This is a genomic window from Nocardioides sp. F233 (assembly GCF_057813895.1).
In genome coordinates, this window is record NZ_JBVASH010000001.1 from 1195166 (window position 1) to 1306097 (window position 110932).

At 72.2% G+C, this 110932-nt stretch carries 118 protein-coding genes (2 of these 118 cut by a window edge); 82 read left to right on the plus strand and 36 right to left on the minus strand.

The features are described 5' to 3' along the window. The 4 genes from ACZYRU_RS05750 to ACZYRU_RS05765 form a co-directional block, all read left to right on the plus strand. Positions 1-211 carry the 3' portion of a 6-pyruvoyl trahydropterin synthase family protein gene (locus ACZYRU_RS05750; RefSeq protein WP_488956108.1) on the plus strand. Its footprint begins 188 nt before the window's first position, so 211 of the gene's 399 nt are visible here — the last part of the coding sequence; the start codon falls outside the window, past its left edge; its stop codon occupies positions 209-211. Then, entirely contained in the window at positions 208-1212 is a 1005-nt protein-coding gene (locus ACZYRU_RS05755; RefSeq protein ID WP_488956109.1) for a glycosyltransferase family 4 protein, read from the plus strand. The genes ACZYRU_RS05750 and ACZYRU_RS05755 overlap by 4 nt, the downstream gene beginning before the upstream one ends. Before the next feature lie 79 nt (positions 1213-1291). Further along, entirely contained in the window at positions 1292-2116 is an 825-nt protein-coding gene (locus ACZYRU_RS05760; protein ID WP_488956248.1) for a lysylphosphatidylglycerol synthase domain-containing protein, read from the plus strand. Beyond that, the gene (locus ACZYRU_RS05765) at positions 2089-2784 is read left to right on the plus strand and encodes a RibD family protein (RefSeq protein WP_488956110.1); all 696 of its coding nucleotides are present in this window, start codon (positions 2089-2091) and stop codon (positions 2782-2784) included. Before ACZYRU_RS05760 ends, ACZYRU_RS05765 begins: the two co-directional genes overlap by 28 nt. Here ACZYRU_RS05765 and ACZYRU_RS05770 read toward each other — a convergent pair whose 3' ends face one another. Beyond that, positions 2785-3414, minus strand: coding sequence for a TetR/AcrR family transcriptional regulator (locus ACZYRU_RS05770; protein ID WP_488956111.1), 630 nt, complete (start codon positions 3412-3414; stop codon positions 2785-2787). It abuts the gene before it with no gap. 74 nt (positions 3415-3488) lie between these two features. Between ACZYRU_RS05770 and ACZYRU_RS05775 the strand changes: the two genes are divergently transcribed. The 8 genes from ACZYRU_RS05775 (at position 3489) to ACZYRU_RS05810 (ending at position 10270) form a co-directional block, all read left to right on the plus strand. Then, on the plus strand, positions 3489-4607 hold the full coding sequence (locus tag ACZYRU_RS05775) for an oxygenase MpaB family protein (RefSeq protein WP_488956112.1): 1119 nt from the start codon (positions 3489-3491) through the stop codon (positions 4605-4607). 70 nt (positions 4608-4677) lie between these two features. Then, on the plus strand, positions 4678-5499 hold the full coding sequence (locus tag ACZYRU_RS05780) for a zinc metalloprotease (RefSeq protein ID WP_488956113.1): 822 nt from the start codon (positions 4678-4680) through the stop codon (positions 5497-5499). 96 nt (positions 5500-5595) lie between these two features. Further along, positions 5596-6669, plus strand: a complete 1074-nt coding sequence (ychF, locus tag ACZYRU_RS05785) for a redox-regulated ATPase YchF (protein ID WP_488956114.1) — start codon at positions 5596-5598, stop codon at positions 6667-6669. 360 nt (positions 6670-7029) lie between these two features. After that, positions 7030-7710 carry a LuxR C-terminal-related transcriptional regulator gene (locus ACZYRU_RS05790; RefSeq protein ID WP_488956115.1) on the plus strand — a complete coding sequence of 227 codons (681 nt, stop codon included), beginning with the start codon at positions 7030-7032 and terminating at the stop codon, positions 7708-7710. A 99-nt stretch (positions 7711-7809) separates the two neighbouring features. Next, entirely contained in the window at positions 7810-8238 is a 429-nt protein-coding gene (locus ACZYRU_RS05795; protein WP_488956116.1) for a DUF5994 family protein, read from the plus strand. Between the two features lie 157 nt (positions 8239-8395). Then, complete coding sequence (locus tag ACZYRU_RS05800; RefSeq protein WP_488956117.1) at positions 8396-8881, plus strand: DUF5994 family protein; 486 nt, start codon at positions 8396-8398, stop codon at positions 8879-8881. Further along, positions 8878-9198 (plus strand): hypothetical protein, encoded by a 321-nt coding sequence (locus tag ACZYRU_RS05805; RefSeq protein ID WP_488956118.1) that lies wholly within the window; start codon positions 8878-8880, stop codon positions 9196-9198. The genes ACZYRU_RS05800 and ACZYRU_RS05805 overlap by 4 nt, the downstream gene beginning before the upstream one ends. Positions 9199-9346: 148 nt before the next feature. Next, positions 9347-10270, plus strand: coding sequence for an EamA family transporter (locus ACZYRU_RS05810; protein ID WP_488956119.1), 924 nt, complete (start codon positions 9347-9349; stop codon positions 10268-10270). A 9-nt stretch (positions 10271-10279) separates the two neighbouring features. On the opposite strand, the gene ACZYRU_RS05815 is transcribed toward ACZYRU_RS05810, so the two are convergent. Continuing rightward, positions 10280-10924 (minus strand): dihydrofolate reductase family protein, encoded by a 645-nt coding sequence (locus ACZYRU_RS05815; RefSeq protein ID WP_488956120.1) that lies wholly within the window; start codon positions 10922-10924, stop codon positions 10280-10282. A 32-nt stretch (positions 10925-10956) separates the two neighbouring features. On the opposite strand from ACZYRU_RS05815, the gene ACZYRU_RS05820 reads away from it, so the two are divergent. The 3 genes from ACZYRU_RS05820 (at position 10957) to ACZYRU_RS05830 (ending at position 13914) form a co-directional block, all read left to right on the plus strand. After that, positions 10957-11586 (plus strand): VOC family protein, encoded by a 630-nt coding sequence (locus ACZYRU_RS05820; protein WP_488956121.1) that lies wholly within the window; start codon positions 10957-10959, stop codon positions 11584-11586. 63 nt (positions 11587-11649) lie between these two features. Beyond that, positions 11650-13047, plus strand: coding sequence for a hypothetical protein (locus tag ACZYRU_RS05825; RefSeq protein ID WP_488956122.1), 1398 nt, complete (start codon positions 11650-11652; stop codon positions 13045-13047). A gap of 39 nt (positions 13048-13086) precedes the next feature. After that, a complete protein-coding gene (locus tag ACZYRU_RS05830; protein ID WP_488956123.1) occupies positions 13087-13914 on the plus strand; it encodes an alpha/beta hydrolase family protein in 828 nt (275 codons plus the stop codon). Positions 13915-13916: 2 nt separating this feature from the next. Here the strand turns inward: ACZYRU_RS05830 and ACZYRU_RS05835 are convergent, their stop codons facing one another. Together ACZYRU_RS05835 and ACZYRU_RS05840 are read right to left on the minus strand one after the other, a co-directional pair. After that, the gene (locus ACZYRU_RS05835; RefSeq protein WP_488956124.1) at positions 13917-14132 is read right to left on the minus strand and encodes a hypothetical protein; all 216 of its coding nucleotides are present in this window, start codon (positions 14130-14132) and stop codon (positions 13917-13919) included. Between the two features lie 43 nt (positions 14133-14175). Beyond that, the gene (locus tag ACZYRU_RS05840) at positions 14176-14799 is read right to left on the minus strand and encodes a LysE/ArgO family amino acid transporter (RefSeq protein WP_488956125.1); all 624 of its coding nucleotides are present in this window, start codon (positions 14797-14799) and stop codon (positions 14176-14178) included. A 79-nt stretch (positions 14800-14878) separates the two neighbouring features. Between ACZYRU_RS05840 and ACZYRU_RS05845 the strand changes: the two genes are divergently transcribed. Together ACZYRU_RS05845 and ACZYRU_RS05850 are read left to right on the plus strand one after the other, a co-directional pair. Further along, positions 14879-15769, plus strand: coding sequence for a LysR family transcriptional regulator ArgP (locus tag ACZYRU_RS05845; RefSeq protein ID WP_488956126.1), 891 nt, complete (start codon positions 14879-14881; stop codon positions 15767-15769). Further along, positions 15766-16392, plus strand: coding sequence for a maleylpyruvate isomerase family mycothiol-dependent enzyme (locus ACZYRU_RS05850; RefSeq protein ID WP_488956127.1), 627 nt, complete (start codon positions 15766-15768; stop codon positions 16390-16392). Before ACZYRU_RS05845 ends, ACZYRU_RS05850 begins: the two co-directional genes overlap by 4 nt. A gap of 3 nt (positions 16393-16395) precedes the next feature. On the opposite strand, the gene ACZYRU_RS05855 is transcribed toward ACZYRU_RS05850, so the two are convergent. After that, a complete protein-coding gene (locus tag ACZYRU_RS05855) occupies positions 16396-16848 on the minus strand; it encodes an SRPBCC family protein (protein WP_488956128.1) in 453 nt (150 codons plus the stop codon). A gap of 57 nt (positions 16849-16905) precedes the next feature. Here ACZYRU_RS05855 and ACZYRU_RS05860 point away from each other — a divergent pair, with 57 nt between their 5' ends. Next, positions 16906-17496: a TetR/AcrR family transcriptional regulator gene (locus ACZYRU_RS05860; RefSeq protein ID WP_488956129.1), complete on the plus strand. Its 591-nt coding sequence runs from the start codon at positions 16906-16908 to the stop codon at positions 17494-17496. Here ACZYRU_RS05860 and ACZYRU_RS05865 read toward each other — a convergent pair. Then, positions 17488-17847 (minus strand): hypothetical protein, encoded by a 360-nt coding sequence (locus ACZYRU_RS05865; protein WP_488956130.1) that lies wholly within the window; start codon positions 17845-17847, stop codon positions 17488-17490. The genes ACZYRU_RS05860 and ACZYRU_RS05865 overlap by 9 nt on opposite strands. A gap of 80 nt (positions 17848-17927) precedes the next feature. On the opposite strand from ACZYRU_RS05865, the gene ACZYRU_RS05870 reads away from it, so the two are divergent. The 8 genes from ACZYRU_RS05870 to ACZYRU_RS05905 all read left to right on the plus strand — a co-directional run bounded on the left by ACZYRU_RS05870 (position 17928) and on the right by ACZYRU_RS05905 (position 28201). Then, positions 17928-18575 (plus strand): LysE family translocator, encoded by a 648-nt coding sequence (locus ACZYRU_RS05870; RefSeq protein WP_488956131.1) that lies wholly within the window; start codon positions 17928-17930, stop codon positions 18573-18575. Positions 18576-18626: 51 nt separating this feature from the next. Beyond that, positions 18627-20423: a S15 peptidase family protein gene (locus ACZYRU_RS05875; RefSeq protein WP_488956132.1), complete on the plus strand. Its 1797-nt coding sequence runs from the start codon at positions 18627-18629 to the stop codon at positions 20421-20423. Between the two features lie 16 nt (positions 20424-20439). Further along, positions 20440-21843, plus strand: a complete 1404-nt coding sequence (locus tag ACZYRU_RS05880; RefSeq protein WP_488956133.1) for a xanthine dehydrogenase small subunit — start codon at positions 20440-20442, stop codon at positions 21841-21843. Then, entirely contained in the window at positions 21840-24074 is a 2235-nt protein-coding gene (xdhB, locus tag ACZYRU_RS05885; RefSeq protein ID WP_488956134.1) for a xanthine dehydrogenase molybdopterin binding subunit, read from the plus strand. Before ACZYRU_RS05880 ends, xdhB begins: the two co-directional genes overlap by 4 nt. Positions 24075-24076: 2 nt before the next feature. Continuing rightward, positions 24077-24892, plus strand: a complete 816-nt coding sequence (xdhC, locus tag ACZYRU_RS05890; protein ID WP_488956135.1) for a xanthine dehydrogenase accessory protein XdhC — start codon at positions 24077-24079, stop codon at positions 24890-24892. 68 nt (positions 24893-24960) lie between these two features. Further along, positions 24961-25593, plus strand: coding sequence for a hypothetical protein (locus tag ACZYRU_RS05895; RefSeq protein WP_488956136.1), 633 nt, complete (start codon positions 24961-24963; stop codon positions 25591-25593). Then, the gene (locus ACZYRU_RS05900; protein ID WP_488956137.1) at positions 25590-27686 is read left to right on the plus strand and encodes a transglutaminase domain-containing protein; all 2097 of its coding nucleotides are present in this window, start codon (positions 25590-25592) and stop codon (positions 27684-27686) included. The genes ACZYRU_RS05895 and ACZYRU_RS05900 overlap by 4 nt, the downstream gene beginning before the upstream one ends. Further along, positions 27686-28201 carry a hypothetical protein gene (locus ACZYRU_RS05905; protein ID WP_488956138.1) on the plus strand — a complete coding sequence of 172 codons (516 nt, stop codon included), beginning with the start codon at positions 27686-27688 and terminating at the stop codon, positions 28199-28201. The genes ACZYRU_RS05900 and ACZYRU_RS05905 overlap by 1 nt, the downstream gene beginning before the upstream one ends. On the opposite strand, the gene ACZYRU_RS05910 is transcribed toward ACZYRU_RS05905, so the two are convergent. Further along, the gene (locus ACZYRU_RS05910; protein ID WP_488956139.1) at positions 28195-28662 is read right to left on the minus strand and encodes a nucleoside deaminase; all 468 of its coding nucleotides are present in this window, start codon (positions 28660-28662) and stop codon (positions 28195-28197) included. The genes ACZYRU_RS05905 and ACZYRU_RS05910 overlap by 7 nt on opposite strands. Positions 28663-28670: 8 nt before the next feature. Beyond that, positions 28671-29585: a LysR family transcriptional regulator gene (locus ACZYRU_RS05915; protein WP_488956140.1), complete on the minus strand. Its 915-nt coding sequence runs from the start codon at positions 29583-29585 to the stop codon at positions 28671-28673. An 89-nt stretch (positions 29586-29674) separates the two neighbouring features. On the opposite strand from ACZYRU_RS05915, the gene tdh reads away from it, so the two are divergent. From tdh to ACZYRU_RS05940, 5 genes are all read left to right on the plus strand, one after another. Next, positions 29675-30718 carry an L-threonine 3-dehydrogenase gene (tdh, locus tag ACZYRU_RS05920; protein ID WP_488956141.1) on the plus strand — a complete coding sequence of 348 codons (1044 nt, stop codon included), beginning with the start codon at positions 29675-29677 and terminating at the stop codon, positions 30716-30718. Then, a complete protein-coding gene (locus ACZYRU_RS05925; protein WP_488956142.1) occupies positions 30718-31899 on the plus strand; it encodes a glycine C-acetyltransferase in 1182 nt (393 codons plus the stop codon). Before tdh ends, ACZYRU_RS05925 begins: the two co-directional genes overlap by 1 nt. Positions 31900-31964: 65 nt before the next feature. Further along, complete coding sequence (locus tag ACZYRU_RS05930) at positions 31965-33338, plus strand: DUF6421 family protein (RefSeq protein WP_488956143.1); 1374 nt, start codon at positions 31965-31967, stop codon at positions 33336-33338. Further along, positions 33335-34015 (plus strand): SDR family oxidoreductase, encoded by a 681-nt coding sequence (locus tag ACZYRU_RS05935; protein WP_488956144.1) that lies wholly within the window; start codon positions 33335-33337, stop codon positions 34013-34015. The genes ACZYRU_RS05930 and ACZYRU_RS05935 overlap by 4 nt, the downstream gene beginning before the upstream one ends. Continuing rightward, positions 33994-35085, plus strand: a complete 1092-nt coding sequence (locus ACZYRU_RS05940; protein WP_488956145.1) for a threonine aldolase family protein — start codon at positions 33994-33996, stop codon at positions 35083-35085. The genes ACZYRU_RS05935 and ACZYRU_RS05940 overlap by 22 nt, the downstream gene beginning before the upstream one ends. A gap of 4 nt (positions 35086-35089) precedes the next feature. On the opposite strand, the gene ACZYRU_RS05945 is transcribed toward ACZYRU_RS05940, so the two are convergent. Continuing rightward, positions 35090-36130 carry a hypothetical protein gene (locus ACZYRU_RS05945; RefSeq protein WP_488956146.1) on the minus strand — a complete coding sequence of 347 codons (1041 nt, stop codon included), beginning with the start codon at positions 36128-36130 and terminating at the stop codon, positions 35090-35092. 308 nt (positions 36131-36438) lie between these two features. Here ACZYRU_RS05945 and ACZYRU_RS05950 point away from each other — a divergent pair, with 308 nt between their 5' ends. After that, positions 36439-37740: an HNH endonuclease signature motif containing protein gene (locus ACZYRU_RS05950; protein WP_488956147.1), complete on the plus strand. Its 1302-nt coding sequence runs from the start codon at positions 36439-36441 to the stop codon at positions 37738-37740. Between the two features lie 75 nt (positions 37741-37815). Beyond that, a complete protein-coding gene (locus ACZYRU_RS05955) occupies positions 37816-38124 on the plus strand; it encodes a hypothetical protein (RefSeq protein ID WP_488956148.1) in 309 nt (102 codons plus the stop codon). Between the two features lie 235 nt (positions 38125-38359). On the opposite strand, the gene ACZYRU_RS05960 is transcribed toward ACZYRU_RS05955, so the two are convergent. After that, on the minus strand, positions 38360-39331 hold the full coding sequence (locus ACZYRU_RS05960; protein ID WP_488956149.1) for a hypothetical protein: 972 nt from the start codon (positions 39329-39331) through the stop codon (positions 38360-38362). A gap of 25 nt (positions 39332-39356) precedes the next feature. Between ACZYRU_RS05960 and mshB the strand changes: the two genes are divergently transcribed. The 6 genes from mshB to ACZYRU_RS05990 all read left to right on the plus strand — a co-directional run bounded on the left by mshB (position 39357) and on the right by ACZYRU_RS05990 (position 44770). Further along, complete coding sequence (gene mshB, locus ACZYRU_RS05965; protein ID WP_488956150.1) at positions 39357-40283, plus strand: N-acetyl-1-D-myo-inositol-2-amino-2-deoxy-alpha-D-glucopyranoside deacetylase; 927 nt, start codon at positions 39357-39359, stop codon at positions 40281-40283. Further along, on the plus strand, positions 40280-40618 hold the full coding sequence (locus tag ACZYRU_RS05970; RefSeq protein ID WP_488956151.1) for a hypothetical protein: 339 nt from the start codon (positions 40280-40282) through the stop codon (positions 40616-40618). Before mshB ends, ACZYRU_RS05970 begins: the two co-directional genes overlap by 4 nt. A gap of 24 nt (positions 40619-40642) precedes the next feature. Continuing rightward, positions 40643-42442: a VanW family protein gene (locus ACZYRU_RS05975; protein WP_488956152.1), complete on the plus strand. Its 1800-nt coding sequence runs from the start codon at positions 40643-40645 to the stop codon at positions 42440-42442. A 71-nt stretch (positions 42443-42513) separates the two neighbouring features. Beyond that, positions 42514-43077, plus strand: a complete 564-nt coding sequence (locus tag ACZYRU_RS05980; protein WP_488956153.1) for a 2'-5' RNA ligase family protein — start codon at positions 42514-42516, stop codon at positions 43075-43077. A 50-nt stretch (positions 43078-43127) separates the two neighbouring features. Continuing rightward, the gene (locus ACZYRU_RS05985; RefSeq protein WP_488956154.1) at positions 43128-43589 is read left to right on the plus strand and encodes a Zn-ribbon domain-containing OB-fold protein; all 462 of its coding nucleotides are present in this window, start codon (positions 43128-43130) and stop codon (positions 43587-43589) included. Further along, a complete protein-coding gene (locus ACZYRU_RS05990; protein WP_488956155.1) occupies positions 43586-44770 on the plus strand; it encodes a lipid-transfer protein in 1185 nt (394 codons plus the stop codon). Before ACZYRU_RS05985 ends, ACZYRU_RS05990 begins: the two co-directional genes overlap by 4 nt. Positions 44771-44785: 15 nt before the next feature. Here ACZYRU_RS05990 and ACZYRU_RS05995 read toward each other — a convergent pair whose 3' ends face one another. Continuing rightward, positions 44786-45622, minus strand: a complete 837-nt coding sequence (locus tag ACZYRU_RS05995) for an adenylate/guanylate cyclase domain-containing protein (protein ID WP_488956156.1) — start codon at positions 45620-45622, stop codon at positions 44786-44788. 52 nt (positions 45623-45674) lie between these two features. Here ACZYRU_RS05995 and ACZYRU_RS06000 point away from each other — a divergent pair, with 52 nt between their 5' ends. From ACZYRU_RS06000 to ACZYRU_RS06040, 9 genes are all read left to right on the plus strand, one after another. Beyond that, positions 45675-47087 (plus strand): MoxR family ATPase, encoded by a 1413-nt coding sequence (locus tag ACZYRU_RS06000; RefSeq protein WP_488956157.1) that lies wholly within the window; start codon positions 45675-45677, stop codon positions 47085-47087. Next, complete coding sequence (locus ACZYRU_RS06005; RefSeq protein WP_488956158.1) at positions 47080-47475, plus strand: OsmC family protein; 396 nt, start codon at positions 47080-47082, stop codon at positions 47473-47475. Before ACZYRU_RS06000 ends, ACZYRU_RS06005 begins: the two co-directional genes overlap by 8 nt. Then, the gene (locus tag ACZYRU_RS06010) at positions 47472-49487 is read left to right on the plus strand and encodes a VWA domain-containing protein (RefSeq protein WP_488956159.1); all 2016 of its coding nucleotides are present in this window, start codon (positions 47472-47474) and stop codon (positions 49485-49487) included. The genes ACZYRU_RS06005 and ACZYRU_RS06010 overlap by 4 nt, the downstream gene beginning before the upstream one ends. Positions 49488-49575: 88 nt before the next feature. Then, the gene (locus ACZYRU_RS06015; RefSeq protein ID WP_488956160.1) at positions 49576-49911 is read left to right on the plus strand and encodes a hypothetical protein; all 336 of its coding nucleotides are present in this window, start codon (positions 49576-49578) and stop codon (positions 49909-49911) included. After that, entirely contained in the window at positions 49908-51695 is a 1788-nt protein-coding gene (locus ACZYRU_RS06020) for an alpha/beta hydrolase (RefSeq protein ID WP_488956161.1), read from the plus strand. Before ACZYRU_RS06015 ends, ACZYRU_RS06020 begins: the two co-directional genes overlap by 4 nt. A 2-nt stretch (positions 51696-51697) precedes the next feature. Beyond that, a complete protein-coding gene (locus ACZYRU_RS06025) occupies positions 51698-52207 on the plus strand; it encodes a hypothetical protein (RefSeq protein WP_488956162.1) in 510 nt (169 codons plus the stop codon). 10 nt (positions 52208-52217) lie between these two features. Next, positions 52218-52997: a TSUP family transporter gene (locus ACZYRU_RS06030; protein WP_488956163.1), complete on the plus strand. Its 780-nt coding sequence runs from the start codon at positions 52218-52220 to the stop codon at positions 52995-52997. 16 nt (positions 52998-53013) lie between these two features. After that, positions 53014-53391 carry a pyridoxamine 5'-phosphate oxidase family protein gene (locus ACZYRU_RS06035; protein ID WP_488956164.1) on the plus strand — a complete coding sequence of 126 codons (378 nt, stop codon included), beginning with the start codon at positions 53014-53016 and terminating at the stop codon, positions 53389-53391. Between the two features lie 7 nt (positions 53392-53398). After that, complete coding sequence (locus ACZYRU_RS06040) at positions 53399-54130, plus strand: VOC family protein (RefSeq protein WP_488956165.1); 732 nt, start codon at positions 53399-53401, stop codon at positions 54128-54130. Here ACZYRU_RS06040 and ACZYRU_RS06045 read toward each other — a convergent pair. The 3 genes from ACZYRU_RS06045 to msrA all read right to left on the minus strand — a co-directional run bounded on the left by ACZYRU_RS06045 (position 54108) and on the right by msrA (position 56534). Further along, complete coding sequence (locus ACZYRU_RS06045) at positions 54108-55451, minus strand: ABC1 kinase family protein (RefSeq protein ID WP_488956166.1); 1344 nt, start codon at positions 55449-55451, stop codon at positions 54108-54110. The two genes, ACZYRU_RS06040 and ACZYRU_RS06045, sit on opposite strands and share 23 nt — an antisense overlap. Positions 55452-55488: 37 nt before the next feature. Then, positions 55489-55824: a cupin domain-containing protein gene (locus ACZYRU_RS06050; RefSeq protein ID WP_488956167.1), complete on the minus strand. Its 336-nt coding sequence runs from the start codon at positions 55822-55824 to the stop codon at positions 55489-55491. A gap of 65 nt (positions 55825-55889) precedes the next feature. Beyond that, positions 55890-56534, minus strand: coding sequence for a peptide-methionine (S)-S-oxide reductase MsrA (gene msrA, locus ACZYRU_RS06055; protein ID WP_488956168.1), 645 nt, complete (start codon positions 56532-56534; stop codon positions 55890-55892). 192 nt (positions 56535-56726) lie between these two features. On the opposite strand from msrA, the gene ACZYRU_RS06060 reads away from it, so the two are divergent. The 4 genes from ACZYRU_RS06060 to ACZYRU_RS06075 are packed head-to-tail and all read left to right on the plus strand — an operon-like array spanning position 56727 to position 59827. After that, the gene (locus ACZYRU_RS06060) at positions 56727-56933 is read left to right on the plus strand and encodes a ribbon-helix-helix protein, CopG family (protein ID WP_488956169.1); all 207 of its coding nucleotides are present in this window, start codon (positions 56727-56729) and stop codon (positions 56931-56933) included. Continuing rightward, positions 56933-57307 carry a type II toxin-antitoxin system death-on-curing family toxin gene (locus tag ACZYRU_RS06065; protein ID WP_488956170.1) on the plus strand — a complete coding sequence of 125 codons (375 nt, stop codon included), beginning with the start codon at positions 56933-56935 and terminating at the stop codon, positions 57305-57307. Before ACZYRU_RS06060 ends, ACZYRU_RS06065 begins: the two co-directional genes overlap by 1 nt. A 9-nt stretch (positions 57308-57316) precedes the next feature. Next, positions 57317-58498 carry a cystathionine gamma-synthase gene (locus tag ACZYRU_RS06070; protein ID WP_488956171.1) on the plus strand — a complete coding sequence of 394 codons (1182 nt, stop codon included), beginning with the start codon at positions 57317-57319 and terminating at the stop codon, positions 58496-58498. 9 nt (positions 58499-58507) lie between these two features. Next, positions 58508-59827, plus strand: a complete 1320-nt coding sequence (locus ACZYRU_RS06075) for an AI-2E family transporter (protein WP_488956172.1) — start codon at positions 58508-58510, stop codon at positions 59825-59827. Here ACZYRU_RS06075 and greA read toward each other — a convergent pair. After that, on the minus strand, positions 59815-60321 hold the full coding sequence (gene greA / locus ACZYRU_RS06080) for a transcription elongation factor GreA (protein WP_179727292.1): 507 nt from the start codon (positions 60319-60321) through the stop codon (positions 59815-59817). The two genes, ACZYRU_RS06075 and greA, sit on opposite strands and share 13 nt — an antisense overlap. A 57-nt stretch (positions 60322-60378) precedes the next feature. Then, a complete protein-coding gene (locus ACZYRU_RS06085) occupies positions 60379-60789 on the minus strand; it encodes a DUF4307 domain-containing protein (RefSeq protein WP_488956173.1) in 411 nt (136 codons plus the stop codon). Between the two features lie 32 nt (positions 60790-60821). Between ACZYRU_RS06085 and mca the strand changes: the two genes are divergently transcribed. From mca to ACZYRU_RS06100, 3 genes are read left to right on the plus strand one after another with little or no spacing between them, the layout of a single operon-like run. Next, a complete protein-coding gene (gene mca, locus ACZYRU_RS06090; RefSeq protein ID WP_488956174.1) occupies positions 60822-61730 on the plus strand; it encodes a mycothiol conjugate amidase Mca in 909 nt (302 codons plus the stop codon). 12 nt (positions 61731-61742) lie between these two features. Beyond that, a complete protein-coding gene (locus ACZYRU_RS06095) occupies positions 61743-61982 on the plus strand; it encodes a hypothetical protein (protein ID WP_488956175.1) in 240 nt (79 codons plus the stop codon). 4 nt (positions 61983-61986) lie between these two features. Continuing rightward, a complete protein-coding gene (locus ACZYRU_RS06100) occupies positions 61987-62643 on the plus strand; it encodes a LysE family translocator (RefSeq protein ID WP_488956176.1) in 657 nt (218 codons plus the stop codon). Here the strand turns inward: ACZYRU_RS06100 and ACZYRU_RS06105 are convergent. Next, on the minus strand, positions 62628-63221 hold the full coding sequence (locus tag ACZYRU_RS06105) for a TetR/AcrR family transcriptional regulator (RefSeq protein WP_488956177.1): 594 nt from the start codon (positions 63219-63221) through the stop codon (positions 62628-62630). The two genes, ACZYRU_RS06100 and ACZYRU_RS06105, sit on opposite strands and share 16 nt — an antisense overlap. Before the next feature lie 17 nt (positions 63222-63238). Beyond that, on the minus strand, positions 63239-64189 hold the full coding sequence (locus ACZYRU_RS06110; RefSeq protein ID WP_488956178.1) for a GGDEF domain-containing protein: 951 nt from the start codon (positions 64187-64189) through the stop codon (positions 63239-63241). A gap of 59 nt (positions 64190-64248) precedes the next feature. On the opposite strand from ACZYRU_RS06110, the gene ACZYRU_RS06115 reads away from it, so the two are divergent. After that, positions 64249-65508, plus strand: a complete 1260-nt coding sequence (locus tag ACZYRU_RS06115) for an oxygenase MpaB family protein (RefSeq protein ID WP_488956179.1) — start codon at positions 64249-64251, stop codon at positions 65506-65508. On the opposite strand, the gene ACZYRU_RS06120 is transcribed toward ACZYRU_RS06115, so the two are convergent. From ACZYRU_RS06120 to ACZYRU_RS06135, 4 genes are read right to left on the minus strand one after another with little or no spacing between them, the layout of a single operon-like run. Continuing rightward, positions 65498-66433, minus strand: a complete 936-nt coding sequence (locus tag ACZYRU_RS06120; RefSeq protein ID WP_488956180.1) for a hypothetical protein — start codon at positions 66431-66433, stop codon at positions 65498-65500. The two genes, ACZYRU_RS06115 and ACZYRU_RS06120, sit on opposite strands and share 11 nt — an antisense overlap. Continuing rightward, positions 66426-66950 carry a SigE family RNA polymerase sigma factor gene (locus ACZYRU_RS06125; protein ID WP_488956181.1) on the minus strand — a complete coding sequence of 175 codons (525 nt, stop codon included), beginning with the start codon at positions 66948-66950 and terminating at the stop codon, positions 66426-66428. The genes ACZYRU_RS06120 and ACZYRU_RS06125 overlap by 8 nt, the downstream gene beginning before the upstream one ends. A 47-nt stretch (positions 66951-66997) precedes the next feature. Then, positions 66998-67510 carry a hypothetical protein gene (locus ACZYRU_RS06130; protein ID WP_488956182.1) on the minus strand — a complete coding sequence of 171 codons (513 nt, stop codon included), beginning with the start codon at positions 67508-67510 and terminating at the stop codon, positions 66998-67000. Continuing rightward, positions 67507-67713, minus strand: a complete 207-nt coding sequence (locus tag ACZYRU_RS06135) for a hypothetical protein (protein ID WP_488956183.1) — start codon at positions 67711-67713, stop codon at positions 67507-67509. Before ACZYRU_RS06135 ends, ACZYRU_RS06130 begins: the two co-directional genes overlap by 4 nt. 92 nt (positions 67714-67805) lie before the next feature. On the opposite strand from ACZYRU_RS06135, the gene ACZYRU_RS06140 reads away from it, so the two are divergent. Then, complete coding sequence (locus tag ACZYRU_RS06140) at positions 67806-68189, plus strand: MmcQ/YjbR family DNA-binding protein (RefSeq protein WP_179727283.1); 384 nt, start codon at positions 67806-67808, stop codon at positions 68187-68189. On the opposite strand, the gene ACZYRU_RS06145 is transcribed toward ACZYRU_RS06140, so the two are convergent. Both ACZYRU_RS06145 and ACZYRU_RS06150 read right to left on the minus strand, forming a co-directional pair. Beyond that, positions 68186-68851, minus strand: coding sequence for a hypothetical protein (locus ACZYRU_RS06145; protein WP_488956184.1), 666 nt, complete (start codon positions 68849-68851; stop codon positions 68186-68188). The genes ACZYRU_RS06140 and ACZYRU_RS06145 overlap by 4 nt on opposite strands. Positions 68852-68995: 144 nt before the next feature. Next, on the minus strand, positions 68996-69667 hold the full coding sequence (locus ACZYRU_RS06150; protein ID WP_488956185.1) for a PaaI family thioesterase: 672 nt from the start codon (positions 69665-69667) through the stop codon (positions 68996-68998). 16 nt (positions 69668-69683) lie between these two features. Between ACZYRU_RS06150 and ACZYRU_RS06155 the strand changes: the two genes are divergently transcribed. Continuing rightward, a complete protein-coding gene (locus ACZYRU_RS06155; protein WP_488956186.1) occupies positions 69684-70460 on the plus strand; it encodes an enoyl-CoA hydratase-related protein in 777 nt (258 codons plus the stop codon). On the opposite strand, the gene ACZYRU_RS06160 is transcribed toward ACZYRU_RS06155, so the two are convergent. Further along, positions 70457-71356, minus strand: a complete 900-nt coding sequence (locus tag ACZYRU_RS06160) for an alpha/beta hydrolase (RefSeq protein WP_488956187.1) — start codon at positions 71354-71356, stop codon at positions 70457-70459. The two genes, ACZYRU_RS06155 and ACZYRU_RS06160, sit on opposite strands and share 4 nt — an antisense overlap. Positions 71357-71462: 106 nt before the next feature. Here ACZYRU_RS06160 and ACZYRU_RS06165 point away from each other — a divergent pair, with 106 nt between their 5' ends. From ACZYRU_RS06165 to ACZYRU_RS06200, 8 genes are all read left to right on the plus strand, one after another. Then, positions 71463-71597, plus strand: a complete 135-nt coding sequence (locus tag ACZYRU_RS06165) for a hypothetical protein (RefSeq protein WP_488956188.1) — start codon at positions 71463-71465, stop codon at positions 71595-71597. Next, the gene (locus ACZYRU_RS06170) at positions 71594-72736 is read left to right on the plus strand and encodes a N(5)-(carboxyethyl)ornithine synthase (protein ID WP_488956189.1); all 1143 of its coding nucleotides are present in this window, start codon (positions 71594-71596) and stop codon (positions 72734-72736) included. The genes ACZYRU_RS06165 and ACZYRU_RS06170 overlap by 4 nt, the downstream gene beginning before the upstream one ends. Positions 72737-72792: 56 nt before the next feature. Then, positions 72793-73083, plus strand: a complete 291-nt coding sequence (locus tag ACZYRU_RS06175) for a hypothetical protein (RefSeq protein WP_488956190.1) — start codon at positions 72793-72795, stop codon at positions 73081-73083. A gap of 229 nt (positions 73084-73312) precedes the next feature. Further along, positions 73313-73708, plus strand: a complete 396-nt coding sequence (locus ACZYRU_RS06180) for a hypothetical protein (protein ID WP_488956191.1) — start codon at positions 73313-73315, stop codon at positions 73706-73708. A gap of 61 nt (positions 73709-73769) precedes the next feature. Continuing rightward, positions 73770-75902 carry a thioredoxin domain-containing protein gene (locus ACZYRU_RS06185; protein ID WP_488956192.1) on the plus strand — a complete coding sequence of 711 codons (2133 nt, stop codon included), beginning with the start codon at positions 73770-73772 and terminating at the stop codon, positions 75900-75902. Further along, positions 75899-76531, plus strand: coding sequence for a matrixin family metalloprotease (locus ACZYRU_RS06190; protein WP_488956193.1), 633 nt, complete (start codon positions 75899-75901; stop codon positions 76529-76531). Before ACZYRU_RS06185 ends, ACZYRU_RS06190 begins: the two co-directional genes overlap by 4 nt. Then, positions 76522-77415, plus strand: coding sequence for a DUF1353 domain-containing protein (locus tag ACZYRU_RS06195; RefSeq protein WP_488956194.1), 894 nt, complete (start codon positions 76522-76524; stop codon positions 77413-77415). The genes ACZYRU_RS06190 and ACZYRU_RS06195 overlap by 10 nt, the downstream gene beginning before the upstream one ends. 21 nt (positions 77416-77436) lie before the next feature. Continuing rightward, complete coding sequence (locus ACZYRU_RS06200; protein WP_488956195.1) at positions 77437-78912, plus strand: aldehyde dehydrogenase family protein; 1476 nt, start codon at positions 77437-77439, stop codon at positions 78910-78912. Here ACZYRU_RS06200 and ACZYRU_RS06205 read toward each other — a convergent pair. Continuing rightward, positions 78909-79967, minus strand: a complete 1059-nt coding sequence (locus ACZYRU_RS06205; protein WP_488956196.1) for a DMT family transporter — start codon at positions 79965-79967, stop codon at positions 78909-78911. The two genes, ACZYRU_RS06200 and ACZYRU_RS06205, sit on opposite strands and share 4 nt — an antisense overlap. On the opposite strand from ACZYRU_RS06205, the gene ACZYRU_RS06210 reads away from it, so the two are divergent. Beyond that, positions 79966-81378 carry an aminotransferase-like domain-containing protein gene (locus ACZYRU_RS06210; RefSeq protein ID WP_488956197.1) on the plus strand — a complete coding sequence of 471 codons (1413 nt, stop codon included), beginning with the start codon at positions 79966-79968 and terminating at the stop codon, positions 81376-81378. The genes ACZYRU_RS06205 and ACZYRU_RS06210 overlap by 2 nt on opposite strands. On the opposite strand, the gene ACZYRU_RS06215 is transcribed toward ACZYRU_RS06210, so the two are convergent. Genes ACZYRU_RS06215 through ACZYRU_RS06235 form a run of 5 tightly spaced genes read right to left on the minus strand, consistent with a single transcriptional unit; the run spans position 81375 to position 84592 of the window. Next, positions 81375-82301, minus strand: coding sequence for a pseudouridine-5'-phosphate glycosidase (locus ACZYRU_RS06215; RefSeq protein WP_488956198.1), 927 nt, complete (start codon positions 82299-82301; stop codon positions 81375-81377). The genes ACZYRU_RS06210 and ACZYRU_RS06215 overlap by 4 nt on opposite strands. Next, positions 82298-83245, minus strand: a complete 948-nt coding sequence (locus ACZYRU_RS06220; protein WP_488956199.1) for a carbohydrate kinase family protein — start codon at positions 83243-83245, stop codon at positions 82298-82300. The genes ACZYRU_RS06215 and ACZYRU_RS06220 overlap by 4 nt, the downstream gene beginning before the upstream one ends. Further along, the gene (locus tag ACZYRU_RS06225) at positions 83245-83988 is read right to left on the minus strand and encodes a hypothetical protein (protein ID WP_488956200.1); all 744 of its coding nucleotides are present in this window, start codon (positions 83986-83988) and stop codon (positions 83245-83247) included. Before ACZYRU_RS06225 ends, ACZYRU_RS06220 begins: the two co-directional genes overlap by 1 nt. Beyond that, positions 83982-84371: a type II toxin-antitoxin system VapC family toxin gene (locus ACZYRU_RS06230; RefSeq protein ID WP_488956201.1), complete on the minus strand. Its 390-nt coding sequence runs from the start codon at positions 84369-84371 to the stop codon at positions 83982-83984. The genes ACZYRU_RS06225 and ACZYRU_RS06230 overlap by 7 nt, the downstream gene beginning before the upstream one ends. Next, on the minus strand, positions 84368-84592 hold the full coding sequence (locus tag ACZYRU_RS06235) for a type II toxin-antitoxin system Phd/YefM family antitoxin (protein WP_488956202.1): 225 nt from the start codon (positions 84590-84592) through the stop codon (positions 84368-84370). Before ACZYRU_RS06235 ends, ACZYRU_RS06230 begins: the two co-directional genes overlap by 4 nt. Positions 84593-84665: 73 nt before the next feature. Between ACZYRU_RS06235 and ACZYRU_RS06240 the strand changes: the two genes are divergently transcribed. Further along, entirely contained in the window at positions 84666-85823 is a 1158-nt protein-coding gene (locus ACZYRU_RS06240) for a methyltransferase domain-containing protein (RefSeq protein WP_488956203.1), read from the plus strand. Positions 85824-85899: 76 nt separating this feature from the next. Here the strand turns inward: ACZYRU_RS06240 and trhA are convergent, their stop codons facing one another. Together trhA and ACZYRU_RS06250 are read right to left on the minus strand one after the other, a co-directional pair. Next, entirely contained in the window at positions 85900-86652 is a 753-nt protein-coding gene (gene trhA, locus ACZYRU_RS06245; RefSeq protein WP_488956204.1) for a PAQR family membrane homeostasis protein TrhA, read from the minus strand. A 105-nt stretch (positions 86653-86757) separates the two neighbouring features. Next, the gene (locus ACZYRU_RS06250) at positions 86758-87969 is read right to left on the minus strand and encodes an AIM24 family protein (RefSeq protein WP_488956205.1); all 1212 of its coding nucleotides are present in this window, start codon (positions 87967-87969) and stop codon (positions 86758-86760) included. 104 nt (positions 87970-88073) lie between these two features. Here ACZYRU_RS06250 and ACZYRU_RS06255 point away from each other — a divergent pair, with 104 nt between their 5' ends. The 4 genes from ACZYRU_RS06255 (at position 88074) to ACZYRU_RS06270 (ending at position 91031) form a co-directional block, all read left to right on the plus strand. Next, entirely contained in the window at positions 88074-88847 is a 774-nt protein-coding gene (locus ACZYRU_RS06255; protein ID WP_488956206.1) for an isoprenyl transferase, read from the plus strand. Between the two features lie 25 nt (positions 88848-88872). Then, complete coding sequence (locus tag ACZYRU_RS06260; protein WP_488956207.1) at positions 88873-89637, plus strand: siderophore-interacting protein; 765 nt, start codon at positions 88873-88875, stop codon at positions 89635-89637. Further along, on the plus strand, positions 89634-90083 hold the full coding sequence (locus ACZYRU_RS06265; protein ID WP_488956208.1) for a DUF3817 domain-containing protein: 450 nt from the start codon (positions 89634-89636) through the stop codon (positions 90081-90083). The genes ACZYRU_RS06260 and ACZYRU_RS06265 overlap by 4 nt, the downstream gene beginning before the upstream one ends. Before the next feature lie 66 nt (positions 90084-90149). Continuing rightward, positions 90150-91031, plus strand: a complete 882-nt coding sequence (locus tag ACZYRU_RS06270; RefSeq protein WP_488956209.1) for a TIGR03619 family F420-dependent LLM class oxidoreductase — start codon at positions 90150-90152, stop codon at positions 91029-91031. A gap of 59 nt (positions 91032-91090) precedes the next feature. Here the strand turns inward: ACZYRU_RS06270 and ACZYRU_RS06275 are convergent, their stop codons facing one another. Genes ACZYRU_RS06275 through ACZYRU_RS06285 form a run of 3 tightly spaced genes read right to left on the minus strand, consistent with a single transcriptional unit; the run spans position 91091 to position 95780 of the window. Then, entirely contained in the window at positions 91091-93802 is a 2712-nt protein-coding gene (locus ACZYRU_RS06275) for an ABC transporter permease subunit (RefSeq protein WP_488956210.1), read from the minus strand. Next, positions 93799-94542: an ABC transporter ATP-binding protein gene (locus ACZYRU_RS06280; protein WP_488956211.1), complete on the minus strand. Its 744-nt coding sequence runs from the start codon at positions 94540-94542 to the stop codon at positions 93799-93801. Before ACZYRU_RS06280 ends, ACZYRU_RS06275 begins: the two co-directional genes overlap by 4 nt. Then, positions 94539-95780 (minus strand): ABC transporter substrate-binding protein, encoded by a 1242-nt coding sequence (locus ACZYRU_RS06285; RefSeq protein WP_488956212.1) that lies wholly within the window; start codon positions 95778-95780, stop codon positions 94539-94541. Before ACZYRU_RS06285 ends, ACZYRU_RS06280 begins: the two co-directional genes overlap by 4 nt. 108 nt (positions 95781-95888) lie before the next feature. On the opposite strand from ACZYRU_RS06285, the gene ACZYRU_RS06290 reads away from it, so the two are divergent. The 10 genes from ACZYRU_RS06290 to ACZYRU_RS06335 all read left to right on the plus strand — a co-directional run. Next, entirely contained in the window at positions 95889-97241 is a 1353-nt protein-coding gene (locus ACZYRU_RS06290; RefSeq protein WP_488956213.1) for a serpin family protein, read from the plus strand. A 165-nt stretch (positions 97242-97406) separates the two neighbouring features. Continuing rightward, positions 97407-98420 carry a phosphate ABC transporter permease subunit PstC gene (gene pstC, locus ACZYRU_RS06295; RefSeq protein ID WP_488956214.1) on the plus strand — a complete coding sequence of 338 codons (1014 nt, stop codon included), beginning with the start codon at positions 97407-97409 and terminating at the stop codon, positions 98418-98420. A gap of 1 nt (position 98421) precedes the next feature. Further along, positions 98422-99600 (plus strand): phosphate ABC transporter permease PstA, encoded by a 1179-nt coding sequence (gene pstA / locus ACZYRU_RS06300; protein ID WP_488956215.1) that lies wholly within the window; start codon positions 98422-98424, stop codon positions 99598-99600. Beyond that, the gene (locus tag ACZYRU_RS06305; RefSeq protein ID WP_488956216.1) at positions 99597-101186 is read left to right on the plus strand and encodes a substrate-binding domain-containing protein; all 1590 of its coding nucleotides are present in this window, start codon (positions 99597-99599) and stop codon (positions 101184-101186) included. The genes pstA and ACZYRU_RS06305 overlap by 4 nt, the downstream gene beginning before the upstream one ends. Beyond that, the gene (locus tag ACZYRU_RS06310) at positions 101183-103807 is read left to right on the plus strand and encodes a hypothetical protein (protein WP_488956217.1); all 2625 of its coding nucleotides are present in this window, start codon (positions 101183-101185) and stop codon (positions 103805-103807) included. Before ACZYRU_RS06305 ends, ACZYRU_RS06310 begins: the two co-directional genes overlap by 4 nt. Next, positions 103804-104781, plus strand: coding sequence for a sortase (locus tag ACZYRU_RS06315; RefSeq protein WP_488956218.1), 978 nt, complete (start codon positions 103804-103806; stop codon positions 104779-104781). Before ACZYRU_RS06310 ends, ACZYRU_RS06315 begins: the two co-directional genes overlap by 4 nt. A gap of 92 nt (positions 104782-104873) precedes the next feature. Further along, positions 104874-106364, plus strand: a complete 1491-nt coding sequence (locus ACZYRU_RS06320; RefSeq protein WP_488956219.1) for a hypothetical protein — start codon at positions 104874-104876, stop codon at positions 106362-106364. A gap of 79 nt (positions 106365-106443) precedes the next feature. Beyond that, positions 106444-107295, plus strand: coding sequence for a phosphate ABC transporter ATP-binding protein (locus ACZYRU_RS06325; protein WP_488956220.1), 852 nt, complete (start codon positions 106444-106446; stop codon positions 107293-107295). Between the two features lie 101 nt (positions 107296-107396). Continuing rightward, the gene (mfd, locus tag ACZYRU_RS06330; RefSeq protein ID WP_488956221.1) at positions 107397-110927 is read left to right on the plus strand and encodes a transcription-repair coupling factor; all 3531 of its coding nucleotides are present in this window, start codon (positions 107397-107399) and stop codon (positions 110925-110927) included. Between the two features lie 2 nt (positions 110928-110929). Continuing rightward, positions 110930-110932: the 5' portion of a hypothetical protein gene (locus tag ACZYRU_RS06335; RefSeq protein ID WP_488956222.1), read on the plus strand. It continues 708 nt past the right edge of the window; only the first 3 of its 711 coding nucleotides appear in the window; it begins with the start codon at positions 110930-110932; the stop codon falls past the right edge of the window.

Sequence of the window (110932 nt, forward strand, 5' to 3'; positions counted from 1 at the left end):
CGGTCGGCTGCACTACCGCAACCTCGACGACGAGGACCTGCTCGCCGGGCAGAACAGCTCGACCGAGGTGCTCGCCCGCTGGGTCGCCGACCGGCTTGCCGAGCGCGCGGGCTCCGGCGACCTCGGCCCGGGCGGACGGACCCTCGCCACGATCACGGTGACGCTGCACGAGTCGCACGTCGCATGGGCCAGCTACGAGCGGGCGTTGTGACGCTCCACGTCCTGGTGCCCGACGGCGTCGACGACCCGCAGCGGCCGAGCGGCGGGAACGTCTACGACCGCCGGCTGATCACAGGTCTGACCGCGCTGGGACGTGAGGTTCGGGAGAACCGGGTCGGTGCCGTCGGCCTGGACCGGGTGCTGGCCGGACTGCCCGACGGAGCGGTGGTGCTGGTCGACGGGCTGGTCGCCTCGACGACTGCGTGCCTGGTCGCAGAGAGCCGCCGGCTGCGGGTGGCCGTGCTGCTGCACATGCCGGGCTCCGGACCCGCCGAGCCGGCGGTGCTGCGCTCGGTGACGGCCGTCGTGACGACGAGCGACTGGACCCGGCGCTGGGTGGTCGACGAGGTGGGGGTGCCCGCCGACCGGGTGCACGTCGCCCTGCCCGGCGTCGACCCCGGCCCGCTCGTCGCCGGCTCGGCGGCCGGCTCGAACCTGCTCGTCGTCGGACCGCTCACCCCCGCCAAGGGGTACGACGACCTGCTCGCCGCCCTCGCCGAGGTCCGCGACCTCGACTGGACCTGCCGGTGCGTGGGGGCGGTGGACCTGGCGCCTGCGTTCGCGGACGCCTTCCGGGCCGAGGTCGACCGGCTCGGTATCGCCGACCGGATCGAGCTCACCGGCCCGCTCCCGCCGGCGGCGGTGGAGGAGGTCCGATCGGCGAGCGACCTCGTCGTGGCGCCGTCGCACCGGGAGTCCTACGGCATGGCGCTGGCCGAGGGAGTGGCCCGTGGCCTGCCGGCGATCGCCACCGACGTCGGCGGGCATCCCGAGGCGCTGGGGACGGCCGGCCTGCTCGTCCCTGTCGCCGCCCCGGCCGCGCTCGCGGTCGCGCTGCGATCCTGGCTGGCCGATGCCGAGCTGCGTGAGCGGTGGAGAGCTGCCGCAGCGCAGCGCCGGCCGCACCTGGGGTCGTGGCCCGGGACGGCGAGCGAGGTGGACCGCGTGCTGAACCGGATCGCGCCGGCCGCCGTACTCATGGGCAACGGGTAGCGGGGGAGACAGGGGAGAGGAGCCGGCCATCGACAGGACGAGGCTCGGGGCGCGGATCCGGCTGGTCGCCGGGATCGCGATCCTGGTCGCGCTCGCCGCCCGGCTGGGCGCGCGGCCGTTCCTCGACGGGCTGGCGCACACCGATGCCCGTGCGCTGGCCGTCGCGCTGGTGGTGACGGCCGGGACGACGGCGTGCTGCGCCCGGCGCTGGAGCCTGCTGACGACCGGGCTCGGCGTGGCGATCCCGTTCCGCGAGGCCTACCGCAGCTGCTACCGCGCCCAGCTGCTCAACGCCACCCTGCCCGGCGGCGTGATCGGCGACGTGCACCGCGGCTACCGGCACGGGCAGGACGCGGGTGCGCTCGGGCGCGGGCTGCGCTCGGTGGTCTGGGACCGGGCGAGTGGCCAGGCGGTCCAGGTCGCGCTCGCGGCGGCCGTCGTACCGCTGCTGCCGCCGACCCTGCGGGGCTGGGCCCTGGCCGGGCTGGCCCTGCTGGTCCTCGTCGGCCTCGCCGTGCTCGGCGCCGCGCCGGTCCGGCGCGAGGCCGCGGCCGCCCTCCGCGGGGTGTGGCCGCAGGTGCTGCTGCTGTCTGCGCTGGCGGCCACCGGCCATGTCGTCGTGTTCCTCGTCGCCGCGCGTACCGCCGGGGTCACGGCATCGACCCCTCACCTGGTGGCGCTGGCGTTCCTCGTCCTGCTGGCCTCGGCCATCCCGCTGAGCATCGCCGGCTGGGGGCCGCGGGAGGGTGCCGCGGCGTGGGTGTTCGGTGCGGCCGGGCTCGGTGCGGCGACCGGCGTCGAGGTCGCCGTCGTGTACGGCGTGATGTCGCTCGTCGCGACCCTGCCCGGCGTCCTGGCACTGGAAGGAGCCTCCGCATGGGTCAGCGGCCGTACGTCCTCCTGAGCTGCTGCATCTCCCTCGACGGCTACCTGGACAGCGCCGGCGCGGAGCGGCTGCTGCTGTCGAACGACGCCGACTTCGACCGCGTCGACGGGGTGCGGGCGGGCTGCGACGCGATCCTCGTGGGCGCGGAGACAGTCCGCAAGGACGACCCGCGGCTGCAGGTCCGCTCGGAGGAGCGGCGCCGGCGCCGGGTCGCGGCAGGTCTGCCGGTCGGCCCGGTCAAGGTGACCCTGACCTGCCGGGGCGACCTCGACCCGGACGCCCGGTTCTTCACCCACGGCGACGGCGAGAAGCTCGTCTACTGCCCGGACACGACGGTCCCCGAGCTCGAGAGCCGGGTCGGTGCGGAGGCCAAGGTGGTCGGGCTCGGCGCCGAGGTGCGGATGGACGCGTTGGTCGCCGACCTGGGCTCGCGCGGCGTACGACGGCTGATGGTCGAGGGAGGCGGCACCGTCCACACCCAGTTCCTCACCGCGGGGCTCGCCGACGAGCTGCAACTGGTCGTCGCGCCGTTCTTCGTGGGGGACTCGCAGGCCCGCCGGTTCGTCGGCGACGGGGGGTTCCCGTGGCACGCGGGCAGCCGGGCCGAGCTCGTCGAGACGCGGGCGATCGGCGACGTGGCGCTGCTGCGCTACGCGTTGTCGGAGCGGTTCGCCGCGGACGGCTGATCAGGGCTGGGGCAGGGTGGCGCTCAGCAGGCCCCCCAGCGTGCCGACCAGGCGCTCCTTGTCGTACTTCTCCGGTTGGTCGAGCACCAGCCGCCCGAAGTGCTCGGCAGTGATCATCACCAGGTGGGCGAGCACGTCGACATCGACGTCCGGGCCGCCGCGCCGCTCGAGGCCGACCTGCAGCGCATCGGCGATGTAGCCGCGGATCAGCTCGCGGGTCGTCTCGATCCGGTCCCGCACGATGGCGGGCGCGTTCTGGGTGAGGCCGAGGACCGGGCGCCAGGTCTCCGGCTCGCGCTGGACCACGTCGATCAGCCCGCCCGCGGCCGCGAGGATCCAGTCGTCGACGTCTCCCTCGAAGGTGCGCTCCGGCATCAGCTGGAGCGCGGAGGCCAGGGCCCGGCGCTGGGTGCGGTCGAGGAGGGCGTGCAGGAGCGGCTCGAGGCCGTCGTACGCCGCGTAGACGACCGGCCGGGTCACGTCGGCCTCGCGGGCGATCGCCTCGACGGTGACCTTCTCGTAGCCGTCGCGCACCAGGACCCGCGAGGCGGCGTCGAGCAGGTGCTCGCGGCGCTTCTCGACGGGCAGCCGCTTGGCGTAGCGGCGCTTGGGCGGCGTGACCTCCTTCACCCGCTCGACAATATTCCACTGGTGTAAAGTTCGTGAACCTACACACCTGTAGCAATCAGATGAGGAGTGCCGGGATGTTCGGTGTCCAGACCCGCAAGCAGATGCTCGCCAGCTACGAGCCGATGGCCGACTACGGCTTCCTCGGGCCCGACTCGGTGGCGTGGAGGGTGTGGTCGCACCCCACGTCGTACGTCCTTGGCTTCGCGCGTGCGGTCACGATCGAGCACTTCGACCCCAACCTCGCGGCCGCGGTCGTGCAGTCCGGCGGCGTGAAGTACCGGCCGTCCACCCGCTACGGCCGCACCCTGCGCTACTTCGCCATGCAGCTCTTCGGCGGCGCCGAGCAGACCGCGAAGGCGGCCGACGTCCTGGTCAAGGTGCACTCGAAGGCGGTCGGCCACGACCCCGTCACCGGCAGCACGTACGACGCCAACAGCTCCTCCTCCCAGCTGTGGATCCACGTGACCGCCTGGCACTCGATCCTCAAGTGCTACGAGATGTTCGGCCCCGGCAAGCTGACCGAGGCCGAGGAGAACCAGTTCTGGGCCGAGTGCGCCGAGATCGCCAAGCTGCAGACGATCGACCCCGCGGAGGTGCCCGCGACGCGTGCCGAGGTGCATCGCTACTTCGAGGAGTGGCGCCCGCGCCTGGCTGCCTCCGAGGCCGCGCAGGACATGATCCACTTCATCATGCCGCTCGACGTCGCGCTGCCGCCGAGCATGCCGGGCTGGCAGAAGAAGCTGGTCGCGCCGGCCATGTGGGTGATGAGCAAGGGCGTGATCTCGACGTACCCGAGGTACATGCGCGACATGGCCAACCTCCGGCAGGGCCGCGCGATCGACCTCGTCGCGCTGGTCGGCAACAAGGCGCTGCACAAGCTGTTCGAGCGCTCCATGAACGCGCGCCTGGCCCTCTTCGAGCTGCTCGCCCCCCAGGCCGTGGAGATCGCCGCGCCCGCCATCCTCGGCATCCCTCCGAAGAGCGACCGGGTCTGGGGCGTGCGCGAGGCACAGGAGCACTTCGGCTTCGACATCCCGGCCGATGCGCACCACGACGTACGCGAGAAGCAGCGCGACCGGGTCTTCAACCAGGGCGTGAAGCCCTCGGACGAGGGGCTGGAGGAGTCGCAGGCGCACATCGGGCCGATGGACCCGGCTCAGGTTCCTGCAGCGACCGGCGCTGCCGGTTTCTGAGTCTTGTCGGTGACGGGGTAGCGGCGATTCGATGAGCGCCGATCCACCCCTTCCACCGAAAGGTTCTTGCATGTTGTCCTCCCGGATCCACAAGATCTCCGCCGGAGTCGCGTGCCTCGTCGCAGCCTTCGCGGGCGCGACCGTGTCGACCGCCGCCGATGCCGACAGCAATGCGGCGGTGCCGACGTTCAAGCAGTTCGTCGCGTCGACCTACGTCGACGTCGACGGCGCCTATGTCGTCAACGGCGACGAGGCGATCAGCACCAAGGCCGACCTCCGCACGTTCTACGACAGCATGGTCGCTCCGGCGAAGACCCGTGCGGACGGCCTGATCGTCAACACCGTCAACGGCGCGGACGACAAGTGGAGCGCCTCGCAGGTCGCGAACCTGACCTACTGCGTGAGCACGAAGTTCGGCACCCGCCACGACGACATCGTCGCCGCGATGAGCGCCGGCGCCGGCCTCTGGGAGGCCGCGTCGTCGAAGATCAACTTCGTGTACGTGCCCGCCCAGGACGGCAAGTGCACGACCCGCAACAACGCCGTGCTCTTCTCCGTGGAGCCGGTCGCGACCACGCAGTACATCGCGCGGGCGTTCTTCCCGAGCACCCCGAAGCGGCAGCGCAACGTGCTCGTCGACGACTCGATCTGGACCTCCGGCACCTGGGAGCCCGGCGACATCCTCGGCCACGAGCTCGGTCACACGCTCGGCTTCCGGCACGAGCACACCCGGCCCGAGGCCGGCACCTGCTTCGAGGACAACAACTGGCGGCCGCTGACGCCGTACGACTCCTCGTCGATCATGCACTACCCCCAGTGCAACGGCGGCTCGGCCGACCTGGAGTTCCAGGCGTCCGACGCGGCCGGTGCGCGGGCGCTGTACGGCTCCTGACTCCCTCAGGTGAGCCTGCGGTGAGTCCGCGGTGAGCGGCGAGGGGACCCGAGCGGTGATTCGGGTCCCCTCGTCGTACCGCCCTAGAATCCGCGGGTGGCACTCACCATCGGCATCGTCGGTCTCCCCAACGCAGGCAAGTCGACGCTCTTCAACGCGTTGACCAAGAACGACGTCCTCGCGGCGAACTACCCGTTCGCCACGATCGAGCCCAACGTGGGCGTCGTGGGCGTGCCTGACCCGCGCCTGGCCCAGCTCGCCGAGATCTTCGGCTCCGAGCGCCAGCTGCCCGCGACCGTCGAGTTCGTCGACATCGCCGGCATCGTCCGCGGCGCCTCCCAGGGTGAGGGCCTCGGCAACAAGTTCCTCGCCCACATCCGCGAGTCCGCCGCCATCTGCCAGGTGACCCGCGTCTTCCGCGACGAGGACGTCACCCACGTCGACGGCGAGGTCAACCCCGGCAACGACATCTCCACCATCCAGACCGAGCTGATCCTCGCCGACCTCGAGACGGTGGAGAAGGCCGTCGTGCGGCTGGAGAAGGAGGCGCGCAAGGTCAAGGAGCTCGCCGCCAACCTCGAGGCCGCCAAGGAGGCGAAGGAGGCCCTCGAGGCCGGTACGCCGATCATCGCCACCTCGATCGACCGCACGCTGCTGCGCGAGCTCTCGCTCCTCACCGCCAAGCCGTTCATCTACGTCTTCAACTGCGACGCCGACGAGCTCCAGGATGACTCGCTCAAGGAGAAGATGCGCGCGCTGGTCGCGCCCGCCGAGGCGATCTTCCTGGACGCGAAGTTCGAGTCCGAGCTGATCGAGCTCGACGACGAGGAGGCCGCCGAGTTCCTCGCCGAGGCCGGCGTCACCGAGCCCGGCCTCGAGGTGCTGGCCCGGGTCGGCTTCGACACCCTCGGCCTGCAGACCTACCTCACCGCCGGCCCCAAGGAGTCGCGCGCGTGGACCATCGCCAAGGGCGCCACCGCCCCCGAGGCCGCCGGTGTCATCCACACCGACTTCCAGAAGGGCTTCATCAAGGCCGAGGTCGTGTCCTTCGCGGACCTGCTCGCCGCCGGGTCGATGAACAAGGCCAAGGAGGCCGGCAAGGTCCGGATGGAGGGCAAGGACTACGTCATGGCCGACGGTGACGTGGTGGAGTTCCGCTTCAACGTCTGACGCGGGGGGCTGTCTCGGGCGACCCTGGCCGGTTCCTGGAGCCCACCTCCACAGCCAGGGCCTCGCCGACGTGAGCCCGAGAGAGAACTCCAGATCGCACGTCGACTTCCTCCGCGCTACCCGGGCAGGCTCGGGCCAGTCCTGAGGCGACGCGGGCGAGCTCGAGATGGAGCCCGCACCAGCGGTCCGGTCCGGGGAATCTGTGTCGGTTGACAGCGCTCTTCGTTCGGAGGAACGTCACAGGAGTCAAGTCTTCGAGCCGCAGCATTCTTGTCGGTGGCGATCGGGTCTCGGGACGTCCGCACTGAAGGGCGCGCCAGAGCCGAGGTCGATCCCACGACCGTCAGGACCGGTGGCCCCATGAGTGCTGCGCCGCGGATGCGGATCACGATCATCGACGACCATGCGCTGTTCGCCGAATCGGTCGCGTTGACGCTGGAGCACCAGGGATACGCGGTACGGCGCATCGACCTCGCGGATCCCGGCGCCACGCTCGCCTCGGTGCTGTCGGCGACCTTGCGCACCGTCCCGCGCCTGGTGCTGCTGGACCTGTGTCTCGGCCGGGTCGGTGACGGGACGCGGTTGGTTGCTCCGCTGGCGGCGTCGGGAGCGTTGGTCGTCGTACTCACGGGCAGCCTCAGTCGGCCGGAGTGGGGCGAGTGCCTGCACCGAGGGGCCCGGGCGGTCCTGCTGAAGTCGTCGTCGTTGAACCTGGTCGTCGGCACCATTCGGCGTGCGCGTGACGGCCTCGCGCTGATGTCCCGCGACGAGCGCGCCGAGCTGATCGAGGTCGCAGCCCAGCACCGGTTGGCGCACCGGGGCATCGCCAGCCGCCTCGAGCGGCTCACGCGGCGGGAGAACGAGGTCCTGGGGTCCTTGATGCGGGGGATGCAGGTGTGTGAGATCGCCCGCGCCGGCGTGGTCTCCGAGGCGACCGTGCGCACCCAGGTGAAGACGATCCTCGCGAAGCTGGAGCTGACCTCGCAGCTCGCTGCGGTCGGCGCCGCCAACCAGGTCGGTTGGCGCTGTCCCCGGGACTGAGAGGCGCCGGGCGGTGCCCTCGCGCCGTCCGACGTATCGTTGGGTGCGAAGCTCCCGCTGCACGCCCGGTGCGGTGGGTGCGCGACGAGAGGCGGCACCATGAGTGCGCCCGGATTCCACTACCCGCACAGGTATCCCGACGCGCTGGGGCTTCTGCGACTGCGGTTGACCGACCTGCCGCACCTCGCCCTCGCCGACGGGATCTGGCTGCCGTACGGGCGCGACCTGGTCCGGGAGGGTGCCCACCTGGTCGACGAGTTCCCGGAGGACCGGGGCCGGATCGACCGGCTCGCCTACGCGCCGGGTGACTGGGAGGTCGCCGCGACCGAGATCTTCACCCGGCACGGTCGGGTCAAGGTCGGGTTCCTGCCCGCGGCACGTGGACGGGGGGTGGTGCTGGTCCGTCTGCACACCTCCGAGGTGCTGCAGATCCGGATTGCCTGGCCCGGCCGGATCGTGGAGGAAGGGTTCTCCCAGGAGAGCCAGCCGCCGATCCCGACCGGGCGCAGGGCACCCGGAGTACCGTGAAGGAAGACTGGTCGACCTGAGGCCTCCATCCGGACACCCGGACCGGTCGAGAGGTGGCGTCATGACGATGCCAGGTACACCCGTCCTCCCTGCCGCCGATGCGTCGGTGTCCGACGTCCCCGCGCCGCACGCGGATCGTCCTCCCCTCCGTCTTCGGATGGGTCGCACGATGGGAGTCGACCGACTCGACGGCGGTTGGTGGCCGCAGAGCCGCGACCTGACGGTGGAGCTGGCCGACCTGGTCGACCACTTCCCGGCCGACTGCGGCCGCGTCGTGCGGGCACTGTTCTCCCCACCCGACTGGGATCCGGCTCCGCGGCGCGTGCCCGTTGCCGCCGGATACATCAAGGTCGGCTCGTTCCCTCGCGACGACACCCACCTCATCGAGCTGAAGACCTCCGACCGCACGGTGCTCCGCGTGCTCGTCGTACCGCCCGGGTTCAGCGAGGGCCAGGGCACGGAGGCACTCCTGGCGGCTGCGACCCCCGGCAACTCCCATGCTGCGGGGGACCTGCTGTCCGTGGTGAGTGAGCACCCCGACGTGGACCCGGCCGACCACTGGGAGGACGACGGCGGTGCGTGGTGGGGGGAGGACAGGTCCGCACCCTCCTTCCGGGCCGGACCCGGAGCCGGCGACCGATGAGGTTCGTCGTCGAGTCAGCGGTGGCGGGCGACCCCGCCTGGTGGCTCATCGACGACGACGGCCTCGTCCTCGCCTGGTCCGGCACGACCTATGCCAGTCTGGCGATGGCGGACCATGCTGCGCACCGCTTCCGTGTGGAGCCCGGCGGACGGGAGTACCGCCTGCAGGAGCGCAGGGGGAAGTCCTGGCGCTGGACCGCCTGGAACGCAACGGGACAGCGGGTCGCTGTCTCAGGGGACTGGTTCGCGACCAGCTCCGAAGCCACGGACGCCGCCCGCCGGATGGGCGATCTGGTGGGCGCAGCCATCGGCCCCTGAGGACCCGCTGAGCCCGAGCTCCGGGTACCCGGCATCGAGGAACTGCCAGTCTGCGTCGACTCGCTGCCATTCAGCGCCGGTGTGCAATATCGCGTGGCGCGGGCCGTGTTGTTGCCGTCAGGATCGGCGATGAGCAGGCAGGAGCCCGATGAACAGGCAGGCGCGTCTCGGCATGGTCGCGACGGCCCTCGCGATCGTGTACGTCGTGTGGGGCTCGACGTACCTCGGCATCCGGGTGGTCGTCGAGGACGTGCCACCCCTGACCGGGATGGGTGCACGGTTCGTGGCTGCCGGGCTGCTCCTCGGCGTGGTGCTGCGACTGCGGGGCGTCGAGGTGGGCGTCACCCGCGCCGAGCTCCTCGGTGCGGCCCTCCTCGGGCTGATGCTGCCCCTGCTGGGCAACGGACTGGTGGCGATCGGGGAGAGCAAGGGTGCGCCGAGCGGGGTCGCGGCGCTGCTGGTCGCCGCGGTGCCGCTGTGGGTGGTGGCCTACCGGTTCACGAGCGGTGACCGGCCGCGGGCCTGGTCGGTGCTGGGAGTACTGCTGGGCTTCGTCGGGCTCGCGTGGCTGGTGCTGGGCGGCCGCGGCCAGGGGAACGTGCCGCTCGTCGGCGCCGCGTTCGTGCTGGCTGCGAGCGGGTTCTGGGCCTTCGGCTCCTGGGTGCAGCCCCGCCTCACCCTGCCGAAGGACCCGTTCGTGCTCGCGGTCCACGAGATGTGGACGGGTGGCGTGATGATGGTGGCGCTGGGGCTCGCCGTGGGGGAGTCGCCCACGCCGTTCGCGTACGACGCCCGGACCTGGCTCGCATGGCTGTACCTCGTCGTGATCGGGTCGATGGTCGGCTTCAGCGCCTACGTGTGGCTGCTCGCGAACGCGCCGATCGGCCTCGTCGCGACCTATGCCTACGTCAACCCGGTCGTCGCGGTCTTCCTCGGCTGGGCCCTGCTCGACGAGCCGATCACGAGCGCCGTCCTCGTCGGCGGGCTGGTGATCGTGGCCGCCGTCGCCGTGGTGATCACAGTCGAGCGACCGCCCAAGCAGGCGGAGGACCCGGCCCTCGAGCCGGCCTGAGCCGGGACGCTACCTGCGGAAGGTCAGGTGGATCGTGCCGCTCTCGGCGGTCTCGGTGACCACCTCGTAGTCGGCCTCCAGCCCCCGCAGGTCGTCCCAGAGCCGGATCCCACGACCGAGCAGGATCGGCGCGATCGCGACGTGGAGCTGGTCGACGAGACCGGCGGCGAGGAAGTCGCGGACCACGCTCGCGCCGCCACCGATCCGGACGTCCTTGCCGTCGGCGACCTCGAGTGCGCGGTCGAGGGCCTCGCGCGGCGTGGCGGCGAGGAAGTGGAACGTCGTACCTCCGGCCATCTCGATCGGGGGCCGCGGGGCACCGTGGGTCAGCACGAACACCGGGACCCGGAACGGCGGCTCGTCACCCCACCAGCCGCGCCAGTCGGGGTCGTCGGGGAAGTTGTGCAGCCCGAACATGCCGGCACCCATGATCTCCGCGCCGAGCTCGGCGAAGTACGCCGCGGCGTACCTGTCGTCGACACCGGTGGTGCCCTCGCCCGAGGTGTCGTGCAGCACCCGCTCGCGGAAGGTCCTGGTCGCGGCGTACGCGCCGGTCAGGCGTGGCCAGTCGTCGCCGAACGGGTTGTCGGGCGTCTGGTCCGTCGTCGTCGCGAAGCCGTCGAGGGAGATGTTGAGGTCGACCCGGACTGCCATGGCGCCAGCGTACGCATGGGACGATCCCGCGCGTGACCATCACTCTCACCGACCTCCTCGTCGCCGACCCGCCGGAGGCCTGGCGCGAGGCGGGGTTCGCCGTGGACGACGACGGCACCTGCCGGGTCGGGGCGGTGCGGATCCGGCTCGTCGGGTGGGACCGGGGGACGGGGATCGTCGGGTGGGAGCTGGGCGGAATGCCGGCGAGCACCACCGATCTCGACGGCATCCCGACGGCGGCGTCGACGACGCCGGCGGCGGAGCCCGCCACCCATCCGAACGGGGTCACGCATCTCGACCACGTCGTGCTGCTCTCACCCGACCTCGCGCGGACCACGGCGGCGCTGGAGGCCCTGGGGATCGACGTACGGCGCGAGCGGGACGGCGCCATCAACGGGGCCCCGGTGCGGCAGGTGTTCTTCCGGCTGGGTGAGGTGATCCTCGAGGTGGTGGGCTCGCCGGACGCCGCGAACAAGGGGCCGTCCAGCCTGTGGGGACTGACCCACGTGGTGGCCGACATCGACGCGGCGGCAAGCCGGCTGGGCGAGCGGACCAGCCCGGTGAAGGACGCGGTCCAGCCGGGGCGGCGGATCACGACGCTGCGACACCGCGACCTCGGGATGTCGGTGCGGACCGCGCTGATCTCTCCCCACACCCCCTAGGAACAAGGCGAAACTCGTCGATCAACTCTGGTTGTTCGAACATGTGTGCGATAGAATCGACCCATGATCTCGGACCTCTCGGAAGCCACGCCGGAGCAGCTGCTCCACGCTTCCGAGGGCAGTGTCCGGGAAGGCCGGCTCCTCGAGGTCCACAAGCTCGAGTTGCTGCTCGCCTGGGCCGACCTCCACTCCAGTGACCCGCAGGCCGAGCCCGACGCCGTGCCCGTGAGGTTCGGCGGTCCGAAGCTGATCAGCCTCGGCGGTGACGGCACTCCCGAAGTGGTCGACCTCGCGCTGGCCGAGATCGCGATCGCCCGCCACGAGAACGTCCTGGCGACCCGCAGCGCGCTAGCGGATGCGTTCGACCTGCGCCACCGGCTGCCGCAGGTCTGGGCCGGTGTGAAGGGCGGGCGCTGCGAGGTCTGGGTGGTGCGGAAGGTCGCCCGGATGTCGCGCAAGCTCGACCGCCACCAGGTCCGGATCGTCGACGCTGCCGTGGCTGCCGCCCTGGATGAAGCACCCGCGCGGATCCTCGCGATCGCGGAGGCCAAGGTGATCGAGGCCGACCCGGTCGCCCACGCCGAGCAGATCAAGGACAACCAGAAGGGCAAGGGTGTCTGGTATCCGCAGCCCCGCCCCGGCTCGCAGGTCGACGACACCGACAACACCGCAGGCATTGGGGTCGTGTTCGCGCGGATCGACGAGGCCGACGCGCTCGAGCACGCCCGGATGATCGAGGACCTCGCCACCGCCCTGGCCGAGCAGGCGGCACCGCTCGCAGACGGTCAGGAGCCCGTCGGCATGGACCACTGGCGAGCCGAAGCCTTCGCGATGCTGGCCGACCCTGCTGCGGTGCTCGCGTTCCTGCACGGCGTCGAGGCCGAGCCCGCCAGCACCCCGGTCGCACGGGCCGCGGAGATCGTCGTCCACGTCGCCCAGCAGGACGACGGCAGCCTCGGCCCGCTGGCCCGGGTCGAAGGCCTCGGCCCCCGGCTGTTGGACCAGGTCCGCGGCCTCCTCCGCAGCTACGCCAACGTCACGGTCACCCCGGTGATCGACCTCCACACCGGCAGGTCGGTCAACGGCTACGAACACCCCACCGACGTGAAACGCCGCACCGAGCTCCGCACCATCGGGGACGTCTTCCCCCACGCCACCGGCCTCTTCGCCAAGCGGGGTCGGGCACCGGATCACGACCACACGACGCCGTACGACAGGCACGGCCCACCCGGCCAGACCGGCGACCACAACGACACCCCACTCACCCGGCACCACCACCGCGCAAAGACACACGTGCGTGGCTACACCGTGCTGCAGCTCGGCCCCGACACGTGGGTCTGGGGCACACCCCACGGCCTCTACCGGCTCGTCACCACCACCGGCACCACCACGATCACCCGGGCCGAGTTCCACCTGCGCGCACAGCAGGCGATCGTCCTCGCAGACGACTACGCCGCCTGACCGACGGACAGGGACGTTGAAAAGGTCGACAATGTCCCGATGAAGTCACGCATCGGGGCAGTGATGGTCGTGGCGGCGCTCGTGCTCGCCGGCTGCGGAGGCAGCGCGGACCAGTCGGACGCCGTACCCAGCAGCACGCCGACCCAGGCGGGGACGACACCCACCCAGGCGCCCTGGCAGGCACTCGACGGCCCGCTCGGCCGCTGCGGTCCGCAGCCGGCGGACGTCGCGGAGGCGGGGTTCGCTCCGACGGTCCTGAAGGACCCGGACGTCGGGCGGATCCCCGCGGTGACGGCGGGCAGCGGCAGCACGGTCGCCGTGCTGCTGCACCAGACCGACGGCAATGGCCTGTGCGGGTGGCTGGCGTACGCCGCCGACCTGGTCGCGCAGCCGGGGGTGCAGGTACTGGCGATCGACCTGTGCGGGTACGGCGAGTCGAAGTGCCGCGGCGATCGCACGGGCCCGCACCAGGTCGACGCCGTCGGCGTGGCCGTGCGCGAGGCCCGGACCCGGCTCGGCGCGACCCGGGTGGTCGTCGTCGGGGCCTCGATGGGCGGCAGTGTCGCGCTGATGACGGCGGCCACCGACCCCGACGTGGCGGCGGCCGTTGACCTGTCGGGGCCGGTCGACTGGAAGGGGATCGAGGTCGTCGACGGCGGTCGGGCGCTGAAGGTGCCGGTCCTGGTCGCGATGGCTGACAGTGAGGGCGAGGACCAGGTCAGCGGAGCGCAGGCGATCGTCGACCAGGCGCCCGAGGGCAGCCGGTTCGAGGCGGCCGAGTCCGGCCACGGCTACGACCTGCTCCTCGACGCCGACGCGCAGCCGCTGCCGCTCGCCGAGGTGGTCGCGGCCTGGATCCGGGGCTGACGTCAGGGACGGCGCTGGAGGACGACCCAGCCGAGGGCTACGCCGAACCCGGCGACGATCGGCCCGATGAGCGAGAAGGTGTTGGACGTCTCGTCGCCGATGACGCCCCACGAAAGTAGGGTCCAGTAGCCGCCGACGAGCAGCAGCGCGATCGCGGGCGGCAGGCCGAACAGCAGCTTCTGCCAGCGCGGGCGGGCGCCGTACCGGTCCGGATCCATGGCTCCAACCTACTGGGAGCACTCTCCAAGCCGCCGCGCGGCGTCAGCCGAGGGCCAGCTTCACTGCCACCAGGACCATGGTCGCCGCGATGCACAGCTCCAGCACCTGCCAGGACCGCGGCCGGGCCAGGAACGGGGCCAGCAGTCGCGCACCGAAGCCCAGGCCGCAGAACCAGAGCAGGCTCGCCAGAGCCGCGCCGACGCCGAACCACCAGCGGCCGGCCGGCTCGCCGCCGTCGTGGGCGGTCGCGATCGACCCGATGAGGAGCAGGGTGTCGAGGTAGACGTGCGGGTTGAGCCAGGTCAGCAGGATGACCCGAGTGACCACGCTGCGCCGGGTCTCGCTGGCGGCGTCCGCGGTGCCGTTGGTGGCTGCCAGCGACTCGGGCCGGCTGGCGCGGCGCAGGGACGCGACGGCGTACCAGAGCAGGAAGGCGACGCCCAGCCACCGCACCACGGTCAGCGCCCAGCCTGTCTCGTCGACGAGCGCGCCGACGCCCGCGATGCCCGCGGCGATCAGGACCGCGTCGGACGCCGCGCAGATGAGCACGACGACGCCGACGTGGGAGCGGAGCAGGCCCTGCCGCAGGACGTAGGCGTTCTGGGCGCCGATCGCGACGATGAGGGAGGCCGTGGTCAGCAGACCGGCGAGGGCAGGGGCGAGCACGCGGTCGAACCTAGGGTCGTCCGAGTGTGAAGGCCAGCGAATGTTCCTACAGGAACATGAGCGGTGCTTAACATGGTCCATGCGCTTCGACCCGGCCCAGCTGGAGACCCTCGTCGCCATCACCGAGGAGGGCACCTTCGAGGCCGCCGCCCGTCGGCTCCACGTCACGGCCAGTGCGGTCAGCCAGCGGGTGCGCGCGCTGGAGCAGGCGGCCGGCCAGGTCCTCGTCCGCCGTACGACGCCCGCCACCGTCACGCCGGCGGGGGAGCCGCTCGTCCGGCTCGGTCGGCAGCTGCGGCTCCTCGGCACGGAAGCGGCGATGACGCTCGGCAGCGACGACGTCGTCGACCTCGCCGTCGCCGTCAACGCGGACTCGCTGGCGACGTGGTTCCGGCCGGTGCTCGCCGCGGTCGCGCAGCGGCCGGGGACCGCGCTGCGCCTGCACGTCGAGGACCAGGCCTACTCCGACGACCTGCTGCGTCGCGGCGAGGTGCTCGCCGCCGTCACCGACGAGCCCCGCCCCGTGCAGGGCTGCATTGTCGAACGACTGGGCGGGATCCGGTACACGCCGGCGGCCGCGCCCTGGCTGGTCGAGCGGCACCGTCGCGGCCGTGGGATCGACTGGGCGGCGATGCCGCTGGTCGTCTACAACGAGAAGGACCACCTGCAGGACGACCTGCTCGCCACGCACGGCGCCGGTCGTCCGCCGGTCGTGCACCGGGTGCCGAGCACCGCCGACTTCCACGAGGCGATCCGGGCCGGCCTCGGCTGGGGGATGCTGCTGAACCCGCAGCTCGCCGAGAGCCTGGCTGCCGGGGAGGTGGTCCGGCTCCCCGGAGCCCGACCGGTCGTCGTACCGCTCTTCTGGCAGCGGTGGCGCCTCGACAGCCCGGCGCTGGCCGCGCTCACCGACGACGTACGGCGGGCGGCGCGGGTGTTGTCGGTGGGAAGGGCTACGAAGGTGTCATGACCGATGTGTGGCCGTTCGTCCGCCAGGAGCGCCTCGCCCTGCTCGCCGACCTGGAGTCGCTGACGCCCGAGCAGTGGGAGGTCCCGTCGCTGTGCGCGGGGTGGAGCGTGCACGACGTGCTGGCCCACCTCGTCGACGTCGCGAAGACCTCGGTGCCGCGGTTCGTGCTGACCATGGCGCGGGCGCGCTTCGACTTCGACCGGCAGAACCAGGACGGTGTCGACCGCGAGCGCGGCGCCACGCCTGCGGAGACCCGGGCGCGTTGGCGAGCCGCGGTCGACCTGCGCCGCTCGCCCCCGGCCCCGCGGGTGACCCGGGTGGTCGAGGAGATCGTGCACGGCGAGGACGTACGCCGTCCGCTCGGCATCGCCCGTGCTTACGACGCCGGCGCGGTCATGGATGCCTTCGGCTGGCAGGCCCGCACCTCGGAGTCGATGGGCGGCACCCGGCGCGCCCTCTCCGGGCTGACCCTCGCTGCGACCGACGCGGACCTGGTCCACGGCGAGGGGCCGCGGGTCGAGGGGCGCGCGCTCGACCTGCTGCTCGTCTCGGCCGGCAGGACGGTGGCCCTCGACGACCTCAGCGGGCCCGGGGTGGACACGCTGCGGGAGCGGTTCGGCTGAGGATCAGGCCTCCGCCGTCGCCTTGATCCCGGTCAGCGTCTGCCGCATCCCGTCGCGCAGCGATGCCGTGAACACGTCCATGCCGCCCATGAATCCCTCGGTCAGCTCGCGGGAGAGCTCGGAGATGCCGTCGGGGGTGGCGCGACGCTGGGTGAGCACGGTGCCGGTGTCGGACGGCGCGAGGTGGAAGGACCACACCGCCCAGTTCTCCTCGACCCGGAACGCGATCTCCTGCTCCGGCTCGAACCGCAGGATCCGGGCGTGGGTGGTCCACTCCAGCTCGCCGTGCTGGTTGCGGTTGGTGAACGCGACACCCTCGGCGGGCTCCGCGCCGTCCTTGGTCCGCGTGGAGGTGACCTGCGGGCTCCACTCGGCCATCCGGCGTACGTCACTGACGAGCGCCCACACCGTCGCCGGTGGGGCGTCGATCCTGATCGAGTCCTCGAGCTGGTCCATGCCTTCGGACCGTAGCCCCGATCCATCTTTGCGTCCAGTCGGTCGTATAGTTTTCGCATGACCGACACCGACGGACGACGGGCCCGGGGCGACGCGACCCGGCGCCGGGCGGCCCGGTGCGCGGCCGACATCGCCACCACCCACGGCCTCGACTCGATCTCGGTCGGGGGACTCGCGACGGCGACCGGGCTGAGCAAGAGCGGCATCCTCACCGTCTTCAGCACCCGCGAGGCGATCCAGGTCGCGGCCGTCGCCGAGGCCCGCCGGGTGTACGTCGACACGGTGATCGCCCCCGTCTGGGGAGCCCCGCCCGGGCGGGACCGGCTGGCGGCTTTGCTCGGCGCGTGGGTCGACTACCAGCGGGCCGGAGTCTTCCCGGGCGGGTGCTTCGTGGCGGCGACGTCGGCCGAGTACGGCCATCGCGACGGCCCGGTCGCCGACGCCGTGCGGGCGCTCAAGCGGGAGTGGCTCGACCTGCTCGAGGGCGAGCTCGTGGCCGCGGGCGTGGCGGACCCGGCCGAGGGCGCGTTCCAGATCGACGCCTACCTGGTCGCCGCCAACACCCGGCGCCAGCTGTTCGGTGAGGACGCGGCGCTCGGGACCGCGCGGCGGCTCGCGCTGGCGGTGCTCGCAACGACCTCAGGCTGAGCGGGTCGAGCCCTGGTGCGCCCGGCGTACCAGCTCGACCACGGAGACCCCGTGCTCGGCCGGAGAGGTCCGCTGCTGCCGGTCCAGCCACATCGCGGCGTCGAGGGCATCGGTCGCCAGCCGGCGCAGGTCGTCGGCGCTGAGCTCCTCGGTTCCCTGCAGGGCGTCGTCGGGCTCGGAGACCGTCGCCGTGAAGGCAGGCCCGGACGGCGCGCCTTCGAGCCACCAGGTGCGCAGCAGGCCGAACCGAGGGCCCTCGTGCAGCCACGTGCCCGGGTCGTCCTCGGCGTGCTCCGCCGGCGTGGTCACGCACCACGACGGGCAGTCCGGCTTGTCGTCCTCCGCCTCCATCTCCCTCTGATCGGCGCCGCCACTGTCTGGTTGAGGAATCGGCTCGCGCGGAGCCCGGCCGCGGGCGGATACTGGCGGGCATGCCGTCCACCAGCCAACTCGCCGCCTTCGCGATCGCCTCGTTCCTGTTCATCCAGGTCCCGGGGCCGAGCCTGTTGTTCACCATCGGCCGTGCGCTCACGGTCGGGCGCCGCGACGCGCTCCTGTCGGTGGTGGGCAACGCACTCGGGCTCATCGCGCAGGTCGTGCTCGTCGCGGTCGGACTCGGTGCCGTCGTGGCGGCGTCGGCGACCGCGTTCACGCTGCTCAAGCTCGCCGGTGCGGCGTACGTCGTCTACCTCGGCGTGCGCGCGATCCTGCACCGCGCCGACGCTCGGGCCGCGCTCGAGGCCGTGGGAATCGGCGCCGCCCCGGCGCCCACGAGCGGGTTCGCCTCGGTGCGGACCGGCCTGGTCGTCGGCGCGACCAACCCGAAGACGATCGTCTTCTTCGTCGCCTTCCTGCCGCAGTTCATCGACGCCGGTGCTCCTGCCGCGCCGCAACTGGTCCTGCTGGGCGTGCTGTTCGGTGCGATGGCGGTCTGCTCCGACGGCTGCTGGGCGCTGCTCGCTGCCCGGGCGCGGGACTGGTTCGCCCGCAAGCCCACGCGCCTCGACTCCCTCGGCGCGGCCGGCGGCGTGATGATGGTCGGCCTCGGGGTCACGCTCGCGACCGCCGAGAGTCACTAGACCAGTCGCCGCCCGCCGTAACGAGCGGGAGCGGGACGTCGTTTCCTCCATGTGAAGCACGTCACACTGCTCCGGCTCGCCCTGATCACGTCGCTCGCCACCGGCCTCGGCACGGCGCTCGTCGCACCGGGAGGCGCCGCCGCGGCGGCCGACCCGTTCACCACGACCACGCTGCACTTCAAGGTCCTCGTCGGCCCCGCCGGCGACCAGGTCTGTGACGTCATCGGCGACGTCTACGTCCCCATGGGCGCGAGCAGCGACGACCCGGTGCCGGCGGTGCTCACCACCAACGGCTTCGGCGGCTCCAAGGACGACCAGGCCGCGCTCGGGGCGGCGCTCGCCTCGCGCGGGTACGCCGTGCTGTCGTACTCCGGGCTCGGCTTCGGCGGCTCCGGCTGCAAGATCACCCTCGACGACCCGGCGTACGACGGCAAGGCGGCCAGCCAGCTGGTCAGCTACCTCGCCGGGGCGGACGCGATCGCCTACCTCGATGCGGGGCACACCCAGCCGGCGCCCGTGCAGACCGCGGTCGAGCTCGACGGGCCGGGCGACCCGCGGGTCGGCACCTTCGGCGGCTCGTACGGCGGCGGGTTCCAGTTCGCGGTGGCCTCGATCGACCACCGCGTCGACGCGCTGGTCCCGGTGATCACCTGGAACGACCTCAGCTACAGCCTCGGCCCCAACAACACCGCCCAGACCACCGGCGTCTCGACCTCGGTCCCGGGCGCGGCCAAGCTGGTGTGGGCGCTGGGCTTCTCGGCGATCGGCGTCACCGGCGACCTGCAGAACCAGCAGGTGCCGCCCGACCTGCTGCCGTGCCCCAACTTCGCCGACTTCGTCTGCCCGGCGCTGGTCACCGCGGGCGCGACCGGCTACCTGCAGCCCGGCGACGTCGCGAAGCTGCGTGGCCGGTCGGTGGCGTCGTACCTCCCGCAGGTCACGGCCCCGACGCTCCTCATCCAGGGGGAGCGGGACACGCTGTTCAACCTCAACGAGGCCGTGGCGACGTACCGCGCACTGCAGGACCAGGGCACCGAGACCAAGATGATCTGGCAGCTCGGCGGTCACTCGGGCAGCGGCGCGCCCGGCGAGGTCAGCTGGTCCGACCCGGCCGGCGGCTACGTCAGCGGCCGGGTGCTCGACTGGTTCGAGCGCTACCTCAAGGGCCGTCACTCGGTCAGCACCGGGCCGGAGTTCGCCTACTTCCGCGACTGGGTCGACTACAGCGGCACCGCCGCGCCGGCGTACGCCACCGCGTCGAGCTTCCCCGTCGGTACGGCGCGCACGTGGCGGCTCTCCGGCGCGGGTGACCTGGTCACCGGCGCCACCCCGACCGCCGCCGGTGCGCAGTCCTTCCTGACCCCCGGTGCCGGCCTGCCGACCCGGCTCGACGAGATGGACGTGCTCGGCAGCATGCTCGGCCCGATCCCGTCGCTGGTCACCGACCTGCCCGGCACGTCCGCCGCCTGGTCCACCCCGGCCCTCACCGCACCGCTGCGGGTGGCGGGCTCGCCCACCGTCCGGCTCCAGGTCGGTGCACCGACGGCCGCGCTCACCCAGCTGCTCGGCCCGCTCGGCGAGCTGGTCGTGTTCGTCAAGGTCGCCGACGTCGCGCCCGACGGCACCGCCCGGCTGATCAACGGCCTCGAGGCACCGGTCCGGGTCCCCGACGTCACCCGCCCCTTCACCGTCCAGCTCCCGGCGATCGTCCACGAGTTCGCGCCGGGCCACCGGCTGCGCCTCGTCGTCGCGGGCGGATCGATCAACTACCGCGGCGGCGCCCTGGCCACGCCGGTCACCATCGCCTCCGGAAGCGCGCAAACCCTCACCCTCCCGGTGGTCCCGTGAACTAACGTTGACCGTGATGAGCACGGATCCGGCCGCCCTGCCGGGCGCCGCCGTCACGGTCAACGGAGCCGCCCGGGCGCTGGTCGGCGCCCAGCCGCCGCTCACCGCTCTCGACTGGCTGCGCGGCCTCGGGCTCACCGGCGCCAAGGAGGGCTGCGCCGAGGGGGAGTGCGGCGCGTGCGCCGTCCTGGTCGCCCGCCCGGGCTCCGACGCGGCGACCGAGTGGACGGCGATCAACGCCTGCCTGGTCCCGGCCGCCGCGCTCGCGGGCCAGGAGGTCGTCACCTCCGAGGGCCTCGGTACGCCGGACGCCCTGCACCCGGTGCAGCACGAGATGGCGGTGCGCGGCGGGTCGCAGTGCGGCTACTGCACGCCGGGTTTCGTCTGCAGCATGGCTGCCGAGTTCTACCGCCCCGGCCGCGCCTCCTTCGACCCGCACGCCCTGTCCGGCAACCTGTGCCGCTGCACCGGCTACCGCCCGATCGTCGATGCCGCCGAGGCGCTCGGACCGCCCGCCGCCGACGACCCCCTCGCCGTCCGTACGACGACAGCCCCGCCCGCTGCCCCGCCGCACTCGGTCCCGGGCTGGGTCCGGCCCGCGACCCTCGCCGAAGCGCTGACCCTCCTCGCCGAGCCCGGCGCGGTCGCGATCGCGGGCTCGACGGACCTCGGCGTCGAGGCCAACCTGCGCGGCTCCCGTCCCGCCCTGCTGGTGGCGATCGACCGGCTCGACGAGCTGCACGGCCTGAGCGTCGCCGGCGACGTGGTCGAGATCGGCGCGGCCCTCACGCTCAGCGAGGTCGAGCGCCGGCTCGAGGGGCGGATCCCCTTGCTGGACGCGGTGTTCCCGCAGTTCGCCTCCCGGCTGATCCGCAACGGCGCGACCTTCGGCGGCAACCTCGGCACCGGCTCACCGATCGGTGACCTGCCGCCCGCGCTGCTCGCCCTGGACGCCGAGCTCGTGCTCGCGGGACCGGAGGGCGAGCGAACCGTCCCGCTCACCACCTTCTTCACCGGCTACCGGCAGTCGGTCCGGCAGCCCGGCGAGCTGATCGCCCGGGTCCGGGTCCCGCTGCCGCTCGCCACCACGTCGGCCTTCCAGAAGATCGCCAAGCGCCGCTTCGACGACATCTCGTCGGTGGCGGTCGCCTTCGCGCTCGACGTCGTCGACGGCGTCGTCCGCAGGGCGGCGATCGGGCTGGGGGGAGTGGCCGCCACCCCGATCCGCGCGACCGCCGCCGAGCAGGCTCTGGTCGGCACCGTCTGGACGCCGGAGGGCATCGCCCCGGCCGCGGCAGCGCTGGCCGCGGCGGGCACGCCACTCGACGACCACCGCGCGAGCGCGGCCTACCGACGGGCGATGCTCGGGCAGGCACTCCCGCGGCTGCTCGCCGAGACGACGGAGGGGGCACTGTCATGAGCGTCGGCGAGGCCCGCCCCCACGAGGCAGCCGCCCTCCACGTCACCGGCCGCGCGCTCTACACCGACGACCTCGCGCTGCGCGCGCCCGGCGTCCTCCACGCCCACCCGGTCCAGGCGCCGCACGCCCACGCCCGGGTGACCCGCCTCGACCCCGCGCCGGCGTACGGGATCGCCGGCGTGGTGCGGGTCCTGACCGTCGCCGACGTCCCCGGCGTCAACGACTCCGGCACCAAGCACGACGAGCCGCTGTTCCCCGACGAGGTGATGTTCCACGGCCAGGCGGTGGCCTGGGTGCTGGGCGAGTCGCTCGAGGCCGCACGTCTCGGCGCGCTCGCGGTGGCCGTCGACTACGCGCCACTGCCGTCCCTCGTCACGGTCGCCGAGGCGATCGCCGCCGAGTCCTTCCAGGGCGCGCGCCCGACGATGGTCCGCGGCGACGTCGAGGCCGGATTCGCCGAAAGTACGCGGGTCTTCGAGGGCGTGACCGAGCTCGCCGGGCAGGAGCACTTCTACCTCGAGACGCACGCGTCCTTCGCGCAGGTCGACGACGACGGCCAGGTGTTCGTGCAGTCCAGCACGCAGCACCCGACCGAGACCCAGGAGATCGTCGCCCACGTGCTCGGCCTGGCCAGCCACCAGGTGACCGTGCAGTGCCTGCGGATGGGCGGTGGGTTCGGCGGCAAGGAGATGCAGCCCCACGGGTACGCCGCCGTTGCGGCCCTCGGCGCCACGCTCACCGGCCGCCCGGTCCGGGTGCGGCTCACCCGCCAGCAGGACATGACGATGAGCGGCAAGCGGCACGGCTTCCACGCCACCTGGAAGGTCGGGTTCGACGACGACGGTCGCCTGCAGGCGATCGACACGACCCTCACGTCCGACGGCGGCTGGAGCCTCGACCTCTCCGAGCCGGTGCTGTCGCGGGCGCTGTGCCACGTCGACAACGCGTACTGGATCCCGCACGTCCGGGCCGCCGGCCGGATCGCCCGCACCCACACCACCTCCCAGACCGCGTTCCGCGGCTTCGGCGGCCCGCAGGGGATGCTCGTCATCGAGGACGTCCTCGGCCGCTGCGCGCCCCTGCTCGGGCTGGCGCCCGAGGAGCTGCGCCGCCGCAACTTCTACGTCGAGGGCCAGGCGACGCCGTACGGCCAGCCGGTGCGGCACCCCGAGCGCCTCGACCGCGCCTGGCAGCAGGTCCTCGACACCAGCGAGTTCGCGGTGCGACGCAAGGAGATCGAGCGCCACAACGCCGGAAACCCGCATTCCAAGCGGGGTCTGGCGATCACGCCGGTGAAGTTCGGCATCTCCTTCAACTTCACGTCCTTCAACCAGGCCGGCGCACTGGTGCACGTCTACAAGGACGGCTCGGTGCTGATCAACCACGGCGGCACCGAGATGGGCCAGGGCCTGCACACCAAGATGCTGCAGGTCGCGGCGACCGCGCTGGGCTTGCCGATCGAGCGGGTCCGGCTCGCGCCCACGCGCACCGACAAGGTGCCCAACACCTCCGCCACCGCGGCGAGCTCCGGCGCCGACCTCAACGGGGCGGCGGTCAAGGACGCGTGCGACCAGGTCATGGCGCGGCTGGTCCCCGTGCGGGAGAAGCTGGGCGCTGACGCGGCGTGGGACGAGGTCGTGCGGACGGCGTACCTCGACCGGATCCAGCTCTGGGCCGCCGGTTTCTACCGCACCGAGGGCCTGTCCTGGGACGCGACCACGATGACCGGCCACCCGTTCAAGTACTTCGCGTACGGCGTCGCCGCGGCCGAGGTCGAGGTCGACGGCTTCACCGGTGCGTACGACGTACGCCGGGTCGACATCGTCCACGACGTCGGCGACAGCCTCTCGCCGCTGGTCGACCTCGGGCAGATCGAGGGCGGCTTCCTGCAGGGCGTCGGCTGGCTGACGCTCGAGGACCTGCGCTGGGACAGCTCGGACGGCCCGACGCGGGGCCGGCTCGCGACCCCGTCGGCGTCGACGTACAAGCTGCCGAGCCTGTCCGAGCTCCCCGCCGACCTGCGGGTCGCGCTCCTCGAGCGGGCCACCGAGGACGGCGTCGTGTACGGCTCCAAGGCCGTCGGAGAGCCGCCACTGATGCTGGCGTTCTCGGTGCGCGAGGCGCTGCGCGACGCGGTCGGCGCCTTCGGGCCGCCCGGCGTCAGCGTCGAGCTCGCCTCGCCCGCGACGCCCGAGGCGGTCTGGTGGGCGATCGAGAGGGTCAGGAGCTGAGCATGGACTGGCTGCGCGCACTCCAGCACCTCCGCGACACCCGCACCCCCGGGGTCCTGGTCACGATCACGGAGGTCCGCGGCCACGCGCCGCGTGCGGCCGGCGCCAAGCTCGTCGTGACGTCCGACGCGACGTGGGGGAGCATCGGCGGTGGCAACCTCGAGGAGTCCGCCGTACGCCGGGCGCGGGCCCTGCTGCACGACGCCCGCACGGCCGTGGTCACCGAGACGTACGACCTCTCCGACCGGGCGCCCGGCGAGCACGGCGTGCAGTGCTGCGGCGGTCGGGTGACGGTCCTCCACGAGCCGCTGCCGGTACGCCGCTCGGTCGCGGTCTTCGGCATGGGACACGTCGGCCTCGAGCTGGCGCTGCTGCTCAGCCGCCACGACCTGGAGCTGCACCTCGTCGACTCCCGCGCCGACCAGCTGGCCGACGACCGGCTGGCTCCCGCGCTCACCGGGCCGGCCGACGTACGCGTGCACCGGGTGCCCGTGCTACCCGAGCTCGTCGTCGCCGAGCTCCCCGTCGGCACCGACGTGCTGGTCCTCACCCACGACCACGCCGAGGATCTCGCCCTCCTCGACGCGCTGCTCCGCTCCGAGGTACCCGGCTCGATCGGCCTGATCGGCTCCGATGCGAAGTGGACCCGCTTCCGCGCTCGCCTCGCCGACCTCGGCCACGGCGAGTCGACGATCGCCCGGGTGCACACGCCGATCGGCGACCCGGCGATCATCGGGAAGGAGCCGGCCCGGATCGCCCTCGCGGTCGCGGTCGAGTTGCTCGCGCCCGCGCGTTTGAAGGACGCGGCGAGCGGTTAGGTTCACCTGCGTTGAGTTGGCTCGCCGAAACGGCGGCCACCCCGTCGCGTGTGAGGACCCGGCCCGTCATGAACTACCCCCCGCCCCCGCCCCCGGGCCAGCCGCCGTACGCCCAGACCTGGGCGGCGCCGGCCGGTCCGCCGCCACCGCCGAAGCGCAGCCGCACCGGGCTGACGATCGCGTTGATGGCGGTCGGGCTGGTGCTGGTCCTGGGCGTGATCGGCGTCGTCGCGCTGGTCGTCCGCGGTGATGACTCGGACAGCTCGGAACACTCGGCCGGCGCCGGCGGAGGCGCGCACGAGACGTCGTGCGAGGTCTACGCGGACGTGGTGCTGAACAGTGAGGTCTGGGCCGCGACCGACCTCGACCCGGACAAGCTGCAGGAGATGTACGACGCAGCCCTCGCCGACATCACCGACGACGAGGTCGCGGCGCTGGTGGAGGCCGAGGCCACGGTCACCGTGTCCTACTACCGCGCGCTGGGTGAGTGGAAGCAGTCCCTGGACGACGCGCTGGCGCAGGGCGAGTACCCCGACACCGCGATCCCGGCCGACATCACCTCCCAGCAGGGCAAGATCCCTGAGAGCCAGGCCGCTGTCGTCGAGGCGTGCCAGGACGCGCTGCCCGCTGGCAACGACAAGCCGATCCCGAAGATCACGGCTCCGACCCTCAACACGCCCAGCTGGATGGACGACGAGTGACCTCGCGCAGGTTCCCCTGGCTGGCGGTGCTCGGATCGTTCGCCCTGGCGCTGGTCCTGGTCGTCGGTGTCACCGTGGTCCTGGTGCTCGACCGCGACGAGTCGGACGCGTCGAAGGAGCGCCGGAGCCGGGCCGACGAGCTGAAGGAGCGGCTGCTGGAGGATGCGCGGGCGGAGCTCCCGACGACCGCGGATGTCGAGAACGCGGTTCCCGGCTACGACTACACCACGCCCGTGACCGGCGTCGGCACCGACGCCGACCTGGCCATTCCGGCCAGCTACGACGCCGAGGTGAGCGACCCGTGGCGGGGGGCGGCCGGCAAGATCGAGGTGTACGCCGACGCGGCCCTGACCAAGCCGGTTCCGATCGAGATCCTCCCTGACCTGACCTCGTCCGCCTCCGACCCGCACCTGGCCATCACGCCGGTAGGGGTCAGGTCGTCGTACATCACACGCCAGGACGGCCAGGCGAAGGGCGCGCTGGCCGACCTCGGGACGTACTGGAACCTCAATCCCCACGTCTACGTCGTCCAGTACCTCACCGCCGACGGCGCCCAGCGTCCTCGGCCGCTGGTCACCCAGGTCGACTTCGTCGCCGAGACGCCCGCGCCGGCGCAGATCACCTCGTCGGTGACCGCCGAGGGCGATGCGTTGCTGGAGTGGACGCGGGTCCAGGACGCGACGGAGTACGTCGTCGTGCTGCTGCAGCGGCGCGGCGACGACCTCAACGACTCGGTGCGCGTCGTCGGGCGCACCACGGAGACGACCTGGTCGTCGGCCTCGACGTCGAAGTGCTACCACGACTGCACCCAGAACGAGGTCATGCGGCTGACCACGGTCGACGGGTCGACCCAGCTGTCGTTGCCGCAGCTGGTCGCCGAGAAGGTCGACGCCCGCCTCGGCGTCGTCGCCGTCGTGGACCGGGAGGCGTCGGCGATGGCTCCGATCGACTTCAACGGCCTGGAGACACTGCCCGTCCGGGCCGACCGGAAGTGGGACGACGGCGCCGACATCGACAACCGCGGCCTGGCGGCGCTGCCGAGCCGGTTCCTGTTCGTGTCCATCGACGGCTCGACCCGTGCGACCGGCGCGAGCGTCGACCGTTCCGAGGTGAGCCGCGACGGGGACCACTGGGTCGTCCCGCTGCGCGGGCAGGGGACCCGGCTGGTCGATCCCGTGCGCATCCCGGTCACGGCCGTCGACGACATCGACGCCGCGGTCGCGACGTTCAACGAGCGCGCGCAGCGCGACTACCCGCCCGCCGGGCTGGACGAGGCGGGCATCGTGATCCGCGCCGACCTGCCCAAGGTGCCGGGCCCGGAGCTGCCTGCGCCGGACTACCCGGTCTTCGGGAGCAACGAGCTCACGACGTTCATCGCCGGGCAGCTGATCGCGGGCTCCACGGCCATCGACGTCTCGGAGTTCGACGACCAGCCGGGACTTCCCGAGATCGAGGACGCTCTGAGCGAGGCCATCTACCAGAACCCCTACGCCCTTGCGTACTTCGACCGGTTCGCCGTCAGCGGTTCGGTCATCCACGTCGAGTCGGGCCTGTCGCTCACCGAGAGGCAGGCGTTGCAGAAGAAGGTCGCCGACGCCAGCGAGGCCGTCGTGGAGAGCGTGATCACCGCTGGGATGAGCGCGTCCGACAAGGTCGCAGCCATCAACCGTTACCTGGTGGACCACGGCGACTACGACCACCCCGCCCTCGACTCCACGACCGGCAACCGGTACGACATCCCGACCAGCTACCGGTACGCCTGGCAGCCCAACGGCATCCTCGTCAACAACCTGGGGGTGTGCATGAGCTACGCGTACGCCTTCCAGGCTGTCGCTGAAGAGGCCGGGCTCGAGACGGTCGTCATCGTGGGTGAGCTCGCCGACGGTGGTGGCCACGCGTGGAACAAGGTCAAGGTCGGTGGCAGCTGGCGCGCGGTCGACGTGACCTGGAACGACCCCCGGGGGCCCTGGACATCCTCGTCGGGCACCCGTTACCTGATGATCCGCGATGCGGGGTTCACCGGTGACGCTCTCCGGTCGGAGGACAGCCGCTGGATGTCCGACGCCTACCTCAGCCAGTACGCCACCCGCTGATGCGCGCCGCGTTCCAGGGCTACTGGATGGCGCCGGGCGCCTTCGGCGGCGTACCGGCCTGGCTGGTCGTCGAGGACGGACACCTCGCCCTGCTGGCTCCGGGCCAGAGCCCGACCGGCTTCGTCGACGTCTTCCGGGTCCCGGCCCACCAGGCCAGGGTCTCCTCGGCCGCGCAGCGGATCACCGTCACGGTGGCCGGGCGCTCCTACCCGGTGCTCGCCCGGCCACTCGGACCGGTGATCGGCCCCGTGCTCGGCGTGGCCGGCGCTGCGGTCCACCTCGCGGACGGCGACGTCGCACACCGGGCAGGTACGGCGGGGCGCGTCGTGAATGTCGCAGCCGACGCGTCCGCGTTCGCCCGTCAGGGCGGACCTCAGCTCCTTGCAGCACTGCGGCACGAGGGCGGGCAGGTGCGCCGCGTCGGCTACGGCGTCCTGCTGAGCGTCGGCTTCGTGATCGGCCTGCTGGTCGCCGTCCTGGTCACCGTGGTGACGGTGGCGGTACTGGCTCAGTAGGCAGTGCGACCCTCGTTCGCCAGCCACGCGTCGAAGGGCGCGGCGGCGTCGGTGGTCGCGACCTGGGTGACGGGCATCGTCCACTCCGAGCGCGGCCGGTCGAACAGCTCGTAGAAGGCCCGGTCGTCGAACCCGCCGCGGGCGGCGTCGTCGCGGTCGGCGGCGTACACCACCCGGTCGAGGCGGGCCCACAGCGACGCGGACACGCACAGCGGGCACGGCTCGCACGAGGTGTACAGCGTGCAGCCGGTCAGCTCGAACGTCCCGAGCGTGGTGCAGGCGGCGCGGATCGCCATCACCTCCGCGTGGGCGGTGGGGTCGAGGTCGCGGGTGACCCGGTTCTGGCCCTCGGCCACGAGGACGCCGTCGCGGACGATCGCCGCGCCGAAGGGCCCGCCGCCGGCGGCGACATTGGTCGTGGCCAGCTCGACGGCCCGTGCCAGCCAGGTCTGCTCGCTCATGCGGCCATTCAACCCTGTGAGGCGACCAGCCGCTCCATGACGCGACGAAGCGCCTGGACGACGTGCTGCGCCGAGCGTCGGCGCAGGGTCTCCGGGCGAGCGAGCACGTCGATCGTCCGGCTGGTGCTCAGGCCGTGGAGGGGGCGGAGCACGACGTCGTCGTACGGGTGGGCCGAGGTGTAGCGCGGGAGCAGGCCGATCCCGGAGCCGGCGGCGACGAGCGCCGCTACGGCGCCGTAGTCGTTGACGCGGTGCACCACCTCGGCGTTGCGGCGGGTGAGCGCGGCGACGGCGATGAGGACGTCGTCGGGGGAGTAGCCGACCCGGCTGGTCACCCAGCGCTCGCCGACGACGTCGCGGGGACGCAGCCGCTCACGTCCGGCCAGCGGGTGGTCGGCGGGGAGGGCGACGTCGAGGGGCTCGCGGGCGAGGGTGACGACGTGCAGGTCGTCGGTGGGCCAGGGCGGGCTGTGCTCCATCCGGTGGGCCAGGACGAGGTCGTACTGCGCGGTCAGCGCGGGGAAGTCGCGCTGGGCGACGTCCTCGTCGGTCAGCCGCAGGTCCGGGGCGTCGGGATGGCTGCCGAGCTCGCGCAGCAGCGGGCCGAACACCGCCTGGCCGGCGCTGTGGAAGCTGCTCAGGGTCACCGTCCCGCCGGGTGCGTCCTCGAACTCCTCGACCGCACCGCGGGCGGCGGCCATCGCGTCGATGACGTCGGCGCCGGCGCGGGCGAGGGAACGTCCGGCGTCGGTGAGGGTCAGCACCCGCCCGTCGCGGCGGGTCAGTGGCGTCGCGAACTGCCGCTGCAGCGCGGCCAGGTGCTGCGACACGGCCGACGGCGAGACGTGGAGCGACTCGGCGACGGCCGTGACACTGCCGAGGGCGCCGAGCTCGCGCAGGATGGTGAGCTGGTGGATCTCCACGGCACCAGCCTACGGTGAAGCAATCACTTAAAGGACGGTGCAGGAACTGCCCGTTGCTCTGCATGGTCGTCCGGCGCTCCAATGGACCCATGAAGGCGCTCTACAAGGCCGAGGCGGCCCCCGGGCTCGTGCTCGTCGATCGTCCCGACCCCGTCTGCGGTCCGGCCGACGTGATCATCCGGGTGCTCCGCACCGGCATCTGCGGCACCGACCTGCACATCCTGCGCTGGGACGACTGGGCCGCCGGCGCGGTCAGGGCGCCGCTGACGCCGGGCCACGAGTTCTACGGCGAGGTGGTCGAGGTCGGCCCGCTCGTCACCGACGTCTCCGTCGGCGACCGGGTCTCCGGTGAGGGCCACATCGTGTGCGGCACCTGCCGCAACTGCCGCGCCGGGCGCCGCCAGATGTGCATCCGCACCATCGGCCTCGGTGTGCAGCGCGACGGCGCGTTCGCGGAGTACCTCAGCCTGCCGGCCAGCAACGTCTGGGTGCACCACCCCGACGTCGACCCCGACCTTGGCGCGATCTTCGACCCGCTCGGCAACGCCGTGCACACCGCGCTCGCGTTCCCGCTCGTCGGCGAGGACGTCCTCGTCACGGGCTGCGGCCCGATCGGGCTGATGGCGATCGCGATCGCCCGCCACGTCGGTGCCCGGTACGTCGTCGGCACCGACGTCAGCCCGGCCCGGCTCGAGCTGGCCCGGGGGATGGGCGCGGACGCGGTCGTCGACGTCTCGACGGGCTCGGTCGCCGACGTGCAGCAGGCACTCCACATGCGCGAGGGCTTCGACATCGGCTTCGAGATGAGCGGCGCCCCCTCCGCGCTGCCGCAGATGATCGACAACATGAACCACGGCGGCCGGATCGCCATGCTCGGCCTGCCCAGCGCGCCGTTCGCGATCGACTGGGGCAAGGTCGTGACCCACATGCTCACGCTCAAGGGGATCTACGGTCGCGAGATGTTCGAGACCTGGAACGCCATGGGGGCGATGCTGCAGTCGAGCAGCGCCCTGCGTACGGCGATCGGCTCGGTCATCTCCGACCGGCTGCCCGCGCGCGAGTGGGAGCAGGGATTCGAGATCGCGGCGTCCGCCGGGGTCGGCAAGGTCGTGCTGGACTGGACGGAGCTGTGATGTACGGGAACTTCAGGAACCACCTCACCGCCGAGCTCGACGGGATCGAGCAGGCGGGGCTCACCAAGCGCGAGCGCGGCATCCGCGGCCCGCAGAAGGCCGAGATCGTCGCCGACGGCGCCGAGGTCCTCAACTTCTGCGCCAACAACTACCTCGGCCTCGCCGACGACCCGCGGCTGCTCGAGGCAGCCCACGGAGCGCTCGACGAGTGGGGCTACGGCCTGGCCAGCGTCCGGTTCATCTGCGGCACCCAGGAGCAGCACCTCGAGCTCGAGCGCCGGCTCGCGGAGTTCCTCGGCACCGAGGACACGATCCTCTACTCGTCGTGCTTCGACGCCAACGGCGGCGTCTTCGAGACCCTCTTCGGGTCCGAGGACGCGATCATCTCCGACGCCCTCAACCACGCGTCGATCATCGACGGCATCCGGCTGTCCAAGGCCCGCCGGCTCCGGTACGCCAACCGCGACATGGCCGACCTCGAGGCCCAGCTGCAGTCCGCCGCCGACGCCCGCTTCCGGGTGGTCGTCACCGACGGCGTCTTCTCGATGGACGGCTACATCGCGCCGCTGCGCGAGATCTGCGACCTCGCCGACAGGTACGACGCGCTCGTGCTCGTCGACGACTCCCACGCCGTCGGCTTCATCGGTGCGGGCGGTCGCGGCACCCCCGAGCTGTGCGGCGTGGCCGACCGGGTCGACATCTACACCGGCACCTTCGGCAAGGCGCTGGGCGGCGCGTCGGGCGGCTACGTCTCCTCGCACCGCGAGATCGTCGCCCTGCTGCGCCAGCGCTCGCGCCCGTACCTGTTCTCCAACACCCTCGCCCCCGCGATCGTCGCCGGCACCCTGCGCGCGCTCGACCTGGTCGAGGGCTCGGGCGAGCTGCGGGAGCAGCTGCAGGCCAACGCCGCGCTCTTCCGCGAGCTCATGACCGCCGAGGGCTTCGACCTGCTGCCCGGCGAGCACCCGATCGTGCCGGTGATGTTCGGCGACGCCGCGCTCACCGCCCGGATGGCCGACGAGATGCAGAAGCACGGCGTCTATGTGACCGCGTTCAGCTTCCCGGTCGTGCCGCGGGGCGAGGCCCGGATCAGGGTCCAGCTCTCCGCGGCGCACACCGAGGAGCAGGTCCGCCGCTGCGTGGACGCCTTCGTCGCCGGACGCGAGGCCGCCCAGGGGTGACGGTCAGGGAAGGAGTGGCGTCGTCAGGTTGATATGACAGGAAGATTTCCTGTTCAATGGGACTCATGACGGACGTTCTCTCGCTCGCTGACCGTATCGACAGCCGCGGTGCCGCCGTGGTGGCGGATCCGTCCTGGCAGGCGCTGAAGGACGCGGTCGAGCAGATCCGCACCTGGCAGCTCGCCGACGGCTCCGTCGACCTCGCCGCCGACGGCGCCCCGACCCGCGAGACGGTCGCCGCCGCCGTGGCCCGCGTGGTCGACGCCGTCGAGGCGCTCTCGCCGCTGCTCCCGCACGACGCGGCGTACCACCGCGCGCTCGTCACCGACCTGCGCCGCTGGGCCGACGCGGGCTTCGGCGTACCGGACTTCCTCGACTCGCTGCTCGCCTTCCAGCCCGCCGCCGAGCGTGTCGACGGCCGCCAGCACCTCGTCGTGTTCCCGATGTACACCCAGAACGGCAACCCGAACCGCAACCTCGAGGCCGTCGCCTTCCGGATGGTCTGGCCCGAGTGGCTCGCCGACCTCGAGGCCACGCGCTACGACAACCCGCTGTTCTGCGGCATCGCGTTCGAGGACTTCACCAGCGGCTACGACACCAACTCGGCGGTGCTCTTCCCCGAGACCGTCGCCGTGCGCGAGGTGCCCGAGCGGTTCAGCTGGGGCGGCATCTTCTGCGACCGCGAGGCCGCCCGCTTCCGTCGCGTCGGCACCGCAGCCGTCGACCTGCTCGGCGTCGAGCTGCCCGACGAGGTCCGTGGCCTGCTCGAGGACCAGCAGCGCAGCCAGGACGCCTTCGTGCTCTGGGACATGATCCACGACCGCGCCCACAGCCACGGCGACCTGCCGTTCGACCCGTTCATGATCAAGCAGCGCCAGCCGTTCTGGATGTACGGCCTGGAGGAGCTGCGCTGCGACCTGACCGCGTTCAAGGCGGCCGTCGAGCTCGAGGCCGAGGGCAACGAGGTCGCCGCGGACGCGCAGCACGCGATCCTGCTCGACCGGATGTTCCGGTTCCCGGTCACCGGCGAGCGCACCCGCAACTACGACGGCCTCGGCGGCCAGCTGCTGTTCGCCTACCTGCACCAGCACGACGCGATCCGCTGGACCGACAACAAGCTGCGCATCGACTGGGACCTCGCGCCGCAGGTCACCAACGCGCTGTGCGCCGAGATCGAGCAGCTCTACCGCGACGGCATCGACCGCCCGAAGATCGTGCACTGGCAGGCCGCCTACGAGCTGGTCAGCCGCTACCTCGCGCCGCACCCGGCCTCGAAGTGGGCCCGTGGCGCCGACGCGCTCGACTTCTCCAAGCAGCCGCGCGAGCTCGTCGACGACGTGCTGGCCGACGAGTTCCCGCTGAGCATGTTCTTCGAGGCCCTGGCCAAGAAGCTCAAGAACGTGATCGCGGAGACCCGCGGCATCACTGCCGCAGCATGACCCGGGTCATCGCGGTCGCCGGTGCCGGCGGCCCGGCGGGTCGTGCCGCCGTACGCCGGCTCGCGGCCGGTGGCGCCGTCGTCGTCGCTGCCGACGCCGACCCTGCCCGGCTCGACGGCCTCGACGCCGAGTGCAGCGTCGTGGACCTGCTCGACCCGGACGCCACGCGCGCCTGGATCGACGACGTCGTCGCCCGGCACGGTCGCCTCGACGGGGTCGTGCACCTCGTCGGCGGCTGGCGTGGCGGCAAGGGCCTGACCGCCGAGGCGCTCGACCACTGGGCGGTGCTCGAGCCGCTCCTGGTCCGCACGCTGCAGCACACCTCGCTGGCCGCGCAGTCGGCCCTGGTGGAGTCCGGTGGCCGGTTCGTGGTGGTCAGCGCCGCCGGTGCCGGTACGCCGACCGCCGGCAACGCGTCGTACGCCGCCGCCAAGGCCGCGGCCGAGGCCTGGACCCTCGGCCTGGCCCATGCCTTCGGCCGGGCCGACGGGGACGCCGCCGCTACGATCCTGGTGGTCAAGGCACTGCTCGACGATGCGATGCGCGCCGCCCGCCCGGACGCCGCCTTCGACGGCTTCACCCACGTCGACGACCTGGCCGAGACGATCGCCGGTCTGTGGGACCGGCCGAGCGCCGAGCTGAACGGAGAGCGACTGTGGCTGACGCCGCGACCCTGACCACCGGTTCCACCGCTGCCCAGCGACGGCACGACCCCGAGGCACGCCAGTTCGCCAGCGACAACTACGCCGGCGTGCACCCCGAGGTGCTGGCCGCGATCGCGCTGGCCAACGGCGGCCACCAGGTGTCGTACGGCGAGGACGCCTACACCGAGCACCTGCAGACGATCATGGCCGGGCTGTTCGGCGACGGCGTCGAGGCGTACCCGGTCTTCAACGGCACCGGCGCCAACGTCGTCGGCCTGCAGGCGCTGACCGACCGCTGGGGTGCGGTGATCTGCGCCGAGACCGCCCACATCAACGTCGACGAGGGCGGCGCCCCCGAGCGGATGGGCGGCCTCAAGCTGCACAGCGTCGCCACCCCCGACGGCAAGCTCACCCCCGAGCTGGTCGACAAGCACGCGTGGGGCTTCGACGACGAGCACCGCGCGATGCCGCAGGTCGTCTCGATCACCCAGTCCACCGAGCTCGGCACGCTCTACACGCCCGACGAGGTGCGCGCCCTCGCCGAGCACGCCCACGGGCTGGGCATGCGCCTGCACCTCGACGGCGCCCGGCTCGCGAACGCGGCGGCCGCGCTCGACGTACCGCTGCGTTCGTTCACCTCCGACGCCGGCGTCGACGTGCTCTCCTTCGGCGCCACCAAGAACGGCGCCCTCGCCGGCGAGGCCGTCGTGATCCTGAACCCCGAGGGCGTCAGCCACCTCAAGCACCTGCGCAAGCTGTCGATGCAGCTGGCCAGCAAGATGCGGTTCGTGTCGGTGCAGTTCGAGGCGCTGCTCGCCGACGGGCTCTGGCTGCGCCTGGCCGGACACGCCAACACCATGGCGCAGCGGCTCGCGGCCGGTGTCCGCGAGGTCGACGGCGTCGAGATCCTCCACCCGGTGCAGGCCAACGGGGTCTTCGCCCGGCTGCCCCACGACGTCAGCCGCCGGCTGATGGAGCGGCACCGCTTCTACTTCTGGGACGAGGCCGCCGGCGACGTGCGGTGGATGTGCTCCTTCGACACCACCGAGGACGACGTCGACGCCTTCCTCGGCGCGCTGCGCGAGGAGATGGGCCGGGCCTGACCGGTCAGGACCGCAGGCTCTCCCGCTTCATCCCGAACACCCACCGCCTGCGCGGGTGCTCGCTGACCGACCACAGGCAGCCGGTCTCCGGCCACCAGACCAGGTCCTCCGGGCCCGGAGGCGTCGCCCACCTGTGCTCACGCAGCGCACCCGGGCGGCCGACGTACACCGACCCGGGCTTGCGTCGCCCGCGTGATCGGCTGACGTAGTAGGTGCCGTCGACCGCGGCCACGCCCTGCATCCGCGGGACGCCGCGGTCGTCGACCTCGGGGACCGAGCGGCCGTCGGCCTCGTGCCGCGGCAGGCCGCTGTCGGGGTCGATCGCGAAGCGCGCCATGCGTCGGGTCTGGGAGGCCGAGCCGTACTCGCCGACGACGAGGGCCGGTACGTCGTGGCTGCGGTCGAGGGTGAGGAACGAGAAGCGCAGCCGTTCGACGCCCTCGTCGTGCCCGCTCTGCTGGGTGAACCGGATCGGGAGCACGTAGCGGTGTCCGAAGGTCTCGTACGACGACCCGGCCGGTACCCGCAGCACGTCGGCCACGTGGGCGCTGTAGATGCCCGCGCCGGTCGCCGCGACGTGGAGGAAGTCGCCGTGCCACACGATGCCGCCGGCGTGCACCCTCAGTGGCCGGAAGCCGACCTTGCCGTCGACCAGCGTCGGGATCACCAGCAGCACGTGGCCGTAGCGACGCCGCTCGACGTCGACCACGCTGATCCGCGACCCGCCGGCCTTGCGGGCGTACCACGACGTCACCAGCACGTCGTGCCCGTGTCCCTCGCGGAAGCCGGTCTGCGCCGAGGTGGTGATGCCCTGCGGGTACCAGTTCGGGTCCTGCCGGTCCGCGGCCTCCCAGGTCCACGCCCGGCTGACCTTGAGCCCGAGCATCCGGGGGAGCGGTGCGAACGTGCGGCGCAGCCGGAACGGCAGGTCCGGCGCCATCGCCGCCATCCCCACCCGACCACCGCCGTCGGCGGTCAGGGCCGCCACGAGCGCGTCGATCTCGTCGCTGTTCTCCGCGGTGCGGGTCAGGTGCAGTCCGGCCACGGCGGCCACCGTAGTCGAGGATGCGCAGCGTCGGTGGTCGAGGAGGTCGCGCAGCGACTGTCACGAGACCACCCGGGATGCTGCCGGAACTGTGCGCGGGCTTCGGTCGCGCGGTGGTTGTGTTCGGAAAGGCGCTGACGAGGAAGGGCCGTAGATGGTCGGGTTCGGCGGTCGGGTTGCGGTCCGCGACGCCTCTTCCGGGGCTTCTGGCGACGTCGCTTCTCCACACCCCACTGATCGAGTTTCCCCAGTCCACAGGCGGGTTTCCGACGCTGGATTGTGTCGGACCCGGGTGGGAGAATTCAGTCATGGATCTCGGAACCCAGCCCCGCACGACAGCAGCTCTGCTGTCGCGGGTCGGCAGCCGGATCCGTTCCCGCAACGCCCTCCTGATCGAGGAGTGGGAGGACATCGCCACCTGGGCCGGCGAGCACATCGTCACCGGGCCGCAGGGTGCGGCGACGATCACCGAGGGCTACCTCGACACCGGCATCCCGATCGCCGGCGACGGCGCACCCCTGGTGTCGGAGTTCGCGTTGATGGAGCTCGTCGCGGTCCTCGGCCGCACCCCCGACGGCGGCAAGGCCTACGTAGGGCGGGTCATCGAGTGCGCCTGGCGACTCCCCAACCTCTACGACGCCGTCACCACAGGCAAGCTCGCCCCGTGGCGGGCTGAACGTATCGCCGACCTCACCCACGGGCTGTGCGCCGATGCGGCGGCGTTCGTGGACCGGCAACTGTTCAACGCCTCCGGTGTCGGGTGGGCCCAATTGGAGCGCCTCGTGGCCGAAGCAGTGCTGCGGTTCGACCCCGCCAAGGCCGAGGCCGACAGCCGAGACGCAACAGACCGGCGGCACTTCGACATCGGGCAGGTCGACGACCACGGGCTGGTCCACCTCGACGGACTGATGGATGCCGCCGACGGACACGACCTCGACCAGGCAGTGTCCCGGCGGGCCGAGGTCCTCGGCCGGCTGGGTGACGAGAGCTCGTTGGACGTGCGGCGTTCAAAGGCGGCCGCGGAGCTCGCCCGCCAGGACCTCGCGCTCGACCTGATCATCCCCGACCCCGACACCGGCGAGGTCGTCGCCACCGTCCCGGGCCGCAAGGTGATCCTGAACGTGCACGTCACCGACACCACTCTCACCGGCGACAACCCGGTCGGCCGCTGGGAGGAAGGCCGGTGCCCGATCACCACCGCCCAGATCCGCGAGTGGCTCCGAGCCCGGCACACCACCGTGATCGTGCGGCCGGTCATCGACCTGGCCGACCACGTCCCGGTCGGTTCCTACGAGATCCCCGAGCGGCACAGGACCCGGGTCCAGCTGCGCGACCACACCTGCCGGTTCCCCCACTGCAACCGCCCCGCGACCAGGTGCGACATCGACCACCACCAACCCCACGGCGACGGTGGTCCGACATGTCCCTGCAACCTCGTCCCACTCTGCCGACGGCATCACCGCGCCAAGACCCACTCGACCTGGCACTACGCGATGCAGATGCCGGCGACCTACGTCTGGACCAGCCCGAGCGGGTTCCGGTTCCGCGTCGACCACCGCGGCACCCACCCCATCCACGAGACCGGCGACCCGAGCCCGCCCGACCGGTAGCGATCCCGCCCGACACCCCGCGAGTCCCCACGATCGCGGGGGCATCGGCACGTCCGGGTCTGCGAGGATGGCCGCATGCGGGGCATCTTCTTCGACGAGGACGACGCGCGGGCGGCCGCGCTGGTGCTGGTCCGTGGCGGCTTCGCGGCCGAGGTCGTCCGCGAGCGCCTCGCGGGCGAGGACGACGACGAGGACCACCCGTGGGCCGTGGTCACCGATGCCCCGGAGATCCAGCTCGAGATGCTGGTGGAGGCGTACGACGGCTGGCTGGACCACGACGACGAGGACCCGGCCGCCCCGAACGGTCCGGCCGGGCCGCCCACGAAGGCGGGGTTCGTGCTGCCGCTCCCGGACGCCCCGAAGCGGATCAAGCGTCCGGAGTGAGGCTGGCCGCGTCGGCTCATGAGGCCGGACGTCCGGCTGTCCGGCTGTCCGGCTCCCCGGCTCTCCGGCTCCGGTGCGAAGTAACACGCCGTCCGCGCGACTACCTGACGCGTGTCAGCAGATCGAGGCCGAAATTCGGCACGATTCTGCTGAGATCAGCCGACCAGTCGTGTGGACGGCGTGTTACTTCCCCGGCCGGCCGACTGTGCTGAGCCGCCGGACACGACCTGCCGCGCTACTTCCCCAGCGTGCACGCGAACGGCCCGTCCGCCTGCAGCCAGGCCCGGGCCATGATCCGGCGGTCGTCGGGGCCGGCGTCGGCCAGCACCGCCCGGTCGTCGGCCGCCACGTCGACGTCGGCGTCGAACCCGGTGGCGCCCGCCCGCTCGTCGAGGTACGTCGTCAGCCCGTCGGCGTCCGCCGTCGCGTCCTCCTCGTCCGGGAACAGCCGGACACCGGAGACCGCGTCGGCGGTGGCGAACAGCGCCATGGCGTCGGGGTGGAGCAGTCCGCCGTACTGCTCGGCGACCTGCTCGGGGCTGAGCCGCCCGGAGCCGCCGCAGGTGGGTTCGAGGGTCAGTGCGGCGTACTCCAACCCGTCCTGGTCATCGGCCTCGTCGACCAGGTCGCCGAAGCTGCCGGCGTCGGCGAGGGAGTCGGAGTGGTCGGTGACGACATCCAGCAACGCCGAGACCTCGGAGCCGGAGACGATGAGCTCCTCGTCGGGCACGAGCGCGAGCGTCAGCAGGGGCGCCACGGGGTAGCGACCGCCGACCAGACCGGTCGCGTCGGCGGCGGCGAGATCGACCTCGAACACGGGGCGGTCCGAGGACCCCGAGCGCTCGAAGCCGGCGTCCTCGAGGTCGGCGGCGACGGCATCGAAGTCGAGGTCGTCGGACATCTTCCACACCCGGCCGAGGCCCTCGCCGTTCGCGATCGCCTCCCACTCGACGTCGGAGTCGTCGAAGGCGGCGTCGCCCATGACCGCCGACCAGCGTGACAGCTCGGTGCCGTACGCCGTCTCGGGCTCCCCCTCGCCGACCCGCTCGGCGATGGCGGCGCGGTCGACGAAGGTGACGGTGGTGGCGTCCGCGGGGAGGTACTCCAGTGCCTCCTCGAGCCGCGAGCTCCCGTCGAGCAGCGCGCACCCGGAGAGGGAGGTCCCGGCGACGGCGGTGAGGAGAGCAAGGCGCCCGAGGTTCCGCATGGGCCCCATCATTACGCTCGTCCTCATGACCGCAACTGCCGCCCACCGGCTGCTCCTCGTGCACGCCCACCCCGACGACGAGTCGATCGGCCAGGGCGCCACCATGGCGAAGTACGTCGCGGAGGGCCGCGGCGTCACGCTGGTCACCTGCACCGCGGGCGAGATGGGCGAGATCCTGGTGCCCGAGCTCGAGCACCTCGCCGCCGACAAGGAGGACCGCCTCGGCGAGCACCGCAAGGGCGAGCTGGACGCCGCGATGAAGGCGCTCGGCGTCACCGACCACCGCTTCCTGGGCGGCTTCGGCACCTACCGCGACTCCGGCATGAAGTGGCACGAGGACGGCCATGCCGTCGCGGCCGACGACATCCACGCCAACGCGTTCTGGCACGCCGACCTCACCGAGGCCGCCACGCACCTGGTCGCCGTGATCCGCGAGGTGCGGCCCCAGGTGCTGGTGGCGTACGACGAGTTCGGCGGCTACGGCCACCCCGACCACATCCAGGCCCACCGGGTCGCGATGTACGCCGCCCAGCTGGCTGCGGCGCCGTCGTACCGCCGCGACCTGGGGGAGGCCTGGGAGATCACCAAGATCTACTGGGGCGCCATCGCGGAGAGCCGGATCCGCGAGGGCCTGCGCCGGATCCGCGAGGCCGGGGACACCACGACGTTCGAGGGGATGGACCCCGACGGCGACCTGCCGCCGATGTTCCGCCCCGACGAGGACATCTCCTGCGAGGTCGACGCCAGTGACCACGTGGAGCAGAAGCTCGACGCGCTGCGGGCGCACGCCACCCAGATCACGACGGACGGCCCGTTCTTCGCGCTGTCGAACAACCAGGGCGCGCAGGCGTTCGGGCGCGAGCAGTACCGCCTGGTGCAGGGCACCGCCGGCTCGCTCGACCCCGAGACCGGTTGGGAGACCGACCTGTTCGCCGGCATCCCCGGCGAGTGAGGGTCCTGGTCGCTCTCGGCTGCCTGGTCCTCGGTGCGGTGGTCGGCCTGGGCGCCGTCGTGCTGCACGGCTACGCGTGGGGTCTTGGGCTCGGCATCGCCGCGACCGTCGCGACCCTGGTCGCCCTCCCCGGCGGCTGGTGGCGGCGGCTGCCGTTCGCCCTCGGCTGGACGGCGATCCTGGGCGTCGCGACGATCCAGCGGCCCGAGGGCGACTACGTGATCGCCAGCGACGCGTCCGGCTACCTGCTGCTCGCGACCGGCGCGGTGGTCCTCGGCTCCGGCTTCGTGGGGCTGCTCGGGCGCCGTACCACGGCTGAGGATGCGGAAGGGTGAGCAACCCCTCCTTAGGATGTCGCGGTGACGTTCTGGGAGTCCGAGTCCGCGACGGGCGGCAAGGCTGAGCGACCCGGCGGCAAGGTCGTCGTGGTCGTGATCGTGCTGCTCGTCCTGCTCGCCGGTGGCGGGTACGCCGCCGCGCACGCCGTCGCGGGCGACAAGGTCCCGACCGGCACCACGATCTCGGGCGTCGAGGTCGGCGGCCTGACCCGGTCCGCGGCGATCGACAAGCTCGAGAAGACCTTCGGCCCGCGTGCCGACGCGCCGATCACCGTCAGCGTCGGCCACCAGGGCGCGACCGGCAAGGTCAACGACGCCGACGTCGAGCCCGGCGACATCGGCCTGGCCATCGACTACGCCGCGTCCGTCGACGCAGCCGGTGCCGGCGACTCGTGGAGCCCGGCGCGCCAGTGGGACTACTTCACCGGTGGCGGCAAGGTCGACGCCGTCGTCGACGTCGACGAGGACCTCCTCGACGAGAAGCTGACCGAGCTCTCGGAGGGCCTCGGCACCCCGCCCCAGGACGGCACGGTCACGTTCTCCGCCGAGGGTGTGCAGACCACCCAGCCGCAGGCCGGCCAGGCCGTCGACCGCGACCAGGCCCGCACCGCGATCACCGCCGCCTTCCTGGCCGGCGAGAAGTCGGTCGAGCTCGAGGTCGCTCCGGCCCAGCCCGAGATCGACGCGGCCGACGTCGCCGAGGCGCTCGACTCCTTCGCGAACCCGGCCATGGCGAACGCGGTGACCCTCCAGTTCGGCGAGAACGACGTCAAGCTCGCACCGGCGAAGTTCGCGCCGGTCCTGTCGATGCAGCCCGAGAACGGCAAGCTCGTCCCGCACGTCGACGAGGCCGCCCTGACCGAGCTGGTCAAGGGCGCCACCGCCAACGGCGCCCCGGTCGACGCGACCGTTAAGATCAACAAGAAGGGCAAGCCGAAGATCGTCCCGGCCAAGCCCGGTGTCACCTTCGACTCCGGCGAGGCCGCCCAGGTCTTCCTCGGCCTGCTGACCGCCCCCGAGGGTTCGCGCAGCGGCCCGGTCACCGCGCAGGTCACCGACGCCGCGTTCACGACCAAGGACGCCGAGAACCTCAAGATCGTCGACAAGGTCTCCGAGTTCTCGACGTACTACCCCCACGCCGACTACCGCAACACCAACATCGGCCGCGCCGCCGAGCTGATCGACGGCACCCTGCTCAAGCCCGGCGAGGAGTTCTCGCTCAACGGCATCGTCGGTGAGCGCACCGCCGAGAACGGCTTCACCGAGGGCTACATCATCAGCAACGGCATCCTCAAGAAGGACCTGGGCGGCGGCGTCTCGCAGATGGCGACGACGACCTTCAACGCCATGTTCTTCGCCGGCCTCAAGGACATCCAGCACAAGCCGCACTCGTTCTACATCGACCGCTACCCGGTCGGCCGCGAGGCCACGGTCGCCTGGCCGACGGTCGACCTGCGCTTCCAGAACGACACCGAGTACGGCGTCCTCATCCACGCCTGGGTGGTCCCGAGCACCTGGTCGCGCCAGGGCAAGGTCACCGTCCAGATGTGGTCCACCAAGAAGTGGGACATCGACTCCACGACGTCGGCCCGCTACGCGGCGGTCCCGCCCAAGGTCCGCACGCTCACCACGCCCGACTGCGAGCCGAACACCGGCTGGTCCGGCTTCCAGGTCGACGTCACCCGGATCTTCCACCAGCACGGCGACAGCGCGGTCGACCACACCGAGAAGTTCCACACGGTCTACACGCCCGCCGACACGGTGAAGTGCGAGAAGCCGCCTGCCCCGACGCCCGGGGGCAGCCCCGATCCGGGGCAGTAGCAGCCACCTTCCTGCGCGGTTCGCCTCGACCCCGCTGCCTCTCGGCCGATGGGTACGGCGGAGGGTGACCCATGATGCTGCGCGCCGCGTTCGTCCCGCCGACCGAGGTGGTGGAGCGGTTGCGCGCACTCGGAGACCGGCTGGCCCGGCTGCCGGGGATCCGGCCGGTGGAGCCGGACCGGGTCGACGTACCGATCGCGGGGCTGGGCAACGTCGTGGACGACGACGCCCACCGGTTCGCCGGGCTCCTGGCGGAGTGCCTGTCCGACCTCGAGCCCGTCGTCGTGCGGCCGGTCGCGGTCGAGGTCCAGGGCGAGGACGTGACGGTCCGGCTCGACGGTGACCTCGCGGCGCTCTCGGAGGTCGCTCGGGCGGTCGGGATCGCGGCGCAGGGCATTCGCGTCCTCGTCGACCGGCGCGCCTTCCGGCCAGCTGTCGTGGTCGGCTCGGGGACACTGGCCGGGATCGGCACCGGGACCGACGTCCTGGGTGAGCTCGCCGGCACCAGCTGGCTGGTCGAGGACGTCGACCTGGTCCGTACCCGCTGGTTCGGGGGCGAGGCGCGAGCGGAGACGGCGTACCGGATCCCGTTCGGCCTCGACGGTTTCGGTGGCCGGGACTTCCGCACCGGCTGACCGCCTGTTCCCGGTAGAATAGGAACACGTTCTATTTTCAGGGAGCTTCCATGACCGCGACCCCCGTCATCGAGGGCTGGTTCACCACCGGCGACGAGCCCCGGCTCCTCGCCTCCCGCTGCACCGCGTGCAGCAACGTCGTGTTCCCGCCGGTGTCCAGCGACGCCGGCGCGGCAGCCTTCTACTGCCGCAACCCCGCCTGCGACGGCACCGAGCACGACACCGCCGAGCTCTCGCGGCGCGGCCGGGTGTGGTCCTACACCGACGCGCAGTACCAGCCCCCCGCGCCGTACGTCGCGCCGACCGACCCCTTCCAGCCGTTCGCGCTGGCCGCGGTCGAGCTGCCCGAGGGGATCGTCGTGCTCGGCCAGGTGGCCGACGGCTTCGGCGTCGCCGACCTGACGGTCGGCACCGAGGTCGACCTGGTCGTCGAGACGCTCAACGTCGACGAGACCGGGGAGCGCACCATCTACCGCTGGAAGCCCGTGGCCGGACAGGAAGTGAGCGCATGAGCGTCGTCATCGCGGGTGCGGGCATGCACCCCTGGGGCAAGTGGGGCCGCAACTTCACGGAGTACGGCGTGCACGCCGCCCGCGAGGCCCTCAAGGACTCCGGCATCGCCTGGGCCGACGTCGACCTCGTCGTCGGCGGCGAGACCGTCCGCAACGGGTACGCCGGCTACGTGGCCGGCTCCACCTTCGCCCAGGCCCTGGGCTGGAACGGCGCGCGGATCGCGACGTCGTACGCCGCCTGCGCGACCGGCGCCCAGGCCATCGACACCGCCCGGGCCCGGATCCTGGCCGGCATGAGCGAGGTCGCCCTCGTCGTCGGCGCCGACACCACGCCCAAGGGCTTCCTCGCCCCCAACGCCGGTGAGCGCTGGAACGACCCCGACTGGCTGCGGTTCCGGCTGCTCGGCATGACCAACCCGGCGTACTTCGCCCTCTACGCCCGCCGCCGGATGGACCTCTACGGCGCCACGTCCGAGGACTTCGCCCAGGTCAAGGTCAAGAACGCCCGGCACGGCCTGAACAACCCCTACGCCCGGTTCCGCAAGGAGTCGTCGGTGGCGGAGGTCCTCGCCTCGCCGATGGTCTCCGACCCGCTGCACCTGCTCGACATCTGCGCCACCTCCGACGGCGCCGCCGCGGTCGTGCTGACCAGCGCGGAGTACGCCAAGAAGCACGGCATCACCGCGCCGGTCACGGTGGCCGCCGTCTCGACGGTCACCCCGACCTTCCCGAACACGGTCATCGACATGCCGCTGCTCGCCACCGACTCGTCGGCCCTCACCGGCGTGCCGGAGCGCACGTTCAAGGAGTCGATCGGCCAGGCGGCGTACGAGGAGGCCGGCATCGACCCCTCCGACGTCGACGTCGCCGAGGTCTACGACCTCTCGACCGCGCTTGAGCTGGACTGGATCGAGGACCTGCAGCTGTGCAAGCGCGGCGAGGCCGAGGCCCTGCTCCGCGCCGGCGACACCACCCTCGGCGGCCGGATCCCGGTCAACCCGTCCGGTGGTCTGGCGTGCTTCGGCGAGGCCGTCCCCGCGCAGGCGATCGCGCAGGTCTGCGAGCTCACCTGGCAGCTCCAGGGACGCGCCGAGGGCCGTCAGGTCGAGGGAGCGAAGGTCGGCATCACCGCCAACCAGGGCCTGTTCGGCCACGGCTCGTCGGTGATCCTCTCCGTCTGATCGCGGAGCGAGGAATCAGCTCGCCGGCGGGAGGATCTCCCAGACCACGTGCTCGCCGGCGAGTCCCTTGAGCTCCACCGCGTCCCGCTCCACGAGGGTGAGGGCGGCGTCCTCGTCGAGCGTCTCGCGGACGGCGTCGCTGGCGAGGATCTCGCCACCGTGGGCGAGGTTGGCCACCCGGGCCGCCATGGCCACGTTGCGGCCGAAGTAGTCGCCGTCGCGGGCGACCACCTGGCCGGTGTGGATGCCGATCCGGACCAGGATCGGCCCGTACCGGCGCAGGGTGACGTCGCGCGGCAGGTCGCGCTGGATGCCGAGCGCCGCGCGGCAGGCGGCCTCGCTGTCGCGGAAGGCGACCATGAACCCGTCGCCGGCGGTCTTCACGACCTGGCCGCGGTACCTCTCGATCTGCGCGCGCAGCACCCGGTCGTGCGCGGCCAGCACCTTGACCCACGTCGCGTCGCCGAGCCGGTCGTTGAGCGGCGTCGACTCCTCGATGTCGGAGAAGAACAGGGTGACCGTGCCGTCCGAGGCGGCCATGTTGAGGATGTCGGCCCGCTCGTCGTCGCTGGCCCAGGTCTGCAGGTCCTCGACGGTGCTCTGGATCAGCCCGGTGATGCCGTGGGAGCGGACCTTCGAGGCGGTCCGGATCACCCGTCGTACGGCGCGCTCGGCCGAGTTGCTCGGCGGCGGCGGCCGCAGCGCCGCGTCGAGGTCCGACTCGAGCTGGGCGACGTGGGCCCGGGTGTCGGCGAGCTGGCGCTGCAGCTGCCCCCGGTCGCGGGCGAAGGCGAGGACGAGGCCGAGCAGGCCGACCACCACGACGCACAGGACCCCGACGACGATCGCCACGTTCGAAGACTAGGGCCAGGAAACCTCTTGCGGGCCGCAGTAGCGTGAGACGGTGACCACTTCGGCTCCGACGATCTCCACCCTCGGCGAGCTGCGCGCCTCCGGCCACCAGCACAAGCACCTGCGCGCCGAGCTGCGCGACAACCTGCTGGCCCGGCTCGCGGCGGGGGAGGACCCCTGGCCCGGTCTGCACGGCTTCGAGGACACGGTCATCCCGCAGCTCGAGCGCGCGATCATCGCCGGCCACGACGTCGTCCTGCTCGGCGAGCGCGGCCAGGGCAAGACCCGGCTGCTGCGCACCCTGGTCGGTCTGCTCGACGAGTGGACCCCCGTCATCTCCGGGTCCGAGCTCGGCGAGCACCCCTTCGACCCGGTCACCGTGACGTCGAAGGCCGCCGTGGCGTCGTACGGCGACGACCTGCGGATCTCCTGGCGTCACCGCGAGGAGCGGTACGCCGAGAAGCTGGCCACGCCCGACACCAGCGTGGCCGACCTGATCGGCGACGTCGACCCGATGAAGGTCGCCGAGGGCCGCTCGCTCGGCGACCCGGAGACCATCCACTTCGGCCTGATTCCTCGCTCCCACCGCGGCATCGTCGCCATCAACGAGCTCCCCGACCTCGCCGAGCGGATCCAGGTCGCGATGCTCAACGTGATGGAGGAGCGCGACATCCAGATCCGCGGCTACGTCCTGCGGCTGCCGCTCGACGTGTTCGTCGTCGCCTCCGCCAACCCCGAGGACTACACCAACCGCGGCCGGATCATCACGCCGCTCAAGGACCGCTTCGGCGCCGAGATCCGCACCCACTACCCGAAGGCCCTCGCCGCCGAGATCGCCGTGGTCCGGCAGGAGGCCGACCTGTTGCCCGACCGGGTCGACGTCCCCGACTTCCTGGTCGAGATCCTCGCCCGGTTCACCCGCAACCTGCGCGAGTCCAGCGCCGTCGACCAGCGCTCCGGCGTCTCGGCCCGCTTCGCGATCGCCGGCGCCGAGACCATCGCGGCCGCGGCCCTGCGTCGCGCCACCATCCAGGGCGAGGACCGCGCCGTCGCCCGGGTCGTCGACCTCGAGACCGCGGTCGACGTGCTCGGCGGCAAGATCGAGTTCGAGTCCGGCGAGGAGGGCCGCGAGTCCGAGATCCTCACCCACCTGCTGCGTACGGCGACCGCCGAGACCGTCCGCGAGAAGCTCCGCGGCCTCGACTTCGCGCTGCTCGTCGACGCCATCGAGGAGGGCGCCACGGTCACCACCGGCGGCGCGGTCACCGCCCGCGACGTCCTGTCCGGCCTGCCGGTGCTGGGCGAGTCCGACCTCTACGACCAGGTGTGCGAGCGGGTGAACGGCACCGGCGGCGGCCGCACCGACGGCGAGCGGGCGGCCGCGATCGAGCTCGCGCTCGAGGGCCTGTTCCTCGCCCGCAAGATCGGCAAGGACTCCGACGGCACGGAGACGATCTATGGCTGATCCCTCCCCGTTCGGCGTGCGGGTCTCCTCCGGCACCCTCCGTCAGGGTGAGGGGGTCGTGCTCCCGCACGCCTGGACCGAGGAGGGCGTGCTCGCCGGGCCCGCGACCAACGGCGCCCAGGTGCTCCACCTCGCCGTGGCGCTGTGCGTGCTCAACGACACCTACCGCGAGGCCCGCCGGCTCGACGTACCCGTCCACGGGGTCGCCGTGACCGCCGACGGCGGCTTCGACGACGTGTGGACCTCCACCGGGATCAGCTACGACATCGCCCTCGACACCACCGCTCCCTCGGAGACGGTGCAGCTGCTGCTCGAGGTGGTCGACGAGGTGGCCGAGATCCCGCGTGCGCTGCGCGCCGGGGCCGACGTGCGAAGGAGCGAGCAGTGAGCCGCTACCGCCGGTACGACGGCGGCGACCCGCTCGCCCCGCCGGTCGACATCGCCGAGGCGCTGGACGCCATCGGCCAGGACGTGATGGCCGGCTACAGCCCCGAGCGCGCGATGCGGGAGTTCCTGCGCCGCGGCGGCCAGGACCAGGCCGGCCTCGACGACCTCGCCCGCCGGGTGGCCGAGCGTCGCCGCGACCTGCTGCAGCGGCACAACCTCGACGGCACCCTCGACGAGGTGCGCGAGCTGCTGGACAAGGCGGTCCTCGAGGAGCGCAAGCAGCTGGCCCGCGACGTGATGATGGACGACGGCGACCGCGCCTTCCGCGAGATGCGGCTGCAGAACCTGCCCGACTCGCCCGCCGCTGCCGTCACCGAGCTCGGCGACTACGACTGGCAGTCCCGCGAGGCGCGCGAGGCCTTCGAGCAGATCAAGGACCTGCTCGGCCGCGAGCTCCTCGACCAGCGCTTCGCCGGCATGAAGCAGGCCCTCGAGAACGCCACCGACGAGGACCGGCAGGCGATCAACGAGATGCTCGGCGACCTCAACGAGCTGCTCGAGAAGCACGCCCGCGGCGAGGACACCCCCGAGGACTTCGAGGAGTTCATGGCCAGGCACGGCCAGCACTTCCCCGAGAACCCGCAGGACATCGACGAGCTCCTCGACACCCTCGCCCAGCGCTCCGCCGCCGCGCAGCGGATGCTCAGCTCGATGAGCGCCGAGCAGCGCGCCGAGCTGATGCAGCTCTCCGCCCAGGCGTTCGGCTCGCCCGCGCTGATGGAGCAGCTCGACCGGCTCGATGCGAACCTCATGTCACTGCGCCCCGGCGAGGACTGGGGCGGCTCGGAGCAGTTCGGCAACGGCGAGCAGGGGCTCGGCCTCGGCGACGGCACCGGCGTGCTCCAGGACCTGGCCGACCTGGACGCGCTGGCCGACCAGCTCGCTCAGGGGTACGGCGGCGCCCGGCTCGACGACGTCGACCTCGACAAGCTCGCCCGCCAGCTCGGCAACGAGGCCGCCGTCGACGCCCGCAAGCTCCAGGAGCTCGAGAAGGCACTGCGCGAGTCCGGGGCGATGGAGCGCGGCTTCGACGGCGAGCTGCGACTCACGCCCAAGGCGATGCGCCAGCTCGGAAAGGCGCTGCTGCGCGACGTCGCCCAGAAGATGTCCGGCCGGCAGGGCCAGCGCGACGTACGCCAAGCCGGCGCGGCCGGCGACCTGTCCGGTGCGACCCGGGCCTGGGAGTTCGGCGACACCGAGCCGTGGGACCTGCCCCGCACCATGCTCAACGGTGTCCTGCGTCGCGCCGGCGATCCCGGTGGCCGCCTGTTGTCGATCGACGACGTCGAGGTCGCCGAGACCGAGGCCCGCACCCAGGCCGCAGTCGCGCTGTGCGTCGACACGTCGTTCTCGATGGCGATGGACGGCCGCTGGGTGCCGATGAAGCAGACCGCGCTCGCGCTGCACACCCTCATCGGATCGCGCTTCCGTGGCGACAGCCTGGAGCTGATCGGCTTCGGGCGGCACGCCCAGACCATGCGGATCGAGGAGCTCACCGCCCTCGACGCGCGCTGGGCGAAGGGCACCAACCTCCACCACGCGCTGCTGCTGGCCAACCGGCACTTCCGCAAGCACCCCAACGCCCAGCCGGTGCTGCTGATCGTCACCGACGGCGAGCCGACCTCCCACCTGGAGTCGAGCGGCGACGTCTTCTTCTCCTACCCGCCGCACCCGATGACCATCGCGCTCGCCGTACGCGAGCTCGACAACGCCCGCCGGCTCGGCGCGCAGACGACCTTCTTCCGCCTCGGCGAGGACCCCGGCCTGGCCCGGTTCATCGAGTCGATGGCCCGCCGCGTCGAGGGCTCCGTGATCGCTCCCGAGTCCGACGACCTGGGTGCTGCGGTCGTCGGCTCGTACCTCGGATCTCGTCGTGGCGGCACGGGCGGACGTGGCTCCGGGCCGGGGACGTACGGCGACTGGTTCGGTTCGCGCGGCTTCTGGGTGGGCTGACGCCCCGTTCTGAGCGGGGATTCCGGGGCCCTGTGGACAACCGGAACCCGTCGTTTCCCGGCCGGGCACGTCGGGCAGCCGGACCTGCATGACGATCACCCTCGATGTCCCGTACGCCGTCCTCAAGGCCGCCCGCGACCGCTGGGACCAGGCCGCCGACGAGCTCGACGGCGCCTGGCGCCGCCTCGCCAAGGTCTCGACCTCCGACCTCTCCGACGCCGTCGCCGCGGTGGTCACGGCCTTCGCCGACCCCTGGGTCGACGAGGTCAAGGCCGTCGCCCGGCGGGCGCAGGGGTACGCCGACGAGTTCGTCTTCTTCCGACGACTCCTCGTGCTCGTCGACCAGGCGCAGGCCGAGCGGCTGCGCGTGCTGCTCCCGTGGGCCGAGCGCGACGCGGCCGTGGGGGAGGTGGGCTGGCCGTGACACTCGTCTACGTCCCTGCCCAGGTGCCGCCCTGTCCCCAGCTGACCTCGACGCCCGCGGGTGCCCAGGACCTCGCCACCGACCTGCGCGCGGCGGCGATCGCCGTCAAGAACGTCCAGGGCTGGGCCGCCTCGATCGCCGCTCCTGCCTGGGAGGGCGACACCGCCGTGGCCCACGACCACGCCGCCACCCAGGTGGCCGTCCGCCTCGACGCCGCCGAGGCCGCGCTCGACAAGGCCGTCACCGCAGCCGACCGGTTCGCTGCCCGGCTGGGCCGGCTGTTCGTGCGACGTACCCGGATCAACGCCGACCGGGCCGAGATCAACGAGCAGATCGACGCGTTGGTCGCCGAGGTCGCCGCCGCGACCGACGACAGCCGGCTCGTCGAGTTCCGGGAGCGTGCCGACGTGCTCCACCGTCGGGCGTCCGCGTTGCGGGACCGGATCGACGCCTGGAAGACCGCCCGGGCCAGGGCCGAGGCCGACGTCGTCGCCGCCCTCAGGGGCGTCGACAGCGTCTCCGAGGGCCGGACGGCGGCATCCGATCCCGCTCGACCGCACACGGGCAACCTCACCCGGCAGCTGCGCCGGCTCGCGGGTGACCCGGTCGCACTGGCCGCCTGGTGGCGTGGTCTCCGGCGCGCCGAGCAGGAGGCGCTCACCACCGAGCACCCCGGGCTGGTCGGCAACACCGGCGGGGTGCCCATGGCCGACCGCGACGAGGCCAACCGGGGCGGACTCGCCCGCGACCTCGACTTCTACCGACAGCGGGACGAGGACGACCAGCTCACCGGCAAGGAGGAACGGGTGCTCGACAACGCGAGGTCCGTGGACCACGCCCTCGACGAGCACGCCGACAGGACCGACGACGCCGGCGCCCACCTCGTCAAGCTGCTCGCCTTCACCCCGGACCTGCACTCCGGTGACGGCGGCGTGGCGGTCAGCTTCGGTGATCCCGACACCGCCGACCACGTCTCGGTCAACGTGCCCGGCCTGACCACCGACACCTCCAGCATCGGCGGCAACCTCGACAAGACCCATGACCTGCACCTGGCAGCGGTCAAGGAGGACCGGGGCAGCGTCGCGACCGTGTACTGGGCCGACTACGACGCCCCGAGCGGCAACCCGCTCGATCCGCTCGACCCGCTCGGGCAGGCCGACTTCGACAGCGTCGCCCTCACCGGCAAGGCCGAGGCGGGCGGGGAGCGGTTCGGTGACTTCATCGACGGCGTCCGCGGCTCCGACCAGGGCCCGCCGGCCCACCTCACCGCGATCGGCCACAGCTACGGCTCCACGGCGGTCGGGCACGCCCTGGCCGACGGACTCCCCGTCGACGACGCCGTCCTGCTCGGCAGCCCGGGCGTCCCGGCCGACACCGCAGGCGCACTCACCGACGCCGACGTCTGGGTCGGCAGCAAGGACCACGACCCGGTGTCCCTGGTCGGAAGCAGCGACCGCGGCGGTCTCGGCGTGCTCGGCCACGACCCGGCCGACACCGCCTTCGGTGGCACCCGGTTCGAGACCGGGGACGGCGACCTGCGGGCCGAGGAGCTGCTCCACAACCACACGTCGTACTTCACCGGCACGTCGCTCGCCAATGTCGCCCATGTCGTCGCCGATGCCGACGACGAGGTCAGCGAGCAACCTCCACGCGGCGCCCCCGGCGGCGAGCACCTCACCCTGCCCGAGCTCCTTGTCGCGGCCAGCGGCGCGACCGCCGCGGAGGGACTCGCCGACGCCGCCACGTGGTCGTGGGAGCACTCGAAGCTCGGTGGGAGGCTGTGAGCATGCGCCTTCTCGGGAACGCACTGGCACTGCCCCTTGCCCTCCTGCTCGCCGTCGGTCTGACCGGCTGCGACGACGAGGCGGAGCGCACCGCGGTCGACGACGTCGTCCAGGCGGCGGACGACGCCCGGGCCGGCGTCCTGCACGACATCGCTGACGCGCTCGTGCTGAGCGGCGCCGAGGGCAGCCGGTCCTTCACCATCTGCGGCGACGACCTCGCGCCAGGCGGCGTCGTGCTGAACGACTTCGTGCACTTCGGCTCCTCGGGCGAGCTGACCCAGGAGAAGGCGACGGCCGCAGCCGTCGACCTGCTCGAAGCCGACGGCTGGACGGTCGAGGACCCGGACAACCAAGTGGCGCTCAGCGCCACCAAGGGCGACCTGGTGCTGGACCTCCAGATCGCGCCCGCCCAGGTCCAGGTCGACCTCGGGTCGGACTGCATCGAGACGTCGCGGAAGGTCGCCGAGGAGTACGACGACCGCCCGAAGGTCGGCCTCACCTGGTCCTCGTAGAGTCGCGGCCGTGGGGGACCTCAGCCTGACCGTCATCGCACTGCTCGCGCTGGCTGCCCTCACGGCCGGGTTCGTCGACGCCGTGGTCGGCGGCGGGGGACTGGTCCAGCTCCCCGCGATCCTGCTCGGTCTGCCGGGCGCGAGCCCGGTCCAGGTCCTCGCGACCAACAAGATCGCCTCGGTGTGCGGTACGGCCGCCAGCTCGGTCACCTACTACCGCCGGATCGGCCCGGACCTGCGCACCGCACTCCCGCTGATGGCGCTCGCGCTGACCGGTGCGTTCTCCGGCGCCCTGCTGGCCTCGCACATCCCGCGCGACGCGTTCGAGCCGATCGTGCTGGTGGCGCTGGTCGTGGTCGGCGGCTATGTCCTGCTCCGCCCCGAGCTCGGCGAGCAGACCGCGCTCCGGTTCGCCGGCCACCGGCACCTGGCTGCCGCGGCGGGCGTCGGGTTCGTGATCGGCTTCTACGACGGGATCCTCGGTCCGGGCACGGGCAGCTTCTTCGTCTTCGCCCTCGTCGGACTGCTCGGCTACGACTTCCTCCAGGCCTCGGCCAAGGCCAAGCTCGCCAACTTCGCGACCAACCTCGGCGCGCTGCTGCTCTTCGTGCCGCGCGGCGCCGTGCTCTGGGACGTCGGCCTGATGATGGGCGCCTGCAACCTGGTCGGCGGGTACCTCGGGGCCCGCACCGCCGTCGCCCGCGGCTCGCGGTTCGTGCGGCTGTTCTTCATCGCGGTGGTGTCTGCGTTCGTCGTACGCATCGGCGGCGGTGTGCTCGGGCTCTGGTGACACATAACCTGACCCCATGAGCATCCCGGTGGATCCCGCGGACCTGCGCCAGGCCCTGGCCGACTTCGACAGCGGCTACCTGCTGACGACGTCCTCCCCGCAGGTGAAGGTCGTGACCGTCGACCCGGTGGCAGGCGACGACGGCAGCCTGCGGATCGCCGGTCCGGGCAGGGGCACGCTGCGCAACCTGGCCGAGAACCCCGCGGTGACGGTGGTGTTCCCGCCGCAGGAGCGCCACGGCTACACCCTGCTCGTCGACGGCCACGCCACGGCCGACGGCGAGGACGTCGTCGTCACCGCCACCGCCGCGGTGCTGCACCGGCCCGCCGCCCACGCCGACGGCCCGCTCCCGCCCGAGGGCTGCGGCCACGACTGCGCCCCGGTCGGCGGCTGACCAACCGATGCACCCGTTCTGGATCACCGCCTTCCTCGACAGCGCCCCGGCGCACCACCAGGAGACGGTGGGCTTCTGGCAGGAGGCGACCGGGTACGCCGTCTCGCCGCCGCGCGGCGCGCACGACGAGTTCGCCTCGCTGCTGCCGCCCGACGGCGACCCGTACCTCAAGGTGCAGCGCCGCCACGCCGGCGCCGACCGGATCCACCTCGACCTCCACGTCAGCGACCCGTTGGCCGCGGCCGATGCCGCGCGGGTGGCGGGCGCGACGATCGTCGCCGATCGCGGGTACGTCGTGATGGCCTCACCCGCCGGTTTCGTGTTCTGCTTCGTCGACCACGCCGCCTCCGTGTGCCCGAAGGCCACGGTGCACGCCCACGGATCCGCGTCGCGGGTGCGGCAGGTGGCGATCGACGTGCCGCGGGCGTCGTACGACAGGGAGCTGGGGTTCTGGGCCGCCGTCACCGGCCTGGGGCCACGTCGCTCCGTGGTCGCCGACGAGTTCCACGTGCTCGACGCTCCCACCGGTCAGCCGCTCGGCCTGCTGCTCCAGCGCCTCGGCGCCGACGACACGGGTGAGGTGCGCGCGCACCTCGACTGGGGGACCACCGATCGCGCCGCGGAGACGGAGCGGCACCTCGGCCTCGGTGCGCGGGTGCTCGCGCAGCACCGGCACTGGACGGTGCTGACCGATCCGAACGGCCGGGCCTACTGCCTCACGGACGTGGCGCCGGGGTGAAGCCGGGCAGGAACTCCTGCATGATCGCGCGGAACGGCGCCTCGGCCTCGAGCTGGCTGAGCACACCGAGACCGCCGAGCCAGGTGCGGTGGATGAGGACGTACGACGGCGGCAGGTTGAGCTTGATGCTCACCGTGTAGGCCGGGTCCTTGGGGTTGTTGATCCGCTGGAACTGCTCGCGCATCCACTCCCGGCTGAACCGGAACCGCTCGACCAGGGTGGGGTCGACGAACGGCGCGAGGTAGTCCATGAGCAGCTCGGGCTCGATCCGGATCCGGTCCTTGAGGAAGCCCTCCGCACGCAGCTCGGAGATCAGCGCGTCACCGTCACCCGCCGCGCAGTGGGTGATCAGGCGGCCCATCGGCGCGGGCAGTCCGCGTTGCGGGAGCCGGGCCACGGCGCCGTAGTCGAGCACGCCGATCCGGCCCGGCGTCCCGTCGTCGTGGGGGATCACCCGGAAGTTGCCGGGGTGCGGGTCGGCGTGGAGCAGGCCGGTGCGGGCCGGCCCGGAGAACAGGAACCGCGTGAAGATCTCGCCGTAGTGGTCGCGCTCCTGCGGCGTGCCGTGGGCGATGACCGACGCCAGCGAGCCTGCAGAGTCGAGCCACTCGGTGACCAGGACGCGGGGACCGACCGCGACGACGTCGGGGACGACGATGTGCGGGTCGTCGCGGAACGCCTGCGCGAACTCCCGCTGGGCCTCGGCCTCGAGGTCGTAGTCGAGCTCCTCGCGGGCCCGGGCCTGGACCTCCTCGACGAGCGGCTTCATGTCGACGCCCGGGATGAGCGGCCCGATCGCCCGCGCCGCCCGGGCCAGGGTGCGCAGGTCGGCCATCAGCGCGTCGCCGGCGTTGGGGTACTGGACCTTCACCGCGACCCGGCGGCCGTCGTACCACCTGCCTTCGTGGACCTGCCCGATGCTCGCGGCCGCCGTCGGCGCCCCGTCGAGCCAGACCAGGCGCTCCTTCCAGTCCGCGCCGAGGTCCTCGGTGAGGATGTTGCGCACCGTCTGGGTGGGCATCGGGGGAGCGGAGTCCTGGAGCCGCGTGAGCTGCTCGCGGTACGGCGCCGCCATCTCCTCCGGCAGCGCCGACTCGAGCACGCTCAGCGCCTGCCCGAACTTCATCGCGCCACCCTTGAGCTCGCCCAGCGTCCGGAACAGCTGCTCCGCCGTCCGCTGCTGGATCTCGCTCATCACCGCCTCGGGAGCCGCCCCGCCCAGGCGCTTCCCGAACCCGAGCGCCGTGCGGCCGGCGTACCCGAGGGGGAGCGCCGCGAGCCGCGCAGTGCGCGCCGCGGCCTTCCGGGGAAGGTCAGCCATGGCCCCATTGTCGGGCATGGGGCAACCGGGGCCAGCCTCACGCGGGCCCGAGCGTGCTGTCCCCGCTGCCGGAGGCGGGCTCCTTGAGCTCCACGAACAGCACGTGGGTGGGGGTGTCCCCGATGTTCTCGCCGTGGTGCTCCTGCGCCGGCAGCCACCCCACCGTGCCGGCCGCCATCTCCACCTCGCGCTGCTGGTCGCCCGCGACCAACCGGCGGCGGAACGACGACAGCGTGTACATGACGCTGTCCGGGTGGGCGTGTGGCGTCGTCCGCGCACCAGGATCGTCGCGGTACTCCAGCACCCGCACACGGTCGTTCTCGAAGACCACCGCGTAGTGGTCCGGGTTGCTCGTCACCGGGTCCTCGGCCATCCCCCGACCATCGCACCGCACGGCGGTCGTGACCATGGCCCGGACGGGTCAGGCTGTCGCCGTGCTCAGGCGGTCTCCGGGAACGCAATCCCGGTGTTCGCGTGGCAGCGGTAGCCGTTCGGCACCTTGTGGAGGTACTGCTGGTGGTGCGGCTCGGCGTAGTAGTACGCACCGGCCGGCTCGATCTCGGTGGTGATCTCGCCGTAGCCGCGGCGGGCGATCTCGTCGCCGTACACCTTGGTCAGCTCGCGGGCGGTCTGCTCCTGCTCGGGCGACGTGAAGTAGATCGCGGAGCGGTACTGGGTGCCGACGTCGTTGCCCTGCCGCATGCCCTGGGTGGGGTCGTGGACGACGAAGAACTGCTTGACCAGGTCGGCGTACGAGACCTGGTCGGGGTCGAAGACGATCCGGACGGCCTCGGTGTGGCCGGTGCGGCCGCTGCAGACCTCTTCGTACGTCGGGTTCGGGCTGACCCCGCCGGCGTAGCCGACCGAGGTCGACCACACGCCCGGCACCTGCCAGTAGATCTCCTCGGCTCCCCAGAAGCAGCCGAGGCCGAAGACCGCGACCTCGAGGCCGTCGGGGACGTCGTCGGTGACGAGCGGGGTGTTGAGCACCTCGTGCTGCGCGGAGAGGGGGAACGCCGGGGTGGTGCGGCCGGGCAGTGCCTCGGCGGGGTCGACCATCTCGGTCTTGCGGCGGGAGAACATGTCCCCATTGTCTCCTCGGGCGCAAGTCTCAGCAGCGCGTGGCGCACCAGCGTCCCGCTTGACCGGCTCGGCGACGAAGAAGCCCGGATCAGGTCGTCACGACGGGTGCCGTGGAACGTCGTTCGACAGCGGTGGCGGTCGGGCGCACGAGGGTGGTACCACTTCGATACCGAGGGAACTACCATGACGGTCATGACCTTCACCCTGCGCACGGATGCCGAGCTCGACGCGGCGTTGGCTGAGCTCGCGGCGTCGCAGGGCCTGTCCAAGCAGGAAGTCGTGCGCCGCGCCGTGTTCGACCTGCACCAGCGCACCCAGCACAAGAGCCGGGTGGCCGCGGCATCGGCCGCCTCCCGAGAGCGTTGGGGCGAGGTGCTCGACCGGCTCGGCTCGGTCTGATGGTCGAGTACCTCGACCTGGAGGACCTGCTCGCGCTGACCGAGGACCTCCAGGCCGGACCGGTGCGTGACGCCGGGCTGCTCGAAGCCGCGGTCGCCCGACCGCGAACGACGGTCTTCGGCGACGACGCCTACCTGACGCTGCTCGACAAGGCTGCGGCGCTGCTGCACTCGATCTGCAGGAACCACGGGCTGGTGGACGGCAACAAGCGCCTGGCGTGGTTGGCCACCGACGTCTTCCTGCGGATCAACGGCGTCGTGCCCGTGCTGTCGGACGACGATGCCTTCGGACTCGTGATGGCGGTGGCTGACGGCTCCATCGATGTCGCGGAGATTGCTGCGGCGCTCGACCGCGCCGTGCCGAGCCTTGAGTAGGCTCGAACGGTGAGCGACAACCACATCGACGAGCACCTCGACGGCGCCGGCTTCGAGACCCGGGCCATCCACGCCGGCTACACGCCCGACCCGACCACCGGCGCGGTGATCCCGCCCATCTACGCGACCTCGACCTACGCCCAGGACGGCGTGGGCGGACTGCGCAACGGCTACGAGTACAGCCGCTCGGCCAATCCCACGCGCACCGCGCTGGAGTCGACCCTGGCGGCGCTCGAGGGCGGTGCGCACGGGTACGCGTTCGCGTCCGGGCTCGCCGCGGAGGACACCCTGATCCGGGCGCTGTGCAAGCCGGGCGACCACGTGGTCCTGCCCAATGACGCGTACGGCGGCACCTTCCGCCTCTTCGACAAGGTCGCCACGGTCTGGGGTGTCGAGCACAGCCCGGCGCCGGTGACCGACGTCGACGCGGTGCGCGCGGCGATCAAGCCCGGCGTGACGCGGATGGTGTGGGTGGAGACGCCGACCAACCCGCTGCTGTCGATCGGCGACATCGAGGCGCTCGCCGCGGTGGCCCACGAGGCCGGCGCGCTGCTCGTCGTCGACAACACCTTCGCGTCGTCGTACCTCCAGCAGCCGCTGGCCCTCGGCGCCGACGTGGTCGTCCACTCGACGACGAAGTACGCCGGCGGCCACTCCGACGTGGTCGGCGGCGCGCTCGTGGTCGACGACGAGGCGCTGGCCGAGCGGATCGGGTTCCACCAGAACTCCATCGGCGGCGTGGCCGGCCCGTTCGACTCGTGGCTGGTGCTGCGCGGCCTCAAGACCCTCGCGCTGCGCATGGAGCGCCACAGCGACAACGCCGAGAAGATCGCCGACTTCCTCTCGAAGCACCCGGCCGTCAGCCAGGTGATCTACCCCGGCCTCGCCGACCACCCCGGCCACGCGATCGCCTCGCGCCAGATGAAGCGGTACGGCGGCATGGTCTCCTTCCGCGTCAAGGGCGGCGAGGAGCAGGCGCTCGCGATCTGCGCGGCCACGAAGGTCTTCACCCTGGGCGAGTCGCTCGGTGGCGTCGAGTCCCTCATCGAGCACCCGGGCCGGATGACCCACGCCAGCGTCGCGGGCACCGACCTCGAGGTGCCGGCGGACCTGATCCGGCTCAGCGTCGGCATCGAGACGTCCGAGGACCAGCTCGCCGATCTCGACCGGGCGCTCTCCACGACCGTCTAGCCTGACCGGGTGACCAGCGACGGCCCGACCGAGTCCGCAGAGGCGACCGAGCCCGAAGCGGAGGACGCGCCGCCGCTGGGCCCCGAGCACGACGAGAGGGACGAACGCGAGGAGCGGCTGTTCCGCCGCTTCGCCCACCAGTGGGCGCTGGCGCGCGAGGAGCGGGACGAGCGGCGGCACGAGGCGCCGTCGTTCGCCACCGGTCCGTCCAACCTGCGCCGGGCGGAGGTGCCCTACGGCCTCGACCTGGCAGCGGGCTGGGCCTGGCGGCTGCTGCTGATCGCGGGCGCCGGCTACCTGCTGATGTGGCTGGTCGGATTCTTCGCGGTGGTCACCGTGCCGCTCGCGGTGGCGCTGCTGATCAGCGCGCTGGCGGCGCCGTTCGTCCACGGCGTGTCCCGGGTCGGCCTGCCCCGCGGGCTCTCGGCGCTGGTGGTGGTGATCACCGGCTTCGCCCTCGTCGGTGCGCTGCTGACCTTCGCGAGCCAGCAGGTCGCGGCCGGCGCCACCGACCTGGCCGACTCGACCGTGCAGGGGCTCCAGGAGATCCGCGACTGGCTGCGCGACGGTCCGCTGCACGCCAGCGACTCGCAGATCAACGACTGGATCAAGAGCGCCCAGGACGTGATCACCGAGCGGTCGAAGGACGGTCAGGTGATCAGCCAGGTCACCGAGGTCGGTGCTGCGCTCGGCCACGTCGTCGCCGGCTTCTTCATCTCCCTGTTCGCGACCTACTTCTTCCTCGCCGACGGCGACCGGATCTGGTCCTGGCTGGTCCGGATCGCCCCGCGGGCCGCGCGCGAGCGGGTCGACAGCTCGGGCCGGGTGGCCTGGCTGTCGCTGGTCCAGTTCGTCCGGGCCACCGTCGTGGTCGCGCTCGTCGACGCCACCGGCATCGCGATCGGCGCCGCGGTCCTCAAGGTGCCGTTCGTGCTGGCGATCGGCGTGCTGGTCTTCCTCGGCGCGTTCGTGCCGATGATCGGTGCCACCATCGCCGGCAGCGTCGCGATCCTGGTCGCGCTCGTCGACCAGGGTCCGGTCACCGCGCTGCTGATGCTCGCCGTCGTGATCGGCGTGCAGCAGCTCGAGGGCCACGTGCTGCAGCCCTTCCTGCTGGGCCGCTGGGTCTCGCTGCACCCGCTCGGCGTGATCCTGTCGATCGCCTGCGGCGTGCTGGTCGCGGGCATCGCGGGTGCGCTGGTCGCCGTACCGCTGGCCGCGGCGGCCAATGCCGTCGTGCTGCACCTGGCGGAGATGGCCGAAATGACCGAACCGCCGGCCTCCCAGGAGGAAGCCGGCGGTCCGGAGGAAGAACCTCAGCCGGCGTAGGGCTTCGCGTCGAGGATCACGACGGTCTGGGTCTTGCCGTTGACCTCGTAGCTCACGGTGTCGCCCTTGCTGCGGCCGTTGATGGCCTGGCCCAGCGGGGACTGCGGCGAGTAGACGGTCAGGCCCTCGGGGTCGATCTCGCGCGCGCCGAGGAGGAAGGACTCCGCCTCGTCGTCGTCATCGCCCTCGAACTTGTAGGTCACGACCATGCCGGGCTCGACGACACCGTCGTCGGGAGGCGTCTCGCCCACCTCGGCGCGGCGGAGCATGTCCTTGAGCTGGAGGATGCGGGCCTCGTTCTTGCCCTGCTCCTCGCGGGCGGCGTGGTAGCCGCCGTTCTCCTTCAGGTCACCCTCGTCGCGCGCGGCACTGATCTCGGCGACGATCTCGGCGCGGCGGGGGCCTTGGAGGTGCTCCAGCTCGGCCTGCAGCTTGTCGTAGGCGTCCTGGGTCAGCCAGATCGTGTTCTGGCCGCTCTGGTCGGTCTGCGTCATGGGGTGCTCCTGCACATGCTCGTTCGCGTACCCGTCCGGGTACATGAACGATCGAGTCTACCGGTAGCGGGTCTGTCCCGAGGTCTTGCAGCCGATCCACTCGACCGTGGTGGCCCGCCGCTCGGTGCGCACGGTGATCTCCTGCACGACCTTGTCGTCCTGCCCGGGGGTGAAGCTCTGCTCGCCGACCACGGCCTTGTCGTGGGAGATCGCGCGGGCCACGCAGGTCGCGTCGACCGGGCCGTCGCCGTACGTCACCCGGACCCGGATCGTCGCCGTGTGGTCGTCGACCACCTCGTGCCCGATCTCCTCCGAGGAGACCGCCGGGTTGGCGTGGAAGAGCATCGCCCACAGCAGCCAGCCGAGGAAGACGACCACGACCGTGCCGGCGCCGACCACGACCGCCGTACGACGACCGCGGGACGGAGCGCCGTAGCGCTGGGCCAGGTTGTCGGGGGAGGTGCTCACCGATCCATGGTCCCATGGCGGGAATCCCTACGATGGTGCGCATGCCCACCTCGCACGCGCCCGCCACCGACCGCTCCGGGCTGCGGTTGATGCACGTCCACGCCCACCCCGACGACGAGTCGAGCAAGGGCGCCGCGTCGACGGCGATGTACGCCGCCCAGGGCGCCGACGTCCGCGTCGTCACCTGCACGGGCGGCGAGCGCGGCTCCATCCTCAACCCCAAGATGGACCGCCCCGAGATCCTCGAGAACATCACCGAGGTGCGCCGCCAGGAGATGGAGCGGGCCCGCGACATCCTCGGGATCTCCCAGTCCTGGCTGGGATTCGTCGACTCCGGCTGGCCCGACGGCGACCCGAAGCCGCCGCTGCCCGAGGGCTGCTTCGGGCTGGTGCCGCTCGAGGAGGCGACCGAGCGGCTTGTGCGGCAGATCCGGCAGTTCCGGCCGCACGTCGTGACGACGTACGACGAGCGCGGCGGCTACCCGCACCCCGACCACATCCGCTGCCACGAGGTGAGCGTCGAGGCCTTCGAGGCGGCCGGCGACCCGGAGCGGTTCCCGGACGCGGGGGAGCCGTGGCAGCCGCTGAAGCTCTACTACCACCACTCGTTCAACCGTCCGCGGATGCAGGCGCTGCACGACGCGATGCTCGCCCACGGGCTGGAGTCGCCGTGGGAGGAGCGCCTCAAGGACTGGAAGCCGGAGCCCGAGTGGGACGCGCGGATCACCACCCGGGTGCCCTGCTCGGACTACTTCGGTGTCCGCGACCAGGCGCTGCTCGCGCACGCCACGCAGATCGACCCCGACGGCTTCTGGTTCGCGATCCCGCGCGAGGTGCAGCAGGACGTCTGGCCGACCGAGGACTTCGAGCTCGTGGTGAGCCACGTCGCGTCACCGACGCCGGAGGACGACCTCTTCACCGGCGTCACTCTGGACGCCTGACACACTGATCTCATGCATGCCGTCGTCGCCACCGTCGTCTCCGCCGTGGCCGCCAAGGACAAGCCGGTCGACCAGGACACCAACATCGTGGCGGGCTGGACGGCGTTCTGGATCTTCCTGCTGCTGATCGCCGCCGTCGTGGTGATCGGCTTCGCACTGACCCGGAGCCTGCGTACCGCGGCCCGGGCCAAGGACGCGGGCGTGTACGGCGACGAGCCGGTCGACGACGACCCGGAGTCCCCGAAGGAGTGATCCGGTGATCGGTCTCGACCAGCTCCTCGGCTTCGGCCTCGCTGCGCTGGTCCTGATCGTCATCCCCGGCCCGAGCGTGGTCTTCGTGGTCGGCCGGGCGGTGTCCTACGGCCAGCGGGTCGCGCTGGCCAGCGTGCTCGGCAACACGGCCGGCCTGCTCCTCGTCATGGTGCTGGTCTGCCTCGGCCTCGGCGCGATCGTCGCCGAGTCACAGCTGGTCTTCACCGTCATCAAGCTCGCCGGCGCGGCCTTCCTGGTCTGGCTCGGAGTCCAGGCACTGCGGCACCGCGGCGAGATGCGGATGGGCAGCGGCGAGGCGCGGACCCCGCTGTCGTGGGGGACCGCCCTGCGGCAGGGATTCGTCGTGGGGGTGAGCAACCCGAAGGGCTTCATGATGTTCGGTGCGCTGCTGCCGCCCTTCGTGGACCGGTCCGGTGCGGCCGCGTCGGTCCCCGCGCAGATGCTGACCCTGGGCCTGGTCGCGATCGCGATCGGCCTGCTCTGCGACTCGACCTGGGCCCTGGCCGCCGGCCGGGCGCGGGACTGGTTCGTGGCGTCCGAGCGGCGCGGCAGTGCGCTGGGTGCGATCGGCGGTACGTCGATGATCGGGCTCGGCGTCGGCATGGCCCTCACCGGCCACGGCGGTCACGCCAGCAGGTAGCCGCCCACCAGTGCCAGCACCTCGTCGAGCAGCTGCTCGCGGGTGACCGCGTCGGGCTGGTCGAGCACCCAGCGCATCGCGAGGTTCTCGATCGCCAGCACCACGACCCAGGCGGTGACCGCCGGGTCGGGGCGGGTGGTGGTGCCGGGCCGGGCGGCGAGGTACGTCGTCACGAGCTCGCGCACGCGACGCTCCAGGGCGGCGCGGCGCTCCCGGTTGCGCTGCACGGGCAGCTCCTCGGCCACCACGCGCAGCAGCTCGCGATCGGCCTTGAGCGCAGTGAGCAGCGCGTCCGCGGTGTCCCGGACCATCGCCGGCCCGAACTCGCCGATCCGGTCGGCCAGGGAGGCGGCGACCCGGTCGGCCACCTCCTGCCAGTACCGGTCGATGACGACCTCGAGGATCGCGGCCTTGTCCGGGAAGTACTGGTAGAGCGAGCCGGGGCTCACGCCCGCGACGGTCGCGACCCGGTTGGTGCTGAAGGCGTCGTACCCGCGCTCGACGAGGACCGTCCTGCCGGCAGCGACGATCCGCTCGACCATCTCCCGGGACCGGGCCTGCTGCGGGGCCTTGCGCACGTCAGGACTGTAGAGGCTCAGGCGATGCGGCTGGTCAGCAGGCGGCGCTTGGCGGCGTACATCTGCGCGTCGGCCTCGAGCAACGCGTCGGGGAGCAGGCCGATGTCGGTGACCGGGGCGGTGCCGACGCTGGCCCGGCGCCCGACCGCGGTCGCGAGGCGGGCGTGCAGGTCGTCGGGGGAGAGCCCGGGGGTGAGGACGGCGAACTCGTCGCCGCCGAGCCGGGCCACGACGTCGGTCTCGCGCAGGGCCGTGGAGAGCGTGTGCGCGAGGCGGCGGATGAGCGTGTCACCGGCGCTGTGGCCGTCGGTGTCGTTGACGACCTTGAGACCGTCGAGGTCGACGAAGCCGACGGCGGTGCGGGTGCCGGGGGTCCAGCGCAGACGCGCCTGCTCGAAGAAGCCGCGCCGGTTCCACAGCCCGGTGAGCTCGTCGGTGGTGGCCAGGTGGTGGGTGGCCTCGCGCAGGGCGACGGCGGAGGCGAGCTGGTCGTGGACGGCGAGCTTGTCGAGCGCGACCGAGGTGGCGTTGGCCAGGCCCTGGAGCAGGGCGATCTCGGCGTCGGTGGCGGTGTGGTGCTCGGCCCAGTAGGCGCCGATCGCGGCGATCGGGTCCAGGGTGCGCACCGGCATCATCACCAGGCTCTGGACGAAGGTCGGTCGGTACGCCGCGTGCGGGATCCGGCCGTCCAGGTAGATGTCGGGGATGACCACGTGCTGCTTGTTGAGCATGGCCCAGCCGCTGATGCAGGCCTCGAGGGGGAAGCGGTGGCCCTTCCACAGCGGCGCGATCGCGTCCTCGTCGGCGTAGTAGCACTGCTCGCCGTCGCGCAGGACGAAGGTCGCGCCGTCGCAGTCGGCCAGCTCGCGGGCTGCGGTCCGCACGACGTGCTGGACGCTCGGCAGGTCGGCGGCCATCGACAGCTCCTGGACGGCGAGCAGCAGGCGGTCCAGCTGGGCGGGCTCCATGGCGTCATCCTTCCATTCGCGAGTTGAATGCGAGCATTCACTCGCGTCAGGATGGAGGCATGAGCACCGAGGTGGCCCAGCCGCTCCCGCAGCCCTTCCCGTCCCGCTTCCGCGCCGGCGGTGAGCGCAACCGCCGGCTGGGCCGCCCGCTCAAGGTGGTCGGGCGGGTGCGCGGCACCGACGAGGCGCTGCTCGACCGGATCGGCCGCGCCATGCTCGAGCGCGACGAGCTCGGCGCGGCCCTCGCAGACGCGATCCGGTTGCGAGGGGATCACCCCGACCGGGTCCGGATGGACCAGTTCCGCCGGGCGCTCGAGGGCGGCCTGGCCGCCGTACCCGATGCGCCGCCGGCGCTCGTCGCCTTCCTCGCCGAGCTCGAGCGTGACCCGGAGTGGCTCGACCGCGACCTCGTCGAGGAGGGCGCCCGGGTGTTCCGGCGGCTCGGGCAGAACGCCCAGGACGTGCTGCTCCAGCTCTCCCTCGTCGGCGGGTACCGGTTCGGCGGCCCGACCGACCTGCTGGTCGCCACCGGCGGGCTGACCGGCGCGCAGACCCTGCGCCGGCTCGCGGAGACCCAGAAGTGGGGGGCGAGCCTCACCGACCCGGGCTCTCTCGCGGCGCCGTACGACGGCCGCCCACCCGGCGAGGGCTGGCGGCTGACCGTCCACGTCCGACTGATGCACGCGCTGGTCAACCACGCCTTCGAGGACAGCTGGGACACCGCTCAGTGGGGGCTCCCGATCAACCAGGCCGACCAGGCCTCGACCCTCGGCCTGTTCGACGGCGTGCTCATCATCGGCTCCCGGGCGCTCGGCGTACCGATCTCGTCGTCGGAGTCGCGGGCCCTGATGCACCTGTGGAAGTACGTCGGCTGGCTGATGGGCGTCCACCCCGACTTCCTCGTCGACGACGAGTGGGAGCGGCATCGGATCGACTACCACGTGCTGCTCGCGCAGGGGCCGCTCACCGAGGCCGGGCCCCAGCTGGCACAGGCCGTGGTCGAGGCGCAGGCGCTGCGTCGCTACCCCGGCTGGCCCGCCGTGCTGCAGGGCGCGCGTGCCCGGTACGAACGAGAGCGCCTGCTCTCGATGCTGACCGTCTTCCTCGGCCCCGAGAGCATGCGTGAGCTCGGCCTGCCGATGCGGCCGCCGTGGGCGCACGCCTACCTGGTCGGGCTCAACACGGTGCGCTACCGCGTGCTCAAGCGGTTGCCCGGCGGCCCTGACCGCCTTGCCCGGTGGGGCGGACGGCGGGCGCAGTGGTTGCTCGAGAGCTACTTCCAGGGGGATGCGGAGGACGTCGGCGAGCTCAGGGCGTGATGCCGAGGTCGGCCATCGTCACCGGCAGCGACGCGCGCCGGTCGTCGGTCCACCCGGCCCAGCCCAGCGCGATGCAGTTGTCGAAGACCTGCACCACGTCGCCGTGGTCGGTGCCCAGCATCAGCGACAGCGGCTCGCCCGTGGGTGAGCACTTCGCCAGTACCTGCGGGCCGGGGTGCGCCCACGCATCAGCGACACGGCTCAGCTGCTCGGTCGTGAGCGGCACCGCCTGGCCGATCCCGTGGCACACCGCCCCGGACGTGATCCGCTCGCGGCCGGGCTGCGCGGCGCTGGGAGCCAGCACCGTCGCGCAGTCGAACGGTCCGTCGTAGGGGCGGGCATCGGGCAGCTTCTCGCGCTGGGCCGCGAGGGCGTCGAGGTAGGCCGCCAGCAGGTCGCCGCCGTCGACCTCCCGGCCGGCGACGGTCGCCGGGGCGCAGGGCGTCGCGGCGACCTGCTTCGTCGTGCCGTCGGCATAGCGGAAGCGCAGCACCTGGCGGGTCGCGACGAAGTCGATCGCCGCGCAGCGGCCCGGGTCGAAGTCGGGGAGCGCGGCGACCCGCGCGGGCAGGCCGTCGAGCTCGACCAGGCCGTCGGCCGTCGGTGTCGGCCCGTCGGCGCACAGGCGCACCGCGACCAGGTCGTCGTACGTCGGCACCGCAGCCGCGCTGCGCTCGGGCTCGGTCGGACAGGCGGGGACCGCGTAGGGGTCCGTCTCGCGGGCGACCGTCGGTCGGTCGTGGCCGCGGGTGCCCGCCACGGTCGCCACCGTGGCGACCGCGAGCACGGCGACGGCCGCGGCTGCGCCGCCCGCCCGTCCGCGGTTCCGGCGTCGCCGGGCCGCGGCGGCCAGGACGTGCGGTTCGAACACGGGCGCGTCGTCGGGGACGGCCCGTTCCAGCAGGTCGCGCAGGTGCTCAGTCATCGCTCTCCTCCAGCAGTCCGGACTCGCGCAGGGTGCGCAGCGCGCGCGAGGCCTGGCTCTTGACCGTGCCGATGCTGATGCCGAGCGCCGCCGCGGTCTGCGCCTCGGTCAGGTCGTCGAAGTACCGCAGCACCACGACCGCGCGCTGCCCGCGCGGGAGCCGGGTGAGCGCCGCGACGACGTCCTGGCGCAGGCCCGGGTCGGGCTCGCCGGTGGCCGGCTCGGGCAGCTCGCCCGTCGGGAGCTCGCCGTTCCAGCGGCGGCGCCACCAGTCGGTGTACGTCGTGACCATGGTCCGTCGTACGTAGGCATCGACCGCCTGCGCATCGGCGATCCGGCCCCACCGCCGCCAGCACTTCATCAGCGCGGTCTGCACCAGGTCCTCGGCCCGGTGCCGGTCGCCGGTCAGCAGCCAGGCGCTGCGCCACAGGGCCTGGCCCCGGGCGGCGACGTACTCCTCGAACGACGGCAGCCGGTGGGTTGCCTCGTCGTCGAGCACGGGTACAGCCTCGCGCATTCGTCCACCTCCGACTGTGCAGACGGGCCGGGTGCGCGAAAGGGTTGTCAGGCGGTCGTGGCGGCTTCGCCGGTGTCGCGGACCAGGTAGACCCACGGGAAGGCGCGGCAGCCGACCTGCCACCCGTCCTTCTCGTAGCGGCCCAGGCCGCCCGTCCACACGACCCGCTTGTGCTCCCACTGCGTCGCGGTGCGGACCATCCGGTGCCGCAGCAGGCCGGCGCCCGTGGTGCGCCAGCCGAGGCGGCCGGCGAGCTCGAGCTCCTGCATCTCGTCGAACGCGGTGACCGGTCCGAGCCAGCGCTCCTCGGGGCCGTCAGCGGTGCCGGCGGAGTCGGGCTCGCGGCCGAAGCGCTGCTGTGCGGCCTGCCGAGTCAGGCCGAGGGTGCTGCCGATGGCCGACCAGCTGTGCCCGCCGGCGCGGGCTGCGTTGACCGCCTGCTGGAGCAGGTCGGCGGTGACCAGGTCCGCGTCCGCCGTACGACGCACCAGGGCGAGCTGGTCCTGCGCGTCGGTGCCGCTGAGGATCGCGCGACCGATCGCCTCGGCGAGGTCGCTCACTTCTGGTCCTCGTCGCGGCTGGGCAGCCACATGCCGTCGTCGTCCTTCCGCTTGCGTAGGCGTGCGGACGTCGTGACGACGCCGATCAGGACGAGCGCGACCCCGGCGCCCTGGCCGAACCCGCGGAGCAGGCCGTGGACTGAGAGGGTGCTGGCGATCAGGGCGACGCCGAGCGCGATCAGGACGAGGGACTTGTCGGGCATGTGTCAACGATGTCTTGACGTCTCCGGAATGTCAACCTTTGGTTGACGGTGCCCCGGTGGTGGGTGTCGGCGGCGTGTGGGACATTCCTGTCGTGCCTCGCCCGACCCGTCCCGACGTCCCCGGCGCCTACCTCGCCCGGCTGCGTGCGATCTTCGCGCGGCTGCCCGAGTGCCACGAGGAGGAGGCCTGGGTCGGTGTGCGTTGGCGGGTCGCCGGTACGACCGTCACGGTCGCCCACGTGTTCGGCGGCGAGGACCAGCTGTTCCGGATCACGTTCCGCGCCGAGCCGGACGAGGTGATGGCGTTCCAGCACCTCGGGGCGCCGTACTTCAAGGGCGAGTGGGGCAACAACGTCGTCGGGATGCTCGTCGACGACGACACCGACTGGGTCGAGCTCGGGGAGCTGCTCACCGACTCGTTCTGCCTGCAGGCGCCACAGCGCCTGGTCGACCGCGTCGACCGCCCGGGAGCCTAGGCCTCGGCCTGGGGGCGCACCAGCCGCAGGCCGGTCGCCAGCAGCCACACGAGCCAGGCGAGGTAGCCGGGCATCCCCACGAACAGCAGGGGCGAGCCGTCGGCGATCGCGAGACTGCCCGCACCGGCGGCGAGCAGCAGGCCTCCGCCGGCGACGCCGAGCACACGCTGCCACGGCCGTGTCAGCCCACTCGCGTGCGCCGCCAGGGCGGCGGCGGCGAAGGTGGTGCCGAGCGCCGGCAGTGCCAGCGCGAACGCTGCTGCATGCAGCTGCCAGACGAGCTCGAGCTCCGGGCTCGGCTCGACGAGCTCGCCGGCGGACAGCACGACGCCGTTCCACAGCACGGCGTAGAGCGCGAAGACCGCCGAGAGGGTCGCGCCCGCGGCCACGGCGAGGCGCGACCAGTCCGCGCCTGCACCCCCGCGGCGCTCGACGAGCCCGTGGAGTCCGGTCACGAACCCGAGCAGCAGCGGCAGGTTCAGCGCCTCCAGACCGACCGCGAACGCGACCGCGCCCCGGTGCTCCGCGTGGAAGGCGAGGACGTCCTTGATCGGATCGCCGTAGCCCGGCGCTCCGACCGCGACCAGCACCGCGTTCTGGACCACCAACGACGCTGCCAACGCGATCGCCGTCCCGGCGACGACCTTCCTGGGTGACCTCATCGGTTGCTCCTTCGTCGCGGTCGGATCAGCTGTGTGACTCCACGATCGGTGACGTCGACGACGGGCGGATCGGCTTCGGGGCTCGTGTTCGATCGGCCGAAGGAACGCTCTGTCCCTCGTGCTTTCGGCTGATCCGTGAGCCGCTCAGCCCTCGGCCGAGCGGGACCAGCCCTCTTCGGTCTCGTCGATCGGCGCCCAGCTCGGGATGAGGAACAGGCCGGTCGCCTCGACCGCCGCATCCTGACCGGGGACGCCGATCTGCGCCTCGACGGTGATCTTGCGGCCCTCCTCGTGGGCGATCCGGGCCTCCATCCGGACCGGACCGAGCGGCAGCGGCCGCCGGTAGCGCAGGGTGAGGGTGCCGGTCATGGTGAGGCGCCGGAACCCGCTCGCGGTCTCACCCATGATCTGGTCGAGCATCAGCGCGGACATGCCGCCGTGGACCATCCCCGGAGGTCCTTCGTACGCCGCACCCAGGGTCATCTCGGCGTGCGCGTTGCCGAAGCCGTCGTGGACGATGTCGACCGGCGGCGCGACCGCGTTGCCGCGCCCGACGACCGCGTTGCCCCAGTTCCAGCTGCGACCCTGCGAGTTGTAGCGGACCCCGGCGGACCCGGGCAGCTCGGCGGTGCGCAGCCGTGCGACCAGGGCGTCGACCTCGGCCTGCACGGCAGCCAGCTCCTCGTCGGGGACGGTGCTGCGGATGGTCGCGTCGACGAGCTCGCGCACCGAGTCGGCGAGGGCGGAGACTGCCTTCTCGCGACGGTCGACCTCGTCGGTCGGGATCTCGTCGTGGATGAACATCTCCATGGTCATCCCTAGATTGTCGTGCATGAGTGACCGCGCTCCCGATGCCGCCCCCGCCGTCCAGACCATCCGCGTCGAGCGCACCCTCGTGATCGGGCTCGACCGCCCGGCCAAGCGCAACGCCATCAACGGTGCCGTGACCCGCGGCCTCGACGAGGCGCTGAACCTGCTCGAGGACGACGACGACCTGTGGTGCGGCGTCCTGACCGGCGGCCCGTCGGTGTTCTCGGCGGGCGCCGACCTCGCCGAGGGACCCGGCGAGCCGACCGAGCGCGGCGGCATCGCCGGGATCATGTCGCGCCGCCGGCCCAAGCCGCTCGTCGCCGCGGTCGAGGGGTACGCGCTCGGCGGGGGCCTCGAGCTGGTGCTGTGCTGCGACCTCGTCGTCGCCTCGCGTACGGCGACGTTCGGCTTCCCCGAGGTCAAGCGCGGCCTGATGCCCGACTTCGGCGGCGTCTTCCGCGCGCCGCGGGTGCTGCCCGCCAACGTCGCCCGCGAGATGCTCCTGACCGGCGACCCGATCGGCGCCGAGCGGGCCGAGCGGCTCGGCTTCGTCAACCGCCTGGTCGAGCCCGGTACGACGCTCGACGTCGCCCTCGGCCTCGCCGCCACCATCAGCGGCAACGCCCCGCTCGCGGTCCGCGCCGCGCTTGCGCTGGCGCACGACGAGATCAACGGCGACGAGACCGCCAGCTGGGCCGCCAGCCACGCCGCGCACGAGCGGCTGCTCGCGTCAGCCGACGTCGCCGAGGGGATCGGCGCGTTCTTCGAGCGGCGCGAGCCGCGCTGGACCGGGCGTTAGGCGTTCGGCAGGGCCGACCGCAGCCAGCCGCCCAGCTCGCGGACGACCTCGGTCGCCTCGCGGACCGTCCCGGCGTACAGGTGCGTCACGTGCCAGTGGCCCTCGAGCCGGTGGTACGTGACGTCCGCACCCGCTGCCCGCGCAGCCGACACGAACCGCTCGACGTCGTCGACGAACAGCTCGTCGCTGGCGGCGTGCACGAACAGGGGCGGCAGGGCCGCGAGGTCGGCGGGGTCGGCGAGGAGGGGCGAGACCTCGGGGTGCTCGCGGTGGCGGCCGGCGTACGACGTCGCTCCGAGCTCGAGCCAGCCGCGGGTGAGCAGCGGGTCGTCGACGTGGTCGGCCAGGCCGTCGAGGCGGGCGTCGACCCACGGCGAGATCAGGCCGAGCGCTGCCGGGACGGGCATGCCCGTCGCGTGGGCGCGCAGGGCCAGGGCGAGGGTCAGCCCGCCACCGGCCGAGTCGCCGGCCACGACGATCCGCTCGGGCGGCAGCCCGCTGTCGAGCAGGGCGCGGTAGGCGGCGAGGGCGTCGTCGACGGCGGCGGGGTACGGGTGCTCGGGCGCGAGCCGGTGGTCGAGGACGTGCGCGACCGCACCGGTGGCATCGGCCAGGTGGGCGGCCGCGGCGCGGTGGGTGATCGGGGAGCCGACGATGTGGGCGCCGCCGTGCAGGTAGAGCAGCGCGCGGTCGGGGTCGGTGGCCGGTGTGGTGATCCGGTCGGCCGGCACGCCGCCCAGCGTGGTGCGCTCGGTCGTCGTACCGGGGGGGAGGACGGGGAACCTCATCAGCGCGTCGATCACCTGCCGTTGCCGCGCGGGGGAGAGGCGGGTGCCGAGCACCGGCCGCACGACATGACGGGTGAGCAGCCGGGCGGCGCGGAGCGGGACCTGCATGCCCGCATCCAAGCAGGCGCTCGGTCGGCCGCCGGGGATCAGTTGACGGCGGGAGGCGTACTGTCGAAGCAGGGGCCATCCAGGCTCCCTCTCAGAGAGAACCGCCATGAGCGACAAGTCGCCGCGCCAGAGCATGTCCAAGAAGACCGGGAAGTCCATCAAGGAGAAGCGCGCCGAGAAGCGCGGCAAGGCTTCCGAGGAGACGTTCTCCGAGAAGATCCATCCGGGCAAGAAGAAGTGACGCGGCTCGGGCTGGGGGTCATCGGATCGTCGGCCAAGGAGAACGAGCATCGGCTTCCGATCCACCCCGACCACCTCCGCGCCCTCGACGCCGACCTCCGGGCACGCATCACGCTCGAGCACGGGTACGGCGCGCTGTTCGGCGTCGACGATGCGTCCCTCGCCGAGCACGTGGCCGGGTTCGCCTCACGCGACCAGCTGCTGGCGGGCTCCGACGTCGTGCTGCTGCCCAAGCCGCAGCTCGCGGACGTCGAGGCGATGGGCCCGGGGCAGGTGCTGTGGGGATGGCCGCACTGCGTGCAGGGCGCCGAGCTCACCCAGGTCGCGATCGACAACCGCCTGACGGTCATCGCCTTCGAGGCCATGAACCACTGGACGCGCGACGGCACGGTGGGTCTGCACGTGTTCCACAAGAACAACGAGCTCGCCGGCTACTGCTCGGTGCTCCACGCGCTCCAGCTCGCCGGTCTGACCGGCGACTACGGTCGCCGCCTGAGCGCCGTCGTGATCGGCTTCGGCGCGACCGCGCGGGGCGCGGTGACCGCCCTCAATGCGCACGGCGTGCACGAGGTCGCGGTGCTGACCAACCGCGGCGTCGCCGCGGTGGGCTCACCGATCCACTCGGTGCGGATCCGCCAGTTCGAGCACGACCAGGACGGCGAGCTGGGGAGCCACGTGATCACCGAGCGCGGACGCGAGCCGCTGGCGGCGTACCTGGCCGAGAACGACATCGTCGTCAACTGCACCCTCCAGGACACCGCCCACCCGCTGGTCTACCTCCGCGACGAGGACATGGCCGCGTTCCGCCCCGGGAGCCTCGTCATCGACGTGTCGTGCGACCTCGGCATGGGATTCAGCTTCGCCCGCCCGACCAGCTTCGACGAGCCCACGTTCGTGGTGGGCGACAACGTCCTCTACTACGGCGTCGACCACTCGCCGTCGTACCTGTGGAGCTCGGCGACCTGGGAGAACAGCAACGCACTGGTCCCCTTCGTGCGGCGGGTGCTCGAGGGCGGACCCGGCTGGGACGCGGACGAGACGCTGAGCCGGGCGATCGAGATCCGGGAGGGCCGTGTGGTCAATCCTGCGATCCTGGCGTTCCAGGGGCGAGAGGTGGAGCCGCCGTACCGGGTCGCTTGAGGCCAGGTGAGCATCGCCCGCCGCCGCGAGGTGACGGTCTACGGAGGGGTGTGCGAATGGACGCCAGGTTTCTCTACACCGCCGAGCTCAAGGTCGCCGAGCCCATGGACCGTGAGTTCCTGAACAGCGTCCACTCCCTCGTGGACCACCTTCGGGGATCCGTGACCGACGACGTCCGCACGCAAGGCCATCGGCTACGCATCGACAAGGTGCTGGCCACGCTGTCCGTCACCTTCGCCATCGCCGCGGACTTGTTCGACGACGCTCGCCGGCTGGCGCGCTGCTGGGGCCGGGTCAGGGATTCACGATCGCTGATCGGCCAGCGGACGGCCTGGTCTGGGAGCTGATCGACGGCGTGCTGCAGTCCAAACCGCTGAGGACGGAGGCGGAGGCGCGTATCGTCGACAACCTGGGCCGCCTGCTCGGTGGCGGTGAGGGGCCTGCCGCAGACGACTTGTAGTGGCCGGGCACTAGCTGCTCCCCTTGCGTCGGCAGCCGGGTGGACGGACTGCCGATGTCGACAGCGGTCAGAGGTTTGTCGACCATGGTCACGCGGTCAACGAGAGGGAGCGGGCGATGGGTCTCTTCGGGCGGAAGCCGAACAACGCTGCTGCGGCACGACGGGCCGAGTTCGTCCCGGTGGACGGTGAGCAGCTGTTCGTCGGCGAACTGTCCTATCAGCCTGCGCTGGTCGCACTACTTGCTGGCCGCGGCCATGCAGCCGCAAGCCTGCCGACCATGACCAGGCCGATCAGCGAAGACTTCCTGGCCCGCATGGTTCCCGAGGCCAACAACCAGTACGACGCCAACGCGGTGGCCGTCCATGTCGATGGACATGTCGTGGCGTATCTCTCCAGAGCCAACGCCATCGCCTACCGTCGGGCGTTCGGTGCCGCCATCGCAGAGGTCCCGTTGGTGCTGTGGGTCAAGGCGTCGGGCAAGGGAATCGTGTCCGTCTGGCCGCGGGACTGAGTCGGTCCATCTGGTCCATGTGGTTCGGCGTGACCGTTGCGGTCTGCTGGATGATGGCTGCGTGAACCGCCTCGGTGCCGCGACAAGCCCGTACCTCCTCCAGCACGCTGACAATCCCGTCGACTGGTGGGAGTGGGGGCCAGAGGCATTCGCGGAGGCCAAGCGGCGCAACGTCCCGATCCTGCTGTCGGTCGGGTACGCCGCCTGCCACTGGTGCCACGTCATGGCCCACGAGTCCTTCGAGGACCGGGCGACGGCGGACTACCTCAACGAGCACTTCGTCAGCATCAAGGTCGATCGCGAGGAGCGGCCGGACGTGGATGCGGTCTACATGCAGGCGACCACCGCGATGACCGGGCAGGGTGGGTGGCCGATGACGGTGGTGATGGACCACGAGGGGGCGCCGTTCTTCGCGGGGACCTACCTGCCGGACCAGCCGCGGCACGGGTCGCCGTCGTTCACGCAGGTGCTGCAGGCGCTCAGCGGGGCGTGGGTCGACCGGGGCGACGACGTACGACGCACCGCGGCGAGCGTCGCGGAGCACCTCCGCAAGGATGCGAGCCTGCCGGCCTACGCGCTGACGGGGGAGCGGATCGATGCAGCGGTCGCGACCCTGGCGCAGGAGTACGACGCGATGGCGGGTGGGTTCGGGGGTGCGCCGAAGTTCCCGCCGACGATGGTGCTGGAGTTCCTGCGGCTGTACGGGCGTCTCGATACGCCCTCGCCCAGGGGCTCGGGCTACTCGACGACCTCGGATGGCTCGGGCTACTCGACGACCTCGGATGGCTCGGGCTACTCGACGACCTCGGAGGCGGGGGGCTCGGGCTACTCGACGAACAGCGGCGGCTACGTGGCGAGCAGTGGGCAGCAGGCACGGCACATGCTGGCGCGGACGGTCGCGGCGATGGCGGGCAGCGGGATGTACGACCAGGTGGGCGGCGGGTTCGCGCGGTACGCCGTGGACCGGGCCTGGGTCGTGCCGCACTTCGAGAAGATGCTCTACGACAACGCCCAGCTGCTGGGGCTCTACGCGCGGCTCGGCACCGAGCTGGGCAACCGGATCGCCACCGAGACGGCGGACTTCATGCTTCGCGAGCTGCGGACGGCGCAGGGCGGGTTCGCCTCCGCGCTCGACGCGGACAGCCCGGCCGAGCCGGGCGGGCACGCGGAGGAGGGGCTGTTCTACGCGTGGACGCCCGCGCAGCTCGCCGCGACACTCGGGCCGACCGACGGAGCGTGGGCAGCGGAGCTGTTCAACGTCACTCAGGACGGCACCTTCGAGCACGGGATGTCGACGCTGCAGCTGCGCCACTACCCGGTCGACGAGGCGGACCGCGCCCGGCTGGACGACGTACGACGCCGGCTGCTCGCCGCCCGCGAGCAGCGCCCGCGCCCGGCGCGGGACGACAAGGTGGTCGCCGCGTGGAACGGGCTCGCGATCAGCGGGCTGGTCGATGCGGGTCGGCGACTGGGCCGCCCCGACTACCTCCGGGCAGCGATCGAGACCGCAAACCTTCTCGAGAGGCTGCACCTGCGCGACGGCCGGATCCTGAGGGTCTCCCGCGACGGCGTGGCCGGCGCGCACGCGGGCGTGCTCGAGGACTACGGGTGCGTGGCATCCGGCTTGCTCGCCCTCGCCCAGGCGACGGCCGACGCCCGCTGGCTCCGTCTCGCGACCCAGCTCCTCGACACCGCGCTGGCCGGATTCGCCGCTCCGGACGGGGGTTTCTTCGACACCAGCGCCGACGCGGAGGTCCTCGTCGCCCGACCGCGCGACCCCGGCGACAACGCCAGCCCGAGCGGGTTCAGCAGCCTGGTCCACGCGCTGGTGGAGGCGCACGCACTGACCGGTGAGGGACGCTACCGCGACGCCGCGGAGACGGCTCTGGCGACCGTCAGTGTGCTCGCCGACAAGGCGCCGCGGTTCGCCGGCTGGTCGCTCGCCGCGGCGGTCACCATGCTCGACGGCCCGCTCGAGGTCGCCGTCGTCGGCCCCGCCGGCGAGGCACGGGACGCCCTCGTCGCCAAGGCGCTCACCCTGCCGGGCGCGGTGGTGGTCGCGACCGAGACCACGCAGGACACCGAGATCCCGCTGCTCACCGGCCGGACGCCGGTCGACGGCAGGCCGGCGGCGTACGTCTGCCGGGGCTTCGTGTGCGAGCGGCCGGTCACGGAGCCGGCCGGCATCGGGTGACCCGCCGGGCCTGGGGGCTCGTTCTCGCCCTCAGCATCGTCGTGTTCGCGGTCGTCGTGATGGCCGGCCGCGTCGTCAGCCCGCCCGACCCGGAGTACGCGTTCACCGAGACCCAGCCGGGGGAGCCGGGCGCCCCCGTGACCTGGGATCCCTGCGTCCCGATCGTCTACCAGGTCCACACCTCGCGGGCGCTCGGTGAGGAGAAGAAGGCGCTGGCCTTCGTCGGCGAGGCCGTCGAGCACGTCTCCGCGATCACCGGCCTGCGGTTCCGTCGTGAGCCGGTCGGGCAGCCGTTCGACGTGGCGATCTCCTGGGCCTCCGCCGACGAGGTCGACTCGCTGGCCGGCAAGGTCGCCGGGGTCACCCGCGCCACCGTCACGGAGTACGCCGGGCGGAAGTGGTTCGCGAGCGGTCAGATCGTCCTCGATGTCGAGGTGTTCGACCGGATCGGTCTCGATGAGGAGGGGCGGGCCATCCTGCTCCACGAGCTCGGCCACCTCGTCGGCCTCGATCACGTCGACTCGCGGGCAGAGCTCATGTACCGGACCACGACCGGCCGGCTGGACTACGGTCGCGGTGACCGTGAAGGGCTGGTCCGTCTCGGGAAGGGGGCACGGTCATGCAGCTGAGCCCGTGGCGACCGGTGCGACCCGAGCCGGAGCGGTTCCACGACGAGGGCTCCGCCGACCCGCCGAAGATCGTGCTCGAGCGGGTCGAGACGGGCGACGTCCACCGGCGGACCGAGCGGTTCCGGATGCTGCACCGGATCGCCTACCGCGACCGCGAGTACGGCGACCTGCTGGTCCCCGCCGATCTCGGCACCTTCGAGACCGACCTGACCTCGGTGCCGACGATCTTCACCTGGCTGGTGCCGCGCACCGGACGCCACCTCCCACCGGCGCTGATCCACGACGGCCTGGTGCACGCGCCCGACGAGGCACCGACGTACCTCTCCGTCGAGGGCCACGTGCTCGACCGGGTCGCCGCCGACCGGGTGTTCCGCGCGGCGATGCGCGACACCGACACCGGACCCGTGCGCAGCTGGCTGGTGTGGTCGGCGATCACGCTCTCGACGATCTGGCACGGGTCCGTGTCCTGGAGCCGAGCAACGCACCTGCGCTACAGGATCGCGGCCGCGGCGAGCGTCGCGATCATCGTGGTGCTCGGCGTGCTGGCGACCCTGGACCTGTTCGACGTGATCGACGAGGTGCCCTGGATGGGGGACCGGTCGTTCGTGATGGAGCTGGTCGGCGGGCTGGCGGGGGCGGTCGTCGTACCGCTGCTGCTCGGGCTGACCTGGGGCCGGTTCGCCGTCGCGGGCGTGGTCTCCGGGATCGCGCTCGCGGTGCTGCTCCACGTCACCGTGGCGCTCGGCCTGATCACGCTGGCCTACCAGGCGGCCGAGTGGATCGCCCGGCGGCGGCCCGTGGCGGCGATTGTCATCGCGGGCGTTGTGATTGCCGCCCATCTGGTGCTGATTGTCTTGTTCCTGACGCCATTCCGCTCGAACTGACTCACGAGTAGGTTTCGGGGCGTGACCATCGACGCCGCCGCCACCTTCACCTCGCTCGACCCCGCCACCGGCGCGGTCGTCGGCACCCACCCGATCCACACCGCGGCCGACGTGGCGGCCGCCGTGGCCACCGCCCGCAAGCAGTCCGAGTGGTGGCAGGCCCTCGGCTTCGACGGCCGCAAGAAGGCGCTGGTCCGCTGGCGCAAGGTGATCGCGCGGCGGATGGAGGAGCTCGCCGCGCTGATGGCGCGCGAGACCGGCAAGCCCGACGGCGACGCGCTCCTCGAGACCGCGCTCGCGATCGACCACCTCGCGTGGGCCGCCAGTCACGCCGAGAAGGTGCTCAAGCGGCGCAGCGTCTCGCCCGGCCTGCTGATGGTCAACCAGGCCGCGAGCGTGGAGTACCGCCCGCTCGGCGTGGTCGGCGTCATCGGCCCGTGGAACTACCCCGTCTTCACGCCGATGGGCTCGATCGCCTACGCCCTCGCTGCCGGCAACGCGGTCGTCTTCAAGCCCTCGGAGTACACCCCCGGCGTCGGCGAGTGGCTCGCCGCGACCTTCCTCGAGGCCGTCGGCCGGCCGGTGCTCCAGGTCGTCACGGGGTACGGCGAGACCGGCGCCGCGCTCACCACGGCAGGCGTCGACAAGGTCGCGTTCACCGGCTCGACGGCAACCGGCAAGCGCGTGATGGCCGCGTGTGCCGAGTCGCTGACGCCCGTCGTGATCGAGGCCGGCGGCAAGGACGCGCTGATCGTCGCCGAGGACGCCGACGTCGCGGAGGCCGCCGAGGCGGCGTTGTGGGGCGCGGCTGCCAACGCCGGCCAGACCTGCGCCGGCGTCGAGCGGGTCTACGTCCACGACCGCGTCTACGACCAGTTCCTCGACGAGCTCGTCGCCCGGGCCAAGCTGCTGGAGGCGCGTCCCGGCGGCCAGGTCGGCCCGATCACCATGCCCTCGCAGGTCGACATCATCCGCCGCCACGTCGACGACGCGCTGGCCCGCGGCGGCCGCGCCCTGGTCGGTGGTCCGGTCCCCGAGGGTGCCCGGTTCGTGCAGCCGACCGTGCTGGTCGACGTACCCGAGGACTCGGCGGCCGTGCAGGAGGAGACCTTCGGCCCGACCGTCACCGTCTCGCGCGTGAAGAGCATGGACGAGGCGATCGAGCGGGCCAACGGCACCCGCTACGCGCTCGGCTCGACCGTGTTCTCCAAGGACCACGGCATGGAGATCGCGCAGCGGCTGCGCGCCGGCATGACCGCGATCAACGGCGTGATCTCGTTCGCGGGCATCCCGACCCTGCCGTTCGGCGGCGTCGGCGACTCCGGCTTCGGCCGGATCCACGGCCCCGACGGGCTGCGTGAGTTCACCTACCCGCACGCGATCGCCCGTCAGCGGTTCAAGCCGGCGATCGCGCTCACCACCTTCCGTCGTACGGCGAAGGAGGAGCAGCAGCTCACGAAGGTCGTGCGCGGCCTGTACGGGCGCGGGAAGAACTAGCGGCTACCGCCAGAGGTCCGTCGTGCGTCCCGCGCCCCGGGCACGCACCTGGCGGCGTTGGCGTCGCTCGTTGGACGACCCAGTACGACTTCGCTCCGCCGCCTTGCCATGCACGCACCCGGAGCACGGGCCGCCTCAACGGACCTCTGGCGGTAGCCGCTGGCGCCGGCAGCGCACGCGACGACGGCGAGACCGCCGACCACGGTCAGCCAGGTGATCTGCTCGCCGAGCAGCAGCCCCGCCCAGGTGATCGACAGCACCGGCTGGGCGAGCTGGACCTGGCTGACCTGCGCCATCGGGCCGATCGCCAGGCCGCGGTACCAGGCGAAGAAGCCGAGGAACATGCTGATGCACGCCAGGTAGGCGAAGCACAGCCACTGGGTCGGGCTCGCCGCCGGCGGGTCGGTGACCACGCTGAGCGTGGCCAGCGCGAGCATCACCGGCGCGGCCAGCACCAGCGCCCAGGAGATGGTCTGCCACGAGCCGAGCTCGCGGGAGATGACGCCGCCCTCGGCGTACCCGGTCGCACAGGCGAGCACCGCCAGCACCAGCAGTACGTCGGCCCGCTGGAGGTGGCCCCCGGCACCGCCCTGCAGCACCGCGAAGCCGACGGCGGCGAGGGCGCCCAGCGCGGCGAACGCCCAGAACGCGCGGACCGGACGCTCGCCCGTGCGCAGCACCACGATCACGGCCGTCGCCGCGGGCAGCATCGCGATCACCACCGCGCCGTGGCTGGCCGGCACCTCGGTCAGCGCGTACGACGTCAGCAGCGGGAACCCGGCGACGACCCCGCCGGCGACGATCGCAAGGCGCAGCCACTGGCGACCGTGGGGGAGTGCCTGCCGGGTGAGCGCCAGCGCGCCGGCGGCCAGCGTGGCGGCGACGACCGCGCGGCCCGCGCCGATGAACAGCGGGTCGAGGCCGCCGAGGGCGACCCGGGTCAGCGGCACCGTGAACGAGAAGGCGACCACGCCGGCCAGGCCCCAGGCGAGCCCGGCGGGAAGGGCTGATAGCGGGTGCGATCGCGGGACGATAGCGCTACTCTGTACTGACATGAGCAACGATAGCAGTGCGCGGATCGTCGCGGGACTCCGTGCCTGGATCCGGGACGCCGCCGCGGGCGCCCAGCTGCCGTCGTCCCGCCACCTCGTCAGCGAGTACGGCGCCAGCCCGGTCACCGTCCAGAAGGCACTGCGCCGACTGGTGGCCGAGGGTCTCGTCGAGAGCCGTCCCGGCGTCGGCACCTTCGTCCGCGCGGTCCGACCGGCCCGCGGACCGGACTTCGGCTGGCAGACCGCCGCACTGCGCGCTCCACGCGCCGACCTGGCGAAGGTCGCCGGCCCGCTGCAGACCCCGCCGCCCGACGTGCAGGCCCTGCACGCGGGCTACCCGGGACCGGACCTGCTGCCCGAGCGCCTGGTCCGCACCGCGCTCGGCCGGGCCGCGCGGGGAGCGGCCGCCACCTCCCGCCCGCCCGCGGCCGGGCTGCCGGAGCTGCGGGCCTGGTTCGCCACCGAGCTCGCCGACGCCACGCCGGGCCACCTCAGCGCCGTCACGCCGAACGACGTCGTCGTCGCACCGGGCTCGCAGAGCGCCCTGGCCTCGATCTTCCGGGCGCTGGTCGCCCCCGGCCAGCCGCTGCTCATCGAGTCGCCGACGTACTGGGGCGCGATCCAGGCCGCCCGCCAGGCCGGCGTCGAGCTGGTGCCCGTCCCGAGCGACGTGCACGGGCCGGACCCGGCCGAGGTCGACAGGTCCTTCCGGGAGACCGGGGCGCGCGCGTTCTACGCCCAGCCCAGCTTCGCCAACCCGACCGGCGCGCACTGGAGCGTCGAGCGTGGGGAGGAGGTGCTCGACGTCGTACGCCGGCACGGCGCCTTCCTCGTCGAGGACGACTGGGCCCACGACTTCGGCATCGACGCCGAGGTCCGGCCGATCGCGGCCCGCGACGACGCCGGTCACGTCGTCTACCTCCGCTCGCTGACCAAGAGCGTCTCGCCGTCGATCCGGGTCGCGGCGCTCTACGCCCGGGGGCCGGCCCGGGACCGGATCCTCGGCGACCGCGCGGCCGAGTCGATGTACGTCAGCGGGCTGCTCCAGCAGGCCGCGCTCGAGGTCGTCAGCGACCCCGGCTGGCGCACGCACCTGCGCCGGCTGCGCGGCCAGCTCCGCGAGCGCCGCGACCTCCTCGTCGCGGCCGTCCGCGAGCAGGCGCCCTCGCTCGCGCTCGACGTCGTCCCGTCCGGCGGGCTCCACCTGTGGACCCGGCTGCCCGACGGCACCGATGCCGAGCAGGTCGTGCGGGACTGTGCGGCCGACGGGGTCTGGGTCGCTGCGGGAGACCAGTGGTTCCCGGCCGAGCCGGCGGCGCCGTACCTGCGGCTGACGTTCATCGGCCCCGAGCCGGCCGGCTACCCGGCCGCGCTGGAGGTCGTCGAGCGGGCGATCCGGCGACAGGCGGGCTAGGCGCCGAGCGCGGCGTACGCGACCGCGATCGCCGCGCCCAGCCGGGCGTTGTCGCGCACCAACGCGATGTTGGTCTCCAGCGACGCACCGCCGGAGAGCTCGACGATCCGGCCGAGCAGGTACGGCGTGATGTCCTTGCCGCGGATGCCGCGCTCGTCGGCGTCGGCGAGGGCCTGCTGGATGGTGCGCTCGATCTCGGCCCGGGGGATCTCGTCCTCGACGGGCACCGGGTTGGCGACCGACACCGCGCCCTCCAGCCCGAGGTCCCACTTCGCCCGCATCATCGCGGCGACCTGCTCCGGTTCGTCGAGCCGCATCGGGGCCGCGAACCCGCTGGAGCGGGAGTAGAAGGACGGGAACTCGTCGGACCGGTAGGCCACGACGGGGACGCCGAGGGTCTCGAGGACCTCGAGGGTGCGGCCGATGTCGAGCAGTGACTTCACGCCGGCGCTCACGATCGCGACGTCGGTGCGGCTCATCTCGGTGAGGTCGGCGGAGATGTCCATCGACGACTCGGCGCCGCGGTGCACGCCACCGAGGCCGCCGGTCACGAACACCCGGATCCCGGCGAGGGCGGCCAGCCGCATCGTCGCGGCGACGGTGGTCGCTCCGTGCGCGCCGCGCGCGGCGACGTACCCGAGGTCGCGGATGCTGACCTTCGTGACCGACGGGTCCGAGGCGAGGACGTCGAGCTCGGTGGCGGAGAGCCCGATCCGCGGGACGCCGTCGAGCACGGCGATCGTGGCCGGCGTCGCCCCGCCGTCGCGGACGATCTGCTCGACCTCGCGGGCCATCTCGACGTTGCGCGGGTACGGCATCCCGTGACTGATGATCGTCGACTCGAGCGCAACGACCGGCCCGCCGGCCGCCAGCGCCTCCGCGACCTCGGGGGCGACGGACAGGAGCGGGTGGGGGCTGGTCACGGGAGGGTCTCCGTTCGGTCGGTGCGGTCGGCGTGGATCGCGGTGGCGAGGTCGGGGCGGACGTTGTCGGGGTGGGCGACGGTGAGCGCGGCGGCGAGGTGGCCGAGCTCGGCGGCGGCGACCGGAGTGGCGCCGCCGGTGCGGGCGGCGACGTACGCCGCGGTCATGGCATCCCCGGCCCCGGTCACGTCGACGACCTCGGCGGGACGGGCGTCGAGCGCGGTGACGACGCCCTCGTCGCTGAGCAGGCTCCCGCGCCGGCCGCGTCGTACCCACACCCGGCGCACGCCTCGCTCGTGCAGCTCGGCGGCCGCCCGGGTGACCGCCGGCCGGGTGTCGGCGACCGGGCTGCCGGTGAGCGCGGCGAGCTCGGCGAGGTTGGGGGTGAGCGTGTCGACCGGTGAGCCGTCGAGGAGGGGCGCGAGGCGGGCGGCCTTGGCGACGCTGACCGGGTCGAGGAGCAGGGGTACGCCGTGCTGGGCGCAGGCCTGGATCGTCCAGCGCACGACGTCGGCCGGGATGTTGCCGTCGACGACCAGGAAGGCGGCGCGCGGGACCAGGTCGCGGGCCCGGCCGAGCGCGTCGACGGTGAGCGCGTCGGTGGCGCGCATGTCGGAGGCGCCGACCACGAGCTCGCCGTCGTGGTCGAGCATGGCCAGGTAGGTACCGGTGGCGAAGGGCCCGCGGACCACGTGGTCGACGTACACCCCCGCATCGGCGGTGCGGGCGAGCAGCTCGCGACCGAAGGCGTCGTCGCCGACGGCCGCCACGAGGAAGGTACGCCGGCCGAGCCTGGCCAGTCCCTCCGCGATGTTGCGGCCGACCCCGCCGGGGGAGGTGCGGATCGTCGACGGGTTGCTCGTGCGCAGGACGGCACGGGCATCGGTCACCGCCTTGACGTCCATCACCGCCCCGCCGAGGACGACGATGTCGGGCTCGGCCATCACGTCGCGCCGGGCATCTCGCGGTGGTGGTTGAGGACCGCGATCTTCTGCCAGATCTTGCGCTCCAGCGACACCGTCAGCGTCTCGACCGTGCTCACCGTGTCGAGCACGACCGGGTCACGGGACGCCTCGGCGCACAGGGCCGCGGTCTTGCCGACCAGGCTGAGCAGCTCCGAGCAGTAGTCGAGGTAGTGCTCGAGCTGGTCGGTGTCGAGGTCCATCGGCACGCTCGCGTCGGTCGGCACGAACTCGGAGCGCAGCCGCTCGGGGTCCTTGGTCAGCTGGTGCATGTCGACGATGTGGGCCAGTGAGCGCAGCCGGTGGAGCAGCTCGAGCAGGGAGGCGCGCTGCAGCCGCTCGGGCACGGAGTAGAGGAACCAGATCGCCAGCGCCGCGAACACCAGGTCGTTGACCGCGCTCTCCAGCAGCGGGATCCACGCCAGCCCGTCGTCGGGCGCGTCCGCGATCGCCGAACGGATCGCCAGCACCATCACCGACCCGGTCACCACCAGCACGGCGACGATCCCGAACCGCGACAGCGGCCGCAGCCACGACCGTCGACCGCGCGCCGTTGCCGTCGACGAGTCGACCGTCTCCACCAGGCTCGCCAGCTCGCCGGCCACCGTGTTCAGCCCGCGGCCGGGGAAACGGGCCGCGATGCGCTGCTCGAGGCGGCGCACGGTCGCGAGAACCGGCGTGGCCTGGACGCGCTCGAGCGGGGACGGCACGGCGGCGCTCACCATCGGAGCATCCCGAGACCGGGGACGGCGCTGAACGCGTCGTCGGCGGTGACGAGGGTGAGGTCCTCGACGATTGCCTGGGCAGCGAGGAGCCGGTCGAAGGGGTCGCGGTGGTCCCAGCCCAGGGAGCCGGCGAGCAGGGCGTGCTCGGTGGTCACCGGCAGGGGAAGGGCGGGGAGGCGGGACCGCGCGTCGATCCAGCGCTCCCGCAGGGAGGCCGCCTCGGGGAACTTCCCGAGGCGGACCTTGAGCGACACCTCGAAGGCCGACACATCGGAGACGTACCGGCGCGGGGCGTCCTGCAACGCGGTGAGGACGTGCTCGGGGACCGTGGCGTTCCGGCGCACGCACCAGTAGAACGCGTGCGTGTCGAGCAGGAGGGTCACAGGCCCCAGCCCGCCAGCTCGTCGTCGTCGAGTGGCGCGAAGAACTCGTCGGGGATCTCGGGCAGGTCGAGGAATCCGAGCTCGACGGTGGGCCGGGTGTACGGCTCGAGGCGCGCGATCGGCTTGCCGCCGCGGGCGATCACGATCACCTCGCCCGCCTCGACGCGCGCGAGGAGGCGCGACAGGTTCGTCTTCGCCTCGTGCACGTTCACCGTGGTCATGGACCAAGTCTAGTCGACTAAGTCCGTGCCGGCGCCCTGCTCGATCACGTGAGCCGCAGCCTACGATGGAGCCATGGGTTCCGCCGTCCTCGACTGTGCCCATTTCACGGCGGGGGAGTGCCGGTCGTGCACCTGGCTCGGGCAGCCGTACGACGACCAGCTGGCCGCCAAGCTCGCCGCGACCCGCGCCCTGGTCGACGTGCCCGGGCTGGTGTGGCTGCCGCCGGTGTCCAGCCCGATGGCGGGTTTCCGCAACAAGGCCAAGATGGTCGTCGCCGGGACCGCCTCGGCTCCCACGCTGGGGATCCTCGGGCCGGACGGCGCGGGCGTCGACCTGCGGGACTGCGCGCTGCACGAGCCGGTGATCGTGGCGGCGCTGCCGGTGCTCGCGGAGCTGGTGCGGCGCGCCGACCTGACGCCGTACGACGTGGGCTCGGCCGCCCCCGTCAGCCAGCGGGGTGAGCTCAAGCACCTGCTCCTGACGGCCTCGCCGGACGGCGAGCTGATGGTGCGGCTGGTGGTCCGCTCGACCGCCGTCGAGGCCCGGGTCCGCAAGCACCTGCCGTGGCTGCTCGGCGCCCTGCCCGGTCTGCGTGTGGTCACCCTCAACGTCCAGCCCGAGCACCGCGCCGTCCTCGAGGGCGAGCGCGAGGTGGTGCTGACCGAGGCCGACACCCTGCCCATGCGGCTCGGCGGGGTGCGCCTGCACCTGCGCCCGCGCAGCTTCTTCCAGACCAACACGGCCGTCGCCGCGGCGCTGTACGCCGAGGCGGTCGCCTGGGTCGCCGACCTGGCTCCGGACCGGGTGGTCGACCTCTACTGCGGGGTCGGCGGGTTCGCGCTCCACCTCGCCGCCCCCGACCGGCAGGTGACCGGCATCGAGATCAGCGCCGACGCGATCGCCTCGGCCGAGCGGTCACGCGACGAGGCCAGGTTGCCCGGCGAGATCGACTTCGCGGTCGGTGACGCCACCGCGCCCGAGCACGCCGCACTGCTCGCGGGTGCCGACCTGGTCGTGGTCAACCCGCCGCGGCGCGGCCTGGGCCACGACCTGTCGGTGCGGCTCGAGGAGTCGGGCGCGGCGTACGTGCTCTACTCCAGCTGCAACCCGGAGACGCTGGCGCGCGACCTGGCCGACCTGACGTCGTACCGACCCGTGCGGGGGCGCCTGCTCGACATGTTCCCGCAGACGCCGCACGCGGAGGTCCTCGTGCTGCTGGAGCGGACCTGATCGGTTCAACTACCGAATTTGTCGCCCGACGGGCCGGGTCACGACGAATTCGGTAGTTGCGACGTCCGCCTCCGGGTCAGCGCAGCGAGTACGTCGCCAGCGAGACGCCGACGTAGTGCGTCACGAACGCGGCGATCGTGAAGCCGTGGAAGATCTCGTGGAACCCGAAGACCCGCGGTGACGGGTTGGGCCACTTGAAGCCGTAGACCAGGCCACCCATCGTGTAGAGCGCGCCGCCGACCGCGATGAGCACGAAGATCGCGATCCCGATGCCGAGCCCGAGGGCGGTCGCGCCCTCGAAGAACCCGGGGATGAAGAAGATCGCCGCCCAGCCGAGCGCGATGTAGATCGGTGCCGACAGCCAGCGCGGCGCCGTGGGCCAGAACAGCTTGAACGCGATGCCGAGCAGCGCGCCGGTCCACGCGGTCGAGAGCATCACGACGCGGGACGTGCCGTCGAGCAGGATCAGCGCGAACGGCGTGTAGGAGCCGGCGATGAACAAGAAGATGTTCGAGTGGTCGAACCGGTTGAGCACGGTCCAGACCTTCGGCGACCAGGTGCCGCGGTGGTAGAGCGCGGAGATGCCGAACAGGAGCAGCGCGGAGCCGGCGTACAGCGCCGAGCCGACCTTGGTCGTCGCGGTCGGGGAGAGGCAGATCAGCACGATGCCGGCGGCCAGGACGATCGGCGTCGAGACCAGGTGGATCCAGCCCCGGAGCTTGGGCTTGATCTCGGCGACCTTCTCGATGAACCTGTCGCTGATCTGTTCCCCGAGGTCGTCCAGCCGGGCGCGGACCTTGTCGTTCGCGTGCTGGATGGCCTGGTTCATGCACCGAGGGTACCGGTCGGCCCCGAACGCCACGACGGCCGGACGAACGTGATCTCACGCTCATCCGGCCGTCGTCGGCATGGCCCGTCCGGGCCATGCGCAGGCTCAGGCGGTGTGGACCGGCGGACCCTCGGAGGGCTGCACGATCACGAAGCCCGGCCCCTGGAAGGACACCTGGAACGCCTCGCCCGAGCCGCGGCCGATGAGGGCGCCCGCCGACATCGTGGAGCGGATCGAGGTCTGCAGGTGCACCGACCAGGCGACCAGCGCGTTGGCGTCGGCGAAGGTCGGGGCCTCGGCCGCGTTGAGCACGACCGGCGCGCCCTCGGTGGTGATCGCCACCCAGCCCGTGCCGCGCAGGGTGGTGTTGAACAGTCCGCCGGCGGCGATGCTGCCGCCCTTGACCCGCTCGACGTTCCACTCGAGCGACGCCGAGAAGGCGAGGACGTTCTTGCCGCTGACCGACAGGCCGCTGTTGTTGAGGTGCAGGATGTGCACCTCGTGGGCGAGGTCGGCGAGGAAGACGTCGCCCTGGCCCTCGACCCGCATCAGCGACAGGCCCTCGCCGGTGAAGGCCTTCTTGAGGAACTTCGCGGCGCCGCCGCCCTGGAAGTTGAAGTTGACGTTGCCCTGGTAGGCGACCATCGAGCCCTGCTTGGCCATGAAGGGCTCGGTGATCCGCACCCGCAGCAGCTTCTTGTTCTGCAGGATCGCGCCCGCGCCGTCGACCTCGCTGAAGCGGCCGTCGATCAGCTCGCCCGAGATGCCGGCGAACGCGTCGGCCGGCACCTGCTGGGGGCTGTAGCCGCCCATCGGCTGCTGCGCCATCGGCTGCTGGGCCATGGGCTGGGGCGTCGGCTGGTACGACGGCGGCTGGGCCGACTGGTACGGCTGGGCCGGCTGCGCCTGGCCCCACGACTGCTCGGGCTGCTCGGGCTGGGCGGCCGGCTCGGGCTGGGCGGCCGGCTCGGGCTCGACCGCCTGGGCGGCGTGGGCCGGCTGGGCGGAGCGCGGGGCGACCTGGGTCACGGCGTCGAAGGAGAACGACGGCTCGGCCGACTCGGCAGCGGCCTCCTCGGACGAGGCGGCGGCCTCCTGGCTGCCGACCCAGACGTCGGCGGACGAGCCGCTGTCCGACGTACTGGTCGCAGCGCCGGCGTCCGTGGCCGCCTCGGCGGAGCCGGCGTCGGCGGACGGGTAGAGGGGGTTGGTCGACTGCACGCCCTGGTCGGACACGTGGTCGGTCCACTGGGAGCCGTCCCAGTAGCGGAGCTCGTGGCGTCCGGTGGGGTCCGGGTGCCAGGCGGCTGCAGTCATGGTCGTCCTATCTCTCGGGTCTCCCGGGTCTCGGGTTCGAAGCCGGTGTCGGGATCATCGTGTCAGCCGGGTGGATGGGCCGGTAGCCCGGCTAATATCGGGGTGTGGCGGATTGGAAGCGCGGTGCGCGCAGGGTGCTCTACCCGGCGTACGAGGCACGCATGCTTCGCAAGATGCCGGCCAACCTGCCCAAGCACATCGGCGTCATGCTCGACGGCAACCGGCGCTGGGCCAAGGCGGTCGGCCGCGACACCGCCCACGGGCACCGCGCGGGCGCGGCCAACATCGAGCCGCTGCTCGGCTGGTGCGACGAGGTCGGCATCGAGGTGGTCACCCTGTGGCTGCTCTCCACCGACAACCTCAACCGACCGGCCGAGGAGCTCGAGCCGCTGCTCGAGATCATCGTCGACGCGGTCGACTCGCTCGCCGACCAGCGCCGCTGGCGATTGCACCCCGTCGGTGCCCTCGACCTGCTCCCCGCCGCCGCGGCCAAGCGGCTCAAGACCGCCGCCGAGGCCACGGCCGACGTCGACGGGATGATCGTCAACGTCGCGGTGGCGTACGGCGGACGCCGCGAGATCGCCGACGCCGTCCGCTCGCTGCTCACCGAGCACGCCGCCCTCGGCACCCCGCTCGATCTGCTCGCCCAGCAGATCGACATCGAGCACATCGAGGAGCACCTCTACACCAAGGGCCAGCCCGACCCGGACCTCGTGATCCGCACCTCGGGGGAGCAGCGGCTCGGCGGGTTCCTGCTGTGGCAGAGCGCGAAGTCGGAGTTCTACTTCTGCGAGGCCTACTGGCCCGACTTCCGCCGGGTCGACTTCCTGCGCGCGATCCGGGCCTACGCGCAGCGCGAGCGCCGGTTCGGGTCCTAGTTCGCCCCGCCGGTACCGTGGCGGCGTGAGCAAGCCCATCACGCTGCTGACCGTCGAGACGACGGAGCAGCTCAGCCCGGGGATGACCCGGATCCGCTTCTCCGGCGACCTGGCCGCCTTCGCGGAGAGCACCTTCACCGACCGCTACGTCAAGCTCGTCTTCGGCGACCCGGCCGAGCTCGAGACCGGCGGCCGCCCGACGCTGCGGACCTACACCGCGCTCGAGCCCGACGTCGCGCAGGGAACGCTCACCATCGACTTCGTCGTCCACGGTGACGAGGGCATCGCCGGCCCCTGGGCCGCGAACGCCCGGCCCGGCGACACCATCCACGTCCGCGGACCCGGTGGCGCCTACGCCCCCGACCCGGCCGCCGACTGGCACCTGCTCGCCGGCGACGAGGCCGCGATCCCCGCGATCCGCCAGGCGCTGGCGGCGCTGGCCGAGGACGCGCAGGGGTACGTCGTGCTGCAGGTCGACGGGCCGTCGTACGAGCAGCCGGTCGCAGCCCCTGCCGGCGTCGAGCTGACCTGGCTGCACCGCTCCGACCCGAGCCACCCCGGCCTGGCCGATGCCGTCCGCGCCCTGCCGTGGCGCGAGGGCCGCGTGCACGCGTTCGTGCACGGCGAGGGGCAGGCCGTGATGAAGGAGATCCGGCCCTACCTGTACGGCGAGCGCGCGGTCCCGCGCGCCGACGTCTCGATCTCCGCGTACTGGAAGCAGGGCCGCACCGAGGAGACCTTCCGTGAGTGGAAGGCCGACCTGGCCCGCACCGAGGAAGGCACGTCATGAACACCCCCACCCGCCTGTTCCGCACCGTCGCGATCGCCGAGGCGATCACCTGGACGGGCCTGCTGTTCGGCATGTTCCTCAAGTACGGCCCGGCCGAGAACGAGACCGGGGTGCGGATCTTCGGGATGCTGCACGGCATCGTGTTCGTCGCGTACGTCGTCACGACCGTCGTGGTGTGGGTGGACCGGCGCTGGTCGGCGGGCCGTGGCCTGCTCGCGCTGGTGGCCGCCGTACCGCCGCTCGCGACGCTGCCGCTCGAGTGGTTCGCGATCCGCAAGGGCTGGCTGGGCGACGCATGGCGGCTGCCCGCGGGTGCCGGCTCCTCGCTGCCCGACCGCGTCGTCGCCTGGCTGCTCACCAACCCGCTGCGCGGGCTGGGTGTGGGCCTGGTCGCCGTCGCCGCGCTGACCGGCGTCGCACTGGTCGTGGGCCCGCCCGGATCCTGACCCCGGTCGATCCCGGTCAGCGGGAGAGCCCTTCCGGCAGGGAGATGAGCCGGTGAGGCTCGCCGGATGAGCGACCTCAACTGGACCCTGTCCGTGGGGATGGTGCCGACCGGCGACCTTCCCGAGCTGGCCCGTGCGGCCGAGGCCGAGGGCTGGGACGCGATCAGCCTCCCCGACTCGGTGTTCTTCCCCGAGCAGGTCTCGGCCGACTACCCGTACTCCGGCGACGGCAAGCGGATGTGGGCCCCCGACACCGACATGCCCGACCCGCTGGTCACGATCGCCGCGCTGGCCGCGGTCACCGAGCGGATCCGGTTCCGGGTCTCCGTGCTCAAGCTGCCGCTCCGCGACCCGCTCCTGCTCGCCAAGCAGGTCTCCACGCTCGCCGTGCTGACGGGGGAGCGGCTCGAGCTCGGCGTCGGCCTGTCGTGGATGCCCGAGGAGTTCCGGTTCACCGGGACCGAGATGCGAACCCGCGGTGCCCGCACCGACGAGGCGATCGCCATCCTGCGCGCCGTGTGCCCCGGTGACGGCCCGCAGTGGGCGGAGTTCCACGGCCAGCACTACGGCTTCGACCGGCTGATCATCTCCCCGGCCCCGCAGCAGCCGCTGCCGATCCTCGTCGGCGGCCACACCGAGCCCGCACTGCGCCGCGCCGCTCGCCTCGCCGACGGCTGGATCTCCGCCAACCTCCCGGCCGCGGACCTGCCGCCGGTGATCGCGCGGCTCGAGGAGCTGCGCGAGGAGGAGGGCCGCGCGGACCGGCCGTTCTCGGTCTGCGTCTCGCCCGTCGGCGTCGCCGACGCGGCCGGCTTCGACGAGCTGGCCGACGCCGGCGCCACGGACGTGTGGCTGAATCCCTGGCGCTTCCACGGCAACGCGGTCGCCGACCGGGAGACCCGGCTGGAGAGCGTCGCGAAGTTCGCGGCGGAGTTCATCCGCCGCTGACACGAAGAACGGCGGCCTCTGGTGTCACCGGGTGACACCAGAGGCCGCCGTTGCAGCGTTCAGACCGAGACGGGCTCGGTCTCCTCACCGAGGTACGCCCGGCGAACCGCGGGGTCGGTGCGGATCTCGGCGGGGGTGCCCTCGGCGATCCGGTGACCGAAGTCGAGGACGACGACCCGGTCGGCGTTCTCGAGGACCAGCGCGACGTCGTGCTCGATGAGCAGGATGCCCATGCCCCACTCGTCGGCCAGTCGGCGGACCAGGTGGCCGAGCTCGGCACTCTCGGTCTCGTCGAGGCCGGCGGCCGGCTCGTCGAGCATGAGGACCGACGGGCTGCTGGCGACGGCGCGGGCGATGGCGACGAGGCGGCGCTGGCCGTAGGAGAGGTCCTCGGCGCGGGTGTCGAGCAGCGGGGCGAGGCCGAGCTCCTCGACGGCGGCGACCACGGTGGCGGGCATCCGGGAGCGGCCGGGGAGGACCAGGTCGGTCAGGTAGGCGAGCCGGTCGCGGCGGTCGGCAGCGGCGAGCAGGTTCTCGCGCACGGTCAGGTCGTCGAACAGCTCGAGCGACTGGAACGAGCGGGAGAGGCCGGCCCGGGCGCGGCGGTACGGCGCCCAGCGGGACACGTCGCGCCCGTCCCAGGTGATCGCGCCGGCCGAGATCCGGTTGTTGCCGCTCACGCAGTCGATGAGCGTCGTCTTGCCCGCGCCGTTGGGGCCGAGCAGTCCGACGACCTGACCGGGCGCGACCGTCAGGGAGACGTCGTCGAGGGCGACGAACCCACCGAAGCGCTGGGTGAGGCCGGTGACCTCGAGGGTCCGGGCCGGGACGGTGGCCCGCTCGGTCGGCGGCAGCGGCTGCGGCTTGCCGGGGCGCAGGCCGGGGATCTTGGCGCGCAGCTTGCGGGTGGAGGCGTCGATCGACTCCGCGACGCCGTGCTGGCTGGCGATCAGCGTGATGATCAGCAGCAGGGCCGAGGCGATCGGCAGCCAGGACTGCCAGGTGAGGCCGTCCTGCACACCTGCGGTGGTGGCCGGACCGTCCGAGCCGAGCAGCGTGATCAGGCCACCGGGCGCCGAGATGGCGCCGATGAACGGACCGGCGAGGTAGCCGGTGCTGCCGATGACGGTCGCCGCGAGCACGGAGATCGAGGCGCCCGGCGCGAACAGCTGCGGATAGAGGATCGTGGCGTAGCTGAAGCCGAGCAGGGCGCCGCCCAGGCCCGCGATGCCGGCCGAGAGCGTGAAGGCGTACAGCTTGGCCTCGAAGACGTTGACGCCGATCGCGGCGGCGGCCCGCTCGTTGGTGCGTACGGCGAGCAGCCGGCGCCCGCTGCGCCCACGACGCACGTTCGCGACGACGAGCGCGGCCAGGACGAGCGCGACCAGGCAGACCAGCGCGTAGTTGCGGGCGTGGTCGATCGGCTCGATGTCGATGCCGAACAGGGTGATCTCGCCCGGGGTCACCTTCGCGGTGTAGTCGCTGTTGCTGAAGACCATCTGGTGCACCGCGAAGCCGAGACCGAACGTGACCACGGCGAGGTTGACGCCGCGGGTGCGCAGCGCGGGCAGGCCGAACAGCAGGCCGACCAGCATCGCCACGACCACGCCGGCGACCAGTGCCAGCTCGAAGGGCCAGTCGTGGAAGACCACGAACCGGCCGGCGGCGAAGGCGCCGATGCCGGCGAGGGCGAACTGGGCGATGGAGAGCTGTCCGGCGTACCCGGTCAGCAGCACGATGGACAGGCCGACCAGCGCGAAGGTGGCGCTGATGATGGTGGGCGCGTACCAGTCGGCGGAGGCGCCGAGGCCGACCCAGAGCAGCGCGCCGCCCGCGAGGACCAGCACCACGACGGGGCGGACCCGGCCGGTGCCGACGCGCGGGAGCCGGTCGGTGATGCTGCCGCGCAGCGGCAGGCCGCGACCGCGCAGCACCAGCACGACGATGATCGCGAGGAACGGTACGGCGTCCGAGACGCCGGTCTGGTCGGTGAAGTGCCGGGTCGCGGACTGGGCGGCGCCGAGGAACAGGCCGCCCAGCAGGGCGAGCGGGTAGGAGCGGAAGCCGCCGAGCAGAGCGGTGGCGAGCGCGCCGATGATGAGGACGCCGAACGGGGTCGGCGAGATGAAGCCGAAGGTCGTCGACGGGAACAGGCCGCCGGCCAGGGCGGCCAGACCGCCGCCGATCGCCCAGGTGACGCTGGCGAGCAGGTCCGGGGCCCAGCCCAGGGCGGCGGCGCCGCGCGGGTTCTCAGCCGACGCGGAGACGGCGTACCCGATCCGGGTGCGGGTGCCGGCGAGGGCCAGGGCGAGCGCGACGACGGTGGCGATACCGACCAGCCAGAAGGCGTACTGGCCGACCACGATGTCGCCGGGCACGGTGATCGCCTCGTTCGGCAGCGGCGACTCGGTGCGCAGCTGCTGGGCGCCGTACTTCAGCTGGACGCCCTCGGTCAGCATCGTCAGCAGGCCGAGGGTGGCGATCACCCGGGCCAGCGGGCTGGCGCTGCGCAGCGGGCGCAGCACCAGGTGGTGGGTGAGCACCCCGAGCAGGGCGGTCGCGGCGACCGCCGTGCCCAGGGAGACGCCCAGGCCGAGCCCGTGGACCGTCTGCAGCTCGTAGGTGAGGTACGCACCGACCAGCGCGAAGCCCGCGTGGGCGAAGTTGATGACACCCGAGCCGCGGTAGATCACGACCAGTCCGAGACCGAGCAGGGCGTAGATGCCGCCCGTGCCCAGACCGAGGAGGGCGTAGCGGATGAGGTCGGTCATGGTTCGGTGCTCTCGCTCAGGTAGGTGGCGGCGATGCGCTCGGCGTCGTCGCGCAGTTCGGAGGCAGGTCCCGAGAGGACGATGCGGCCGCGCCGCATCACGTGCACGTGGTCGGCGATCGCCAGCGCCTGGCGGACGTGCTGCTCGACGAGCACGACCGCGACGCCGTCGTCCGCGGCCTGTCGTACGGCGGCCAGCAGCCGCTCGACGACGAGCGGGGCCAGGCCCAGGGACAGCTCGTCGGCGAGCAGCACCCGCGGCTCGGCGGCGAGGATCCGCCCGAGCGCGAGCATCTGCTGCTGGCCACCCGAGAGCAGCCCGACCTTCTTGGACAGGTGGGGCTCCAGCTCGGGGAAGTAGGCCAGCGCCTTCTCGGCCGACCCGCGGCCGATCTTCAGGTTCTGCCAGCCGGTGAGCTGCATGAAGACGCAGCGCTCCTCGGTCAGGAAGCCCAGGCCCGCACGGGCCCGTTGGTGCAGGCGCCGCCGCCGGGCGTCACCGAGGACCGCCACCGATCCCGAGATCGGTGCCAGCTCGCCGGCGAGGGACAGCAGGGTGGTGGTCTTGCCGGCGCCGTTGGCGCCGAGCAGGGCCAGGACCTCGCCGGCCCGCACCCGCAGGTCGATGCCGTGGACGGCCGGGGTCCCGGCGTACCCGGCGGTCAGGCCGGTCGCCTCGACGACGACCTGGCCCGGCTCGACCCGGCCGCCCGGGACGGGCGGCGCCTGCACCGTGGTCACGACGCCGGGGTCAGGGAGGCGCCGAGGTCGACGTAGTCGCCGTCCTGGTTGAGCGCGCCGTCCTTGATGTCGTGGAACATGACCTTGGTGTTGAAGATCCGGTTCATGCCGGGGGCGGGGAACTCCTGGGTGAAGTTCAGCTCCGGCGTGAAGCCCAGGCCGTCGACCGCCGACGCCGCGTCGAAGGCCGCCTTGACGCCGGTCGCGGAGACGTCGGTGCTGTCCTTGAGGACCTCGGCGAGCAGCTGGTAGCCGACCCAGGTGCTCTGGTACGACATGTAGGACCAGCCGCCGTTCTCCTCGCTGGACATGTCGCCGACGATCTTCTTCGCCTCGTCCCACACGGAGTCACCCGAGGGCGGGAAGGGCGACATGGTGACCGCGCTGTCGAGGGCACCGCCGGCCTGGCTGATCGCCGAGTCGGTCAGGGTGCCCGGGAAGGCGTAGTACTTCGTCTTGCTGCCGAGGCTCGCGCCCGCGGCGGCGACACCCGTCAGCGGACCGGACGGGATCGACATGATCGCGCAGTCGTAGTCGCTGATCTCCTGGGCGATCGAGCTGAAGTCGGTGGTGGTCGGCGGCACCGGTACGACGGTCGCGGGCGCGTGGCCCTGGCTGGCGAGGCCGACGTTGCCGAGCTCCTTGACCGAGCCGCTGGAGGGCAGGTCGTACATCACGTTGGCGACCTTGTCGCAGCCGTCCTCGGCGGCCTTGGCGCCCAGGCCGGCCTGGGCGATGACGCCCGGGACGATCGGGTAGCTGTACTTGCTGGACAGCTCGGCGGCGCTGATCACCGGCGGGGCGATCCACGAGATCCCGGCCTTCTCCAGGATCGGCAGGATGGTGTCGCCGTTGGCGCTGAAGCCACCGACGACGGCGGAGACGCCCTCGTCCACGGCCTTGCGGGCGCAGTCGGCGGCCTTGTTGGGGTCGGCACCCTCGTTGCAGGGCACGACCACCACCTCGTGGCCGTTGATGCCGCCGGCGTTGTTGATGGCGACCTTGGCGCCGTCGGCGACGTCGAGCGCCGCCTTGAAGTTGATGGTGTCCGTGTCGTAGGGCGTGAACGTCATGACCTTGATCGGGTCACCCGAGAAAGTGACGTCGGCGTTCTGCTTCGGCTTGGCGAAGTCGTCCTTGCCGTCGTCCCCGCCACCGCACGCGGTGAGGCTGAGGAGCAGGACGGATGCGGTCGCGAGGCCACCGAGGCGGCGGCGACGGCTGATCTGGTCGGTCATGGCGCGGAACGTAGGTGCGGGAACCTCGCCGAATGTGACCTGTCGCACTCAGTGGGACAGGTCACATTCTGGCGGAACCTGCCAGCGTTCGCGCACGTCAGAGGGGGTATGACCGTCCTCGCTCGCCGTTCTGCCCTCCAGCTCGGACTCGCCGCCCTCGGCGTCTCCGCCCTCACCGCCTGTGGCGACGACGGACCCTCGTCGCGGGTGAGGAAGCAGGCCGAGGTGGACGGGATCGAGCTGGTCTCCTCCGACGTACGGCGGGCCGCGGGCGACCCGAGCCTGGTCGCGCCGGTCGTCGCCGGGCTCGACGCCTTCGCCGGCCGGCTGTACGGCGAGCTGGCGGGAGCCGGTGACGGCGGCGGCAACCTGGTGCTGTCGCCGTACTCCGTGGTGGTCGCGCTCGGCATGACCCTCACCGGCGCGGCCGGCACGACCGCCGAGGAGATGCGGTCCCTGCTGGGGGTCGGGAGCCTCGGCGAGCGTTGGCACAAGGGCGTCAACGCCCTCACCGCGACGATCGAGGGGCTGGCCGGACAGCAGGAGCGGGCCGACGGGTCGAAGGCGGAGCTGGCGCTGAGCACCGCCGACCAGCTCTTCGGGCAGCGCGGCGTCGCCTGGGAGGCCGACTTCCTCGACCTGCTCGCCAAGGAGTACGGCGCCGGACTGCGCACCGTCGACTTCGAGACCGCCGCCGAGAAGGCGCGCACCGCGATCAACGCCTGGGTCGAGCAGCAGACCCACGACCGGATCGTCGACCTGCTGGCCGAGGGCGCCGTCGACGCCTCGACGCGGCTGGTGCTCGTCAACGCGATCTACCTCAAGGCCCCGTGGGAGAGCCCGTTCGAGAAGAGCCTGACCGCGACCGGCCCGTTCCACCGCGCCGACGGCTCGAGCGTCGACGCCGACCTGATGCGGCTGCCCGAGCTCTCGACGTACCTGGTGAGCGGCGACGGCTGGAGCTCCGTGTCCCTGCCGTACGCCGGCCGCGGGCTCGCGATGACCGTCGTGCTCCCCGACGCGGGCGCCCTGGGCCGGGTCGAGGAGCAGGTCCGGTCCGGCGGCTTCGCCGCGTTCCTCGCGAAGGCCGACGGCGCGCAGCCGACCGCCGTCGAGCTGACCCTCCCGCGCTGGTCCTTCCGCACCAGTGCTCCGCTCAAGGCGCCGCTGATCGAGCTCGGCATGCCGACCGCCTTCGGTGACGGCGCGGACTTCACGCCGATGACCGAGGAGGACCTGCCACTGGTGGTGGCCGATGTCGTGCACCAGGGCTTCGTCGCGGTCGACGAGGAGGGTACCGAGGCGGCGGCCGCCACCGCGGTGATCATGGCGGAGACGGCGGTGCCGGTCACCGAGCCGTTCGTCGTCGACCGGCCGTTCCTGTTCGTGGTCCACGACGCCGAGCACGGCACCCCGCTGTTCGTCGGCCGGGTGACCGACCCCAGTTCGCTCGTCGAGTAGCCCGAGGCCCTGGCCGAGGGCGTATCGAGACGCCCTCCACCGTTCCCGTGCTGTTCACCGTCATCCCCCTTTCTCGTTGCGGAAGGCCGTCAACGTTCCCGGTGGTTGCGCGGTCCCGCGCTGCCATGGCGGCCCTTCTCGGGGTGGCCACGACCAAGGACGACTGTGACCAGCCTGCCCCTCGTCGATCCGAGCGCGCCCGACGTGCAGCCGCGCCGGATCTCCCGCAAGGCCACGGGTGCCGATGCGGTCTTCGTCAACATCTCCCGGGCGGTCGGCGCCTCGGTGCTGGTGATAACCGGTGGAGTCGGCCTGTTCCTCGGCTGGCAGGCGTTCCCCACGCTCCACCGCTACGGGTGGCACTTCTTCACCGAGTCCCAGTGGATGCCCGAGGCCGACGTCCTCGGCATCGCGGCCGTGCTGGCCGGCACCCTGCAGATCGCCCTGGTCGCCATGGTCATCGCGTTCCCGCTCGCCCTGAGCACCGCGCTCTACATCTCGGAGTACGCGCCGGCGTCGCTGCGCTCGGCCCTCGTCTCGCTCGTCGACCTGATGGCCGCCATCCCGTCCATCGTCTACGGCCTGTGGGGCTTCTTCCTCGTGATGCCGCACGCCGCTGCCTTCGCGACCTTCCTCCAGCGCCACCTCGGCTGGATCCCGGTCTTCGACGTGAAGGACACCGATCCCGACGCCGCGATCTGGGACGCCAGCCGCTACACCGCGAGCGCGTTCTGCGCCGGCATCGCCGTGGCGATGATGGTGCTCCCGATGGCCTGCGCCGTGATGCGCCAGGTGTTCAGCCAGACCCCGCCGGGGGAGAAGGAGGCGGCGCTCGCGCTCGGCGCGACCCGCTGGGGCATGATCCGGACCGTCGTCCTGCCCTTCGGCCGCGGCGGCATCATCGGCGGCACCATGCTCGCGCTCGGCCGGGCCCTGGGCGAGACGATCGCGGTCCTCCTCATCATCTCGCCGTCCTTCGACCTGAAGTTCCGCCCGCTCGAGATCGGCACCAACAGCGTCAGCGCGCTGATCGCCGGACGGTTCGGCGACGCCAGCGCGAGCCAGCTCTCCGCGCTGCTGGCGGCCGGCTTCGTGCTGTTCGTCATCACGCTCGCGGTCAACACGCTCGCAGCCATGGTCGTCAACAGGAGCCGTTCGGGCGCCGGGGCGGAGGCCTGAGATGACGACCTCACCGACCAGCTCGCCGGCCACCGCGCCGGTCGAGGCGCGCGGCACGACCGTGCTGCCGTCGTACGACGACGACGCCGCTCCCGCCGTGCCCCGGCCCTCCCTGGGGCGACCGACCGCCGACGAGAGGTTCGTGCGCTGGGGCGCGTGGGCCTCGGCCCTGGGCCTGGCCTGGCTGGTCACCCAGCGGCTGCTGCCGCTCCCCGGCCCGGCCTGGTTCCTCGTCGTCTGGTTCGTGCTCGGCCTGGTCGTCACCGCGGTCCTGTCGGCGCTCACCGTGTCGATGGTGGAGGTGCGCGACCGGGTCGTTGCCTCGGTCGTCACCGGCGGTGCCCTCGTCGTCGGCGCGGCACTGGTGAGCACCCTGTCGTTCATCGTGCTGCGCGGCTGGCGGCCGCTGCTGCACGTCAACTTCTTCGTCGACGACATGGCCGGCGTGGGACCGAAGGACCCGTTCGACGTGGGCGGCATCGCCCATGCCGCGGTCGGCTCCATGATCGAGATCGGCATCGCGCTGGTCATCGTGCTGCCGCTCGGCATCGGAACCGCGATCTTCATGACCGAGGTCGGCGGACGCTTCGCGGGCCTGGTGCGCACGATCGTCGAGGCGATGACCGCGCTGCCGTCGGTCGTCGCCGGCCTGTTCATCTACACCACGGTCATCGTGGTCGCCGGCTGGCCACGCTCCGGCCTGGCCGCGGCGCTCGCGCTCGCGGTGATGATGCTGCCGATCGTGGCCCGGGCCGCGGACGTCGTCCTCCGGGTCGTTCCCGGAAACCTGCGGGAGGCCAGCCTCGCGCTCGGCGCGAGCCGGTGGCGCACCGTGTGGCACGTCGTCCTGCCCACGGCGCGGCCCGGCCTCGCGACCGCCGTCATCCTCGGTGTCGCCCGCGGCGTGGGGGAGACCTCGCCCGTGCTGCTCACCTCCGGTGCGGCCGCGTTCATGGTCGTCGGTCCGACCGACGGCGTCATGAACTCGCTGCCGCTCTACATCTACACAACCGTGCGCAGCGGTGAGCCGCAGGCGATCACACGGGCCTTCGCGGCCGCGACCGTGCTGCTCGGCCTCGTCCTGTTCCTGTTCATCCTCGCGCGGGTCGTGGCCCGCCCGAAGCGGGCCAAGAAGGCCAAGCCCACCCGGCCCCGTGCCATGAAGGAGATCAACTCGTGAAGCGCCGTGGACGCACCCTGACGGCGGCCCTGCTGGCTCTCGTCTTCGGTGTCAGCCTGCCCCTGGCCGCCTTCGCCGCCGTGCCCTACGCCCAGATCGAGGGCACCGGCTCGACCTGGTCGGAGCTCATCGTCCAGCAGTGGATCGCCGACGTGAACGCCAACGGCATGAAGGTCGTCTACACCGGTGGTGGCTCGACCAAGGGCCGCAAGGACTTCGCCAACAACAGCGTCGACTTCGCGATCTCCGAGATCCCCTACCAGGGCACGGACGAACAGGGCCTCGCCGACACCAGCAACGGCCGCTCGTACGCCTACCTGCCGATCGTGGCGGGAGGAACGGCGTTCACGTACCAGCTCAAGGTCGGGAAGCAGCAGGTCAAGAACCTGCGTCTGTCGGGCGAGACGCTCGCGAAGATCTTCACCAACCAGATCACCAACTGGAACGACCCGGCGATCGCCAAGGACAACAACGGGAGGAAGTTCCCGGCCCTGCCGATCATCCCGGTGGTCCGCTCCGACGGGTCCGGTACGACGGCGCAGTTCACCACGTGGATGGACAAGCAGTACCCCAGCATCTGGCGTCCGTACTTCGGCCGCTCCGGGCTGACGTCGTACTACCCGAAGAAGTCGGGCAGCCGGATGGTCAGCCAGGCCGGCTCCGACCAGGTGATGAACACGATCAAGGGGTTCTCCGGCAACGGGATGATCGGCTACGTCGAGTACTCGTACCCGATCAACGCGAACTACCCGGTGGTCAAGGTGCAGAACGCGGCCGGCTACTTCGTCGAGCCCACGCAGTACAACACCGCGGTGGCGCTGACCCAGGCCAAGATCAACATGGACACCACGTCCCCGCTCTACCTGACGCAGAACCTCGACGGGGTCTACACGTACAACGACCCACGGTCGTACCCGATCTCGTCGTACTCCTACATGATCATCCCGACGGGCGCGAGCGACCAGCGGATGACGACGGCGAAGCGGCAGACGCTGGCCGACTTCATGTACTACTCGCTGTGCTCCGGTCAGACCAAGGCCGGCTCCTACGGGTACTCGTCGCTGCCTCTCAACCTGGTCCAGGCCGGCTTCGACCAGATCGCGAAGCTGAAGGCCGCCGACCCGGCGGTCGAGCTCACGAACCGTGACGTCAAGAGCTGCAACAACCCGACGTTCGACGGCAAGAACCCGAACAAGAACGTGCTCGCCCAGAAGGCGCCGAAGCCCCCCGCGTGCGACAAGGTCGGTGCCGGACCGTGCGGCTTCGACACCGGGACCGGCGAGCCGGCCACCGAGGACGCCGCCGCAGGCGGAGCGCCTGCCGGGGCCCCGGCGGCCGCACCGCCGGCCGCGGTCGACCCGGTCACCGGGCAGCAGGTGCCCGTCGCCGAGGCCGGTACGACACCTGTCTCCAGCGGCACCGAGCAGGTCTACGCCTCCCCGGACACGCTGTCGGCCTCGCGATCCGGCGACCGACGCCCGTTCGGGTGGGTCGTGGTCGCGGAGCTGCTCGCCCTGGTCCTGCTGCCGGGTCTGCTGGCCGCGACGTACCGGCGCCGCCTGGCCGCCCGAGGAGAGGGCCGATGAGCCGCCGTCCCGCAGCAGCGCTGCTCCTCCTCGCTCTGCTCGGCGCCTCGGTGCTGGCGGGCGGCACCGCCCAGGCCGACGACGACGGCCGGCCGAGCCACGGCCACAAGGGGACGATGCCCCGGACGCCGTACACCGCGCCGGAGCTGCCGACCCGGATCGGCGCAGGCAAGGGGGACTCGTCCTGGACGCAGACCCACTCCTTCGCCCGGCAGTTCGTCAACAATGACGGTTCGACCTACGACTTCCTCAACCCGCTCACCGGTCGGCCCTACGCGATGACCGTCAACGTCGACCACACCACGAACCTGCGCGGTCGCGAGCGGGTCCAGGTCACGTGGAGCGGCGCGCAGCCGAGCGCCGGACGCGCCTCCGACCCGTACGGCGTGCGCGGACTCACCCAGGAGTACCCGGTCGTCGTCATGCAGTGCCGCGGCCAGGGCGATCAGGTGCGTCCCGAGACCTGCTGGACCTCGTCGGTCACGCAGCGGTCCCAGGTCGGTGTCTCCAAGTCGGCCGCGGTGTGGATCGAGGACGAGCACGCGGACGCCGCCGACAAGGACGTGCTGTCCGGCATGAACCCGATGCCCGAGGCCGCCGACTGTCCCGCGATCGACCGGTCGGGCCTGCTCTACACGCACGTGACGCCCTTCGTCGCCGCCAGCGGCAAGGTCTACTCGGCCTGCGACGCCGCGCACATGCCGCCGGAGGCCGCGGTGGACTCTGCCTTCCCTCCGGCCGAGATCAACGCCTTCACGGACAGCAAGGGCAACGGATCCCTGCAGTTCGAGGTCCGGTCAAGCACAGAGAACGAGTCGCTGGGCTGCAGCCAGAAGACCCCCTGCTCCATCGTCGTCGTCCCGATCCAGGGCATCTCCTGCGAGCGCGCCTCGAGCGACGTCGACAGCCAGCTCGAGCCCATCGAGCAGGTCTGCCGCAAGACCGGCCAGTTCGAGCCCGGCTCGAGCAACTTCGTGGGTGCCCCGGACGCCGCCGTCTCGCCGGCGTACTGGTGGTCGGCGTCGAACTGGGCCAACCGGTTCGTCGTGCCGATCACGTTCGGGCCGCCGCCGGACGTCTGCGACCTGCTCGACAAGCGCTCGCCCACCGGCTTCTACGGCTCCGAGCTGCTGGCCCAGGCGGCCCTGCAGTGGTCGCCGGCCTACTGCCTGAACAAGAAGCGCTTCAAGTTCCAGATGAACCAGATGCCCGACGTGGCCGGGTTCCAGCTGATGAGCAGCGGTGAGGGCGCCGCGGCGATGGTCTCCTCGCAGCACGAGTCGAGCGGCGACCCCGTCGGCTACGCCCCGACCGCGATCACCGGGTTCGGGATCGGCTACGTCATCGACCGTCCCGGCAACGCCGGCGAGTACACCGAGCTGCGTCTCAACGCGCGGCTGCTCGCCAAGTTGATGACCCTCTCGTACGCGGGATCCACCTTCGGCGCCCAGCACCCGGGGATGGCGAGCAGCCCGTGGGGGATCATGGCCGACCCCGAGTTCATCAAGCTCAACCCTGGCCTCGACCAGATGCCGCAGGAGGCCGGAGCGACGCTCCTGTCACTGTCGAACTCCTCGGACATCATCGAGCAGCTCACCGAGTACATCGCCCAGGACAAGGCCGCGATGGCCTTCGTCAACGGGAAGGCCGACCCCTGGGGGATGCGGGTCAACCCGTCGTACAAGAAGCTGAAGCTGCCGACCTCGGAGTGGCCGCTGCTCGACGACTTCGTCCCGGCCGGCAGCACCCAGTGCCAGATCGCGAACCCGTCGACGTACTTCAACAACATCGCCGCACCGGTGACGTCGCTGCGCAAGATCTCCGACGCGCTGCTGGACGGCTGGCCGAACGTGCAGACCCGGTGCGACACCGACATCAGCACCACCCCGCCGACCTACAAGCTCGGCCGCGTGGAGCGGCAGCCCTACGGCTCCCGGTTCATCCTCGGTGTGGTGAGCCTCGGCGACGCTGACCGGTTCGGGCTGCGCTCAGCGGCCCTGCAGACCAAGCCCGACAAGTTCGTCGCTCCGTCCACGGCCTCGATGACAGCCGCCGTCGAGCTGATGAAGGAGGGCAAGAAGCGCGATCCGTACCGGCTGGACCAGGCCCAGGTGCAGAAGTCGTCGACGGCCTACCCGGGCACGATGCTCGTCTACACCGCCGCCAAGACCCAGAACCTGGACAAGAAGGACGCGGCCAAGGTCGCGCAGTTCATCCGGATCGCCACGTCCGAGGGCCAGCGCCCCGGCAGCGGCAACGGCGAGCTGCCGGGCGGCTTCGTGCCGATCCGCAACGCGGGCGCGACCAAGAGGCTGTTCGCCCGTGCCCAGGTCGTCGCGAACGCCATCGAGAGGCAGCAGGCGCCCGCAGCGCCGGCCGAGGGCGCTGCCCCGGCCATCGTGACCCCGGGTGCGCCGGACGCTGCGGCCGCCGAGGCTGCAGGGGCGCCGCCGGCAGCAGCGCCGGCAGGGGCGCCTGAGGCCATCGACATGCCCCCGACGCAGGCGGTGTCCTCGCAGTGGAGCGGACGCCTGCTCCCGGTGCTCTTCCTGCTCGGTCTCGTGTTCGCCCTCGTGAGCGCGGGTTCGCGGGGCTTCCTGCTCTGGAGCCGTCGCCGATGACCGCGCTCGACGAACAGGCCGCCGTGACCGAGGACGTGCCGACGACGTCGCCGGCACGCAGCCGCCTGGACCGGCTGCGGCGCCGCCCGCCGCAGCGCCGGGGGCCCCGACCGCCGCGGCCCGTCACCCCGCCGAACCGGACCCAGACCGCCGGCGCGGTGGTGAGCACGTCGACCACGATGGTGGCGCTCGTCGCGGGCTGGATGCTGCTGCAGCTCCTGGTCCTCGGGGGTGTGTCCCAGGAGCGCCACCAGCACCTGCTCTACGACGAGTTCCGCGCCCAGGTGGCCGCCGCGACCGCCACGGTCGGACCGGTGACCGCGCCGGGCGACCCCGTCGCCCTCCTCGAGATCCCGCGTCTGGGATTCCAGCAGGTCGTCGTCGAGGGCACCGCCTCCGGTGACCTGCTGGCCGGCCCGGGCCACCAGCGCAACACCGTGCTGCCCGGCCAGGCCGGGACGTCCGTCGTGTTCGGACGAGCCGCGTCCTACGGCGGTCCGTTCGCCGACCTCGGCGAGCTGGAGCGTGGTGACCGGATCGAGGTCACCGTGGGCCAGGGCCGCGTCGTGTTCACGGTGCAGGCCCTGCGCCGCAGCGGCGACCCGCTGCCCCAGCCGCTGGCCAGCGGGAGGTCGCGCCTCACGCTCGTCACGGCCGAGGGACACGGCCGGCTGAGCGCGATCGCGCCGGGCGAGGTCATCTACGTCGACGCCGAGGCAGCCTCGGCGTTCCCCGCTCCGTCCGGCCTTCCGCCGACGGTTCCCGATTCGGAGAAGCCGATGGGCGAGGACCTGGGGGCACTACCCCTGCTCGCCCTCGACCTCGCGCTGCTCCTGGCGCTGACGCTCGGGGTCATCGCCGCCCGTCAGAGATGGTCGCTGGTGCACGTGTGGGTGGTGGCAACGCCCCTCGCGCTCGCCCTGGCGTGGGTGACCACGGACGTGGTCATGAGGTTGCTGCCCAACCTGATCTGAGCGCCGTCCCGACGGCACCGACAAGTGAACACACGCCGCGGCCCTTGCACACACGGTGTCGGCCGCACCCACCACCACAGGAAGCGAAGCAGATGTCTGTACGCAAGTCCCTCGCGGCAGTCCTGGTGACCGCCGTCGCCGGGTCGACCGTCGCCCTGACCGCCGGCACGGCCTCGGCCGCCTACGCCCCGAACGCCGCGACCGACAGCAAGACCTCGGGTGTCGTCACGGCCGACCTGATCGGCGCCGGCTCGGACACCTCCGAGATGGCGCTCAAGCTTCTCGCCGGCGCCTGGAACAGTGGTGCCAAGGCCGGTTACGGCCAGACCTTCGACATCGCCACCTTCGGCGCCCTCGGTGGCGGCGACCTGCCGGCGCCGGTCGTCGTCGACGGGACCGGCCAGCCGCTGGCGCGACCCAACGGGTCCGGCCCGGGCCGCGCCACGCTCTACGGCACCGGCCGCGCCTCGGAGGTCGACTTCGCCCGCTCGTCGGGCGCGCCCTCCGCGCAGAACTACAGCGACGGCATGCGCTCGATCCCCTTCGCGCTCGACACCGTCGTCCCGGCGGTCGCGGGCGGCAACTCCCACAGCGCCAACCTGAGCCTGGCCGACCTGCAGGCGATCTACGTCACCTGCACCAAGACGACGTGGGGGGACGGCACCGCGATCCACCCCTACATCCCCAAGCAGGGCTCGGGCACCGAGTCCTTCTTCAAGAGCAAGGTGGTGCCCGCCGGGCAGACCTACGGCGCGTGCGTCAAGGACCACACCAACGACGCCGACCCGGCCGGCTCCTTCGTCCAGGAGCACGACGCCGGCCTGTTCGCGATCGACGCGCTCGCCCTCGTCCCGTTCTCGAAGGGCCGCGCCGCGCTGGCCGGCACCGTCAAGGACATCTCGACGAACGTCGACCCGGCCACGTCGACCGCGTTCAAGCGCAACCTCTACAACGTGGTCCGCGCCGAGGAGGCGTCGCGCGCCGACATCCAGGCCGTGTTCGGTGAGACCGGCTTCGTCTGCTCGGCCGCTGCCCACGACCTGATCGCGCAGGCCGGCTTCGAGCAGCTCGCCACGGCGGCCCTCGGCGGCGACTGCGGCAAGGTGATGAGCGCTGCCAGCAGCAACTTCACCCTCAACGCCGTCACCACCCCGGCCGTCACCGTCACCGGCGCCGGCAACCCGGGCGCGGTCAACCTGACCGCCAAGGTGACCTCGTCGCCCACCGCCGTCGGCTCGGTGACCTTCACCGAGGGCGCGACCGTGCTCGCCAGCAACGTCAAGGTCGTCTCCGGCCAGGCCGTCACCACGCCGCTGGCGCTGGCTGCCGGCAGCCACACCATCAAGGCCGTCTTCACGCCGGGCCAGTCGAACTTCCAGACTGCCCAGACGACGGCGACCGTCACCGTCGTCGCTGCGACCGCCCCGAACACGGCCGGCTGCGACACGGCCACGGCCAAGGTCACGAAGGCGAAGAAGGCCCTCAAGAAGGCGAAGAAGGCGCACAAGTCCGCCGCCACCGTGAAGAAGCTGGCCAAGAAGGTCAAGAAGGCGAAGCAGGCCCAGACGGCCGCCTGCGCCTGAGCATCACCGCACCACCCCGGTGCCGGGTGACCGCCCCCGCGCGGTCGCCCGGCACCGCCCTCTGAACAGGAAGAGCAGCATGGACACCGAAGCCACCGCAGAGCGCACGATGGTCATCCCCGCGGTCGGCGCCGACGTACCGGGCCCGGAGGCGTCACTGGCCTCCCTCGACGCGCGCGACATCACCGCCTGGTTCGGCGACCACAAGGTCCTCGACCGGGTCTCGCTCACGATGGACGCGGGCCGGATCACCGCCCTCATCGGCCCGTCCGGCTGCGGCAAGTCGACCTTCCTGCGCATCCTCAACCGGATGCACGAGCTCGTCCCGTCGGCCCAGCTGGCCGGCGAGGTGCTGCTCGACGGGGAGGACATCTACGACCCGAGCAAGCGGCTGATCGACGCCCGCCGTGCTATCGGCATGGTCTTCCAGAAGCCGAACCCGTTCCCGGCGATGTCGATCCAGGAGAACGTGCTGGCCGGCCTCAAGCTCACCGGCACCCGGCTGAGGAAGGCCGACAAGGACGAGCTGGTCGAGTCCTGCCTGGTCAAGGGCGGCCTCTGGAAGGAGGTCAAGGACCGGCTCGACGCTCCGGGCGGCGGCCTGTCCGGCGGCCAGCAGCAGCGCCTGTGCATCGCCCGCTCGCTGGCCATCAAGCCGCGGGTGCTGCTCATGGACGAGCCCTGCTCGGCCCTCGACCCGACGTCCACGCGGGTGATCGAGGAGACCATGCTCGAGCTCGCCCGCGAGGTGACGATCGTGATCGTCACCCACAACATGCAGCAGGCCGCGCGGGTCTCCGACCAGTGCGCGTTCTTCCTCGCCTCGCAGGGCCAGCCCGGTGTGATCGTCGAGCACGGTGCCACCGAGGCGATGTTCCAGAGCCCGCAGGACTCGCGGACCTACGACTACGTCAACGGACGGTTCGGCTGAGCGACGGGACTGTCGGCGCCCCGGCGTAGGCTGACGCCTGCACCCCCGGTCGCAGCCAGACCGGGGGCAATCGTCGTGTTCCTCGACCAAAGGTGTGCCCCGTGAGTCTCGCCGGCCTCGCCGACGCCGTCCTCGCCGACCCGACCCTGTCCGCCGCGCTGGCGGGCGCCACGAGCGGTGACCAGCCGACCGGTGAGCTGACCGGTCCGGAGGCGCTGCGGCCCTTCCTGGCGACCGGCCTGGTCCGGGCCGGGCGGCCGGTCCTCGTGGTCACCGCGACCACGCGTGAGGCCGAGCAGCTGGTCGCCGAGCTGGGCGACCTGATCGACCCGGCGGGCGTCGCCTACTACCCGAGCTGGGAGACCCTGCCCCACGAGCGGCTCAGCCCGCGCAGCGACACGGTCGGCCGGCGGCTCGCCGTGCTGCGCCGCCTGTGCCACCCGGGGACGGACGCGACGACCGGGCCGGTCCAGGTCGTCGTCGCGCCGGTGCGCAGCGTGCTGCAGCCGCAGGTCAAGGGTCTCGGCGACCTGGTGCCGGTCGAGCTGACCGTCGGCGCGACCGCGGAGATCGACGACGTCGTCGCCGGGCTGGTCGGTGCGGCGTACTCCCGCGTCGACCTGGTCGAGAAGCGCGGCGAGTTCGCGGTCCGCGGCGGCATCGTCGATGTCTTCCCGCCGACCGAGGAGCACCCGCTGCGCGTGGAGTTCTTCGGCGACGAGGTCGACGAGATCCGCTCCTTCGCGGTCGCCGACCAGCGCACGATCACCAAGGTCGACCGGCTGTGGGCCCCGCCGTGCCGCGAACTGCTGCTCACCGACGAGGTCCGGGCGCGGGCGGCCGAGCTCGGCCAGACCCACCCGCAGCTCCTCGAGATCACCGACAAGCTCGCCCAGGGCATCGCCGTCGAGGGCATGGAGGCGCTGATCCCGGCCCTCGTCGACGAGCTCGAGCTGCTCGTCGACCTGATGCCCGCCGACACCCGGATCCTGGTGCTCGACCCCGAGCGGGCCCGCGCCCGCGCGCACGACCTGGTCGCCACCAGCGAGGAGTTCCTCGCCGCGTCGTGGGCCACCGCCGCCAGCGGTGGGCAGGCGCCGATCGACCTGCAGGCGGCGTCGTACCAGTCGCTCGCCGACGTCCGGGCCCACGCCCGCGAGCGCGGCCAGGCCTGGTGGACGTTCAGCCCGTTCGGCCTCGACGACGAGGGTCTCGACGAGCTCGACCAGCGGATGACGGTGCAGCCGGCGCCGTCGTACCGCGGCGACGTGGCGAAGGCCTTCGTCGACATCACCCGCTGGCGCAGCGAGGGTCACGCCGTGGCGGTCGTGCACGTCGGCCACGGTCCCGCGCAGCGCATGGTCGAGGCGCTGGGGGAGCAGGACGTCCCGGCCCGTCTCGTCGAGGACCTCCCGGCCGGGCACCAGCTCGACCCGGCCGTCGTCACGATCACCTGCGGCAACCTCGGCCACGGCCTGGTCGACACCGGCCGCGGCCTGGCGATCCTCACCGGCGAGGACATCGTCGGCACCAAGGCCTCGGTGCGCGACAAGGGCGCGATGCCGGTGCGGCGCAAGCGGCAGATCGACCCGCTGGAGCTCAAGGCCGGCGACTATGTCGTCCACGAGCAGCACGGCGTCGGCCGGTTCGTCGAGATGAAGCAGCGCGAGGTGCAGGGCGCCATCCGCGAGTACCTCGTCCTCGAGTACGGCCCCTCCAAGCGCGGCGGCCCGGCGGACCGGCTGTTCGTCCCGGCCGACACCCTCGACCAGGTCACCCGCTACGTCGGCGGCGAGCAGCCCAGCCTCGACCGGCTCGGCGGCGGCGACTGGACCAAGCGCAAGAACAAGGCCCGCAAGGCGGTCCGCGAGATCGCGGCCGAGCTGATCAAGCTGTACGCCGCCCGCCAGGCCACGCAGGGCCACGCCTTCGGCCCCGACACCCCCTGGCAGCGCGAGCTCGAGGACGCCTTCCCGTTCCACGAGACCCCCGACCAGCTGACCACGGTCGACGAGGTCAAGGCCGACATGGAGCGGACCATCCCGATGGACCGCCTCATCTGCGGTGACGTCGGCTACGGCAAGACCGAGATCGCCGTGCGAGCGGCGTTCAAGGCGGTGCAGGACGGCAAGCAGGTCGCCGTCCTGGTGCCGACGACGCTGCTCGTCAACCAGCACCTGACGACCTTCTCCGAGCGCATGAGCGGCTTCCCGATCAACCTCAAGCCGCTCAGCCGGTTCCAGACCGACAAGGAGGCCGCGGAGACGATCGCCGGCCTCGCCGACGGCACCGTCGACGTCGTGGTCGGCACCCACCGGCTGTTCAACGCCGACACGAAGTTCAAGGACCTCGGCCTGATCGTCGTCGACGAGGAGCAGCGCTTCGGTGTCGAGCACAAGGAGGCGATGAAGCGGCTGCGGACCTCGGTCGACGTCCTCTCCATGTCCGCCACGCCCATCCCGCGCACCCTGGAGATGGCGATCACCGGCATCCGCGAGATGTCGACGATCACCACGCCGCCCGAGGAGCGGCACCCGGTGCTGACCTACGTCGGTGGCTACGAGGACCGCCAGGTCGTGGCGGCGATCAGGCGTGAGCTGCTGCGCGACGGACAGGTGTTCTACATCCACAACCGGGTGAGCTCGATCGAGAAGGCGGCGGCGAAGATCCGCGAGCTGGTGCCCGAGGCGAGGGTCGCGACGGCCCACGGCCAGATGGGCGAGCACCAGCTGGAGCAGGTGATGGTCGACTTCTGGGAGAAGAACTTCGACGTGCTGGTCTGCACGACCATCGTCGAGTCCGGCATCGACGTCTCCAACGCCAACACGATGATCATCGAGCGCTCCGACACGCTCGGCCTCTCGCAGCTCCACCAGCTGCGCGGTCGCGTGGGTCGTTCGCGCGAGCGGGCCTACGCCTACTTCCTCTACCCGACCGAGAAGCCGCTCACCGAGACCGCCCACGAGCGGCTCGCCACCCTGGCGCAGCACTCCGACCTCGGCGGCGGCATGGCGATCGCGATGAAGGACCTCGAGATCCGCGGCGCCGGCAACCTGCTCGGTGGCGAGCAGTCCGGCCACATAGCCGACGTCGGCTTCGACCTCTACGTCCGCCTGGTCGGCGAGGCGGTGCGCGACTTCCGGTCCGACGGCGGGGCGCCGGAACAGCTCGAGGAGGTCCGCATCGAGCTTCCGGTCGAGGCCCACCTGCCGCACGACTACATCCCCAGCGAGCGGCTCCGGCTGGAGATCTACAAGCGCCTCGCCGAGGTCCGCACCGACGCCGACGTCGACGAGATCGTCGGAGAGCTCCAGGACCGGTACGGCGAGCCGCCCGAGCAGGTCACCGCGCTGCTCCTGGTCGCACGCTTCCGGGCCCGGGTGCGGCAGGCCGGGGTCAAGGAGGTCACCACGGTCGGCAAGAACGTGCGCTTCCACCCCGTCGTGCTGCCCGAGTCGCGCACCATCCGGCTCAACCGCCTCTACCCGAAGTCGATCGTCAAGCACCAGCTCGAGTCGATCCTGGTGCCGCGACCCGGCATCCCGGGGCGGACGGGAACGCCCCTCGAGGGGGTCGCCCTGCTTGAATGGGCCCGGCTCGTCATCGACGCGGTCATCGACCCCAAGGAGTGAGTGTG

Coding starts and splice junctions, on each gene's coding strand:
- ACZYRU_RS05935 (WP_488956144.1), top strand. CDS start 33,335: ATGACCCGGGTCATCGCGGTCGCCGGTGCCGGCGGCCCGGCGGGTCGT.
- ACZYRU_RS05985 (WP_488956154.1), top strand. CDS start 43,128: ATGACCGCGACCCCCGTCATCGAGGGCTGGTTCACCACCGGCGACGAG.
- ACZYRU_RS06240 (WP_488956203.1), top strand. CDS start 84,666: ATGGGTTCCGCCGTCCTCGACTGTGCCCATTTCACGGCGGGGGAGTGC.
- ACZYRU_RS05805 (WP_488956118.1), top strand. CDS start 8,878: ATGAGGTTCGTCGTCGAGTCAGCGGTGGCGGGCGACCCCGCCTGGTGG.
- pstA (WP_488956215.1), top strand. CDS start 98,422: ATGACGACCTCACCGACCAGCTCGCCGGCCACCGCGCCGGTCGAGGCG.
- ACZYRU_RS05830 (WP_488956123.1), top strand. CDS start 13,087: ATGAAGTCACGCATCGGGGCAGTGATGGTCGTGGCGGCGCTCGTGCTC.
- ACZYRU_RS06025 (WP_488956162.1), top strand. CDS start 51,698: ATGCGCCTTCTCGGGAACGCACTGGCACTGCCCCTTGCCCTCCTGCTC.
- ACZYRU_RS06275 (WP_488956210.1), bottom strand. CDS start 93,802: ATGACCGACCTCATCCGCTACGCCCTCCTCGGTCTGGGCACGGGCGGC.
- ACZYRU_RS06205 (WP_488956196.1), bottom strand. CDS start 79,967: ATGTCAGTACAGAGTAGCGCTATCGTCCCGCGATCGCACCCGCTATCA.
- ACZYRU_RS06325 (WP_488956220.1), top strand. CDS start 106,444: ATGGACACCGAAGCCACCGCAGAGCGCACGATGGTCATCCCCGCGGTC.
- ACZYRU_RS06195 (WP_488956194.1), top strand. CDS start 76,522: ATGCAGCTGAGCCCGTGGCGACCGGTGCGACCCGAGCCGGAGCGGTTC.
- ACZYRU_RS06110 (WP_488956178.1), bottom strand. CDS start 64,189: ATGGAGCCCGCCCAGCTGGACCGCCTGCTGCTCGCCGTCCAGGAGCTG.
- trhA (WP_488956204.1), bottom strand. CDS start 86,652: ATGAACCAGGCCATCCAGCACGCGAACGACAAGGTCCGCGCCCGGCTG.
- xdhB (WP_488956134.1), top strand. CDS start 21,840: ATGAGCGTCGGCGAGGCCCGCCCCCACGAGGCAGCCGCCCTCCACGTC.
- xdhC (WP_488956135.1), top strand. CDS start 24,077: ATGGACTGGCTGCGCGCACTCCAGCACCTCCGCGACACCCGCACCCCC.
- ACZYRU_RS05845 (WP_488956126.1), top strand. CDS start 14,879: ATGCGCTTCGACCCGGCCCAGCTGGAGACCCTCGTCGCCATCACCGAG.
- ACZYRU_RS06310 (WP_488956217.1), top strand. CDS start 101,183: ATGAGCCGCCGTCCCGCAGCAGCGCTGCTCCTCCTCGCTCTGCTCGGC.
- ACZYRU_RS06125 (WP_488956181.1), bottom strand. CDS start 66,950: ATGCGCGAGGCTGTACCCGTGCTCGACGACGAGGCAACCCACCGGCTG.
- ACZYRU_RS06005 (WP_488956158.1), top strand. CDS start 47,080: ATGGCTGATCCCTCCCCGTTCGGCGTGCGGGTCTCCTCCGGCACCCTC.
- ACZYRU_RS06115 (WP_488956179.1), top strand. CDS start 64,249: ATGAGCACCGAGGTGGCCCAGCCGCTCCCGCAGCCCTTCCCGTCCCGC.
- ACZYRU_RS06160 (WP_488956187.1), bottom strand. CDS start 71,356: ATGCAGGTCCCGCTCCGCGCCGCCCGGCTGCTCACCCGTCATGTCGTG.
- ACZYRU_RS06315 (WP_488956218.1), top strand. CDS start 103,804: ATGACCGCGCTCGACGAACAGGCCGCCGTGACCGAGGACGTGCCGACG.
- ACZYRU_RS05870 (WP_488956131.1), top strand. CDS start 17,928: ATGCCGTCCACCAGCCAACTCGCCGCCTTCGCGATCGCCTCGTTCCTG.
- ACZYRU_RS06320 (WP_488956219.1), top strand. CDS start 104,874: ATGTCTGTACGCAAGTCCCTCGCGGCAGTCCTGGTGACCGCCGTCGCC.
- ACZYRU_RS05800 (WP_488956117.1), top strand. CDS start 8,396: ATGGGTCGCACGATGGGAGTCGACCGACTCGACGGCGGTTGGTGGCCG.
- ACZYRU_RS06225 (WP_488956200.1), bottom strand. CDS start 83,988: ATGGTGAGCGCCGCCGTGCCGTCCCCGCTCGAGCGCGTCCAGGCCACG.
- ACZYRU_RS05765 (WP_488956110.1), top strand. CDS start 2,089: ATGGGTCAGCGGCCGTACGTCCTCCTGAGCTGCTGCATCTCCCTCGAC.
- ACZYRU_RS06065 (WP_488956170.1), top strand. CDS start 56,933: ATGGTCGAGTACCTCGACCTGGAGGACCTGCTCGCGCTGACCGAGGAC.
- ACZYRU_RS05850 (WP_488956127.1), top strand. CDS start 15,766: ATGACCGATGTGTGGCCGTTCGTCCGCCAGGAGCGCCTCGCCCTGCTC.
- ACZYRU_RS06265 (WP_488956208.1), top strand. CDS start 89,634: ATGAACACCCCCACCCGCCTGTTCCGCACCGTCGCGATCGCCGAGGCG.
- ACZYRU_RS06120 (WP_488956180.1), bottom strand. CDS start 66,433: ATGACTGAGCACCTGCGCGACCTGCTGGAACGGGCCGTCCCCGACGAC.
- ACZYRU_RS05960 (WP_488956149.1), bottom strand. CDS start 39,331: ATGCGGAACCTCGGGCGCCTTGCTCTCCTCACCGCCGTCGCCGGGACC.
- ACZYRU_RS05980 (WP_488956153.1), top strand. CDS start 42,514: ATGATGCTGCGCGCCGCGTTCGTCCCGCCGACCGAGGTGGTGGAGCGG.
- ACZYRU_RS05880 (WP_488956133.1), top strand. CDS start 20,440: ATGAGCACGGATCCGGCCGCCCTGCCGGGCGCCGCCGTCACGGTCAAC.
- ACZYRU_RS05860 (WP_488956129.1), top strand. CDS start 16,906: ATGACCGACACCGACGGACGACGGGCCCGGGGCGACGCGACCCGGCGC.
- ACZYRU_RS06210 (WP_488956197.1), top strand. CDS start 79,966: ATGAGCAACGATAGCAGTGCGCGGATCGTCGCGGGACTCCGTGCCTGG.
- mca (WP_488956174.1), top strand. CDS start 60,822: ATGGTGCGCATGCCCACCTCGCACGCGCCCGCCACCGACCGCTCCGGG.
- greA (WP_179727292.1), bottom strand. CDS start 60,321: ATGACGCAGACCGACCAGAGCGGCCAGAACACGATCTGGCTGACCCAG.
- ACZYRU_RS05895 (WP_488956136.1), top strand. CDS start 24,961: ATGAACTACCCCCCGCCCCCGCCCCCGGGCCAGCCGCCGTACGCCCAG.
- ACZYRU_RS05865 (WP_488956130.1), bottom strand. CDS start 17,847: ATGGAGGCGGAGGACGACAAGCCGGACTGCCCGTCGTGGTGCGTGACC.
- ACZYRU_RS05950 (WP_488956147.1), top strand. CDS start 36,439: ATGGATCTCGGAACCCAGCCCCGCACGACAGCAGCTCTGCTGTCGCGG.
- ACZYRU_RS05905 (WP_488956138.1), top strand. CDS start 27,686: ATGCGCGCCGCGTTCCAGGGCTACTGGATGGCGCCGGGCGCCTTCGGC.
- msrA (WP_488956168.1), bottom strand. CDS start 56,534: ATGTTCTCCCGCCGCAAGACCGAGATGGTCGACCCCGCCGAGGCACTG.
- ACZYRU_RS05790 (WP_488956115.1), top strand. CDS start 7,030: ATGAGTGCTGCGCCGCGGATGCGGATCACGATCATCGACGACCATGCG.
- ACZYRU_RS06220 (WP_488956199.1), bottom strand. CDS start 83,245: ATGGCCGAGCCCGACATCGTCGTCCTCGGCGGGGCGGTGATGGACGTC.
- ACZYRU_RS06270 (WP_488956209.1), top strand. CDS start 90,150: ATGAGCGACCTCAACTGGACCCTGTCCGTGGGGATGGTGCCGACCGGC.
- ACZYRU_RS05825 (WP_488956122.1), top strand. CDS start 11,650: ATGATCTCGGACCTCTCGGAAGCCACGCCGGAGCAGCTGCTCCACGCT.
- ACZYRU_RS06015 (WP_488956160.1), top strand. CDS start 49,576: ATGACGATCACCCTCGATGTCCCGTACGCCGTCCTCAAGGCCGCCCGC.
- ACZYRU_RS06035 (WP_488956164.1), top strand. CDS start 53,014: ATGAGCATCCCGGTGGATCCCGCGGACCTGCGCCAGGCCCTGGCCGAC.
- ACZYRU_RS06155 (WP_488956186.1), top strand. CDS start 69,684: ATGAGTGACCGCGCTCCCGATGCCGCCCCCGCCGTCCAGACCATCCGC.
- ACZYRU_RS06150 (WP_488956185.1), bottom strand. CDS start 69,667: ATGACCATGGAGATGTTCATCCACGACGAGATCCCGACCGACGAGGTC.
- ACZYRU_RS06040 (WP_488956165.1), top strand. CDS start 53,399: ATGCACCCGTTCTGGATCACCGCCTTCCTCGACAGCGCCCCGGCGCAC.
- ACZYRU_RS06050 (WP_488956167.1), bottom strand. CDS start 55,824: ATGGCCGAGGACCCGGTGACGAGCAACCCGGACCACTACGCGGTGGTC.
- ACZYRU_RS05835 (WP_488956124.1), bottom strand. CDS start 14,132: ATGGATCCGGACCGGTACGGCGCCCGCCCGCGCTGGCAGAAGCTGCTG.
- ACZYRU_RS06290 (WP_488956213.1), top strand. CDS start 95,889: ATGACCGTCCTCGCTCGCCGTTCTGCCCTCCAGCTCGGACTCGCCGCC.
- ACZYRU_RS05855 (WP_488956128.1), bottom strand. CDS start 16,848: ATGGACCAGCTCGAGGACTCGATCAGGATCGACGCCCCACCGGCGACG.
- ACZYRU_RS05815 (WP_488956120.1), bottom strand. CDS start 10,924: ATGGCAGTCCGGGTCGACCTCAACATCTCCCTCGACGGCTTCGCGACG.
- ACZYRU_RS05925 (WP_488956142.1), top strand. CDS start 30,718: ATGTACGGGAACTTCAGGAACCACCTCACCGCCGAGCTCGACGGGATC.
- ACZYRU_RS05910 (WP_488956139.1), bottom strand. CDS start 28,662: ATGAGCGAGCAGACCTGGCTGGCACGGGCCGTCGAGCTGGCCACGACC.
- ACZYRU_RS06235 (WP_488956202.1), bottom strand. CDS start 84,592: ATGACCACGGTGAACGTGCACGAGGCGAAGACGAACCTGTCGCGCCTC.
- ACZYRU_RS06285 (WP_488956212.1), bottom strand. CDS start 95,780: ATGACCGACCAGATCAGCCGTCGCCGCCGCCTCGGTGGCCTCGCGACC.
- ACZYRU_RS06145 (WP_488956184.1), bottom strand. CDS start 68,851: ATGAGGTCACCCAGGAAGGTCGTCGCCGGGACGGCGATCGCGTTGGCA.
- ACZYRU_RS06165 (WP_488956188.1), top strand. CDS start 71,463: ATGAGCGACAAGTCGCCGCGCCAGAGCATGTCCAAGAAGACCGGGAAG.
- ACZYRU_RS05810 (WP_488956119.1), top strand. CDS start 9,347: ATGAACAGGCAGGCGCGTCTCGGCATGGTCGCGACGGCCCTCGCGATC.
- ACZYRU_RS05990 (WP_488956155.1), top strand. CDS start 43,586: ATGAGCGTCGTCATCGCGGGTGCGGGCATGCACCCCTGGGGCAAGTGG.
- ACZYRU_RS06060 (WP_488956169.1), top strand. CDS start 56,727: ATGACCTTCACCCTGCGCACGGATGCCGAGCTCGACGCGGCGTTGGCT.
- ACZYRU_RS05780 (WP_488956113.1), top strand. CDS start 4,678: ATGTTGTCCTCCCGGATCCACAAGATCTCCGCCGGAGTCGCGTGCCTC.
- ACZYRU_RS05955 (WP_488956148.1), top strand. CDS start 37,816: ATGCGGGGCATCTTCTTCGACGAGGACGACGCGCGGGCGGCCGCGCTG.
- ACZYRU_RS06095 (WP_488956175.1), top strand. CDS start 61,743: ATGCATGCCGTCGTCGCCACCGTCGTCTCCGCCGTGGCCGCCAAGGAC.
- ACZYRU_RS05795 (WP_488956116.1), top strand. CDS start 7,810: ATGAGTGCGCCCGGATTCCACTACCCGCACAGGTATCCCGACGCGCTG.
- ACZYRU_RS06175 (WP_488956190.1), top strand. CDS start 72,793: ATGGACGCCAGGTTTCTCTACACCGCCGAGCTCAAGGTCGCCGAGCCC.
- ACZYRU_RS06180 (WP_488956191.1), top strand. CDS start 73,313: ATGGGTCTCTTCGGGCGGAAGCCGAACAACGCTGCTGCGGCACGACGG.
- ACZYRU_RS06045 (WP_488956166.1), bottom strand. CDS start 55,451: ATGGCTGACCTTCCCCGGAAGGCCGCGGCGCGCACTGCGCGGCTCGCG.
- ACZYRU_RS06135 (WP_488956183.1), bottom strand. CDS start 67,713: ATGCCCGACAAGTCCCTCGTCCTGATCGCGCTCGGCGTCGCCCTGATC.
- ACZYRU_RS06250 (WP_488956205.1), bottom strand. CDS start 87,969: ATGACTGCAGCCGCCTGGCACCCGGACCCCACCGGACGCCACGAGCTC.
- ACZYRU_RS05930 (WP_488956143.1), top strand. CDS start 31,965: ATGACGGACGTTCTCTCGCTCGCTGACCGTATCGACAGCCGCGGTGCC.
- mshB (WP_488956150.1), top strand. CDS start 39,357: ATGACCGCAACTGCCGCCCACCGGCTGCTCCTCGTGCACGCCCACCCC.
- ACZYRU_RS05775 (WP_488956112.1), top strand. CDS start 3,489: ATGTTCGGTGTCCAGACCCGCAAGCAGATGCTCGCCAGCTACGAGCCG.
- tdh (WP_488956141.1), top strand. CDS start 29,675: ATGAAGGCGCTCTACAAGGCCGAGGCGGCCCCCGGGCTCGTGCTCGTC.